This window comes from Paraburkholderia strydomiana (assembly GCF_046030495.1).
Taxonomy (GTDB): domain Bacteria; phylum Pseudomonadota; class Gammaproteobacteria; order Burkholderiales; family Burkholderiaceae; genus Paraburkholderia; species Paraburkholderia strydomiana_A.
Genome location: NZ_JAQQCJ010000011.1, coordinates 1 through 115343, shown reverse-complemented (window position 1 = coordinate 115343; position 115343 = coordinate 1). Strand labels below are relative to the sequence as shown.

The 115343-nt window shown below is 62.8% G+C and carries 95 protein-coding genes and 1 pseudogene; 51 read left to right on the top strand and 45 right to left on the bottom strand.

Annotated features, from left to right (window positions below; all coding sequences use genetic code 11):
• Nucleotides 1-69: 69 nt before the first annotated feature.
• Nucleotides 70-672, bottom strand: a complete 603-nt coding sequence (locus PQQ53_RS16590; protein ID WP_408324939.1) for a hypothetical protein — start codon at nucleotides 670-672, stop codon at nucleotides 70-72.
• 232 nt (nucleotides 673-904) lie between these two features.
• Here PQQ53_RS16590 and PQQ53_RS16585 point away from each other — a divergent pair, with 232 nt between their 5' ends.
• Both PQQ53_RS16585 and PQQ53_RS16580 read left to right on the top strand, forming a co-directional pair.
• Nucleotides 905-1345, top strand: coding sequence for a hypothetical protein (locus tag PQQ53_RS16585; RefSeq protein ID WP_408324937.1), 441 nt, complete (start codon nucleotides 905-907; stop codon nucleotides 1343-1345).
• A gap of 247 nt (nucleotides 1346-1592) precedes the next feature.
• Complete coding sequence (locus PQQ53_RS16580) at nucleotides 1593-2348, top strand: class I SAM-dependent methyltransferase (protein WP_408324935.1); 756 nt, start codon at nucleotides 1593-1595, stop codon at nucleotides 2346-2348.
• Between the two features lie 190 nt (nucleotides 2349-2538).
• Here the strand turns inward: PQQ53_RS16580 and PQQ53_RS16575 are convergent, their stop codons facing one another.
• The gene (locus tag PQQ53_RS16575) at nucleotides 2539-3264 is read right to left on the bottom strand and encodes a hypothetical protein (protein ID WP_408144335.1); all 726 of its coding nucleotides are present in this window, start codon (nucleotides 3262-3264) and stop codon (nucleotides 2539-2541) included.
• Between the two features lie 495 nt (nucleotides 3265-3759).
• On the opposite strand from PQQ53_RS16575, the gene PQQ53_RS16570 reads away from it, so the two are divergent.
• On the top strand, nucleotides 3760-6894 hold the full coding sequence (locus tag PQQ53_RS16570) for an acetoacetate--CoA ligase (RefSeq protein WP_408324934.1): 3135 nt from the start codon (nucleotides 3760-3762) through the stop codon (nucleotides 6892-6894).
• Between the two features lie 410 nt (nucleotides 6895-7304).
• Here the strand turns inward: PQQ53_RS16570 and PQQ53_RS16565 are convergent, their stop codons facing one another.
• Together PQQ53_RS16565 and PQQ53_RS16560 are read right to left on the bottom strand one after the other, a co-directional pair.
• Nucleotides 7305-7661 (bottom strand): ligand-binding protein SH3, encoded by a 357-nt coding sequence (locus PQQ53_RS16565; RefSeq protein WP_408144339.1) that lies wholly within the window; start codon nucleotides 7659-7661, stop codon nucleotides 7305-7307.
• A gap of 87 nt (nucleotides 7662-7748) precedes the next feature.
• Nucleotides 7749-9170: a UbiA family prenyltransferase gene (locus tag PQQ53_RS16560; protein ID WP_408144341.1), complete on the bottom strand. Its 1422-nt coding sequence runs from the start codon at nucleotides 9168-9170 to the stop codon at nucleotides 7749-7751.
• Between the two features lie 257 nt (nucleotides 9171-9427).
• Here PQQ53_RS16560 and PQQ53_RS16555 point away from each other — a divergent pair, with 257 nt between their 5' ends.
• The 8 genes from PQQ53_RS16555 to PQQ53_RS16520 all read left to right on the top strand — a co-directional run bounded on the left by PQQ53_RS16555 (nucleotide 9428) and on the right by PQQ53_RS16520 (nucleotide 22099).
• Nucleotides 9428-10609, top strand: a complete 1182-nt coding sequence (locus PQQ53_RS16555) for a hypothetical protein (RefSeq protein ID WP_408324932.1) — start codon at nucleotides 9428-9430, stop codon at nucleotides 10607-10609.
• 290 nt (nucleotides 10610-10899) lie between these two features.
• Nucleotides 10900-12144 carry a glycosyltransferase family 87 protein gene (locus PQQ53_RS16550; RefSeq protein WP_408324930.1) on the top strand — a complete coding sequence of 415 codons (1245 nt, stop codon included), beginning with the start codon at nucleotides 10900-10902 and terminating at the stop codon, nucleotides 12142-12144.
• Nucleotides 12145-12819: 675 nt separating this feature from the next.
• Complete coding sequence (locus PQQ53_RS16545; protein ID WP_408144347.1) at nucleotides 12820-13905, top strand: glycosyltransferase family 2 protein; 1086 nt, start codon at nucleotides 12820-12822, stop codon at nucleotides 13903-13905.
• Between the two features lie 20 nt (nucleotides 13906-13925).
• Nucleotides 13926-15425, top strand: coding sequence for a N,N-dimethylformamidase beta subunit family domain-containing protein (locus PQQ53_RS16540; RefSeq protein WP_408324928.1), 1500 nt, complete (start codon nucleotides 13926-13928; stop codon nucleotides 15423-15425).
• A complete protein-coding gene (locus PQQ53_RS16535; RefSeq protein WP_408324926.1) occupies nucleotides 15422-16675 on the top strand; it encodes an O-antigen ligase family protein in 1254 nt (417 codons plus the stop codon). Before PQQ53_RS16540 ends, PQQ53_RS16535 begins: the two co-directional genes overlap by 4 nt.
• Before the next feature lie 111 nt (nucleotides 16676-16786).
• A complete protein-coding gene (locus tag PQQ53_RS16530; RefSeq protein WP_408144353.1) occupies nucleotides 16787-18100 on the top strand; it encodes a cellulase family glycosylhydrolase in 1314 nt (437 codons plus the stop codon).
• 115 nt (nucleotides 18101-18215) lie between these two features.
• Nucleotides 18216-20477, top strand: coding sequence for a polysaccharide biosynthesis tyrosine autokinase (locus tag PQQ53_RS16525; RefSeq protein WP_408324924.1), 2262 nt, complete (start codon nucleotides 18216-18218; stop codon nucleotides 20475-20477).
• 140 nt (nucleotides 20478-20617) lie between these two features.
• Nucleotides 20618-22099 (top strand): MOP flippase family protein, encoded by a 1482-nt coding sequence (locus tag PQQ53_RS16520; RefSeq protein WP_408152950.1) that lies wholly within the window; start codon nucleotides 20618-20620, stop codon nucleotides 22097-22099.
• A 324-nt stretch (nucleotides 22100-22423) separates the two neighbouring features.
• Here PQQ53_RS16520 and PQQ53_RS16515 read toward each other — a convergent pair whose 3' ends face one another.
• The 5 genes from PQQ53_RS16515 to PQQ53_RS16495 form a co-directional block, all read right to left on the bottom strand.
• Nucleotides 22424-23569: a glycosyltransferase gene (locus tag PQQ53_RS16515; RefSeq protein ID WP_408324923.1), complete on the bottom strand. Its 1146-nt coding sequence runs from the start codon at nucleotides 23567-23569 to the stop codon at nucleotides 22424-22426.
• A 138-nt stretch (nucleotides 23570-23707) separates the two neighbouring features.
• Nucleotides 23708-24796, bottom strand: a complete 1089-nt coding sequence (locus tag PQQ53_RS16510; RefSeq protein WP_408144491.1) for a glycosyltransferase family 4 protein — start codon at nucleotides 24794-24796, stop codon at nucleotides 23708-23710.
• Nucleotides 24797-24818: 22 nt separating this feature from the next.
• Complete coding sequence (locus PQQ53_RS16505) at nucleotides 24819-25964, bottom strand: glycosyltransferase (RefSeq protein ID WP_408152948.1); 1146 nt, start codon at nucleotides 25962-25964, stop codon at nucleotides 24819-24821.
• A 1445-nt stretch (nucleotides 25965-27409) separates the two neighbouring features.
• Complete coding sequence (locus PQQ53_RS16500) at nucleotides 27410-27814, bottom strand: DUF2471 domain-containing protein (RefSeq protein WP_408144359.1); 405 nt, start codon at nucleotides 27812-27814, stop codon at nucleotides 27410-27412.
• Between the two features lie 38 nt (nucleotides 27815-27852).
• On the bottom strand, nucleotides 27853-28134 hold the full coding sequence (locus tag PQQ53_RS16495; protein WP_408144361.1) for a CppA family protein: 282 nt from the start codon (nucleotides 28132-28134) through the stop codon (nucleotides 27853-27855).
• A 658-nt stretch (nucleotides 28135-28792) separates the two neighbouring features.
• Between PQQ53_RS16495 and groES the strand changes: the two genes are divergently transcribed.
• Complete coding sequence (groES, locus tag PQQ53_RS16490) at nucleotides 28793-29083, top strand: co-chaperone GroES (RefSeq protein ID WP_007178996.1); 291 nt, start codon at nucleotides 28793-28795, stop codon at nucleotides 29081-29083.
• Between the two features lie 54 nt (nucleotides 29084-29137).
• Complete coding sequence (gene groL, locus PQQ53_RS16485; protein ID WP_408144363.1) at nucleotides 29138-30778, top strand: chaperonin GroEL; 1641 nt, start codon at nucleotides 29138-29140, stop codon at nucleotides 30776-30778.
• Nucleotides 30779-30916: 138 nt separating this feature from the next.
• Here groL and cysC read toward each other — a convergent pair whose 3' ends face one another.
• From cysC to PQQ53_RS16470, 3 genes are all read right to left on the bottom strand, one after another.
• A complete protein-coding gene (gene cysC / locus PQQ53_RS16480; RefSeq protein WP_408152945.1) occupies nucleotides 30917-31543 on the bottom strand; it encodes an adenylyl-sulfate kinase in 627 nt (208 codons plus the stop codon).
• Nucleotides 31544-31560: 17 nt separating this feature from the next.
• Nucleotides 31561-32772 (bottom strand): sulfotransferase family protein, encoded by a 1212-nt coding sequence (locus PQQ53_RS16475; RefSeq protein WP_408324921.1) that lies wholly within the window; start codon nucleotides 32770-32772, stop codon nucleotides 31561-31563.
• 200 nt (nucleotides 32773-32972) lie between these two features.
• The gene (locus tag PQQ53_RS16470) at nucleotides 32973-33833 is read right to left on the bottom strand and encodes a hydroxymethylpyrimidine/phosphomethylpyrimidine kinase (RefSeq protein ID WP_408144369.1); all 861 of its coding nucleotides are present in this window, start codon (nucleotides 33831-33833) and stop codon (nucleotides 32973-32975) included.
• Nucleotides 33834-34122: 289 nt separating this feature from the next.
• Here PQQ53_RS16470 and PQQ53_RS16465 point away from each other — a divergent pair, with 289 nt between their 5' ends.
• The 8 genes from PQQ53_RS16465 to PQQ53_RS16430 all read left to right on the top strand — a co-directional run bounded on the left by PQQ53_RS16465 (nucleotide 34123) and on the right by PQQ53_RS16430 (nucleotide 41276).
• Nucleotides 34123-34293, top strand: a complete 171-nt coding sequence (locus tag PQQ53_RS16465) for a rubredoxin (protein ID WP_006047743.1) — start codon at nucleotides 34123-34125, stop codon at nucleotides 34291-34293.
• Between the two features lie 225 nt (nucleotides 34294-34518).
• Entirely contained in the window at nucleotides 34519-35940 is a 1422-nt protein-coding gene (locus tag PQQ53_RS16460; RefSeq protein ID WP_408324919.1) for a FimL-related protein, read from the top strand.
• Nucleotides 35941-36181: 241 nt separating this feature from the next.
• The gene (locus tag PQQ53_RS16455) at nucleotides 36182-36760 is read left to right on the top strand and encodes a YqgE/AlgH family protein (protein WP_408144372.1); all 579 of its coding nucleotides are present in this window, start codon (nucleotides 36182-36184) and stop codon (nucleotides 36758-36760) included.
• Nucleotides 36757-37197, top strand: coding sequence for a Holliday junction resolvase RuvX (gene ruvX, locus PQQ53_RS16450; protein ID WP_408144374.1), 441 nt, complete (start codon nucleotides 36757-36759; stop codon nucleotides 37195-37197). The genes PQQ53_RS16455 and ruvX overlap by 4 nt, the downstream gene beginning before the upstream one ends.
• Nucleotides 37184-37702 (top strand): bifunctional pyr operon transcriptional regulator/uracil phosphoribosyltransferase PyrR, encoded by a 519-nt coding sequence (pyrR, locus tag PQQ53_RS16445; RefSeq protein ID WP_408324918.1) that lies wholly within the window; start codon nucleotides 37184-37186, stop codon nucleotides 37700-37702. Before ruvX ends, pyrR begins: the two co-directional genes overlap by 14 nt.
• A gap of 188 nt (nucleotides 37703-37890) precedes the next feature.
• Nucleotides 37891-38916 (top strand): aspartate carbamoyltransferase catalytic subunit, encoded by a 1026-nt coding sequence (locus tag PQQ53_RS16440; RefSeq protein ID WP_121316675.1) that lies wholly within the window; start codon nucleotides 37891-37893, stop codon nucleotides 38914-38916.
• A gap of 180 nt (nucleotides 38917-39096) precedes the next feature.
• Nucleotides 39097-40377 carry a dihydroorotase gene (locus PQQ53_RS16435; RefSeq protein ID WP_408152941.1) on the top strand — a complete coding sequence of 427 codons (1281 nt, stop codon included), beginning with the start codon at nucleotides 39097-39099 and terminating at the stop codon, nucleotides 40375-40377.
• Between the two features lie 65 nt (nucleotides 40378-40442).
• Nucleotides 40443-41276 (top strand): lysophospholipid acyltransferase family protein, encoded by an 834-nt coding sequence (locus tag PQQ53_RS16430; protein ID WP_408152940.1) that lies wholly within the window; start codon nucleotides 40443-40445, stop codon nucleotides 41274-41276.
• A gap of 123 nt (nucleotides 41277-41399) precedes the next feature.
• On the opposite strand, the gene PQQ53_RS16425 is transcribed toward PQQ53_RS16430, so the two are convergent.
• Nucleotides 41400-42272: a symmetrical bis(5'-nucleosyl)-tetraphosphatase gene (locus PQQ53_RS16425; protein WP_408324916.1), complete on the bottom strand. Its 873-nt coding sequence runs from the start codon at nucleotides 42270-42272 to the stop codon at nucleotides 41400-41402.
• A gap of 202 nt (nucleotides 42273-42474) precedes the next feature.
• Here PQQ53_RS16425 and PQQ53_RS16420 point away from each other — a divergent pair, with 202 nt between their 5' ends.
• The 20 genes from PQQ53_RS16420 to PQQ53_RS16325 all read left to right on the top strand — a co-directional run bounded on the left by PQQ53_RS16420 (nucleotide 42475) and on the right by PQQ53_RS16325 (nucleotide 65934).
• On the top strand, nucleotides 42475-43386 hold the full coding sequence (locus tag PQQ53_RS16420; RefSeq protein WP_408324914.1) for a GDP-mannose 4,6-dehydratase: 912 nt from the start codon (nucleotides 42475-42477) through the stop codon (nucleotides 43384-43386).
• Between the two features lie 494 nt (nucleotides 43387-43880).
• The gene (gene rfbB / locus PQQ53_RS16415; RefSeq protein WP_408324913.1) at nucleotides 43881-44942 is read left to right on the top strand and encodes a dTDP-glucose 4,6-dehydratase; all 1062 of its coding nucleotides are present in this window, start codon (nucleotides 43881-43883) and stop codon (nucleotides 44940-44942) included.
• A 10-nt stretch (nucleotides 44943-44952) separates the two neighbouring features.
• The gene (gene rfbA / locus PQQ53_RS16410; RefSeq protein WP_408324911.1) at nucleotides 44953-45846 is read left to right on the top strand and encodes a glucose-1-phosphate thymidylyltransferase RfbA; all 894 of its coding nucleotides are present in this window, start codon (nucleotides 44953-44955) and stop codon (nucleotides 45844-45846) included.
• Nucleotides 45831-46382 carry a dTDP-4-dehydrorhamnose 3,5-epimerase gene (rfbC, locus tag PQQ53_RS16405; protein ID WP_408324909.1) on the top strand — a complete coding sequence of 184 codons (552 nt, stop codon included), beginning with the start codon at nucleotides 45831-45833 and terminating at the stop codon, nucleotides 46380-46382. Before rfbA ends, rfbC begins: the two co-directional genes overlap by 16 nt.
• 12 nt (nucleotides 46383-46394) lie before the next feature.
• Nucleotides 46395-47321 (top strand): dTDP-4-dehydrorhamnose reductase, encoded by a 927-nt coding sequence (rfbD, locus tag PQQ53_RS16400; RefSeq protein WP_408324907.1) that lies wholly within the window; start codon nucleotides 46395-46397, stop codon nucleotides 47319-47321.
• Nucleotides 47322-47609: 288 nt separating this feature from the next.
• Nucleotides 47610-49025, top strand: coding sequence for a mannose-1-phosphate guanylyltransferase/mannose-6-phosphate isomerase (locus PQQ53_RS16395; protein ID WP_408324905.1), 1416 nt, complete (start codon nucleotides 47610-47612; stop codon nucleotides 49023-49025).
• 1 nt (nucleotide 49026) lies between these two features.
• Nucleotides 49027-49845 (top strand): ABC transporter permease, encoded by an 819-nt coding sequence (locus PQQ53_RS16390; RefSeq protein ID WP_408324903.1) that lies wholly within the window; start codon nucleotides 49027-49029, stop codon nucleotides 49843-49845.
• A 4-nt stretch (nucleotides 49846-49849) separates the two neighbouring features.
• On the top strand, nucleotides 49850-50626 hold the full coding sequence (locus PQQ53_RS16385) for an ABC transporter ATP-binding protein (protein ID WP_121316686.1): 777 nt from the start codon (nucleotides 49850-49852) through the stop codon (nucleotides 50624-50626).
• Between the two features lie 280 nt (nucleotides 50627-50906).
• A complete protein-coding gene (locus PQQ53_RS16380) occupies nucleotides 50907-52289 on the top strand; it encodes a phenylacetate--CoA ligase family protein (RefSeq protein WP_408324900.1) in 1383 nt (460 codons plus the stop codon).
• Complete coding sequence (locus PQQ53_RS16375) at nucleotides 52286-53863, top strand: polysaccharide deacetylase family protein (RefSeq protein ID WP_408324898.1); 1578 nt, start codon at nucleotides 52286-52288, stop codon at nucleotides 53861-53863. Before PQQ53_RS16380 ends, PQQ53_RS16375 begins: the two co-directional genes overlap by 4 nt.
• Nucleotides 53860-54981 (top strand): non-hydrolyzing UDP-N-acetylglucosamine 2-epimerase, encoded by a 1122-nt coding sequence (gene wecB / locus PQQ53_RS16370; RefSeq protein ID WP_408324896.1) that lies wholly within the window; start codon nucleotides 53860-53862, stop codon nucleotides 54979-54981. Before PQQ53_RS16375 ends, wecB begins: the two co-directional genes overlap by 4 nt.
• Nucleotides 54974-56233 (top strand): glycosyltransferase, encoded by a 1260-nt coding sequence (locus tag PQQ53_RS16365; protein ID WP_408324894.1) that lies wholly within the window; start codon nucleotides 54974-54976, stop codon nucleotides 56231-56233. Before wecB ends, PQQ53_RS16365 begins: the two co-directional genes overlap by 8 nt.
• 11 nt (nucleotides 56234-56244) lie before the next feature.
• The gene (locus PQQ53_RS16360) at nucleotides 56245-57375 is read left to right on the top strand and encodes a glycosyltransferase (RefSeq protein ID WP_408324892.1); all 1131 of its coding nucleotides are present in this window, start codon (nucleotides 56245-56247) and stop codon (nucleotides 57373-57375) included.
• A gap of 329 nt (nucleotides 57376-57704) precedes the next feature.
• Entirely contained in the window at nucleotides 57705-58730 is a 1026-nt protein-coding gene (locus PQQ53_RS16355; protein WP_408324890.1) for a glycosyltransferase, read from the top strand.
• A 20-nt stretch (nucleotides 58731-58750) separates the two neighbouring features.
• The gene (locus tag PQQ53_RS16350; protein WP_408324888.1) at nucleotides 58751-59890 is read left to right on the top strand and encodes an NAD(P)/FAD-dependent oxidoreductase; all 1140 of its coding nucleotides are present in this window, start codon (nucleotides 58751-58753) and stop codon (nucleotides 59888-59890) included.
• Complete coding sequence (locus PQQ53_RS16345; RefSeq protein ID WP_408324887.1) at nucleotides 59887-60681, top strand: NAD-dependent epimerase/dehydratase family protein; 795 nt, start codon at nucleotides 59887-59889, stop codon at nucleotides 60679-60681. The genes PQQ53_RS16350 and PQQ53_RS16345 overlap by 4 nt, the downstream gene beginning before the upstream one ends.
• Complete coding sequence (locus PQQ53_RS16340; protein ID WP_408324885.1) at nucleotides 60678-61511, top strand: sugar phosphate isomerase/epimerase family protein; 834 nt, start codon at nucleotides 60678-60680, stop codon at nucleotides 61509-61511. Before PQQ53_RS16345 ends, PQQ53_RS16340 begins: the two co-directional genes overlap by 4 nt.
• On the top strand, nucleotides 61508-61864 hold the full coding sequence (locus tag PQQ53_RS16335) for a DMT family transporter (RefSeq protein WP_408324884.1): 357 nt from the start codon (nucleotides 61508-61510) through the stop codon (nucleotides 61862-61864). The genes PQQ53_RS16340 and PQQ53_RS16335 overlap by 4 nt, the downstream gene beginning before the upstream one ends.
• A gap of 36 nt (nucleotides 61865-61900) precedes the next feature.
• Nucleotides 61901-62698, top strand: a complete 798-nt coding sequence (locus PQQ53_RS16330; protein WP_408324882.1) for a glycosyltransferase family 2 protein — start codon at nucleotides 61901-61903, stop codon at nucleotides 62696-62698.
• Nucleotides 62699-62748: 50 nt separating this feature from the next.
• Complete coding sequence (locus PQQ53_RS16325) at nucleotides 62749-65934, top strand: hypothetical protein (RefSeq protein WP_408324880.1); 3186 nt, start codon at nucleotides 62749-62751, stop codon at nucleotides 65932-65934.
• A gap of 64 nt (nucleotides 65935-65998) precedes the next feature.
• On the opposite strand, the gene PQQ53_RS16320 is transcribed toward PQQ53_RS16325, so the two are convergent.
• The 9 genes from PQQ53_RS16320 to PQQ53_RS16280 form a co-directional block, all read right to left on the bottom strand.
• The gene (locus tag PQQ53_RS16320; protein ID WP_408324878.1) at nucleotides 65999-66895 is read right to left on the bottom strand and encodes a methyltransferase domain-containing protein; all 897 of its coding nucleotides are present in this window, start codon (nucleotides 66893-66895) and stop codon (nucleotides 65999-66001) included.
• Nucleotides 66896-66961: 66 nt separating this feature from the next.
• A complete protein-coding gene (locus tag PQQ53_RS16315; RefSeq protein WP_408324876.1) occupies nucleotides 66962-67840 on the bottom strand; it encodes a hypothetical protein in 879 nt (292 codons plus the stop codon).
• Nucleotides 67841-67855: 15 nt separating this feature from the next.
• Nucleotides 67856-68899, bottom strand: a complete 1044-nt coding sequence (locus tag PQQ53_RS16310; RefSeq protein WP_408324875.1) for a glycosyltransferase family protein — start codon at nucleotides 68897-68899, stop codon at nucleotides 67856-67858.
• Between the two features lie 3 nt (nucleotides 68900-68902).
• Nucleotides 68903-69550 (bottom strand): histidine phosphatase family protein, encoded by a 648-nt coding sequence (locus tag PQQ53_RS16305; protein WP_408324874.1) that lies wholly within the window; start codon nucleotides 69548-69550, stop codon nucleotides 68903-68905.
• A complete protein-coding gene (locus PQQ53_RS16300; protein WP_408324872.1) occupies nucleotides 69547-70524 on the bottom strand; it encodes a glycosyltransferase family protein in 978 nt (325 codons plus the stop codon). Before PQQ53_RS16300 ends, PQQ53_RS16305 begins: the two co-directional genes overlap by 4 nt.
• A gap of 151 nt (nucleotides 70525-70675) precedes the next feature.
• Nucleotides 70676-71740, bottom strand: coding sequence for a glycosyltransferase (locus tag PQQ53_RS16295; RefSeq protein WP_408324870.1), 1065 nt, complete (start codon nucleotides 71738-71740; stop codon nucleotides 70676-70678).
• Nucleotides 71737-74277, bottom strand: coding sequence for a glycosyltransferase family 4 protein (locus tag PQQ53_RS16290; protein WP_408324869.1), 2541 nt, complete (start codon nucleotides 74275-74277; stop codon nucleotides 71737-71739). Before PQQ53_RS16290 ends, PQQ53_RS16295 begins: the two co-directional genes overlap by 4 nt.
• 4 nt (nucleotides 74278-74281) lie before the next feature.
• On the bottom strand, nucleotides 74282-76438 hold the full coding sequence (locus tag PQQ53_RS16285; RefSeq protein ID WP_408324868.1) for a glycosyltransferase family 2 protein: 2157 nt from the start codon (nucleotides 76436-76438) through the stop codon (nucleotides 74282-74284).
• 208 nt (nucleotides 76439-76646) lie between these two features.
• Nucleotides 76647-77615, bottom strand: coding sequence for a glycosyltransferase (locus tag PQQ53_RS16280; RefSeq protein WP_408324867.1), 969 nt, complete (start codon nucleotides 77613-77615; stop codon nucleotides 76647-76649).
• Nucleotides 77616-77900: 285 nt separating this feature from the next.
• Here PQQ53_RS16280 and PQQ53_RS16275 point away from each other — a divergent pair, with 285 nt between their 5' ends.
• The 3 genes from PQQ53_RS16275 to PQQ53_RS16265 are packed head-to-tail and all read left to right on the top strand — an operon-like array spanning nucleotide 77901 to nucleotide 81825.
• On the top strand, nucleotides 77901-78860 hold the full coding sequence (locus tag PQQ53_RS16275; protein WP_408324865.1) for a UDP-glucose 4-epimerase family protein: 960 nt from the start codon (nucleotides 77901-77903) through the stop codon (nucleotides 78858-78860).
• A 44-nt stretch (nucleotides 78861-78904) separates the two neighbouring features.
• The gene (locus PQQ53_RS16270) at nucleotides 78905-79933 is read left to right on the top strand and encodes an MraY family glycosyltransferase (RefSeq protein WP_408324864.1); all 1029 of its coding nucleotides are present in this window, start codon (nucleotides 78905-78907) and stop codon (nucleotides 79931-79933) included.
• An 11-nt stretch (nucleotides 79934-79944) separates the two neighbouring features.
• Nucleotides 79945-81825, top strand: a complete 1881-nt coding sequence (locus PQQ53_RS16265; RefSeq protein ID WP_408324862.1) for a polysaccharide biosynthesis protein — start codon at nucleotides 79945-79947, stop codon at nucleotides 81823-81825.
• A 71-nt stretch (nucleotides 81826-81896) separates the two neighbouring features.
• Here the strand turns inward: PQQ53_RS16265 and PQQ53_RS16260 are convergent, their stop codons facing one another.
• The gene (locus PQQ53_RS16260) at nucleotides 81897-82997 is read right to left on the bottom strand and encodes an MraY family glycosyltransferase (protein ID WP_408144429.1); all 1101 of its coding nucleotides are present in this window, start codon (nucleotides 82995-82997) and stop codon (nucleotides 81897-81899) included.
• A 294-nt stretch (nucleotides 82998-83291) separates the two neighbouring features.
• On the opposite strand from PQQ53_RS16260, the gene PQQ53_RS16255 reads away from it, so the two are divergent.
• A complete protein-coding gene (locus tag PQQ53_RS16255) occupies nucleotides 83292-84851 on the top strand; it encodes a methyl-accepting chemotaxis protein (protein WP_408144431.1) in 1560 nt (519 codons plus the stop codon).
• A 120-nt stretch (nucleotides 84852-84971) separates the two neighbouring features.
• Here PQQ53_RS16255 and PQQ53_RS16250 read toward each other — a convergent pair whose 3' ends face one another.
• From PQQ53_RS16250 to PQQ53_RS16215, 8 genes are all read right to left on the bottom strand, one after another.
• Nucleotides 84972-85706, bottom strand: coding sequence for an ABC transporter ATP-binding protein (locus tag PQQ53_RS16250; RefSeq protein ID WP_408144433.1), 735 nt, complete (start codon nucleotides 85704-85706; stop codon nucleotides 84972-84974).
• Between the two features lie 37 nt (nucleotides 85707-85743).
• Nucleotides 85744-87684, bottom strand: coding sequence for a branched-chain amino acid ABC transporter ATP-binding protein/permease (locus tag PQQ53_RS16245; protein WP_408324860.1), 1941 nt, complete (start codon nucleotides 87682-87684; stop codon nucleotides 85744-85746).
• Nucleotides 87685-87692: 8 nt separating this feature from the next.
• A complete protein-coding gene (locus PQQ53_RS16240) occupies nucleotides 87693-88568 on the bottom strand; it encodes a branched-chain amino acid ABC transporter permease (protein WP_408144437.1) in 876 nt (291 codons plus the stop codon).
• A gap of 151 nt (nucleotides 88569-88719) precedes the next feature.
• Nucleotides 88720-89934, bottom strand: a complete 1215-nt coding sequence (locus PQQ53_RS16235) for an ABC transporter substrate-binding protein (RefSeq protein ID WP_408144438.1) — start codon at nucleotides 89932-89934, stop codon at nucleotides 88720-88722.
• Between the two features lie 257 nt (nucleotides 89935-90191).
• On the bottom strand, nucleotides 90192-91214 hold the full coding sequence (gene galE / locus PQQ53_RS16230; RefSeq protein WP_408152926.1) for a UDP-glucose 4-epimerase GalE: 1023 nt from the start codon (nucleotides 91212-91214) through the stop codon (nucleotides 90192-90194).
• 13 nt (nucleotides 91215-91227) lie between these two features.
• Entirely contained in the window at nucleotides 91228-92376 is a 1149-nt protein-coding gene (locus tag PQQ53_RS16225) for a glycosyltransferase family 4 protein (protein ID WP_408324858.1), read from the bottom strand.
• 38 nt (nucleotides 92377-92414) lie between these two features.
• A complete protein-coding gene (locus PQQ53_RS16220; RefSeq protein ID WP_408324856.1) occupies nucleotides 92415-93245 on the bottom strand; it encodes a glycosyltransferase in 831 nt (276 codons plus the stop codon).
• Entirely contained in the window at nucleotides 93242-94504 is a 1263-nt protein-coding gene (locus PQQ53_RS16215; protein ID WP_408324854.1) for an oligosaccharide flippase family protein, read from the bottom strand. The genes PQQ53_RS16220 and PQQ53_RS16215 overlap by 4 nt, the downstream gene beginning before the upstream one ends.
• A gap of 290 nt (nucleotides 94505-94794) precedes the next feature.
• Between PQQ53_RS16215 and PQQ53_RS16210 the strand changes: the two genes are divergently transcribed.
• The 5 genes from PQQ53_RS16210 to PQQ53_RS16190 all read left to right on the top strand — a co-directional run bounded on the left by PQQ53_RS16210 (nucleotide 94795) and on the right by PQQ53_RS16190 (nucleotide 100723).
• On the top strand, nucleotides 94795-96189 hold the full coding sequence (locus PQQ53_RS16210; RefSeq protein WP_408144448.1) for a phosphomannomutase/phosphoglucomutase: 1395 nt from the start codon (nucleotides 94795-94797) through the stop codon (nucleotides 96187-96189).
• 250 nt (nucleotides 96190-96439) lie between these two features.
• Complete coding sequence (gene waaC, locus PQQ53_RS16205; RefSeq protein ID WP_408144450.1) at nucleotides 96440-97441, top strand: lipopolysaccharide heptosyltransferase I; 1002 nt, start codon at nucleotides 96440-96442, stop codon at nucleotides 97439-97441.
• 48 nt (nucleotides 97442-97489) lie between these two features.
• A complete protein-coding gene (gene kdoO / locus PQQ53_RS16200) occupies nucleotides 97490-98374 on the top strand; it encodes a Kdo hydroxylase KdoO (protein WP_408144452.1) in 885 nt (294 codons plus the stop codon).
• A gap of 109 nt (nucleotides 98375-98483) precedes the next feature.
• Nucleotides 98484-99797, top strand: coding sequence for a lipid IV(A) 3-deoxy-D-manno-octulosonic acid transferase (gene waaA, locus PQQ53_RS16195; protein ID WP_408144454.1), 1314 nt, complete (start codon nucleotides 98484-98486; stop codon nucleotides 99795-99797).
• A gap of 128 nt (nucleotides 99798-99925) precedes the next feature.
• The gene (locus tag PQQ53_RS16190; RefSeq protein ID WP_408324852.1) at nucleotides 99926-100723 is read left to right on the top strand and encodes a Fic family protein; all 798 of its coding nucleotides are present in this window, start codon (nucleotides 99926-99928) and stop codon (nucleotides 100721-100723) included.
• On the opposite strand, the gene ureG is transcribed toward PQQ53_RS16190, so the two are convergent.
• The 13 genes from ureG to urtA all read right to left on the bottom strand — a co-directional run bounded on the left by ureG (nucleotide 100678) and on the right by urtA (nucleotide 113563).
• Nucleotides 100678-101331, bottom strand: coding sequence for an urease accessory protein UreG (gene ureG, locus PQQ53_RS16185; protein WP_408324850.1), 654 nt, complete (start codon nucleotides 101329-101331; stop codon nucleotides 100678-100680). The genes PQQ53_RS16190 and ureG overlap by 46 nt on opposite strands.
• 11 nt (nucleotides 101332-101342) lie before the next feature.
• A complete protein-coding gene (locus PQQ53_RS16180) occupies nucleotides 101343-102023 on the bottom strand; it encodes an urease accessory protein UreF (RefSeq protein WP_408325016.1) in 681 nt (226 codons plus the stop codon).
• The gene (gene ureE / locus PQQ53_RS16175; RefSeq protein ID WP_408324848.1) at nucleotides 102010-102672 is read right to left on the bottom strand and encodes an urease accessory protein UreE; all 663 of its coding nucleotides are present in this window, start codon (nucleotides 102670-102672) and stop codon (nucleotides 102010-102012) included. Before ureE ends, PQQ53_RS16180 begins: the two co-directional genes overlap by 14 nt.
• 2 nt (nucleotides 102673-102674) lie before the next feature.
• Nucleotides 102675-104381, bottom strand: coding sequence for an urease subunit alpha (gene ureC, locus PQQ53_RS16170; RefSeq protein ID WP_408152919.1), 1707 nt, complete (start codon nucleotides 104379-104381; stop codon nucleotides 102675-102677).
• A 63-nt stretch (nucleotides 104382-104444) separates the two neighbouring features.
• A complete protein-coding gene (locus PQQ53_RS16165) occupies nucleotides 104445-104750 on the bottom strand; it encodes an urease subunit beta (RefSeq protein ID WP_121316726.1) in 306 nt (101 codons plus the stop codon).
• A gap of 18 nt (nucleotides 104751-104768) precedes the next feature.
• Nucleotides 104769-105071, bottom strand: a complete 303-nt coding sequence (gene ureA, locus PQQ53_RS16160) for an urease subunit gamma (protein WP_042327793.1) — start codon at nucleotides 105069-105071, stop codon at nucleotides 104769-104771.
• 238 nt (nucleotides 105072-105309) lie between these two features.
• The gene (locus PQQ53_RS16155; RefSeq protein ID WP_408144465.1) at nucleotides 105310-106122 is read right to left on the bottom strand and encodes a transporter substrate-binding domain-containing protein; all 813 of its coding nucleotides are present in this window, start codon (nucleotides 106120-106122) and stop codon (nucleotides 105310-105312) included.
• A gap of 249 nt (nucleotides 106123-106371) precedes the next feature.
• A complete protein-coding gene (locus PQQ53_RS16150; RefSeq protein ID WP_408325015.1) occupies nucleotides 106372-107277 on the bottom strand; it encodes an urease accessory protein UreD in 906 nt (301 codons plus the stop codon).
• 184 nt (nucleotides 107278-107461) lie between these two features.
• The gene (gene urtE / locus PQQ53_RS16145; RefSeq protein ID WP_408144469.1) at nucleotides 107462-108154 is read right to left on the bottom strand and encodes an urea ABC transporter ATP-binding subunit UrtE; all 693 of its coding nucleotides are present in this window, start codon (nucleotides 108152-108154) and stop codon (nucleotides 107462-107464) included.
• 62 nt (nucleotides 108155-108216) lie between these two features.
• The gene (gene urtD, locus PQQ53_RS16140) at nucleotides 108217-109080 is read right to left on the bottom strand and encodes an urea ABC transporter ATP-binding protein UrtD (RefSeq protein WP_408144471.1); all 864 of its coding nucleotides are present in this window, start codon (nucleotides 109078-109080) and stop codon (nucleotides 108217-108219) included.
• The gene (gene urtC, locus PQQ53_RS16135) at nucleotides 109077-110270 is read right to left on the bottom strand and encodes an urea ABC transporter permease subunit UrtC (RefSeq protein ID WP_408144473.1); all 1194 of its coding nucleotides are present in this window, start codon (nucleotides 110268-110270) and stop codon (nucleotides 109077-109079) included. The genes urtD and urtC overlap by 4 nt, the downstream gene beginning before the upstream one ends.
• Before the next feature lies 1 nt (nucleotide 110271).
• The gene (gene urtB / locus PQQ53_RS16130) at nucleotides 110272-111921 is read right to left on the bottom strand and encodes an urea ABC transporter permease subunit UrtB (protein ID WP_408144475.1); all 1650 of its coding nucleotides are present in this window, start codon (nucleotides 111919-111921) and stop codon (nucleotides 110272-110274) included.
• 343 nt (nucleotides 111922-112264) lie between these two features.
• On the bottom strand, nucleotides 112265-113563 hold the full coding sequence (urtA, locus tag PQQ53_RS16125; RefSeq protein ID WP_408144477.1) for an urea ABC transporter substrate-binding protein: 1299 nt from the start codon (nucleotides 113561-113563) through the stop codon (nucleotides 112265-112267).
• A 302-nt stretch (nucleotides 113564-113865) separates the two neighbouring features.
• Between urtA and PQQ53_RS16120 the strand changes: the two are divergent.
• Nucleotides 113866-114030, top strand: a pseudogene (locus PQQ53_RS16120) (omega-aminotransferase AptA); the annotation flags it as partial.
• Nucleotides 114031-114176: 146 nt separating this feature from the next.
• Here the strand turns inward: PQQ53_RS16120 and PQQ53_RS16115 are convergent.
• Nucleotides 114177-115343: DUF3443 domain-containing protein (locus PQQ53_RS16115; RefSeq protein WP_408324846.1), on the bottom strand; the 1167-nt coding region annotated here is incomplete at its 5' end.

Sequence of the window (115343 nt, the reverse complement as noted above, 5' to 3'; positions counted from 1 at the left end):
ACGGGCGTCGAATGCCGATGCCGCCATCAAAAGAACGGGGCACGGGGCAAGGAGGTTGGCAAGCGGGACTTACTGTGCGACGACGTAACCTCGCGCCTGCATGCACGCGCCATACGCGGCCCAATACTGGGTCATGGGCGGCTCGGGTGCGGGTAGTGGCGGCAGCTTGACGCTCGATGCCGCGTTCGCCTGCTCCGACGAACCGGCTTCAGCCCCGGATGCGCCCATATCCGCCGTCGTCGTCGCCGATGCCGGCGTGGCGGCCGTCGTAGCGGTAGTGGGGGTGCCCGCCACGGGCGCACTCGCCGGGTGCGGCGCCGAAGCGCCCGCGGCTGTCGCTGCCGTCGCCACCGGCTCGCTTGCGCCGGGCGCGGTCGCGGCGGCCGGCATGCTCGCGCTCATCGGCGCGGCCGAGAAAGTGCTGGGCGGCAGGGGCGGACGCGACGGTACGCCGGTCGACGTGGCTTTGCTGGCAGGTTGAGGGCGCGGCGGAATCTGTGGTTCGCGCTTGATGTCGACCTTGGTCCTGTTGGCCTGCGCAAAGCACAGCGCGGTGTCGATGCTGCGGCGGTAAGGGCTTTGACTTTGGACAGGATAGGTGAGCGGCTGCCATGCGACGGCCGCGTTGCTAACCACCATGAGCGTCAGTACGGTATATGTTTTAAATTCCATCGCAGTGGCTCCCGCAGCGATGTTTCGCCTTTTTCATTGGCTAATGCGCTTCGCGACGTGACTGTTGGCTGCTGATTCTGCCGCTGAACGGCTGCTCACTGTCGCGAAGGCTGCTTTCTGAAGCGTAACACCGCGTATTGTCGAAGCAATGATCCGGATAGCGGGCGAAAACGCCATCCTGCTGTCCAATTAAGCCACATTGGATGCGAGAAGGCGGAAAACGGCGAAAAACATGGGGAAATCCCTGGGTGCTGTGGCCGTCCGTCAGGAGGCAATGATGAAGAACATCAAGTACCACTATGGAAGACGGGTCGCGATGGCCTGCGTTCTGTTGCTCTCGACGGCTCTGCCCATATCGGCTATGGCCAGCGAAGATGCCACGACCGCGAAGGTGGAAACGGCGGGTGAGCGTGCCCACTTCGCGCAGGAGTTCTGTCAGGTGTCGCCCGAGCGTGTCGGCGCATACAAGCAGCGGCTCAGAAAGACGCTGCCTGAAACCAGCGACTTCGATCGGCACTGGCAAGTGGGCTGGCGTCGCGCGGACAAGGACAATACCCAGATGAGCGCGCTGCGCGATCGCGATCCCGCAGAATTCGAGGCGCGGATCAAAGTGAATTGCGAACGGCTAAAGTGGCTGGCCGGCAATTCGCTGCGGACGCCAGCGCGAAAGTGAGGCTGGTAGATGCCTCTCCGGTTGGGTTGTCGGTAGCGTTTCTATCGCAAACATCGCGCGGGACAGCTCGCCGTCCACCGTGCCTTTTCCGGCATCATCCGCGAAGACCCGCAAGCTGCCAGGGTGCGACGCGCACGGCAAAAACCTTGATGGAAGACGTTTCCGATGCAACTGTGCGATAGCGAATATTCAGGAAACATGCCGCAATGATCGTATGGGACCTTGCGCCTCTTGCGAGGAAACAGCGATGTCCACTGATAAGCATTGGGAAAAATGGGGGAAATCATCGCCGTACTACGGCGTTGTAAGATTGCCTGAGTTCAGGGAGACCGCATTGTCGGCCGATGCAAGACAACATTTCTTCCAGAGCGGGGAGTTGTATGTTTCCGGCATGTTCAATGTGATTCATCGGCATCTGAATCCGGCCTTTCGGGCCGATCGGGCCACGGATTTCGGATGTGGCGTGGGCCGTTTGATCATGCCGTTATCGAGGCGGGCAAGAAGTGCGGTTGGCATCGACGTTTCGCCATCCATGCTGGAAGAAGCGGCGAGAAACGTCACTCAGGAAGGCATCGGGAATATCGAATTCGTTCGATCCGATGATGGGTTGACGAATCTCCATGGAATGTTCGATTTGATCAATTCCTATATCGTCTTCCAGCATATTCCGGTCGAACGCGGAATGAAACTCGCCGAAGCCCTGCTGAGCCACCTTTCGCCAAACGGGATTGCCGTTCTGCACTTTACTTATGATTGCAATGCGACCCGGTTCGCCCCTACCATCAACTGGACTCGCGACCATTTCGCCCCCGCGCACTGGATGGCCAATCTTGCTCGTGGAAGACCGGTGTTTGAACCGACGATGCAGATGAATGCGTACAACGTGAATCGACTTCTCACGCTATTCCGGCACTGCGGCATTGAAAAATTGCACGCGGAGTTCACCGATCACGGTGCGCATGGCATTCAGTTTTTCTTGTTGAAGGCAGGGGCCGCTGAATGACACCTGGGGTGGCGACGGGCGAGGTGGCCCTCAATAAGCCGGTTTGGCCGGTCAGTTTTCCTCAATAAAAGATCCGGCAGTCACCTGAAACGGAAGTCACGGGATTTCTCTTTAAACGCTTCCGAATCGGCCGCTGCTGGAAGCGCCTCACCGACATTTCCAGAGTGCTTTCTGTCGCCGGCCGTCCTTCCTAGTGCCGTGCGCGACGCAGCATCTCACTGAGACCCAGCGAATGACCAGGGTCGTAGTAATGGATCAGCAGTGTGCGGCGCTGTCCGGCCTCGACATCGAGGTTCGCATGCTGGAGCGCAAAGCCATTGAATGCGTAGACGCTGCCGACGTGCACCGGCACGCGATCGCAATTTCCTCGGCGCAGATCGTGCCACGTCAGCCATTTCCGCCAGCTGAGCGGCAGGCCTCGCTGGATGCCGTGGCGAATCTTGCATATCACATTGCCCGGCGTGGAGACCGAAAGACGAGGGCGGCGGTACATCAACAGATCGCCGTTGGAGTCACCCTCCGGCGCCAGTCGTAGTGGGATCAGCAACGTCAGGAGATGCGAGTCGTAATGGCGGCAATGACTTTCCGCCAGCGTCGCCGCGCTCGAGCAGCGAATCACGTGAAAAGGTTGCAGCGGGAATTCCGTCTGTCCCGCCTTAGCCGCCATCGCGCGCGTATTCGCACAAATTGTCTCTTCGAGTTGCCGGAATGCTTCGCTACGGCGAATCAGCTCGGCCGCCATCACGCTTAGTTGAGCACGTTGTGCCAAGCTGCCAAAGGAGCGATCAATGACTTCGTTGATTTCCGCAATTGCATCGATAGGAATCACATTGTTAAAAGACTTCAGCGCGACGCCTTCTTCTATTCGAATCCGCTTCGCGGGTGTATGACCTCGTGCGTCTGACATGGATTGCATAGGACGGAATCTCGCTGGTATTGAATCTTTTTATATCGAATAGGTCGCCTCGTAATGAAAATATTCGTTGGCCGAATTTTGCTATGTACGTTGGCCAACACAAATTGATGAACCGTATAGAACACGGAGTTCTAGTCGAGGGTAACGAAGCAGCGAATCGACCTCCGACGCACTCAGAACGTTTGCTGGAAGAACAGGACAAAGGGCTTTCGCCGAACATCGTCGGCCGCCTGAAAGGTGCAATGGCTGAGGAGCTTTTGCTATGGAGTCGGCGCTACCTATTAGTCGATAAACGATCGCAGACATTGGTTCGTTAAAGCACATTCCAGCGCCGGGCGCGCGCGTACATTCTTTCTCATTCTTTCCAATTCTTTCTAAAGCGCCGCAGAGCATGCCGGACCGGATCGGCAAAGTGCCTCGCGAATCATTAAAGCAGGGTACATATGCGTCCGCTTTGTCGGCGGAGTATCTATTCCCTCCTGAGAGCTCTAAAACATGACGTCCTCCAATTGCTGCGACCCCATTGCCCGGGTCGCTAACAGCATCCGCACGCCCGTGTATGTACCGGCATCACAACGGATTGCCGCATCGCAAATGAGCGCGTTTGCTGCAGCGCTCCAGGTGCGCACGGGTTTGCCTCTGTCCGATTACACGCGACTGCACGAATTTTCGGTACGGGAATACCGGAGCTTCTGGCGTTGCTTTCTCAAGTGGTGTACCGACATCGAAACTGCGGGCGAAGTCGAGCCGGTTTGCGTCGGCGAAGACATCGAGCGCGCGAGATTTTTTCCGCGCCTCGAACTCAGCTATGCAGATAGCCTGCTCGGTTCGGCCATTGCCGGCGCCGATGCTCCTGCATTGTCCGAGTGTCATGTAGACGCGCCGCGCGTGCGCCTGACGCGCGGCGAACTGCGCGAGCGAGTGGCTAGTCTCGCTTGCACGCTCGAACGTCTCGGGTTGCGCAGCGGTGATCGTGTGGCCATGGTCATGCGCAACGACGCGCAGGCCGTCATCTGTACGCTGGCCGTCGCCGCGCTCGGCGCGACGGTGGCGAGCGCGTCACCGGAGATGGGGGCCGATGCGCTGCTCGATCGCTTCGTCCCGCTTGCGCCACGGCTGCTGTTCGCACACACGGCCACGCGTGCGTTCGACAGGGGCACGCCGCTCGCGGAGAACATTGCTGGTCTCGCGTCGGCGATGCCGTCGCTCGAAGGCATTGTCAGCCTCGATGACGGACCGTTGCCCGACAGCGTCACGCTGCCGGTTCACGCGCTTCGCGCCCTGATTGCACAATCCGATCCGGCAGACTTCGTCTGGCGGCGCTTTCCGTTCAATCATCCGCTGTTCATCATGTTTTCGTCGGGTACGACCGGCAAGCCGAAATGTATCGTGCATGGCGCCGGCGGCACGCTCCTCGAACACCTGAAGGAGCATCGGCTGCATACCGACTTGCGCCCCGGCGACAAGCTCTACTTTCAGACCAGCTGCGCGTGGATGATGTGGAACTGGCAGCTCTCGGCGCTTGCATCGGGAGTCGAGATCGTCACATACGACGGCCCGCTTGCGACGGTCGATACTTTGTGGCGTATTGCGGCCGATGAACGGGTGAATGTGTTTGGCACGAGCCCCGCCTATCTGAAGATGTGTGAGCAGGCGAATCTCGAGCCTGCACGGCAATTCGACCTTTCAGCGCTGCGCGCGATGCTGTCGACAGGCGCGGTCCTGTTCGACTCGCAGTATGACTGGGTAAGGGAGCACGTCGGACCGTTGCCGCTGCAGTCGATTTCGGGCGGCACCGATATCATCGGCTGCTTCGTACTTGGCAATCCAAACTTGCCGGTCTATGCGGGTGAAGCGCAATGCAAGAGTCTGGGGCTCGATGTTCAGGCGTGGAGTGACGGCCGACCGGCGGTGGGCATTGGCCATCTCGTCTGCACGAATCCATTTCCTTCACGACCGGTTGGGTTTTTTGGCGATACGGACGGTACACGTTTTCATGCGTCGTATTTTGCGGCTAACCCCGGCGCCTGGACGCACGGCGACCTCATCGAATTTTCGCCGCGAGGATCGGCGCGCATGCACGGCCGCTCTGATGGCGTGCTGAACGTCGGCGGTGTGAACGTCGGCCCCGCGGAAATCTACCGCATTTTGAACGATATTCCCGGTATTCGTGACGCGATGGTCGTCGATCGGAATGCGGCCGGTTCGTTGTCCCATGCAGGCCGCCATGGGGCGAATTCGACCTTGACCGCAGGTTCGCGCGAACGAGGCATCGTTCTGCTGCTGGTATTGCAAGCCGGTGTCGAGCTTTCCGCCGCATTGCTGTCGCGTGTGCGCGCCGATCTCGTTCGCCGTGCGTCGCCTGCGCATGTGCCGGGATTGGTCCTCGCGGTCGAAGCACTGCCGACCACCCATAGCGGCAAGCCGTCGGAGGCCGCGGCGCGCGACGCCATCAACGGAGTGCCGGCCAGAAACGCCGGGGCGTTGCGCAATCCCGAGTGTCTTGACGCCATCCGCTGGCAAGCGTCGCAGAACCTTGAAAAAGGCTCGCTGCCGTTGCCCGGCAATACGCGCGAGCAGATGGAGTCGTACCTGCGGGCATTGTGGGAACGCATGTTCGGTTTCGGACCGATAAGCAGCGACGACAACTTCTTCGACCTGGGCGGCGATTCGCTTCTCGCCGCGGAGATGGCGAGCCATATACACGAAGCGACCGGGCAGACGATCTCGCTGACGAACCTGATGACCGCACCGACCGTCGCGCAGATCGCCGATATCCTCGAGGCCGGCCCTGTGAGCGCGCCGTCGAGCGCATTGGTGCCGATGCGCGCGGGCAACGGGACGCCGCTTTTTCTCGCCCACAGTGTCACCGGCTCGGTAATGGAATGCCGGGCGTTGATTGGCGCGCTGCGAAGCGGAAGGCCGGTGTACGGACTCAACGCACATGGCCTGGAGGGCGAGAAAGCGCCGCAACAGCATGTCATCGACATGGCGCGCGACTACGTGGCGCAGATACGCCAGTTGCAGCCGCACGGGCCGTATGCGCTGGCTGGCTACTCTTTTGGCGGCCTGATCGCTCTTGAGATCGCCCAGCAACTGCATCGCGCCCGCGAGCGCGTCGAGATGCTGTGCCTCGTCGACACCTATGTCAATGAGCGGTATCTGCCGTGGGATGCCTGGATGCGTTACGAAGGCCGCTACGTCGTCGAGCAATGGCGGACGTTCCGCGACATGTTGTCGGCGCAACGTACCCGATACGTGTCCGCCAAGCTGGCGGCGGCGGTTGACCGGGCGCGGCTGCGCCTGGGGCGCACGGCGCGCAGGCTCGAACCCGATGCTGTCGGGTTGCCTCCTGTGCTGCTGCGCGTACGCCAGGCCATGCAGGTTGCGATGGCTACGTACCGGCCGAAGCGATATCGCGCCGGCCCGATCCTGTATGTTCGCGCGTCGACCCGAATAGAGGGCCGCGGGAATCCATTGCCGTTGTGGCAGCGGGTTGCGTGCCGCGGATTGAAGGTCATCGACGTGGCGGGAGGCCACAGCGATATGGTCTTCAGACCGAACGCGGATGTAGTTGCCGCGGCGCTCGATGCGGCGTTGTCGGGCAATCGGGCCGCGATCGATTCCTAGTACCGCTTATGAACCTGGATGAGGTATGCCCGGCGACTTGCTGGGCTGCCTCGCCGGTATGGATCCGCTCGGCAAACGCCAGCTTCACGCCGCGCCCGCTCAACACCCGCCCATTGCGCGAGCCAGTTGCTCGACCTGCGCGCGATCCTGCGCATTGGCCGGTGTCACCTGTCACCTCCAAGGCGGGCAACTGCTCCAAGGTATCCACGGCCAGATGCACTTCGAGCCCTCGCGACGCTTCGCGCGATTGGGCAACATGCGCCTTTGGGGCACCACTGCGGGGCCAGCCAGCGCAACACATTCAAGCCCTTCAAGCAGGTCGTGCAGGCGTCGCTCGCGGTCTTCCCGTGCAAGAGGGCGCGCCACCCGGCTTCACGCACGGCATGTGGAGAAACATGCCCAACGCCGCGTCACGAATAGATCATATAGATGCCGGCCGCAAGTAGCGCCGCGCCGGCCGCAGCCTTGACTGTCACCGCTTCGCCGGCGAACAGGCCATAGCCGAACAATTCGATGATCGTGATGCCGACCATCAGCGGGTACGCGACGCTCAGCTCTACACGACGCAATGCGACCGCGTACAGCACGAAACCTGCGCCATAGGCGCCGATCGCGCCCGCGCGCATCAGCATCGGCCCGCTGGTCAGCGTGCCCAGAGACAGCAGGCCGCCGGAAGTCTGTACTGTGTTCATGGTTGCCGCAATGCGCAGCAGGACACTGGCAACCGCACTGAGCGTGCCGGCTGCAAAAAGAAGAAAGATCGCCATTCGTTGCTATTCGTTGTTATCGAGTGGGCGCGGTGCGCCGGTGGGCGTCGAGCCGGTCATTGCGTTGCGCCAGACCGGCTCGGATCGCTATGCTGCCAGAACAATACTGGCAACGCACGCCGTCAGCACGCACAGACTCACTTTGTCCTTCAACGCGAACACGATCGGATCGTCATGCATTTTTCCGCGGAATGCGGTGATCCATACCCGGCTGACCCAGAACAGCATCAGCCCGAACAATGCCCAGAGGCCTTCCTGGTGGCGGTACATCAGTTGTACTTCGGGCGAATTCAGGTACAGCGCCAGCACCAGTGCCGCCGTGTAGCCGGCCGCGATGCCGAATGACTGCAGGATCGCCAGATCTTGTGTGATATAGCCACGTCCGGCCGCGGCGGACTTGCCTTCCTTCAGGATCACGTTCAGTTCGGCGTAGCGCTTGACCATCGCAAGGCTCAGGAAGATCGACACCGAGAACAGGATCAGCCAGTACGACAGCGGAATCTGCCCCGCCGCGCCGCCGGCGACGATTCGCGCGGTATAGAGCGTCGCGAGCGAGAACACATCGACGAGCATCAGCCGCTTCAGTATGAACGAATAGGCCAGCGTCAGCGCGAAATACAGGCCTAGCACCAGCACGAACTTCGCGGGCAGAAACGTCGTGAGTATCGCGGTGAGCATCAGCAATACGGCGGTCAGCGCGACGCCGAACGACAGCGGCAGCTTGCCGGAGGCAAACGGCCGGTTGCGCTTGCGAATATGGCGACGGTCCGCGTCGAGGTCGAGCATGTCGTTGACCAGATACACGGACGACGCGCACAGGCTGAACGCGAAGAACGCGATGGTCGCGTTGAGAACTGCGGTCGCATTGGTGAACTGGTGCGCCGCAAGCAGCGGCAGAAACACCAGCGTGTTCTTGCACCACTGGTAGACGCGCGTCGCCTGCAGCACGACGCGCAGCGGCGGCCGCACCTCATCGAACAGAATGATCTGCTGGTTGACCTTGCGGGCCGCTGCTGCAATCTTCTGGTTGCCGACCACGATCGCGGCATGCGCGCGCTTCCAGACCGGCACGTCGGTCATGTCGTTACCGCAGTAGTCGAAGCCTTGTTCGCCGAAGCGGCCCGCAAGTGCGCTGGCCTTATTGTTGCCGCGCAGGTTCAACTCGCCATTGCTGGCCATGACGCCGCTGAAAATGCCAAAGTGAGCAGCGATCTGCTCCGCGAACTGTTCGTTGGACGCGGTGCACAGGTACAGCTCGCGTCCGCTCTGCTGCTCGGTCCGAAGGTAGGCGACCAGCCGGTCGTTGTACGGAAGGATCCCGACATCGATCGTCACACGTTTCGCGATCTGGTCCTTCAGGTAACCTTTGCCGCGCAGCAGCCAAACCACGCACATGAAGATGTACAGCGGGTTCTTCTTGAGCAATACCAGGAGCGATTCGGCCAACAGATCGGTTCGCGCAAGCGTGCCATCAAGATCGACGCACAATGGAAGAGCGTGAGACGACATGGCGACACCTATTGGCAAAGAAAGCGATTGATCGGCGCAAAACATGGGCATGCGGCCGTACGCAGGCCACAGTGCCGATCCTAAGGCGCGGTAGTTGAGGCATCTGTTCGGCATCGCACATGGCGGAGCAGCGCCGCCGCAGACAGCAAATCGCCCTGGAGTGCGCTATCGCACAGACGTGAGGTGCCGCGCCATTACGATGGCGGGATCAGTGCTGGATTCGGCTGATAAATCCAGCCATGTGATCAGGAGTTCCAATGTCGAATCGAGTCGCGTTGCCCCGTCCCACCGCATGGATCCTCCTTGTCTTCATCTATTACCTCGCCGCGGCAGCATCGTTCAGTGGTTTCTTCATCAAGTGGCATTTCTCCGAGACCGAGAAGTACTCGCTTCCGCAGATGCTGGAGGGCACGTCCACACGACCGTTCGTTTATCGGCAATTGCTGCCGATGACCGCCAACGCAATCGACAGCGTCATTCCGCAACACGCCAAAACGACGTTCCTGAATAAGCTGGCCGAGGAGCCGCCGGTCTCGAACCCGATCCAGCGCTATTTTCCGGGCGCCACCGACGCGGCCAATCCGCAGTACGCACTGCGCTATTTCCTCGTCTATGCAATGTGTTTTTTGTCGATGTTCGCGGCGATGTTCGCGATTCGCGCCGCCTGCATCGAGGTCATTGGCGACAGGGTCGCCGCGACGCTCACACCGCTTGCGATTGCCGCAGTCTTTCCGTTGATCCTGACTGAAGGCGGCTACTATTACGACATGCCCGAGCTGATGTTCATGGCGCTCGGAATCTGGCTTGCAGTCAAGCGCAGGATCATTCCGCTCGCCGTCGTCACCGCGATCGCCACGCTGAACAAGGAGTCGTACCTGCTGTTCGTGCTGACGCTCGTCCCGTTCATCGCGCTGCGCCACCCGCGCAAGCAGACAATCATGCTGACGGGAGGCCTCGTTGCACTCGCGGCGGTGGTCAACCTGTTGATCAAGTCCCGGTATGCGGGCAACGCCGGTGGCGCGATGGAGTACCAGCTCATGTCGCACATTCAGTATCTGGCTAATCCGCGCAATTACTTCCGGATGGAGATGAATTACGGAATTCTGACCACGAAGGGGTTCAACGTCGTTCATCTGCTGCTGGTCGCGCTATTGCTGAGGGCCAGCTGGCGCGGCTTGCCGGCGGTCGTGCGTACGCACGCGTGGATCGCGCTGGTGATCACCGTGCCGCTATTTATCGCCTTCTGCTATCGGGACGAATTGCGCAATCTGAGCCTGCTGACGATGACGCTCGCGTTTGTGACCTGCACGACCATTTCGGCCGCGCTGCAGCAGGCGGCCGCGCGCGCTCAGCGGCAGACTGCACCGCTGCCGGCGGCACAGCCGCGCGTGGCTGCCTCCCGTGAGCCGGTCGCCGCACACGAGGTCGCCCCGCGCTGACGGAACCTGCTCCGGCTGATCGCGCGTTGCGTTCCGGCTCGGCTGACGTGTGATAGGTGAGATAACACACACTTCGATGAAATCTGCCATTTCATCCTGACGCATCTTTCGTCATGCTCGACCTGCCGTCAATTTTTCTCCAAAAAACATCTTGAATCATTCGAGAGGGTCGAGCCATGTCTTCCCACGCTGCCCTGAACGTAACCGACCCTGAGACAGCGGGCGGTTCTATAGCGAGCCGATCGCGACGGCATCTCTTTGGGCTGTGCCTGGTTGTATTCGTCACATCGATGGTCGAGGACATCGCGAATCGGCTCCTCGCGCACTTGGGGATCATCGGCAAGCACCCGTCAGGCCTGAATTATGCATTGACCTGGGTGCGCTCCTTAAGGACCCCGGGAGACGTCGACGACTCCTGGGGTCCGATGCGCGCCGCGCTCGGCTGGTTTCAGCAGCATGCCGGCGGCCGTCTCTACGAGCACATATTCTTCGTGGAGCGGGTGAAGTTCCAATACCCGCCGAGCAGCCTGTTGCCCCTTCATACGCTGTCACAATGGGGGATCGCTCCGTCCAACGCGCTCCTGAACTGGATCAACTTCTGGATGGTCCTGGCCAACGTTCTGGCCGCGGGCGCGCTGGCATTCACGCTGGCGCGGCGCTCGCCGGGACATGCGCCACGGCGCTGGCAGTTTGCAGTCGTCAGTGCAGTCGGCGCGCTGCTGTTTTGCCCGTTGCTCAAGGCGTTCGATTTGGGTCAGTTACAGGTCTGGATCAACGCGTTGTTCGCACTGTCCGCCCTGGCGTGGCTTCTGGGCCGCAAGGAACTGGCGGGCGTTCTGATTGGTTTGATATGTCTGCTCAAGCCGCAGTTCGTCATGTTCATGGTGTGGGGCTTGCTCAGGCGTGAGTGGCGCTTCCTTGCGGGCTGGGGCGCGGTCGCGGCGGTGGGGGCTGTCGCATCGCTTGCGGTCTTCGGCATACAGAACCATCTCGACTACCTGGCGGTGCTGCGTGCGCTGTCGCGCACCGGTGAAGCGTTCATTGAAAACCAGTCGGTCAATGGCCTGCTGAACAGACTGCTTGGCACCGACGCGACTCCGGCCGTATGGAAGATCCACGAATTTCCATCGTTCAATCCGGTCGTCTACACCGGCACGCTCGTCACCTCGGTCTTGATCGTCGGCGCAGCGCTGCTCGTTCCGCTGCGCGGTAAGGAGTCCTCCGGCCTGCTCGACTTCCTCGGTGCGGCGCTGTCGTTTACGATGGCCTCGCCGATCGCCTGGGATCATCACTACGGAATCTTGCCGGTCATCTACATTGCGATGATGTTCGTGTTGCTCAGCCGCAGTGCGTCACCCGCCAGAACTTTGGGACTGGTGGTGCTATTGGTGTCGTACATCTTCACCGGGCACGGACTGGGCGGCTCCTGCACGCTATGGGGCGCGCTTGCGTTGCTCGGCCTCATTTACTGGGCGAATCGGGCTCCGCGCGGTGTGGCGGGAGTTCGCAGCGGCCAGCGCGAGCTGGCTACGTAAGCGTCGCCTCAAAGCCCAGCGCACAGAACTCGCCGCAGAGCCCCCACCAACGCGGCACGGCGCATGATCCAGTCACGGTGAGCGCGACATGACTGGACGAGCGCGCTTATCTGCCGGTCAGCCAGATCGGCCAGCGCTGCCCGACCGGTTTTCGCACCACGGTCACATGCTGGTGCAAACAGCTCACGAGCAATCGGCCGCATTTCTCGTTTCGCCAGACAGATCAGCCGGCGCAGAAGACGGGACGCCATTTGGCGTGCCGCGTGCCGCCCTCATGGGGCTGGGCATGGCGCCGGAATGGGGGCAATTGTCTGGGGTTTGCCGGGACGTCAGGGCGCGCTCACGGTCGAGCATGTGTGCCTCCACTGTGGGCTTCCGAACGGACGATATCGTTCGCCGCAGCGGAATATGGGGGCGTACAACGAGGGGCGTGCCGAAAAAAATCACATGGTCGCCGTCAAACGACTCGAAATCGATTTGAAGGTCGGTGCGGCTCACAAAGCGAACAAAGCGTCACGCGAGCGATTCGCGCGGTCCGCTGGGGTCATTCCAGAGACACGGTTCGTGATGGCTGCTGGAGCTTGTGGCAGGACGCGCCGGGGTGATATCCGCCTCACTGCCTTCGTAAAGGGCGGGGCGATTTCGAATAATCGATATTGAAGGGTAACCCGTCCTATGAAACCAGTGGATGAAGGTAGTGGCGAGACAATTTTATCCGTGATAATTCCGGCGTTTAACGTCGAGCATTATATCGGCCTCGCAATCAAATCAGCACTCGCTCAACCACGCTCCGACGAGTTCGAGATCATCGTGATCGACGACGGATCGACAGACGGCACGCTGGCTCAGATCCTCAAAATCAAGGAAAGCGCGCCTGAGCACCGCATTACCGTGATTCATCAGGAAAATCAGGGCGTTTGCGCAGCTCGCAATGCCGCGATGAAGTACGCGAAATCCCGTTACATCGCCTTTCTCGATTCCGATGATGAATGGGCGGCGAACTTCTCGGACATGATCATGCCGTTGCTCGATGCCGACACGGCGGACATCATTGAATTCAACGTGGGTATGGCGGATCCGAGCGGTCGCATCGTCGACGAGCTCCTGATCGTGAACGACGCAACGGTCGGCCTGCGTACGAACAATACCGCGAGGCTGCTGGAATTCGCCCGCATTTGCCAGATGCATTGCTGCCCGCGAATTTTTCGCCGCGACCTGTGGGATGGCGTAGATTTTCCAGCCGGCCGCGTCTACGAAGAATGCTCTGCAATGCCGATTGTCTATAAGCGCGCTCGCACCTTGTACGGCATTCCTGATCGGCTTTACTACTATCGTCGACGTCCAGGGAGTATTACGCAGGTCACGACACTCAAGTCAGTCGAAAGTGTCGCTCAGTTCTCGGCCGAGGCCCTCGATAAGAGCGGAACTGGACAGGATGCCGCCTATTGGCTTCTGCTGTTTCATAAATTTTTCGCCATCCAGTGTTTTCTGACGTCCCGGGTCGACTCGTCCGTCTTTCCTGCAGCGATGAAACTCGTCGAGGCGACCGCTGAAGAGTATCGGGACTTCGCCGTACAGCATAAAGAGCCGTTGCCCGCGCTGCGTTTTCGCACACAGATATTGGTCAATCGTCGCGTGTTCAAGGTGAAGCGACTGATCAAGCGGGCGCTCGGCATGGAGCTGCGGACACCCGTAGTCGCACCACGCCGCATCGACGCGCCTGGTGCAAACGGCCATCGCTGGGCCGGCAATCATAAGTGACTTTTCGGGGCGCGCGAGGCATGCAACTCTATCCACTACAAACATCTTTCACCGCAGGCGAGTCCTTCGACCTCGCGGTGCAGCCGCGCAGCAGGTTCTCGATAGCGATCTATCAGCAACAGGACGCGGAGTCGATGATCTGCGTGGGCGGGGTGGTCGCGACAGGTACGCGGGACGTAACGGCAAAGCTGATCAACGGCAAGTACGTATTCGAATCGACGCGCGAGCGCCTGCCGGTTCGATTCGACGCGGACTGGAACTGGCCGACGATCACGGTGAAGCCGGATATCGAGAGGCTGGAAAGCGGGGCCTATGCAGCGATTGCGTACGAAGTCGGCCCGAGCGGCGAACCGCTTACGGATCTGGGTCGTCGCTGTGTTGCGCGTCAGCCCATCTTCGCAACGCCGCCAGACAGCGACAGCATGGCGCTCATTATCGTGCGGCCACGTTCACCGGCCGCGCCGATCGCGTACGTGGTGCCGATCGCCACGTACCACGCTTACAACTCGATGGGCGGCGGCTGCTTTTACGGTGATCCGGTTCACCGCACGCATCCGCAGACGAAAGTCACGCTTCTCCGGCCGGGTGGCGGGCTCGGCGCTCAACTTGGCTATCCCGACGATGCCTATGACCGGCGCTCGCCGCGCCAGCATTTCACGCATTGGGACGCGAAGTTCATCCGCTGGCTGCGCGCGCACGATTTCGCCTGTGATTTCTATACCGACGTGGACCTGCATCGCGCCACCGACCTGGATCTGACTCGATATCGCTGCATGCTGAGCGTCGGACACCATGAATACTGGAGTCAGCCAATGCGCGACCATGTCGCGCGTTTCATTGCCGGCGGCGGGAATCTGGCCGTGTTCAGCGGCAATACCTGCTACCGGCCGGTCGATTTCGGGGCGGATGCGGATGTGAACAATATCAAGGTCATGAACCGGCTTGCCGAGTCCTGGCCGGATTACAGCGAGAGCAATCTCCTTGGCTTGAGCTATGGCTATGGCGGCGCGAAATACGGTGTCTGGAGCCGCCTCAGACGCAAATGGGTCAAACCCGAACGCGAGCCAATCGGCTATACGGTGCGGCTCGCGGACCATTGGGTATTTGCCGGGACGCACGTCAAGGACGCGCAGACGTTCGGCGCGGAAGATCGTCTGGTCGGCTACGAGGCCGACGGCGTGCCGCCCACACCAAACGGATTCGTGATGCTGGCTGATTCGACGAAGCTCGTGGGCTGGGACGTAGGCGGCGCCGCCGCCATGGGCGTGTTCAAACCCGATCTGGGTGATGGGGCGAATTCGGGGCAGGTGTTCAATTGCGGCACCACCGATTGGCCGCGCGTCCTGATGGATGAGAACGCCAGCAGCCACGCCATCGTCGCGCGGATTACGCTCAATGTGATGCGAAATTTCGTGGGCCTCGCTGCGCAGGATGCTTCACTGGAAAACACAGCGCTTGGCGAACCGGTTGCCTGCGAGCGCAACGAACATGCAGCGCCGATTGGTGCGGGGAACTCATGATGGGCCCGCTCTGGATATTGACTTTCTTCCTCGGTGTGATGAGCGATGTCATGTCGGGGGCGATTCGCTACTACACGTCGCTGGCGGGCGCGCCGCAAGCCATCTATCTGCCCAAGGTGATGATGGCCGTATGCATGTTGCTCATCGTACTGAGACGTCCCAAGGTCAGTCACCTGCTCGTATCGATGTTCTTCGCGATGCAAGTATGCGTGTCGCTTTTCAACGGCGTCAGTCTCAACGCGGCGATTTTCTGGGCGTGGATGATGCTGCCGATGTTGTTCACCATGCTGGCGCCGCCGGAAGCGCTGGCGATTATCGAGAAGCCGGGCGCGCGGATTACGGTCGTCATCATCGCCATCGTGTGTATGGCCGGCGTGCTGGTGAACTATTTCGGCTATTTCAAGCCGTTGCCCTGGATCGGGGCGAACACGATGGTGGACGGCACGGCGGTGCACGTCGCGAATTCCAACTACGTCGGCGAGGCGCCGCGTTTGCCGGGTTTTGGGCGCGACAGCGCCGCAACGGGGCTCATGATCGGCCTGCTGGCCACCTGGCTGCTGCCCAGATTCCGCTCGCTCAGTCTCGTGTCGATGATGCTCGCGGTAGCGGGACTCTCAATCTGGGCAACGACCAACAAGACGTCGCTGGTTGCGCTTGTGATCGTCCTCGGAGTAGATCGTTTCTGCAAGCTGGATACGATCCGCAAAAGCGTTATCTGGGCTGGGGCGGCGGCGCTCCTCGTACCGCTCGCTGCGTTCGCGATCTCGGCGGCGATCAATGACTCGATGTTTGACGGTGGCGCGCTCAGCTCGTTCCAGGATCGATTCGAGCGTACATGGCCGTTCCTCTTGCAGGGCATGCTTCGCGAGAACCTGATCTGGTTGGGGATTGGTCCCGGCGGGTTTGGCGCGGCGACCGATTACTACCGCAACAACTTCGGTTTCAACATCGGTTATGCAGACAATATCGCGCTGTACGCGATCGCGAACTTTGGCGTAATTGGCCTAGCTATCTTCGTCACTCTGTTATCTAGAATACTGTTCTCCAGTGCGTCCAGAGATAGAGTTGCATGGACGATGATGATGTTTCTACTCATCAGCGGCATCACCACGGATATCTTTGAATCGCTTGGTTGCCTGCTGTTCTTCGGCCTCGCCGCGAAGACTCTTTGGCTGGGTGTGGGCGTACAGCGCTTCCATATGCGTCCCGGTTTTGTGCTGTCCGTCAGGCATCGAAGATCGACGTTTTGATGATCCGGACACGAAAAAAAAATGAACTGACATTGACGGGGTGCAGTTAGCCGACGATGCCGGTCAGGGGGTTAGATGAAAGTTCAGAGAGACAGGCGATCGAGCCGGATCGTGATTCTCCTTGTGGGCTTCGCGGGATTGGCGCTTGCGCTTGCGGGTTCATTGGCTATTCGAGCCTTTGCCATGCCGGCGGGGTCGGTGGTGATCCTGAGCGGAGTGGCAACTAAGGACGAAGAGCCCTACGTCCAGCTGCCGTCGTTCGCGGCGTCTCGGGCCGAGACGGGTGTGGCGATTCACGAGGTCAACGATACGCGCTTGCTGGATGCTGTAAAAGATGTGGGCTTCTCTTTTGTTCGTACGGATCTCTTCTGGGAAGACGTTCAAGCGCCCGACGGCTGGCATTTCGGCGCATACGACAAGCTGGTATCCGATGGCGCGGCAAGAGGTCTGGGTGTGCTGTTTATCCTTGGCTACAAACACTATGAGTTCAGCCCGGATCAGCCGCCGACGACAACGAGTCAGCTTGGCGCGTTCTACACGTATGTTTATCAGTCAGCGCAACGCTATCGCGGTGCCAACGTAAGGTTCGAGGTCTGGAACGAAGAGGATCACAAAATGTACTGGCTGGCTGAGCCGTCTCCCCCGAGATACCGGAACCTGCTGACGACCGCAGTGAAGGCAGCCCGCGCAGCCAATCCGGACGTGAAGATTGCGTCGGGAGGCGTGCAGCAGGTCAACCGTACATTCATTCGGGCTGTCGGTGACATTTCCAGTCCGGCGCTGCGCGGCGCCGACGCGATCAGTGTGCATCCCTACCGGCAGCAGGATCCGGAGTCGGTCTTCGCCGACTACCGTGCATTGCGTGCGGACCTGGCGACGTATAAGAATGCGCCGGCCATCTGGGCAACGGAATGGTCATACCCGAGCTACGGCTACAGGTATGTCTCCGGGATCGAGAACGGGCATTCGCCGAAGGCGCGCGCACTCCAGGCGAGATATGCGGTGCGGCGCTTTCTGGTCGACTGGATCGCCGAAGTGGGGCTCACGGCTTATTACGACATGCGCAACGACGGTACGAGCCCAACGAATCAGGAGCACAACTTTGGTCTGCTGGATGAGAACAACAACAGGCTGCCGGCCTATAACGCATCGAAGTATCTGTTCTCATTTACGGCCGATGCAACCAGTGCGAAGTACTTCATCAACGAACACGAGAAATATATCGTCCTCAAACTAGGGACCCGAGCGGGCACCGTGAAATATGTGCTCTGGTCCTATGACAACGGCGATGCATTGAAGCTGGACGCGTCGCACTTGCCGCGTCATGCAGTCGTGACTGACATGTACGGCAAGGTTTTAACGACGACGGATGGGCTTGCAATACCTGAAACGCTTGGGCCGGTTTTTGTCAGCGTGCCGTCGTAGCGCAACACGTACGGCGTGAGTGGAAGTTCCCGGACAGTTCCGCTTGAGCAGTCTGGAAAGTGGAAGCTTGTGTGTTCTAACGAGGTCTCCCTCGTCTTTTATCGCGGAAAATAAAATGAGTTCATACATCGGGCAATCGCCAATGGGCATAATTCCCGCCAAAAACGACGGACTTTCCGGCCTTTGGCGAAGCATCGCTCGACACAAGTTGCTATTTGCAACGATTGTCGGCGTGTGCTGTCTGGTGGGCGGCCTGTACATTCTGGCCGCGACGCCGCAATACCGGGCTGACGCGCTGCTGCGTGTACAGATCAAGCCAGGCGCGTCGATCAGCGCGCTATCCGACGTATCCGGAACGATGTCGTCGGACCAGTCCGCGGACGATGAAACCGATGTTCTGAGCTCGCGCACGATTGTCGGCGAAGCAATCGCGGCAACGGGGAGCGATACGGTTGTGCGCACGGAAAGTTACTTTCCGTTGATCGGCCGCTATTTCGCATCGCGCCATGCCGCCAGCAACCGGTTGAGGAAGCCGTTTCTGGGGCTGAGCGGATTTGCCTGGGGTGGCGAGCAACTGAAGCCCGGGATCTTCCAGGTGCCTGACGCCGCGCTGGGCGAGAAGTTTCGCGTGGTGACGGGTGAAGACGGCAACTGGACCTTGTATGACAAGGACGACCATCAACTTGTCCAGGGCCGTGTCGGGGAAACCGCGACATTCCAGGTCACGAACGATGATGAAGCCGGGTCTGGGAAACTGCGGATCGACGTCCTGCGCGCGCGGCCGGGTATCGAGTTTTCGCTGTCCAGACTGTCGCCGCAAGCGGCGTATGAAGACGTCAGCAGTCGGTTGAAAACTTCCGTGACTGCCCAGAATTCGTCGTTGCGCGATTCGTCGATGATGAGGTTGAGCTACCAGGCGACTTCGGCGATCGGCGCGGAACGGATGGTCAACGCGATTGTGAATGCTTTCGTGAAGCGCAACGTCGACGATCGCGCGGCCCAGGCGCACATGAAGCTCCAAACCCTGAGCGAACGGCTGCCGAAACTGAAGACCGAATTGCAGACCGCGGAAGACCGCCTGAATGATTTTCGGACGCAGAATCAGGCGATCGACATGGATCAACAAGGCGTATCGCTCATTTCGCGCATGAATGCGTTGGTTGAAAGGCAGGCCCAGTTGCGACTCGACTTCGAAGACAAGCGCCAGCTCTTCGGTCCGGAAAGCCCGACATATAGAGGGCTGGTTCAGCAATTGGAGCAGGTGGGCCGCGAGATTTCGCGCACCGGCGAGCTCACGAAGAATCTGCCGGCTACCCAGCGCGAATTCGTGAGATTGTCCAGCGATGTCTCCATCAACAAGCAGATCTACACCGGCGTGCTGGCCAACATCCAGCAGCTCGAAGTAGCGGCAGCGAGCACCGCCTCTGGCGTGAACGTCATGGACTGGGCCGTTGCGCCGGAGAAGCCGTCGTGGCCGCGCAAGGCGATCATTCTGCTCGGTTCGCTCCTCGGCGGATTGTTTGCCGCAACGGTCACGGTTCACTTCGTGTCGCTTCATCGCAGGGAATTCCGCACGCCGCAAGAAATTGACTACGTTTCCGATCTGCCGCGTCTCGCCGTGGTTGCGCGATCCAAGGCGCAGTTGCGCGGCGTCGCCGACTCGCGCAACAATCAGGATCAACCGATGAAACTGCTGGCGGTGAGCAGTCCGCGCGATCCGAGCGTCGAAGCATTGCGCGCATTGCCGAGCAGCGTGAGAGCCATGCTCGCGAAAGTCAGCAACGACCGGAACAACAAGGTGATTCTGTTCACCGGCCCGACACAAGGCGTCGGGAAAAGCTTTGTGTCGTCAAACTTCGCCTATCTGTTGTCGCAAACCGAGGAATCGGTTCTTCTGATCGACGGCGACATGCGGCAGGGGAAACTGGGCCGTTTGCAGCAGGACCCGGCGGGGCCGGGACTGGCGGAAGTACTCAAGAAAACGGCGACGCTCGACGAAGCGATCGTGAGACAGGACGGAACCAATCTGTCGGTGTTGGGAGCGGGCGATGCTTATCCGTCGAATCCTGCCGAGCTTCTCAGCAGTCCCGCTTTCCGGGAAATGCTCGGCACGCTTCGCGATACCTACGATTACGTGGTGATCGACTCGCCGCCGGTGCTTCCGGTGAGCGATGCCGTGACGATCGCGGCGCAAGGTTGCGATCTGGTTCTGCTCGTGTCGCGTGCCGACCATACCGGTTCCCGCCAGCTCGAAGAAACGCTTCAGCGTCTGGCGAACGTCGGTGCAAACGTCGGTGGGCATATTTTCAACGGCTTTCTGCCGTCACGATATGGCGAGAATGACGAGTACGGTCTGAAAGCCGGCCGGCGCTATTGAACTCGACCCGGACCTGATTCTGGTGGACCGCCAATCAGGTCCGGGCACACACTGCTACACCCGCTGATCTACAGCTGCGATTTTTTTCGAATACGCGTGCGACGGCGCTGCCCTGTGTAGTTTTAGACGATAGGAAAGTGATGTCACTACGAGAAAAAGCGATTTCCGGGGCGAAGTGGTCGGCGACGTCAATGGTCCTGACGGTCAGCGTGCAGTTCGTGCAGGTGGCCATATTGGCGCGCCTGCTCAGGCCAGCCGAGTTGGGTTTGGTGAGCATGGTGTCGCTGTTCACGACGCTGGCGGACATGTTTCTCGACATGGGATTGAGCACGGCGATCGTACAGCGTAAAAACGTGACCACGCAGGAGCTGTCTTCGCTGTACTGGCTCAATGTCATGTTCGGTGCGGTTCTGGGCGGAATCCTGCTCGCCGGAAGCGGTCTCGCGGCGTGGTTTTTCTCGGAGCCGGAGCTCAAGTCGCTGGTGGGTCTCGCTGCACTGTTGTTCTTCATCTCGCCGCATGGTTTGCAGTACCGGTCGCTGATGGAGCGGGAGCTGATGTTCAATATGCTCTCGAAGATCGAGGTTGCGTCCACGCTGATGTTGTTCGTCACGACGGTTGTCTTCGCGATGCGCGGCTATGGCGCCTACGCGCCGATTATCGGTGCACTGACCGGAACGGCATGTCGTACGGTTATGCTCAATGTCAGCGGGCGCAAGCTGCACAAGCCTGCATGGCGATTCCGACTCGCGGACACGAGGTCGTATCTAGGCTTTGGCGTCTTCCAGGCCATGGACGCGATGGTGTTCTACCTGAACTTCAATTTCGGCGGCATCGTGGCGGGCCGGTCGTTGGGCGCGGCTACGCTTGGTGGCTTTAACCTGGCACACAATTGCGCCGTCGGTTTTCCGGCGCGTCTCAACCCGTTCTTCACGCGCGTACTCTTTCCTGTCTTTTCGATCATCCAGGATGACACGGCGAAGCTTCGTACGAACTACTTCAAGCTGACGGGTTTCATGGCGATGTTCAACTTTCCGCTCGTGTTTGGGCTTCTGATCGCGGGCCCAGATTTTGTCGTGAGCATGTTCGGTGCGAAATGGCTCTGGATCACACCGATCATGCAATTGCTTTGTCTGGTTGGGGCATTCCGTTCCATAGGCCATCCGGTCACCTCGCTGATGATGGCGACGGGCAAGATCCGGCTGAGTTTCTGGTTCAACCTGGCGAAAACTGCGACGATGGTGCCCGCCATTATCATTGGCGCTTATCTGGGGGGTGCACTGGGCGTCGCATTCGGGCTACTCGCGGTCGAAGTGATCGCATTCCTGCCGATGTATCTGCTCTTGATCAAGCGCGTGCTGGGTCCGAGTCTCGGCGAGTATCTCAATGCCTGCTTCATTCCGCTGCGAATGACGGCGCCGATGGTGGCGAGCGTCTGGATCGCTTCCGGCCTGCTTCAGGGGGCCGTGCACCCCGGCGTGAAGCTAATCGTGGAAATTGCGCTGGGTGCCTTGGTTTTCGGTGCAACATTCCTGCTGGACCGATCGCTACTTTGTGCCGAGATCCGCGGCATTGTGCTCAAGATGGTGCGCAACGTGGTGTTGCGGCAGGGGCTGCAGTAATACTTCCTGCGCCTGAGCGTCGCGCGCGTCTCGCGCGTCTCGAGGTAACCGCGCCCGGAAACAATCCGCCAGTTCGGAGAATGGATCGGCGGCGGGGGGGGGGCGGAAAAAATCTTTCGGCGAACGTATCCTGATGGATCATCAACAGGAAACAGCAATGCGCCCGGCAAGTACGTGCCAGGCGCCGATACCTGCGATGCCTCGACGGGATGCCTAGCCAGAACGGCTTTGATCATCAAGACATCGCGTCGTGATGATCAAAGCCGTGGAGAGTGCTCTTGGTGCGGTAATTTTCGGTGCAACGTTACCGCTGGACCGAGCGCGCTACTTTGTGCCGAGATCCGCGGTATTGTGCTCGAGGTGGCCCGCCACGCGACGTTGCGGCACGGGCTGCAGCAATACTTCCTGCGCCTGGGCATCGAATGCTTCACGAGAGAATCTCACCCGGAAAGAATCCGTCAGCCCGGAGAGCGGATAGGCCGGTGCGGAAAAGATCTTTTCGACGAACGCGTCCTGATCGTGAACAGGAAACAGCAATTCGGCCGGCAAATACGATCCGAGTGCCGATACCTGCGATGCCACGATGGGGCGCCCCGACAGAACCGCCTCGATCATCACAAGCGGCACGCCTTCGTAGGCCGAGGGCAACACGACGACGTCACTCGCCAGGATGTACGGCAGCACGTCGGATTGCGGACCGATGATTCGGACGCAACGCGACAGAACTTCGCTCCCTTGCACAGCTTGCCGTAATTTATCCGCGTCGGGGCCGTCACCCACGATGAGCACAATGCTATTCGCGAAGGCGTCGGGGTGCTTCTCGATGGCAGCGAGCAGGAAGTTTTGCCGCTTATGCTGAAAGTGAATCCGGCCAATCTGCGCGCAAATGAACTTTCCGCTTTGTGGCAGGCCGAGTGAGCTACGCGCCGTTTCACGGGTGAGCGTGGAACGGCTGAATCGATTGTCGACGTAGTTTTCGAGAATCGCGGCGGGCGTGTCCGGCGCCTGCTTCAGCAGTTTTTCGCGCAGATGATCGTTGAGCGTGATGTACTGGTGCGGCAATTGATACAGCGCACGTTTAACCCGCGATTTGACGCGCTCCGCAATCGGCGCGTCCGCTTGCGCGGCATCGTCTATCAGTGGAATGTAGCTGACGGCAGTCGTGCGAGCCAGGCGCGCGGCGAGCAAGCCGGCGATTGCCGACACGATCGTGCCTTGAGCGATCACGAGTTTCGTCAGATTCAGCGTGCGCAGTTTGGCCGCCGTGGTCCACGATGTCGCCAATAACGCCAGAGGATTGCCGTGAATCGACTCGGTCGTGAAGGGTAACGAGGTGACGACGACCTGACGATGCTCTGCCGCAATATCCCTGGCAAAATCGGACATTGGCTTGTTCTGGGTCGGTACCAGAATATAAAGGCTGACAATTGCCGGACACTTCACAAGCGCGAGAACCAGTCGCTTGAGCATTTCTTCGTGACCGCCGTTGACACCCGAATCGCAATAAATGCCCAGCCTCACTGATGTTCTCCTTAACTCGGAATGTGCCCCGCGGGCACGTCGGCCGGACTGAACCTGAAGGTCCGGCCGGAAGACTGCGAAGCGCTGTTATGTGTTTCGCCAGGATCGATTGATGACTTGCCGGAGCATCTCGGCGCTGGTGTCCCAGCGGAACCTGGCTGCGTGCGAATAGCCACGCTCGATCATCGCCGATCTGATGTCGGGCATGCGGAGCAGCGTGCGCATCTTGTCTGCAAGATCTTCTGATGAGTAGGGGTCGCAATAGAGCGCTGCGTCGCCACAAGTTTCCGGCAATGCCGACGAGCGGCCCACGATGACCGGGCAGCCGCAGCGCATCGCCTCGAGCGGTGGAATGCCAAATCCTTCGTAAATAGATGGATAAACGAAACAGTGCGCATGCTGATACAGGGCCTTCAGCTTCTGGTCGTTGAGATACCCCACGGCTTTGATGTTGGGCGCGATGGCTCGCATGTCCTGAACGTCTCCGAACACGCTCGCGTTCTTCATGCCGACAATGACCAGATCAATCGAAGGATCGTTGAGCTGGCGGAAGGATTCGAGAATGCGGCCGAAGTTCTTGGTGGGGTTCATGTTGCTGACCGCAAGGACGAAACGCTTCGATACCAGGCCGTGTTCTTGCAGGACGCTTGCGTCGGGCGTGATCGCATCCAGGTGATCCGCCCCAAGCGGAACGACACTGATGCGCTCAGCGGGCACAGCGCAATGGTGCGCGAGCCGCTGCCGCGAGAAATCCGAATTGGTCACCACGCAACTCGACGTTCGCGCCAGAATCCAGAACATGAATCGGTACCATGCGCGAAAGCGCCGCGAGAAGTGCGCCGGCACATCGAATACCGCCGCGTCGTGCATGTAGATGACCTGATTCAGACGAAAGATCGAGGCCGAGTTGCTGAGATTGACAATCCGGTGGCGGCCCGCAAATACGGGAAGAACGAGTTGTTCCCAGAACACGCCTTTTCCAAAGCCGATTTTGACTAAATGGGTACCATCCACGGACTGCAGTTCCGGCTGCGGTGGAACCACGACGGTAACGCCACCATTGTCCGGCAGATGTCCAAGCGCAGCGATCAGTTCACGCGCCACGCGCTGTACCCCGGTCGTCTTCTGAGTAGCGAATCGACCGTTGTAGATGAATGAGGGTGCGGCAGGTTGCATGTTTTTCAACCGTGATCTCCGGTTAACTATTGACGTCATAAGGATGAGCGATGTCAACGATCAACGGCTCATTGCGGGTATTGCGCTCGTCGGCCAGGCCATAAAGCAGTTGCCATTCGCGAAAGATCAGGTCCATTGAAAAGCGCTCCATAGCCCGCTTTCTCGCTGCGGCGCCCATTTGCTGACGAAGTGTCGGGTTGTCGCGCAGCAGTGCGAGATATTTCGCCAACTCTTCGTCGTTGGACGCCACAAAGCCGGTAACGCAATGAATGACAATGTCGCGATTGCCCACAACGTTGGTCACAACCGCGGGGATACCCGCGACTTGAGCTTCGATTAGCGCCATCGGCATTCCCTCCCAGCGTGACGTCTGAACATAGACGTCAAGCTGTGACATCAGCTCCAATGCACGCGCACGGGTGACCCAGCCGCTGCATGTGACGGCGTCGCTGCGGTAAGCGTCCGGCACTTCTTCTTCGGTCCCACCGATCCACACAAAGCTCACGGCGGGATCGCGGAATTCGTTCGCCAGCTTGAGGAACACTTCGTGGTTCTTCTGGAACGAAGCGCGGCCCGTCATGCCGATCACCACCTTGTCGTCACTTCGTTTGCAACGCTGGGGGATCTCATTCGTATCGACGCCGTTCTCGATCAGGATCGACGAGCGCGCGTGAACCCGGCCTTTGATTTCATGAAGTTCACTACGTGAACATGCAACGATCGTTCCGCCAATGAAGTTGGCGAGACGTTCAAAGCTCAAATAGGTGTACTGCTTCGCACGCGATACATCACGCCGGAGAAAGGCCGGGCCGTGCGGTGAATAAAATACTTTGGCGTGAGGGGACGCTATTTTGGCTGCGGCTCGTCCGAGAACACCTGCTTTCGACGAGTGAAGGTGGATGACCTGCGGGTTGCGATCGCGTAAATTATGAACTAGCGCGAGCAGGCTCGACCAGTCTTGCTTGAAACTGATCTCTCTGCACATCGATACATGGGTCATCTTCACTTTAGGATGAAACAGACTTTCGAAGTTTGCAGGCGTTTCTCGCCGTAACGAATAAATCACGGATACATTCGCCCCCGCTTCTGCGGCGCGGTTGGAAAGCTCGGTCAGCATCGACAGAACCCCCCCTCCGAAGGCTTCCGTGATATGCACGATGTCTTTCATATGTCTGATCCCGTTATCGAGATTGTGTTAGGCGAGTTGGGACTGTCCAACTGAATGCGTGTTCACACGGTCCGTTTTCAATCGGTTCTTCAGTGATGGAAATCATCGAAGCCCAATGTCATCAAAATGCGGGACTTTTGCAGAGCTTCCTTAGATGGAAGCACTGGCGCAGGGTGATCTTCCCCTCACGGGAGTCATGGCTCTGTCTGATAGCGCACGCTGAAACCCGGATAGACGGATACCGGAATGAGCTCGTCCCGGGAAAGCGAATTTGCTATTGAGCAGATCAAATCAAGCAAGGAGACGAACGGTGAAAAGCGCGGCAAATTGCGCGTTCGGGTTCGAGCGGGAGGCGACGTGGGTGGTCAACGGCGGGACGAGGCATGCCGACACTGGATGGGGTTGAATAGACGCAGTACGACGCCGGGTGAAGGCTGACCGGGAAGTCAGGCGGAGTCGCAGGAGGTGCGCGGCGTGCGGCGTATTTCGTGCTCTTCCACGCTTTTCGAATCTATTGTCGAAGACGCGATTTCAATCAGGCTGGTGGGCGACGCCGACGCCGACACGCGACACCAGGCGCAGGTGTTATCGCGTACGCTCCTTGGGCGGATAACGAATTGATGGTTCTTGCACCCTCTGCATAGCCGGCGAATTTCGCGCTTGCATCGACTACTCATTGAGCCGGGCGGCCCGTCGTATGAAACGGTCGATAGAGGTTGATCGCCAGGCTCGGGGGCGGGTGGCGTTTAAAGATGGATATTTCGGATTGCATCCGGAGATTCATCAGCAGTGGCGAAATTTACGACGGAACGTGCACGCGAGACGATTCGTTATACGTTCGGCGCTTTCGTTTCCCCTATCTGATGGCTGGCGGCGCGATGGACATGTTGCTTGCCTTTTTATTTTTAGTTGGCGAACCAGATGCATCCGACGCCGCACGCAGTGTCATGTGCGCGGTTCGGGAAGGTCGTTGTGACTGTGAGCTGATTTGCCTGGATCGCAGAGCATAACGGCGTGGATGCTCAGACGTAAGTAAGCGCGAGGGGGCAGGACGAAAACTTACTTTCCCGGTTGCAAGACCGACTTCGTTTCGTGGGCGCGGCGGCGACTCGAAAATTTGTTCTGCAGCAGTTTTCAGAACGGGCCTCTGAAAGTGGCGGCTGCGCCGACAGAGCCGGCGATCGACTCGCCCGAGGCGGGATTGCATTTTTCGCCGCTATTTCCGCGCCAAAGGTGTTCCCTCGTCATTGGTCATCCGCAGATAGTTCGGCGTATGTCCCCGCCGCGCAGCCGTTCGCGGATCCGCAGGCCCGACTTGAAACGGGCGGGCAAATCCTGGCAGGTCGCTGTTTTTGAGGGAAATTATTCCACTGCCCTCCCTGTCTTCTGCAACGCCGGGGCAAACCTGAGCGAACAAAGCTCGGCCAACGGCCGATATTGGCGCATTAGTCCTGAGTGGCCACATCGGTAGATTCGGCCTGTACCACTGCGCGCACGAGCAGGTACACGGCAGGCAAGTTGTCGTCGTCACGTCGCCAGTCGACGGGTTCGTCCAGATCCATCCCGGACAAACGACTGTCCTCAAACCGGACAAACGTCGCGCGTACGGTCTCGTTGTGCCTCGACCGGAAGCCCCGATTTTCAAAGACCTGTTCGTCGATTGTCAGCAGCGTGCGCCAGGTCGGCAATCGCGCGTCACTCGAGTAACGGCGACGGCCGCTGTCGAGGTAACGACCTGCGACCGTGGCAACGATCTGCTGGAGGTCGAGCGACGCGCTGCGGAGGGCGCGTTCGAAGGCGACAGGATTGATGTCGTGGACATCCATATCAAGAGCAGAGCCGTTAGTCATGCCGTTATTTTCCTGAGGGCTTGCGGTAACTCGCAGCATCAAAGTTGACGCTTCAACAACATTTGGTTTCGCTGTGCCAACAACTGGCGGATCTGGGCAAGATAGTTGTCGCCGACCGTGCAGTCTTCAACGGGCCGGCTATGTTGATGAGGCGTTGGCGGACGTACGCCAAGATAGCGGCACACCGCGGACAGGTACGGTTTGCCGTTGCCTCCGAGATGTCGCGCAGCAGCAGCCACGCGCACGTCTCCGACATGCTTGCGCAACCACGCAAGCGTTTCGCGATCACCGTCGTTCAAGATGCGGATGAGTTGGTTCATGACCGATCCTGTATATAAAAACAGTACTGTGAATTTATACAGTATTTGGCCAGGATGCAAGTCAATTCACAGGATGTTGGACTCGGCGGAAAGAAAAGATGGCGATCAAGGTCGATGCGCTGTTACCTTTGCGCTGCCTTTGTCGGATGGCTCGATGAACTGATCGAGCCACTGAATCCGAAGCCGCCGGACGCAGTGAGCGATAGGATAGTGGCCGCCGCTCGCATCATGTTTCGACCTACCCAGCGTGCCTAACGGTAAGATCACTCCAGTGTTTACCCTTGAGTGAATACTGATCGCAAAGAGTTGATCCCCAAGATTTGCGAATGGATGCTGCCCAAAACGCTTGGGTGTCGTGCTGCACGTGTCACCCCGTAAAAACAGGGATTTCATACCTAAGTGGTTGTTTTTTATGGGAGGTGCGCCTCACTGCGGCGTCCGGATACGGATCGCGAGTTCAGACTCAAGTGAACAACCTTCAAAGTTAAGCGAGTCTCGACATGAATCTCGCCAATGCCGCGCCATCCCTTCTTGAATTTGTCACCACCCATCCATATAATTAGCACTCGCTGCACGAGAGTGCTAACAACATCGCCGGTTGGCTAGGCCAACCGGGTTTTCTCAGCGTTCTTCAGTCTCAATCAAGAGAGGAGTATGTATGAACCTTCGTCCTTTGCATGATCGCGTGATCGTCAAACGTCTGGATCAAGAAACCAAGACCGCGTCGGGCATCGTGATCCCCGAAGCCGCAGCGGAAAAGCCGGATCAAGGCGAAATCCTCGCAGTCGGCCCGGGCAAGCGTGACGACAAGGGTGCACAAATCGCGCTCGACGTGAAGGTTGGTGACCGTGTCCTGTTCGGCAAGTACGCAGGCCAGACCGTCAAGGTCGACGGCAACGAACTGCTCGTGATGCGCGAAGAAGACATCATGGCCGTGGTGCAGAAGTAAGCGCAAAGCCGCTACTTTTCCCGGTCATATCCAAAGAATTCAAGGAGTTAGAAGATGGCAGCTAAAGACGTCGTATTCGGTGATTCCGCCCGTGCCAAGATGGTCGAAGGCGTGAACATTCTCGCGAACGCTGTGAAGGTCACGCTGGGTCCGAAGGGCCGCAACGTTGTCCTGGAACGCAGCTTCGGCGGCCCGACGGTCACCAAGGACGGTGTGTCGGTCGCAAAAGAGATCGAACTGAAAGACAAGCTCCAGAACATGGGCGCGCAAATGGTCAAGGAAGTCGCTTCCAAGACCAGCGACAACGCAGGTGACGGCACCACGACCGCAACGGTTCTGGCTCAGTCGATCGTCCGCGAAGGCATGAAGTATGTCGCATCGGGCATGAACCCGATGGACCTGAAGCGCGGTATCGACAAGGCTGTGTTCGCAGCGATCGAAGAACTGCGCAAGATCAGCAAGCCGTGCACGACCAACAAGGAAATCGCGCAAGTCGGCTCGATTTCGGCCAACAGCGACTCGTCGATCGGCGACCGTATCGCTGAAGCGATGGACAAGGTCGGCAAGGAAGGCGTCATCACCGTTGAAGACGGCAAGTCGCTGCAAGACGAGCTGGACGTTGTCGAAGGTATGCAATTCGACCGCGGCTACCTGTCGCCGTACTTCATCAACAACCCGGACAAGCAAGTTGCTGTGCTCGAAAACCCGTTCGTGCTGCTGCACGACAAGAAGGTGTCGAACATCCGTGATCTGCTGCCGGTACTCGAGCAAGTCGCGAAGGCTGGCCGTCCGCTGCTGATCATCGCTGAAGACGTCGAAGGCGAAGCACTGGCAACGCTGGTGGTGAACAACATCCGCGGCATCCTGAAGACCGTTGCTGTGAAGGCTCCGGGCTTCGGCGATCGTCGTAAGGCGATGCTGGAAGACATCGCGATCCTGACCGGCGGTCAGGTCATCGCTGAAGAAACCGGCCTGACGCTCGAGAAGGCAACGCTGGCTGAACTGGGCCAGGCAAAGCGTATCGAAGTGGGCAAGGAAAACACGACGATCATCGACGGCGCTGGCGAAGCTGCCAACATCGAAGCACGTGTGAAGCAAGTTCGCACGCAAATCGAAGAAGCAACGTCGGACTACGACCGTGAAAAGCTGCAAGAGCGCGTTGCCAAGCTAGCAGGCGGCGTTGCAGTGATCAAGGTCGGCGCTGCGACCGAAGTCGAAATGAAGGAAAAGAAGGCACGTGTCGAAGACGCACTGCACGCAACGCGCGCAGCTGTGGAAGAAGGCATCGTGGCTGGCGGCGGCGTCGCGCTGATCCGTGCACGTACGGCAATCGCCGGCCTGAAGGGCGCTAACGCCGATCAGGACGCAGGTATCAAGATCGTGCTGCGCGCGATGGAAGAGCCGCTGCGCCAGATCGTCACGAACGGTGGCGAAGAAGCCAGCGTCGTGGTGGCAGCGGTTGCTGCTGGCCAAGGCAACTACGGCTACAACGCAGCAACCGGCGAGTACGTCGACCTGGTTGACGCAGGTGTCGTGGATCCGACGAAGGTGACGCGCACGGCGCTGCAAAATGCAGCATCGGTTGCTGGTCTCCTGCTGACGACCGACGCGGCTGTTTGCGAACTGCCGAAGGAAGATGCACCGATGCCTGGCGGTATGCCCGGCGGCATGGGCGGCATGGGCATGGACATGTAATTCCGCTTGGGCCTCCTTGCGAGGCCCGGTTGGAAGTGCATGGGGAAGTACGTCGCAAGGCGTGCTTCTCAAAAGAAAAAACCCGCAGAAATGCGGGTTTTTTTTTGAGACGAGTGAAAGCGGGTGGCGCTTGCGTCGTTACGCGCCCGCTTCCTGGCCCGCAGTCGCCAGCGAGTTCTCACGCAAGTGGGCGAATATGCGTGCGACGCTTTCTCCTGGCGTCAGAGCGGCCGTATCGATGCGAAGCTCGGGGTCGTCCGGGGCTTCATAAGGGGCCGATACGCCGGTAAACGAACTGATTTCGCCGGACAAGGCTTTCGCATAGAGACCTTTCGGATCGCGTCGTGCGCAAGTGTCGAGCGGCGCGGAGAGATAGGTCTCGATAAATTTGTCGCGCCCGATAATGTCGCGCGCCATCGCCCGGTCTTCACGCATCGGCGAGATGAGCGCGGTGATGACAATGAGGCCCGCATCGTTCATCAGTTGGGCTACATGCGCCACGCGGCGGATATTTTCGTGTCGATCTTTCCTGTCGAAGCCGAGATCGCGAGCCAGGCCGTGGCGCACGTTGTCGCCGTCGAGCACGTAGCAGGCATGGCCCAAGCCGACGAGTTGCCGTTCCAGTTCGAAGGCGATCGTGGACTTGCCCGCTCCGGATAAACCGGTGAGCCAGACCGTGACCGGTCTTTGACGAAAGATGCGCATCCGGTCCTGAGTGCCGATCGCGCCGTGGCAACGCTGCACGAAAGTGTGGGGCTGTTCCATGGTGAGTTCCTCGGCGCTCAGGCGCAGTGCCAGCCTTGTTGCCAGATTCCCGCGTTGTTCAGGCTCTCGGGCGAATTTGCGATTGCAACGTGAAAGCCGCCCTGGAGATGGGCCGGCAGCGGAATGGAGAATCCGCTGTGGGCGCTCGGGTAGCCTGCGCCAGCCACGTCGGGGCGCGACTCGCCGCTCCAGCCTCTCGCGACGACCTCGTCGCCCACCCGGACCTCGAGCGGCACTTTTTCTTCCGGCCGGCTGAGATTGACGGCCCAGCCCGTCACGGCGCCGTTGTAAACCGTGTCGACGAAACCTTCGAACATGTCTGCGAGAACGGGCTGGCGGCTTTGCGCGAACTCCAGGTAGGCATTGATCGGCGCGAGGTCGAATCGGCGGATGACGCTCTCGACTTTGGCGAGGAACGCTTCGTCGAAGCCGAAAACCATCGAACTGTAGATGTGCGGGTTTTCAAGCCGATTGATTTCCTTCTGAATAACCTGGACCAGCTCCAGCGCATTCGAAAAGACGTCGCCCCCTTCATCCACCTGGCTTTGGATCAGCCGTTTGGCGTCGTGAAAAAGTTCGTAATCGAGGCGATTGTCTTCCAGAAACTTTTGTCTGGCTGCATCGCTTAAAGGGCTGTTGCCTTTCGGCGTGCCGATCGTTCTATTGGTTTCGAAATAGAACGGTAATTTCAATCCGTTCATACCGGCGAGCCGGAGCAGAAATTCGCTCATGTTCTCGCAGAGGCCGACCGTGCCGATGTGCTGGCGAAGATGGCTTTGCGCGGCCGCAAGGCTGCTTTCGTTGAGCACGGAATGACCGCTCAGCATCTGGACAAACAGATTCTTCCCGGCAAGCGATTCACCGACCCATTCGTCGAGGGACATCGCGCCTTGCTGGACGAGGGCCTCGGGCATCGACACGCTCACCCCTCGCTTCACTTCGCCGTTCTTGCCACTCGCGGCATACCAGTAGTGCGATATCTGGCGCGCGAGCGGGTCGCGCAGAATGGTGCAGTAGCGCACCGGATGCTTGATTGTCCGGTGCATGCCATACGGGTGATGGCCGCCGCCGATCCCGCTTTCCAGCAGTTTGGCGCGGCAGCTTCCCCAACCTTCCCGATCCCACACGAAATTCGCGAACCGGTCTTTACCCACATTCAGATCGAAAAATGAAATGACGGTGGAACCGCCGCTTTTGGGAGGATGGATGAAAAAAATCGGAAAGGGCATATGGAGACATATGTCAAGTTCGTGAATCGTCAAGTCTAGCGTGGCGCCTACGACCACGTTGTAACGTTTAATTACGCGATACAGCGCACCGTAATGCCGTGCAAGCAGAATTTATGCTAAATCGATAAGGCGGGGCCGGAAATAAAAAAACCCGCATAAATGCGGGTTTGATACATGCGGTTTCCACCGCGCGTGAGCAGTCAGTGCCGCGCTTCATCCGGCGCGGCGTCTTTGCCGGCGGTCGGTGGCGCTTCGTCGTCGCTGCTGCGCGCCCAGAAGAAACGGTCCGGCATATACGCGCCCATGCCAGGCCGAAACGCGTTGCGCACCGCCTGATACAGATACTCCTGCGCCTCGCGCACCGCTTCCGCAGGTTCCTGGCCATTGGCCAGCAGTGCCGCGATCGCCGACCCGAGCGTGTCCGTGAGGCCCATGATCCGATGGCTGCCACGGTCCCACATGTCCTGGCGCAACTGGCCGTCTTCGCTGAAGAGCGTATTGACGAGCCGGTGCGTGCCGGTTTCCGTCGACAGAATGTATTCGCAGCCTTGCGACAGCAGATGCGAGATCGCGGCGTCCAGACTCGGCGCTTCGGCGTCGCCGTCCGGCTGGGCGAGCGCGAGGAGCGTGGCCGAATCGGCGACCAGCAGGGTGGTTTGCGGCGCGAGCAGATCGGCGATCGCTTCGCGCAGTTCGTCGGCGGCGAGCACGTGCTCGTCGTCGAGTGTGAAGTCGGGGGCGAGAATCAGCGGAATGTCGTCGTAATCGGCGACGACTTCGGCAATCGCGCTCACCACTTCCGCGCGCGTGCAGGCGCCGACCTTGAACGCGGCGATCGGCATGTCTTCGAGCAGCATCCGCGCCTGGGTCGCGACGACTTCGGGGTCGAGCCCGGTGACTTCGTCGCAGCTCGCCGAATCGCGCACGGTGTAGCCCGTGAGCACGGAAACGCCGTGGCAGCCCATGCTGGCAAGGGTCATCAGGTCGGCTTGCAGGCCGGAGCCGCCGGTGGGGTCGGAAAGGCCGAAGGTGAGGACGATCGGAGGCGTGTCGCTGGGCATGAAGATTGACAAAAAGGTGCAGGATTTTGGCGCGGGAGGTGCGCAATCGGCTCAATTATGCGGCCTAATCCGTTGCGGGGGCGTTTTTTTGCACGCGCGAGCCGGATGCCGTCAGCGGGCGGCTGCTCGTCTGGCGGTACGCCGCGCGTACCGTCGCAACTGGCACGCGCAATGCCAGAGGGGTGCCGCCGCACGCGGCGACTCCGCGTTTCTGATTGCTAGGCATTGGGGCGGCAACACGGTACCATCATGGCTCCCGTTTCCACGGACTCTACGACGCGACACAAGAATGGAATATCAAAGCTGGATGTGCCTGATTTGCGGCTGGATTTACGACGAAGAAGCCGGTTTGCCGGACGAAGGCATTGCGCCGGGCACGCGCTGGGAGGACGTTCCCATCAATTGGACCTGCCCGGAATGCGGCGCGCGCAAAGAAGACTTCGAAATGGTCCAGATCTGAAATCGGTCGGGTAGCCGGCATTGGCCGGCCGGGGCCCGCGGCGTGTTTGCCCGCTGCTGCACCGTCGGCGCCCTTAATCCTGCCCCACCGCGTCGGCGCGGAACATCGTCGACTGTGCCGTGTCGCAACGGTAGTCTGTCATTGTCCTGTCGCCGGCTCGCGCGTTAGCCGATCAGTCTGCGCGCAGCGTGAAGCGACGGCCCGTCAGCTTCGTGTCGCCTGCCCATGACTCTTCGATCCGCTGCACCCGTTTCCTTCGACGCTTTGCCCAATCCCCGCGGCGGTGCTGTCCGGCCCGCGGAGCTGGCGCTGGCCGAAGCGTCGTTGGCATTCGAACAGAATCACGAGAGCGCGTCGGCGCTGCTGCGTGCGTCGCAGGCGCTGCGTGGCGCCGGCTGGCTCAGCGCACAGCGTTTCGCGGATGCGCTGGTGCGGCTTTCGCCGCTCACAGCGGGCGATCCGTCCGACGCCTACAGCGCGCGGCCCGTGTTCGGTGCGGCATTGCGCGACTTTCGCGCCGCGCTCGAGCGCCACAATCTGCGCGAGCTGTGCTGCTCGCCCAAGCTGTTCGATCATTACCGCGCGCTTTGTGCGCATCTGTCCGAGCACACGCCCGGTTCCACCGTCGCTTTCGAAGATCTCGCGCTGAGCGCGCGTCCGGTGCCGCCGGCGTCGCTGCACGCGCAGTCCGCCGATCAGTTGGCCCATCTGCGCGCGCGCTACGAGCGCGCGCTGCTGCCGGTGCTCCGCTCGCAGGCCGACACGGGCAGCGCGGCGGTGCTGGCCGTCACCAACGCGGCCCTCGACGAACTGGACGCGGTTTTCACCGAGCTCGCCGGCCCGGACCCCTACGACTTCTGGCGTCTCGCCAAAGCCTGCGCGAAGGCCCTGCGGGTCGGCGGCCACGCGACCGGCGAAACCGAGGCGCGGCGCTTCTACGCGCGCTGCAATCTGGCACTGGCCGACCACGCGCGCGGCGTCGAACGTGCACCGCACTCGCTGGTGCGCGCGACCCTGGCGCTCCTGTGGCGCGACTACGCGTTGTTCGGCGCCGCGGCGGAAGATGCCGATCAGGTCGAGGTCTTGCACGACTACGGCCTGACCGTCGACTGGCACGTGGCGGGCACCCAGTCGTCCGAAATGCTCTGGGAAGCGGGCGCGCTCGAGGCGCAGTCGATCAGCGCGGCGCGCGTCTCGCTGACCCGCGATCTGGGCGTGCTGACGGTCAACGCAAACGCCTACGAAGATTTCCTGCAGACGGCCGACGCGTCGATCGCCGCATTGACCGAGCACGCCCGCGCGGCCGATCAGCCGGAGAAGGCCGATCCCAGCGAAGCGCTGCAGGCTGGCGATGCCGCCTACCGGCTCGGTTCCGCCGCGTGCGCGCTGGGTCTCGGCCACGTGGCGCTGCTGGCCGATGCGCTCGGGCTCGCGTGGCGCCGGCGTGCGCACGCGGGGGTGTCGACGCCGGCGGTTCGTGCGCATGTGATCGTCGGCGCGCCAGCGGCCGGCACGCTCGAACAGGCGGCCGAAGCGCTGCGCGCGACGCTGCACAAGGTCGCCGCGGGCGTCGTGCCACCGGGCGGCGGCCTCACGCAGACGACGCTCGCCACGCTGACGCGTGCGATCGAGCAGGGCGGTGGGTGAGTTGCTGTTGGGGCCGGTTCCTTGTCCGAACCTCACGTTCCCGCGACCCTGCCACCCCCGCCAGGTCAAAACCCCGCCCCATACCGCCCACATGCCTCACCCACACCGTGGCTCAGGCCCGCGTGCGTGATAGAGTGCAACTTGATTCGTCGTCGATGGCTCGCGGCATGTTTCATGACACGCATCGCGGTTCCACGCTCAAAGCCCGCCATCCTGCATCGTCTTTGCTAAAATCCGAACTATGTCCAAGAGTACCGATCGCATCAATCTGACCAACCAGTTCCTGATCGCCATGCCGAACATGGCCGATCCGACGTTTTCGGGAACGGTGGTCTACCTTTGCGATCACAGTGAGCGCGGCGCGCTCGGCCTCGTGATCAACCGGCCGACCGACATCGACCTCGAAGCGCTCTTCAATCGCATCGACCTCAAGCTCGAAATCGAACCCCTTCTCCATGTGCCCGTGTATTTCGGCGGCCCGGTGCAAACCGAGCGCGGCTTCGTGCTGCACGATCCGAAAGACGGCAACGCGTACACCTCGTCGATGTCGGTGCCGGGCGGTCTGGAAATGACCACCTCGAAAGACGTGCTCGAAGCCGTTGCAAGCGGCACCGGTCCGGAACGTTTCCTGCTCACGCTCGGCCACGCCGGCTGGGGCGCGGGTCAGCTCGAAGAAGAGATCTCGAAGAACGGCTGGCTGACGGTCGAAGCCGACCCGAAAATCATCTTCGACGTGCCTGCCGAAGAGCGTCTCGAAGCCGCGCTCGCGCTGCTCGGCATTTCGCTGTCGATGCTCTCGGGCGAGGCGGGCCACGCATGAACCTGCCGGCCGGACGTGAGGCGACGCTGCTTGCGTTCGACTACGGTGAAAAACGCATCGGCGTGGCGGTCGGCAATTCGCTGACGCGCAGTGCGCGTCCCCTCGTCATCGTGCAGAACCGCAGCCGCGAATACCGCTTCGAAGAAGTCGGCAAGCTGATCGCCGAGTGGCGGCCTGACGCGCTGGTAGTCGGCTTGCCGATGCACCCGGACGGCACGCCCCACGAAATGACTCAACTCGCGAAGCGCTTCGGCAATCAGCTGAACGGCCGCTTCAATCTGCCGGTGACGTGGATCGACGAGCGCTATTCGTCGGTCGAGGCGAAAGCGGAAATCCGCGCCGGCAAAGGCCGCGCCGATATGCTCGACGCCGAAGCCGCCAGCATCATCCTCCAGCAATATCTAGACGGACTTTCCGACGATCATGAGCTCCATTGACGCCGAAGCGCTTTATCGCGCGTTGCTCGACCAGATTCGCGCGGTGTACGGCGATCAGCCCGGCTTCGTGCTGGCCGGCATTTACAGCGGCGGCGCGTGGCTTGCCGAGCGGCTCGCGCGCGACCTGAACCTGCCGAGCTTCGGCGTGGTGAACGTCGCGCTGCATCGCGACGACTACGCGAAAAAAGGCCTGCATTCGCAGGCGAGCCCAACCTCGCTGCCGTTTTCGGTCGACGGCGCGCGCATCGTGCTGGTCGACGACGTGCTGTACACCGGCCGCACGATTCGCGCAGCGCTCAATGAACTGTACGACTATGGCCGTCCGGCGTCGGTCGAACTGGCGGTGCTCGCCGATCGCGGCGGGCGCGAGTTGCCGGTGGCGGCGCGCTTCGTCGGCGGCGTGGTGAACGTGCCCGCCGACGCCACGCTCGTGCTGGCCCGCGAAGAGAACGGCGAAGCGGGCGCACCGCGTTTCACTTTTCACACTGAAGCACGCGTCGATTGAACCGGTTGCGACACCGTGCGCGGCGCCGCAACCGGCCGCATGTCGCGTCACGCATCGGGCAAACCACGCCAAAAAGAATCCGAAGCCGGCCGCCGCCGCATGGCGCGCGAAAGCCGGCGCTAAATCGTCACACGCAGCCAGCATCGACATCGATCACGTTGAAGCCCCGTATTTGAAGCAGGTACACCATGAACACCGCCACCCAGGCCCCGCAGGATTCCGCCGACAGCGCCAGCGAGCGCTTCCGCTATGGCTTCCTGAAGGGCAACCCGCAGCTCACGAAAAACGGCGAGCTCAAACATCTGTTGTCGATCGAGGGTTTGCCGAAGGCGATCGTCAACCAGATTCTCGACACCGCCGACCAGTTCGTCAGCGTGACCGACCGTGAAGTGAAGAAGGTGCCGCTGTTGCGCGGCAAGTCGGTGTTCAACCTGTTTTTCGAGAACTCGACGCGCACCCGCACCACCTTCGAAATTGCCGCGACGCGTCTGTCGGCGGACGTGCTGAATCTGAACATCAACGCGTCGTCGACCAGCAAGGGCGAGTCGTTGCTCGATACGATCAACAACCTGTCGGCGATGCATGCCGACATGTTCGTCGTACGCCATGCATCGAGCGGCGCGCCTTACCTGATCGCCCAGCACTGCGCGCCGCACGTGCACGTGATCAATGCCGGCGACGGCCGTCACGCCCACCCGACCCAGGGTCTGCTCGACATGTACACGATCCGCCACTACAAGAAGGACTTCACGAAGCTGCGCGTGGCGATCGTCGGCGACATTCTGCATTCTCGGGTCGCGCGTTCGGACATCCATGCGCTGACTACGCTTGGCGTGCCGGAAGTGCGCGCGATCGGTCCGCGCACGCTGCTGCCGGGCGGCCTTGAACAGATGGGCGTGCGGGTCTTCCACAATCTCGACGAAGGCCTGAAGGACGTCGACGTGATCATCATGCTGCGCTTGCAGAACGAGCGTATGAGCGGCGCCTTGCTGCCGTCGGCGCAGGAGTACTTCAAGAGCTGGGGCCTGACGCCGGAGCGTCTCGCGCTCGCCGCGCCCGACGCGATCGTGATGCACCCCGGTCCGATGAACCGCGGCGTCGAAATCGATTCGCAGGTGGCCGACGGTCCGCAATCGGTGATTCTGAATCAGGTGACATTCGGTATCGCGGTGCGCATGGCGGTGATGGGCATCGTCGCGGGCAATCACGATTGAGTTCGCCAGATTCGGGCGCCACGCTGCAACAGGCGTGGCGGCATCGAGTCACACCGTTATCCCGGTACCCACACACTGTACGACCCACGCGGTAAGTCACGCGTGACCTGGCTGAACATCAAGCTGAACCACCAAGCTGAACCACCAAGCTGAACCACCAAGCTGAACATAAGGCAGCGCATGAAGATTCATATTCAAGGCGGCACGCTGATCGACCCGGCAGCGGGCACCGAACAGCAGCAGGACATTTTTATCGCGGCGGGCAAGATCGTCGCCATCGGGCAGGCGCCGGCCGACTTCCACGCGGCGAAGACGATCGACGCGAAGGGCCTGCACATCGCGCCGGGTCTCGTCGACTTGTCCGCGCGTTTGCGCGAGCCTGGCTACGAACACAAGGCGACGCTCGAATCCGAAATGGCCGCGGCGCTCGCGGGCGGCGTGACGAGCCTCGTCTGTCCGCCGGACACCGACCCGACGCTCGATGAACCGGGCCTTGTCGAGATGCTCAAGTTCCGCGCGCGCAACCTGAACCAGGCGCACGTATATCCGCTCGGCGCGTTGACGGTCGGCTTGAAGGGGCAGGTCATCACTGAGATGGTCGAACTGACGGAAGCGGGCTGCATCGGCTTCTCGCAGGCCGACGTGCCGGTGGTCGACACCCAGGTGCTGATGCGTGCGCTGCAATACGCGAAGACTTACGGCTACACCGTGTGGCTGCGTCCGGTCGACGCCTACCTCGGCAAGGGCGGCGTCGCCGCGAGCGGCGCGCTGGCGTCGCGGCTCGGGCTCTCGGGCGTGCCGGTATCGGCGGAAACGATCGCGCTGCACACTATCTTCGAACTGGTGCGCGTGACGGGCGCGCGCGTGCATCTGTCGCATGTGTCGTCGGCGGCGGGCATTGCGCTCATGCGCGCGGCGAAGGCCGAGGGCTTGCCGGTATCGTGCGACGTCACCGTGAATCACGTGCACCTGATCGATCTCGACATCGGTTACTTCGACGCGCAGTTCCGTCTCGACCCGCCGCTGCGTCAGCAGCGCGATCGCGAAGCGATCCGCGCGGGTCTCGTCGACGGCACGATCGACGCGATCTGCTCCGACCACACGCCAGTCGACGACGACGAAAAGCTGCTGCCGTTCGCCGAAGCCACGCCGGGCGCAACCGGGCTGGAACTGTTCCTGTCGTTAACGGTGAAATGGGCCGACGAAGCGGGCGTGCCGCTCGCCAAGGCGCTGAACCGCATCACGGCGGCGCCGGCCGACGTGCTCGATCTGAATGCGGCCGGCCGCATCGCGGTGGGCGCGGTGGCCGACCTCTGCGTGTTCGACCGTCACGCGCATTGGCGCGTCGAGCCGCGCGCATTGAAGAGCCAGGGGCACAACTCGCCGTTCCTCGGCTACGAACTGCCGGCGCGCGTGCGGGCGACCATCGTATCCGGTCACGTCGCGTTCGAGCAGCGTTGATCGCCACGGCATCGCGTCGCTCATAACACGCACGGTCCATTGTCCAGTCACGGAACGCTCCGACCATGAAGCTCGCGTTACGCAAAGCCCGTCTGATCGCGCATCTGCTGCACGGCATGTGGACCGTGGCGACGCGTTTTCCCGGCGCCGGCGCTGAACGGCGCCACGCGCTCAATCGCGCGTGGTCGCTGAAAATGCTGCGCCTGTGCGGCATGCGGCTCGTCGTGCATAACGACAATGCACGGCTCGACCGCGGCGCGCTGGTGGTCGCCAATCACATCTCGTGGATCGACATCTACGTGATCAATGCGTGGCGGCCCACGCCGTTCGTGTCGAAGGCGGAGATCCGGCAATGGCCGGTGGTCGGCTGGCTCGCGCAGCAACTGGATACGGTGTTCATCCAGCGCGAGAAGCGCAGCGACGCGAAGCGGATCATGCACGAGTTGTCGGACCGTCTGAGCGCCGGCGAGCTGATGTGCGTGTTTCCGGAAGGCACCACGTCCAACGGGCTCGCGCTGCTGCCGTTTCACGCGAATATGTTCCAGGCGGCGGTGTCGGCGGCGGCGCCCGTGCAGCCGCTGTGCATCATGTATGAAGACGCGCAGGGCCGGCAGTCCACGGCGCCCGCGTATATCGACGACCTGTCGCTTGCCGATTCGCTGAACCTGCTGTTGCGCGGCGGGCCGCTGACCGCGCACGTGTATGTGGGCGAGCCGCTCGCGGCGGGCGCGGACCGGCGGGCGCTGGCCGCGCAAGCGGAAGCGATCATCGGCGAAGCATTGCGGGAGATGCAGCGAGGCACCGCTAAAGCGGGGGCGGTAGTGGCGGAAGAGACCACGTTGTCCGCTGCGACGGGCGCGATGATCGAGCCCGCCGACCGGTCGGGCCATTCGGCTTGATGTCTGGCCGGGTGCCGGCTTGAGCGCCGGGTTTGACGCCGGGCCGCGCGACTTGCGCCGGCGTCTGCTTCAGCGTTCTCTCTGGCGCTCCGGCGCGTTCTCCACGCACCGGCTCGCACAGGTCTAGTTGCCGCCACCCGGCACGCGGCAGGACTCGCAGTCGACCTGCGTCAGCGTGCGTTGTGCGGGATCTTGCGCAAGCCTCACCGCGGACAGTTTCGCGCCCCACACGCAACCCGAATCGAGTCCGATCAGGTTCTCACGCATCAGCAAACCGAGCGCGGCCCAATGACCGAACACCACGGTCACGTCCGCTGTCTTGCGCGACGGCACGTCGAACCATGGCACGCAGCCCGACGGCGCGGAGTTCAAGGTGCCGCTGCTGCTGAAATCCATCGCGCCGTCGGCATCGCAGAAGCGGATGCGCGTCAACGCGCTGCACGTCACGCGCAAGCGGTCGATGCCCTTGAGGCCAGGCTTCCAGCGATTGGGCTCATTGCCGTACAAACCGGCGAGCGTTTCTTTCCAGTTCGGTGCGCGCAACGCGCGCTGCAACTCGTCGGCGAGTTCGAGCGTCAGGTTCACGTCCCATTGCGGCAGGACGCCCGCATGCACCATCAGCATGCCATTCTCGAAGTAGGCGAGCGGGCGGTGGCGCACCCATTCGAGCAGGTCGGCGGCGTCGGGCGCGGCGAGGATCTCGTCGATCGTGTCGCCTTTCTTCGACTTGCGAATCCCCGCCGACACCGACAGCAGATGCAGATCGTGATTGCCCAGCACCGGCACGGCGCGCTCGCCGAGCGCGATCACGTCGCGTAGCGTGGCGAGCGATTCGGAGCCCCGGTTGATCAGATCGCCTGCGAACCACAGCGGCGTGCCGGCCGGCGGCGCGGCCTTGGCGAGCAGTTGCTGGAACGGCTTGCGGCAGCCCTGCAGATCGCCGAAAGCCAGGGGGACCAAATGAGAGGAGGCGGTAGAAGTGGTTGAGGGTGTCATCAAGGAGTCGGTGCGGTTCGATACTCGCGGTGACGCACGAGGCGTGCCGCGTTGGGCAGTGCAACATGCTAGCGTGACATAATAGCCCGTTTGATGCTTCGGTTTCGCGCCGGGCCGCGTCGGCTGCCGCTAGCAGGCGGCCTCGCGTGCACTGCGCGCGATATTGCAACACAACAGGATGACCCCCGTGAACGGAGAATGCATGTCGTCTATCCATGCGAAGCCACCTATCCGCACGCTCGTCACCGGTGCGAGCGGTTTCACCGGCCGCTATCTGGTTGAAAAGCTGCTCGGCCGCGGCCACACCGTGATCGAAACGACGGCCAGCCGCGATGAACCTGAAACGCCGACGCGGCTCAGGCTCGACATCACGTCGCCGGAGGCCTGCCGGCGCGTGATCGAGACCGCACGGCCCGACTACATTGTGCACCTCGCCGCGATCAGCTTCGTGGGCCATAGCGATCCGCTCGACTTCTACCGCGTCAACGTGCTCGGCACGCTGAATCTGCTGGAGGCGTGCGACGCCGTCGGCCACACGCCGCGCAAGGTGTTGATCGCGAGCAGCGCGAATGTCTACGGCAACGTGACGGGTGACGCGATCGACGAAAGCTTTCCGCTCACGCCGGTCAATCACTATGCGGCCAGCAAGGCGGCCATGGAAGCAATGGTGCGCACGTGGTTCGAGCGCTTGCCGATCCTGATCGTGCGGCCGTTCAACTACACCGGTCGGGGCCAGGCGTCGAACTTCCTCGTGCCGAAGATCGTCGAGCATTTCGCGCGCCGCGCGCCGTCGATCGAACTCGGCAACATCGACGTCGCGCGCGACTTCTCGGACGTGCGTTACGTGGCGAGCGCGTACGAAGCGCTGCTCGATTCCGATACCGCATCCGAAACCGTCAACGTCTGCACTGGAACGCCCTACACGTTGCGCAGCATTCTTTCGGCGGCCAGCGAGCTGACCGGGCATGAGATCGAAGTTCGCATCAATTCCGCATTCGTGCGCAAAACCGACGTGAAGGTGCTGGCCGGTTCGCCGGCCAAATTGCGCACGCTGGTGCCGGCGGTCGAGTCGATTCCGTTCATCGAAACGCTGCGATGGATGCTCGCTGCATAACGCGCGGCATCCGCGATTAGCGATCGCATCGCTATTTGCGTTGCTCATCGCTAGCCGACTGCAGTCTGCTATTGCGTCGTCGTGCACGCGCCTGCATGCCGTTTCGGGCATGGGCGCGTGCACGGTGGTCGCTTTCCGCTGATTGTGCTTCGCTCGTCGGGCGCAACACGACGCGCCATCTTTCCCGCCACGCAGGCATCGCTGCATGCGCCTCGACGCGGCCTGCAACACCGGCTCCCGCAGGCGTCCCACATCAAAAATCTCATAATTCAGGTCAATGGCAACTAAACTTGTCAAGCTGTTTCAAGTTGTTAGGGTTGCTAGTTTTTGCCGGGGGCGGCTTTATAATCGGGGCATCATAAAATTGGCGTCTGAGCGTCTGCGTGCATAAGGACGGAGAAAACGGGCGCCTGCAGAGTCGGAACATCACCACATGGGGTGAGCAGGCCGGCGAACCCATTCCGACCTGCCACTAACATCTAGAAGGGAATTTCATGATCCTGGTAACGGGCGGCGCCGGTTTTATCGGCGCCAATTTCGTGCTCGACTGGCTCGATGCCTCCGACGAAGCGGTGCTCAACGTAGACAAGCTGACCTACGCTGGCAACCTTGGCACGCTCAAGTCGCAACAGGGCAATCCCAGGCACGTCTTCGTGCGCGCGGATATCTGCGATCGCGCTGCGCTCGACGCGCTGTTCGCCGAGCACAAGCCGCGTGCCGTTTTGCACTTCGCCGCCGAGAGCCACGTGGATCGTTCGATTCACGGCCCGGCCGACTTCGTGCAGACCAACGTGGTCGGCACCTTCACGTTGCTCGAAGCCACCCGCAGCTACTGGAACACGCTCAGCGAATCCGATAAGGCGGCATTCCGCTTCCTGCACGTGTCGACCGACGAAGTGTTCGGCTCGCTGTCCGCTACCGATCCGCAATTCTCCGAAACCACGCCGTACGCGCCGAACAGTCCTTATTCGGCAACCAAGGCGGGCTCCGATCACCTCGTGCGCGCCTACCATCACACGTATGGCCTGCCGGTGCTGACGACGAACTGCTCGAACAACTACGGCCCGTACCAGTTCCCCGAAAAACTGATTCCGCTGATGATCGCCAACGCGCTCGGCGGCAAGCCGCTGCCGGTGTACGGCGACGGCCAGAACGTGCGCGACTGGCTGTACGTCGGCGACCATTGCAGCGCGATCCGGGAAGTGCTCGCGCGCGGCACGCCGGGCGAGACGTACAACGTCGGCGGCTGGAACGAGAAGAAGAACCTCGAAGTCGTGCACACGCTGTGCGACCTGCTCGATCAGCTGCGTCCGAAGGCGGGCGCTTCGTATCGCGATCAGATCACGTATGTGAAGGATCGTCCGGGCCACGACCGCCGCTATGCGATCGACGCTCGCAAGCTCGAACGCGAACTCGGCTGGAAGCCGGCGGAAACGTTCGAGACCGGGCTCGCGAAGACGGTCCAGTGGTATCTGGACAACCAGGCCTGGTCCGACGAAGTCGCCTCGGGCGAATATCGCAAGTGGGTTGAGACCAACTACGCGCAGCGCGCGTAAAGGCACGGCAATGGCGCGCAAAGGCATTATTCTCGCGGGCGGATCGGGCACCCGCCTCTATCCGATCACGCACGTCGTCTCCAAGCAACTGCTGCCGGTCTACGACAAGCCGATGATCTACTACCCGCTGTCCACGCTGATGGTGGCGGGTATTCGCGACGTGCTGATCATCTCCACGCCGCAGGACACGCCGCGCTTCGAAGCGATGCTCGGCGACGGCAGTCAGTGGGGGATGAACATCCAGTATGCGGTGCAGCCTTCGCCGGACGGTCTCGCGCAGGCGTTCATCATTGGCCGCGACTTCGTGGGCCATGATCCGTCGGCGCTGATTCTCGGCGACAACATCTTCTACGGCCACGATCTCGCGAAGCAACTCGAACGCGCGAATAACCAGGACGATGGCGCCACCGTGTTCGCGTATCACGTGCACGATCCGGAGCGCTACGGCGTGGTCGAATTCGACAAGCAGTTTCGCGCGTTGTCGATCGAGGAGAAGCCGGCCAAACCGCGTTCTAACTACGCGGTCACGGGCTTGTACTTCTACGACAAGCAGGTTTGCGATATCGCGGCGGACATCAAGCCGTCGCCGCGCGGCGAGCTCGAAATCACCGACGTGAACTCGCGTTACCTCGCCAATGCCGCGCTCAATGTCGAGATCATGGGCCGCGGTTATGCGTGGCTCGACACGGGCACGCACGATTCGCTGATCGAGGCGGCCACGTTCATCGCGACGCTGCAAAAGCGCCAGGGCCTGGTGGTCGCGTGTCCGGAAGAGATCGCGTACCGGCGCAGCTGGATCGACGACGAGCAACTGCTGGCGCTCGCCAAACCGCTCGCCAAGAACGCCTACGGACAGTATCTGCAAAACATTCTTACGGACCAAGTGGCATGGCCATCCAAGTAACCGCTACCGCGCTGCCCGAAGTCAAGATCATCGAGCCGAAGGTGTTCGGCGATGCGCGAGGATTTTTCTTCGAGAGCTTCAATGCGATCGAGTTTGCCGAGAAGGTACAGGCAGGCGTCGAGTTCGTGCAGGACAACCACTCGCGCTCCGCGAAGGGCGTGCTGCGCGGCCTGCATTACCAGATCCAGAATGCGCAGGGCAAGCTGGTGCGCGTGGTCGAAGGTGAAGTATTCGACGTGGCCGTCGACATCCGCAAGAGCTCGCCGAATTTCGGCAAGTGGGTGGGCGTGCATCTGTCGGTGGAAAACCAGCGGCAATTGTGGGTGCCGCCCGGTTTTGCGCATGGCTTCGTGGTGCTGTCCGAATCCGCGCAGTTCCTCTACAAGACCACCGACTACTGGTTCCCCGAGTACGAGCGCAGCATCGTCTGGAACGATCCGGCGATCGGCATCGAATGGCCGTTCGATTTCGAACCGCTGCTGGCCGCGAAAGACGCGGCGGGCAAGCGTCTGGCCGATGCCGAAGTCTACGCATAAGGGGGTGGCCGGATGAGCGCACACAATGCCACGCGGACGATTCTCGTCACCGGTGTGAACGGCCAGGTAGGTTACGAGCTCGCGCGAACGCTGCAAGGGCTCGGCCCCGTGGTCGCGGTGGACCGGGCGAGGCTGGATCTGTCGAATCCCGATCAGATTCGCGCCGTAGTCCGCGACGTGCGGCCCGCGCTGATCGTCAATCCCGCCGCCTATACCGCGGTCGACAAGGCGGAGCAGGAGTTCGACCTCGCCATGCGCATCAACGGCGAAGCGCCGGGTGTGCTCGCCGAAGAAGCGAAGAAGCTGGGCGCGGCGCTGATCCACTATTCGACCGACTACGTGTTCAACGGCGAGAAGGACGGCGCTTACGTCGAGGATGACCCGACCAATCCGCAAAACGCCTACGGGCGCACCAAGCTCGCGGGCGAGCAGGCCATCGCGGCAACCGGGGTCAATCATCTGGTGCTGCGCACGAGCTGGGTGTACGGCACGCGCGGCAAGAATTTTCTGCTCACCATGCTGCGCCTGGGCGCCGAGCGGCCCGAGCTGAAGGTCGTCGCCGACCAGTTCGGCGCGCCGACCTGGTGCAACACGATCGCCACGCTGACCGCGCACCTGAGCGCCCAGGCCTTCGCCGCCGAAGACAGCGCGAAGTGGTGGAGCGAACGCTCGGGCGTCTATCACCTGTGCGCCGGCGACGCGACGTCGTGGCACGGCTTCGCATCGGCAATCTTCGAACTCGCCGACTTGCCGAACAAGCCGAACACGCTGCCGATCCCCGCAGCCGACTATCCTACGCCGGCCGCACGTCCCGCCAACTCAAGAATGTCGAACGAGAAGCTGGCGCGTGTGTTCGGGCTGGCCGCGCCGCATTGGCGCGACGCGCTGAAGCTGTGTCTGACGGACGGTTTTCCGAAGTCGCCCGCCGCGCGTCCCTGACGCGCGGTTTCGGCATGGGCTTTTGTGATGCGATGCGCCACGCGATGCGCCTGATCTGTTGCTCGCTGCCGCACCGCCACCCGCACGCTGTCTAACGATATCGAAAGGGGTCGGGGGTAGAATATCGTTCGACGAAGGAGACTCGCGCCGGTCCGTCGACGGGTACGGCGCGCGAACAGTCACGGCGCGCATATGGCCGTACGACCCGCGTGGTTCGAGGGTCGTGCCGACTATCCAACACCGGTGCGGCCACGAGCCGCGTAATAAATACGGTACTGAGAGGACGCTGTGAGTTTGTTACCGATCATCCTGTGTGGCGGGGCGGGGTCGAGACTATGGCCCGTCTCGCGCGAACTGCACCCGAAGCCGTTCATCCGGCTCGCGGACGGCGAAAGCCTGCTGCAAAAAGCCTTCCTGCGCGCGGTGGCGCTGCCTGGCGTGAAGGAAGTGCTGACGGTAACCAATCGCGATCTGTTCTTCAAGACTGAAGACGATTTCCGCGAAGTGAACGCGAAAGGCTACGCCACGTCGTTCATCCTCGAACCGTTCGGCCGCAATACGGCTGCAGCGGTTGCCACGGCGGCATTGCATACGGCCAGCGTGCACGGCGATCAAACCGTCATGCTGGTGCTCGCCGCCGATCATCTGATCGCCGACCAGGCTGCCTTCGCGGCGGCCGTGGCGGAAGCGCAGACGCTCGCGCAAGCGGGCAAGGTCGTGACCTTCGGCGTGCATCCTGAGACGCCGGAAACCGGTTACGGCTACATCGAAGCGAGTGGCAACGAGGTCGTGCGCTTCGTCGAAAAGCCGTCGCTCGAGAAGGCTCGCGAATATCTGGCGTCGGGCAAGTTCGTGTGGAATTCGGGCATGTTCTGCTTCACTGCGGGCACGATCCTGAAGGAAATGCGGCAGCACTGTCCGGACATTCTCGACGCGGCGAGCGCCTGCATGGAGAAGTCACCCTCCGCCGCCGGCAAGGACGGCGCGCAGGTGCGGCTGGAGCCGGGCAGCTTCGGCGCGGTGCCGGACCTCTCGTTCGACTACGCGGTGATGGAGAAGTGCGAACACGCGGCGGTGGTGCGTTGCGACATCGGCTGGACCGACGTCGGCTCGTGGACCGCGCTCTCCGACCTGTCGCCGGCGGACGGGTGCGGTAATCGCGTGGAAGGCGAAGCGTTGCTGATCGACGTGAAGAACTGCTATTTGCGCGGCGGCGAGCGGCTGATCGGCGCGGTGGGCGTCGACAATCTGATCGTGATCGACACGCCCGACGCGTTGCTGATCGCAGATAAAAACCGCGCGCAGGACGTGAAGCAGATTTTCGCCGAACTGAAGTTGCGCGGCCATGAAACCTACAAGGTGCATCGCACGGTGCATCGCCCCTGGGGCACGTACTCGGTGCTCGAAGAGGGCACGCGCTTCAAGATCAAACGCATCGAAGTCAAGCCGGGCGCGAGCCTCAGCTTGCAGATGCATCATCACCGCAACGAGCATTGGGTGGTGGTGAGCGGTATGGCCAAGGTCGTCAACGGAGACAAAGAGTTCTTCGTGTCGACCAACCAGTCGACCTATATTCCGGCGGGTCACAAACATCGCCTCGAAAATCCCGGCGTGGTCGAGCTCGTGATGATCGAAGTGCAGAGCGGCGAATACCTGGGCGAAGACGACATCGTTCGCTTTGAAGACATTTACGGACGTACTTGAGATGGATATCAGCTTTACTAACGACTCGGAAGATCTGACGCGTCACACCGAGAACGACGACCTGCTCGTCGGGATGAAATCGGTGCGCGTGTGGGGCACGCTTGGCTGGCACGACATCCGGCAACGCTATCGCCGCTCGGTGCTCGGGCCGTTCTGGTTCACGCTGAGTACGGTCATCATGGTCGTCGTGCTCGGCGCGCTGTACTCCACGTTGTTGCACCAGGAAATCTCCGACTATCTGCCGTATCTCGCGGTGGGGCTGGTCGTGTGGGCCTATCTGGCCTCGGTCGCCAATGAAGGCTGCATGGCCTTTATAGGTGCCGCGTATCTGATCAAGCAGATCCGTCTACCACTCACCGTCCATGTGTGCCGGATTGCATGGCGCAACTTCGTGATCCTGCTGCACAGCCTGCCGGTGGTCGTGGTGCTACTGCTCATCTTCGGCCACTGGCCCGGCTGGGAATTCGTGCTGGTGCCGTTCGCGCTGCTGATCCTGCTGCTGCACGGCGTGTGGCTCGGTGTGACGCTCGGCGTGCTGTGCGCGCGCTTTCGCGACATTCCGCCGATCGTCACCAATCTGATCCAGGTCGTGTTCTTCTTCACGCCGGTCATGTGGTCGCCGGAGATTCTGAAAGACCGCGCGTGGGTCGCCGAATACAACCCGCTGTATCACCTGATCGAAACGGTGCGTGCGCCGCTCACCAACCGTCCGACCCATTGGGAATCGTGGGCCTGGTCGATCGGCTTGCTGATCGTCGGCTTTGCGTTCGCGCAATTCCTGATGAAACGTTTCCGTAATCGCGTTCCTTACTGGCTTTGATATTGTGAGTTCTTCATCCATTGTCGCTCGTAACATCTCCGTCGAATTTCCGATTTACGAGAACTCTCACCGCTCGCTAAAAAAGGCGGTGCTCAATCTGACGACGGGTGGCCGGATCGGCCAGGATGCAGGCCGCCATGCGATCGTCCGGGCGATCGACGACCTCAGCTTCAGCTTCACCGAAGGTGAGCGCGTCGGTCTGATCGGTCATAACGGCTCCGGCAAGACGACGCTGTTGCGTACGCTGTCGGGCGTCTATGCGCCGGTGCGCGGCGAACTGAAGGTGCAGGGCAAGATCGCGTCGCTGCTGGACGTGTCGATGGGTCTCGACCCGGACGCCACCGGTTTCGAGAACATCTATCTGCGCGGCATTCTCGACGGCCTGAAGCCGGCGCGCATCCGCAGCAAGATCGACGAGATCGCCGATTTCAGCGAACTGGGCGACTACCTGAATCTGCCGGTGCGCACCTATTCGAGCGGGATGATGCTGCGTCTCGCGTTCGCGATCTCGACCAGCGTCGAAGCCGACATCCTGATCATGGACGAGTGGCTGAGCGTGGGCGACGCCGAGTTCAGCATCAAGGCGGCCGAGCGGCTGGAGAGCCTCGTGGGCAAGGCTGCGTTGCTGGTGGTGGCGTCGCACGATCCGAAGCTGGTGGCGCGCGTGTGCAACCGCAAGATTTCGATGGAGCACGGCCGGATGGTGGCGGACGAACCCGTGAGCCCGCCGCAGGAAAGCGACGGGCCGCTCGTCAGCCAGACCGCGCAATTGCCGCACTGACAGCACGGGCTGCCGTCCCGAGCGGCTGCGGCGGATGAGCGGGAGCGGGACATCGCGCCGTCGTCCGTTGCACGCATTGCCTGTCGTGCGCCGTGCATAGCGAATTTGCCGTTTCCCGGCGAGGCTTCGTGGCCCCTACAATCATTGCCAGGAAAGCGCCTGCGAGTGCGTCGCGGCGCGTCCGGCGCGAGCCAGACAGGCGTAACCCACAAGCGCACCCCAGAGGCGCGACCCGAGGCGCAACATAGACGCGCCACAGGCGTAACAAGGTTCGAACTTCATGCGAGCTAATCACCCATTTCTGCGCTACTCCGAATCCCTGCTCGTGCGCCAGCCGTTTCGCACGTTGAAGGGTTTCGCGGGCGGCTACATCGCGTATCCGATTGCCGAGAACCGCGAAAAACGCAACGTGCGGGCCAAAATCCGCGAACTGCGCGAGCACTACACGCTGCCGATGCCGCATCGCCGCCGCATCGCGCTCGAACGCCTCGCCGGCATGCTCGAATTCGCCGGCGCGCAGGTGCCGTATTACCGCGACCTGTTCAAGGCTTTGCAGTTCGAGCCGGCCAAGGTCAAGGAGGATGCGCGTTATCTGGAAGAACTGCCGTATCTGACCAAGGACATCATCCGCGAGCAGGGGCCGCGCCTTTTGTCAGGACCGCTCGAAGCGGGCCGGCATCACGCGTGCAAGACCGGCGGCTCGACGGGGCTCTCCACCACGATCTACTACGATCAGCAGGGCGCGGATTACTCGTCGGCGGTCACCAGCTACTGCCGTGAGCGGATCGGCAAGCTGCGGCATCGCTCGGAGCTGCACTTCGCGTGCCGCTTCCCGGATCAGGTGATGCCCGAGTGGCCGTCGCGCGAAGACTTCAAATGCTTCGCGATGAACCGCAGCAACATTTTCTTCGACCGCATCGACGATCAGGGCCTCGAAGAGATGTGGCGCACGCTCAAGCGCCGCAAGCCGTATCTCGCGCACTCGCATCCGTCGACCATGTACGCGCTCGCCTGCTACGTGCAGCGCAAGTATGGCGGCGGCAAGGCCTTCCAGGTGTTCGAATCGAGCGGCGAACTGCTCGAACCGCATGCGCGCGAGATGATCGCGTCGGCGCTGCGCTGCCGGGTGATCGACCGCTATGGTCTCGCCGAACTCGGCGTGATGGCCTACGAACTCGACGGCCATGAAGGCGGCTTCCAGATTCTCGAATCGGAAGGCTGGCCCGAAAGCCGCATAGCGCAAGACAACCCGGACGGCGCGCATGAACTCGTGTTCACCGGTTTCCGCAACAGGCTGATGCCGCTGATCCGCTACGCGACCGGCGACCTCGCGCGCGTGCAGGAAACGGCCAAAGGCTTCTTTCTGACCGACGTCGTCGGGCGGATTCACGACGTGGTGCCGATCAACGGCGTCGCGCATCCGACCCATCACATCCAGGACATGCTGGACCATCGTGTCGGCGGCATTCAGGAATTCCAGATCGATCTGCGTACGACGCCGCCGACCTTGCGCATCGTGCTCGAACCGTCGGCCAACGCGGACGAGACGACGGCGAAGCTGCGCCACTTCTGGCAGGACGCGTTCACGATCGCCTACGTCGGCCACGACGATTTCGTGCGGGTTGGCAGCCGCGCGAAGTTCCGTCACGTGGTGACCGCATGATCGGCGTTCTGTTTCCGAACGCGGCGGCCGAAGCCGGCCAGTACGTGCTGGCGGCGCTGCAACGCTCGGTCAGCGCGACCCAGGCGCAGTCGATTACGCGCAGCACGGTGCGCGAGCGCGCGCCGGACCTCGTGGTCGCGGTCGACGCGCCCGATGGCTGGAGCGCGGACCTGATCGCATGGTTGCGCGCGAGGCCGCGCAAGCTCGTGGTGTTCGGCCACATGCCGATCGCGCTCGCGGATATGCTGGGTTATCAGGCGACCGGCTTGCCGGTGAACCTCCCCGCCGCGAGCCGCAGCGCGGCGGCGCCGGCGCATGCATCGCGCGAGAGCGCGGCGGCGGTGCGCTACGGCGCCTTGGCGCAGACGCTCGGCGGCGCGCCGTGGCATCGTCCGTTCGAGCGCTTCGATTTCACCGACGAGTGGAACAACCTCGGCTACGGCGCGATTCGTTGCGATGGCTCGATCTGGTCGCTCAGGGAAGCGGTGCAGGTGCCCGCCGAAGCGGAACTCGCGGCGCTCGAGGTGGCCGGCGAGCGGCAGTTCGCCTACGCCGCGCTATGGGATGTCGACGGCTCGAGCGTGTTGTGGTTCAACCGGCCGGTCGGCCCGTGCGATTCGTTCGAATGGCGCATGGTCGAGCAATTCGTGTCGGGCTACCGCGCGGACACGCTGCCGTGTCAGCCGGTCCTGAGCGAGCTGCCATGGGGCTACGACGCGGCGATCACCTCGCGGCTCGATTGCGACGAAGACATCGAGTCGGCGCGTCCACTGTGGCAAGCGTATCAGCGCATGGGCGTGCCGTTCAGCCTGGCCGTCAACTCGCAGAACCTGAGCCGCACCGAACATCACGGCATTCTTCGCGAACTGCTCGCCGACCGGCAACAGGGCGCGGTGCTGTCGCACACGGCCACGCACGCGCCGAACTGGGGCGGCAGTTATGACTGCGCGCTCGCGGAGGGCAGCCAGTCGGCGCAACTCATCGAGGCGGTGACCGGTGTGCCGGTCCGTTACGCGGTGTCGCCGTTTCACCAGTCGCCGCCGTACGCGATGCGTGGCCTCGCCGATGCCGGCTATGACGGCTGCATCGGCGGGATCATTCGCAACGACCCCGAGTTTCTGACGGCGCGCGGTGGCGCGCTGGCCGGCATGCCGACGGGCTTCGTTGGGCACAGCCAGCAGTGCATGCTGCATGGCGAATGCATGCTCGAAGAAGGCGATCCGCTCGCCGTATTCAAGCAGGCCTTCGACTACGCATACGCCACCAACACGCTGTTCGGCTATCTCGACCATCCTTTCTCCGAGCGCTATGCGTACGGCTGGAAGGACGAGGCGTCGCGGATCGACGCGCACGAGCAGTTCATCGCGTACATGCGCAGCAAGGCGCGCCAGCCGCTGTTCCTGCACGAGGATGCCGCGCTCGACTTTCTGCGCTTCAGGTCGCTCACGCAGATCGTCGAAGAGGGCGGCGCGTTCCGCGTCGTCACGCCATCCAGTCAAACGACCCCGTTGACGCTCGGCGTCGAGTTCCGGGGCGCACACACGCAGGTCGAGTCGGGGAAAGCACTGCAATGAAAGTCATGGTGGTGATGGGCACGCGGCCCGAGGTGATCAAGCTGGCGCCGGTCGTGCGCGCGTTGCGCGGCGAATTCGACACGGTCGTTTGCGCGAGCGGGCAGCACAAGGATATGGCCGCGCAGGCGCTGCAATTCTTCGGCATCGAACCGGACATCACGCTCGATACGATGAGCCCGGGGCAGTCGCTGAACGCGTTGTCGTCGCGCCTGATCGCGGCGCTCGACCGCGCGCTCGACGAAGTGCGTCCCGACTGGGTGATCGTTCAGGGCGATACGACGACCGCCTTCTGCGCCGGTTTCGCGGCGTTTCATCGCGGCGTCCGCGTGGGCCACGTCGAAGCGGGGCTGCGCACCGGCGATCTCGCGAGCCCGTTTCCCGAGGAAGCGAACCGCAGTCTGCTGAGCCGCATCGCGACGCTGCATTTCGCGCCCACCGAACTGGCGCGCCGCAATCTGCTGAGCGAAGGCGTGGCCGAGCAGAAGATCGTCGTGACCGGCAACACAGTGGTGGATGCGATCGGCGCGGTGCGCGAAAGCTGGAGCAAGACGCCGCCGCGCAGTCCGTTGCCTGAATGGCACGGCGCGCAGAAGCAGCATGTGCTAGTCACCTGCCATCGGCGGGAAAATTTCGGCGACGTGCTGCAAGACATCTGCCGCGTGCTGCGCGATCTTTGCCAGCGTTATAGCGACTACCGCTGGGTGTTTCCGGTGCATCTGAATCCTTCCGTGCGCGCGCCGGTGCATCGCGAACTCGACGGCATCGCGAACCTCGCGCTGATCGAACCGGTCGACTATCCGACGAGCCTCTATCTGATCAGCGGCAGCGCTGTTGTTGTCAGCGACTCCGGCGGCATTCAGGAAGAAGCGCCGACCTTCGGCGTGCCGGTGGTCGTGATGCGCAATCACACCGAACGCCGCGAAGGCGTCGACGCCGGCTTCGCGACGCTGGCCGGCCAGGCCGCGGCGAGCATCGAAGGCGCGGTGTGCGGCTGGCTCGACGATCCGGCGCGCCGCGCTGCGCTGCGCAATCGCGCGAATCCGTATGGCGACGGGCTGGCTTCGGAGCGGATTGTCCAGAGTTTGCAGGGCCGCGCGGTCGAGGTGTTCGTTGGTTGAGGGCAAGTTTCAGGGCAACGAAAGCGCATTGGCCGCCCAGGACTGCGTACTGTTTTCCACCGCCGATTGGGACGAACCGTATTGGACCAACAAGCAGCACACGGCGAGCATTCTCGCCGCGCGCGGCTGGCGGATTCTGTATGTGGAAAGCGTCGGCTTCCGTTCGCCGAAGGTGGGCAGCGGCCGCGACTGGCAGCGTTTGTGGCGCCGCCTGTGGCGCGGTGTGCAGTCGCTTGTGATGGGACCGCCGCGGCGCGCGGACAACGTCTGGGTGCTGTCGCCGCTGATGGTGCCGGCCGGGCATCACCTGCCGTTCGTGCGCGCGTTGAACCAGGCGTTGCTGCGCTTTTCCGTGACGCGCTTCGCGAGATCGCGGCGCTTCAGGAAGCCGGTGGTCTGGACGTATCACCCGTACATGCTCGATGCGATCGAGACGCTGCCGCGCGGGCCGCTCGTGTATCACTGCGTCGACGATATCGCCGAGATTCCGGGCGTCGACGTCGTGGCGTTCCGTAACGCGCAGCAGGCGCTGCTCGGCCGCTGCGAGGCGGTGTTCACGACGGCGATGTCGCTGAAGGAAGTGTGCTTGCCGTTCAACCGCAATACGCATTTCTTCGGCAACGTGGTGGACGACGCGCACTTCGGCGAGGCGCGCAGCGAAGGTCCGCTGCCCGCCGAGCTTGCCGCGATTCCCGAACCGCGGCTCGTCTATCACGGCGTGCTGTCCGACTTCAAGGTCGACTTTCCGTTGCTGCTGCAAACCGCGCAGGCGCGGCCGCACTGGCAGTGGATCATCATCGGCGAGGAGCGCGAAGGGCAGCGCAGCGAGCTGCTCGCACAACTGGCGCGCCTGCCGAACGTGCATCTGCTCGGCTATCGCCCGTATCGCATCCTGCCGCAGTACTTGCGCGGCATGCAGGTCGGCGTGCTGCCGACGCTGCTCAACGACTACACCCGTTCGATGTTCCCCATGAAGTTCTACGAATACCTCGCGGCCGGCTTGCCGGTCGTGTCGACCCCGCTCGATTTCGCGAAAGAGCCGCGCGCGGGTCTCGAAGTGGGCGGTGAGCTCGACGCGTTCGTCGCGGCCATCGAAAAGCAGTTGGCGCGCGGCAAGCTGAGCGCCGACGAAGCACGCGCGGCGGTCGGTGAGAACACGTGGGAAGCGCGGCTCGACAAGATGCTCGGAATTACGTTTGGCGGCCATGCCGCCGGCAACGGCAGGCCGGCTTCGCTGGACGCGGTTGCATGAGCGGCGCCGGTATGAAAGTTCTTCACATTTATCGCACGTATTTTCCCGATCCTCCCGGCGGACTTCAGGAAGCGATCCGCCAGATCAGCCTGTCGACGCGGGCGTGTGGAGTCGATCCGCGGATTTTCACGTTGTCGCCGAATCCGGTGCCGCGCGACATCCAGTTTCCCGAAGGCGTCGTGACGCGCTCACGCTCGTGGGCCGCGCCTGCTTCGTGCGACCTCGGCGGCTTCGAGTCGCTGCGGCAGTATCGCGCGCAGGCCGAGCAGGCCGACGTGCTGCATTTCCATTTTCCGTGGCCGTTCGCTGACGTGCTGCATCTGCTCGGACGCGTGAAAAAGCCTGCGGTGATGACCTATCACTCCGACGTGGTGCGCCAGCGCGCGCTCGGCTATGTGTACGGGCCGTTGATGCGCTCGACGCTGCGTTCGATGTCGGCGGTGGTGGCCACCTCGGCCGTCTACGCGCGCAGCAGCGCCGTGCTGACCAGCGTGGTCGACAGTGAGCGTCTGAAGGCGATTCCGCTCGGCATCATCGACTACCGTGACGATCCGCAACTGGGCCGTTTCGCGCCGCAATGCCTCGACCGGCTGATGCTCGGCAGCGAGCCGTACGTGCTCGCACTCGGCGTGCTGCGCTACTACAAGGGACTGCACACGTTGATCGAGGCGGCGCCGTCGATCGGCTGCAAAATCGTCATCGCCGGGTCGGGGCCGGAAATGGAGCGGCTCACGGAGCTGGCGAAGCAGGTGGGTGCGTCGAACGTCGTGTTCGCAGGGCAGGTGTCGCACGAAGAGAAGGTCGCGTTGCTGAGCGGCTGCCGTGCACTGGTGATGCCGTCGCATTTGCGCTCGGAGGCGTTCGGGATGGTGCTCGTCGAAGCGGAAATGTTCGGCAAGCCGATGGTCTGCTGCGAGATGGGCTCGGGCACGTCGTATGTGAACGAGCATGGGGTGACGGGTTTCGTGGTGCCGCCCGAGTCGCCGGTGGAGTTTGCGGCGGCGGTCAACCAACTCGTGCGGGATGAAGCGCTTGCCCAAAGGATGGGGGCGGCGGCGCGTGAGCGGTATGAGCGGCTTTTCTCCGGGCCGGCGCTGGGCAATGCGTATCGGGCGCTTTATGAAGAGATATTGGAGCGCTAACAGCGCGTGCGGACACGCCTGCGCGCATCGTTGCGCGCTCCGCTTACAGTTTGAAACAACTTGCGATAAAGAGCCGCTGACGGCATAGTTAGACTCAATTTTTCGGGCCTGGCGAGGTTCGGAAGCAATTTCCCAACTCTGTTTGCACGAACGTGCATGACGGCCGAGGCGGCCAGAGCCGTCCCAAGCCCCGCATATATTGCGCATTGCACTCTTCTGTCACGCCGTAAAGATGTCGATCGTGCCGCTTGAATGTGCTGCACGGTGTCGGCGCCGGAGATTCATGGAAGGGTTTCGCGCAGGCCAGGTCATTGCCAAGGAGGCAGGTAGTGTTTTTCCCGGTGTTTTTGTCCGTTGTATTTGTCGTTCGCAATCAGGCGCGGGATATCGAACCCATCCTGATGGACGCAGCCTCGGTCCTGAGCACGCTTGTCAGCGACTACGAACTGATTGTCGTGGACAACGCGTCCGAGGACGAGAGTGTCGGCGCACTCAAGCAGCTCGCGGGCGACCGCGGCTTGCCGAATCTGCAGGTGTACGCGCTGACCAAGGAGGTCGATTCGGATACGGCTTCGTGGGTGGGTCTGGAAAATGCCCTCGGTGATTTCGTTGCGGTCGTCGACCCGCTGGCCGACGACATCCGGTTCCTGCCGACCATGCTCGACAAGGCCGCGAGCGGCGCGGACGTCGTATTCGCCGCGAACGAACAGCAGCCGGTGCAAAGCTGGGCCTATCGCACTTGCCTGAGCGCGTTCAATGCGCTGTACAAATGGTCCAACGGCGTGCACCTGGCTAAAGACGCGCCCCAGTACCGGCTGCTCAGCAAACGCGTGATCAATTTCATGCTGCAGCATCCGATGCCCGCGATGACTTATCGCTATCTGCCGGCCACCGGCGGTTTTGCACGCGTGAATCTGACTTACAGCGCGCTGCCCAAGGCCGCGCATGCGAAGCGTCTGTCGCACAGTATCGATCGCGGTATCCGCCTGCTCGTGTCGACCACCAAGGCGCCGATGCGGCTCGTGACCGCGCTTTCGTTGTTTGGCGCGGTGTCGAATCTGGTCTACTCGATCTACGTGATCGCGATCGGTTTGATGAAGTCGAACGTGGCGCCAGGCTGGGTGACACTGTCGCTGCAGCAATCCGGCATGTTCTTTCTGATCTCGCTCGTGCTGCTGGTGCTTGGCGAGTACATCCTGCAAATGGCGCGACTGAGCAACGAAGGTCCTCTGTACCATGTTGCCCAGGAATTCACGAGCACCGTGATGACGCGTCGCCAGAAACTGAATATCGAAGACGTCAGATTGCCTGAGCCACACCGCGCGGATGTGAACGACTCCATGCATTCCTCCTGAGTGAACGGGAGGATCTGCTCATGCAAGATGCTGTGGTCATCGGCGGTGGCTTCTACGGAACGGCGATCGCGATTTACCTCAAGAAGCAGCGCGGCCTGAAAACGGTGACATTGATCGAGCGCGAGCCGGCATTGCTGGCGCGTGCTTCGTACAACAATCAGGCGCGCGTCCACAACGGCTATCACTATCCGCGCAGCTTCACGACCGCGTTTCGCAGCCGTATCAACCTGCCTCGTTTCGTCCGCGATTTTCCCGATGTGGTGAAGCGCGACTTCACCAAGGTCTACGCGATCGCGCGGCGCAATTCCAAAGTGACGGCGCGGCAATTCGAACGGTTTTGCCGCGAGATCGGCGCGAGCCTCGAAACGGCTCCGCAGCAGATTCGCGATCTGTTCGAACCGCGTCTGATCGAGCAGGTGTTTCTGGTGGAAGAGTATGCATTCGATTCCACCAAACTTGCGGACTGGGCGAGGCGCGAACTGGCCGGGTTCGATATCGACGTCAGGCTGAACACGCGAGTCGTGCACATTCATCGGCTTGACGAAGGTTTCGCGCTGGAGTGCGACGACGCGAATCGCTCGACCCTGCATGCCAGGTATGTCTTTAACTGCACCTATAGCGGCCTGAATCAGTTCGCCGGCGACTTTCGCGGCACGCAAACGAAGCTGAAGCACGAGATCACCGAGATGGCGCTGGTCGAGACCGTGCCGGAATTGCGCGGGCTCGGCGTGACCGTGATGGACGGTCCGTTTTTCTCGATGATGCCGTTTCCGGCCCGTGGCCTTCATACGCTCTCGCACGTGCGCTACACACCGCATTCGAGCTGGATGGACGCGCCCGGCGAGGACCCGTACAGGAGATTGAGCGAGTACCCGCGCGACAGCCGCGTGGACCGCATGGTGCGGGATGTGGGGCGCTACTTTCCCGCGGTTTATGATGCGCGTTACGTCGAATCGCTCTTTGAGGTCAAAACGGTTCTCGTGAAAAACGAAGGGGACGACGGTCGTCCGATATTGTTCGAGAAATACGCCGCGTCGGATGGCCTGTATTCGATCCTGGGCGGCAAGATCGACAACATCTACGACGTGCTTGAGAAGCTGGACGCGGAGACCTTCGTTTCCACTTCACAAACGCAAACAGTATTGGGAACACGCAAATGAGCGACGCACTGATTGGATATACGGGGTTTGTGGGATCGACCCTGCTGAAGCAAAAGCATTTCGATGCGCAATTCCGTTCGACCAATATCGAGCAGATCCGCGGGTCGTCGTTTGGCCTCGTGGTCGGTGCGGGAGCGCCGGCTCAGAAGTGGATCGCGAATGCACAACCGGAAGCAGACCGCGAAAAGATCGAAGGGCTGATCGATCATCTGTCGACGGTTCAGTGCGACACGTTCGTGCTGATCAGCACGGTCGACGTGTTCGGCAATCCGCTCGGCGTCGATGAGAACACGCCGGTGGACGAGGAAGGTCTGCATGCCTATGGCCTGCACCGGCGCTTGCTGGAGAAATTCGTCGAGTCGCACTTTCCCCGTCATTTGATCGTTCGTCTGCCTGGACTGGTCGGGCCGGGGCTGCGCAAGAACGTTATTTTCGATTTCCTGAACAACAACAATCTGCATGCGATCGATAGCCGGGGCTCGTTCCAGTTCTATCCGATGGTGAACCTTTGGGATGACATTCAGACTGCTCTCACGGCCGGTCTCAAGCTCGTGCATCTGACCGCCGAGCCGGTCACCGTGGCAGAGGTCTCGGAAGCCGGCTTTGGCAAACCGTTCGATCAGGCGACGGTGACGCACCCCGCCAGCTACGACTTCCGCACCGTGCACGCCGGTCTGTTCGGGGCCACGGGCTCGTATCAGTACAGCAAGCGCGAAACCATTCAGGCGGTGCGCTCTTATGCGCAATCCGAGCCGCTGAAGGCCACAGTCGAATCGGCGGGTAAGGCATGAGAATCGCCATTTCGAACATCGCTTGGGAAGTCGCCGACGACCAACTGGTCGCGGACATTTTGCAGCAGCATCGCGTCGACGCGATCGACGTAGCGCCCGGCAAATATTTTCCGGACCCGAAGACCGCCGAGGCGGCGGACATCGCACGCGTTCGCGCGTGGTGGTCCGATCGCGGAATCGCAATCACGGGGATGCAGTCGCTGCTGTTCGGGACAACCGGGCTGAATCTGTTTGGCACGGCCGAATCGCAGCAAGCGATGCTGGAGCATTTGCGCGCCGTGTGCCGGATCGGCTCGGGCCTGGGCGCGCAGCGGCTCGTATTCGGCTCGCCCCGTAATCGTGATCGCACGGGTCTTGCCGACGATGCCGCGCACGATATCGCGGTGACGTTCTTCCGCCGCCTGGGCGACATCGCTGCCGGGCAGGGCGTGTTCGTTTGTCTCGAACCCAATCCGCCGTGCTATGGCGCCAATTTCATGACCAACAGCCGCGATACGGCGACGGTCGTGGAGGCCGTCGCGCATCCGGCAATCCGTATGCAACTGGATACGGGGGCGGTCACGATCAACGCAGAAGACGCGCGCGACGTTGTCACCCGATACGCGCACCTGATCGGCCACGTGCACGCGAGCGAACCGAATCTCGTCACGCTCGGCGAGGGCGGGACGAACCATCGCGCGGTAGCTGAGGTGCTGGCCGAGTTGCTGCCCGAGCAGGTGGTGTCGATCGAAATGCTGGCGCCGAAATCCGGCTCGGCGGTGGACGCGGTGCGTCGCGCTGTCGGCGAGGCCGTTCGATGCTACCGCGCCGACGGCGGAGCGTCCGCATGAAATGGCTCATTCTGGTGCTGGGCATCGCATCGAATGCGTCCGCAAGCGTGCTGGTGAAAATCGCGATGATGCCGCCAAGGCAATTTCCGAGTCTCAGCGATCCGGTCGGCGCGCTGAAGAACGGCCCTTTCTGGCTCGGCCTCGCACTGTACGGCGCGGCTTTTCTGCTGTACGCGGCGGCGCTCGGCAGGCTGCCCCTGAACGTTGCTCAACCGGTACTGACGGCCGGCGCGATCGCGACCGTGGCGATCCTGTCGGTGGTGATATTCCGTGAGCCTTTTCCCTGGACCGTCGGTGCGGGGATCCTGTTCATCATCGCAGGCGTTGCACTCATCACGGCCCGCGTAGGGTGAAATAAAAAAGGATCACAGACTTCAATGAAACTCGATATGTCCCAAGAAGCCCGCGCCGCCTGGCAGGTTCCCGCTTTCAGAATTCAGCTCACGTCGGAGCCGCGCAGTCCGTGGTGTGTGGTGATCCCGGTGATCAACGAGGGCGCGCGCATCCGCAATCTGCTCGAGCGGATGGCGGCGCTGGGCATTCCCGCCACGGCGGATGTGATCATCGTCGACGGCGGCAGTACCGACGGTTCGCTCGATCTCGAGTTCCTGAAGCGCCAGGGCGTGCACACGCTGGTGCTCAAGACGGGGCCCGGCAAGCTGAGTGCGCAGTTGCGCTGCGCTTACGCGTTCGCGCTGGACCAGGGCTATGAGGGTATCGTCACGATCGACGGAAACGACAAAGACGATCCCGACGCGATTCCGCGCTTCATCGACGAGTTGAAGCGCGGCGTGGATTTCGTGCAGGCGTCGCGCTACCTGTCCGGCGGCGTGGCGGAGAACACGCCGAAGTCGCGCGATCTGGCGATCCGGCTGATTCATGCGCCGATGCTCAGCCTCTTTTCCGGTTTTCACTGGACCGACACGACCCAGGGCTTCCGGGCCTACAGCCGCAAGATGCTGCTCGACCCGCGCGTCGCGCCGTTTCGCGACGTGTTCGATACCTACGAGCTGCTGGCGTACCTGTCGTATCGTGCGCCGAAGCTTGGCTACCGCTGCCTCGAAGTCGCGACCACGCGTCGCTATCCAAAGGGCGAAGTGCCCACCAAGATCAGCAGCGTGAAGGGCAACCTCTCGGTGTTGCAAGTGTTGTTCAAGGCGTGCTTCGGCGCTTATAACCCGTCGTGAAGTGCTAGCGCGGCTTGCACGCGCCGGATCTGCGATGAAAGAGATGTTCAATGCCAAACCAACTGACAAACACAGAAAAAACGAGCGTGGTGGTGGCGTCGGCCTCTCTGGCCGCCGCAGCCCTGGCGCTGGGTCTTCGCTTGACGCTGGCGCCGGCGTACGCGGATTTCATCGTCGGGAGCATCACCTGGAGCGCGAATACGAAGTTTCAGGATCTGTTCGCGCCACTGTTTTTCATGGCGGTGCTGCTCGGTGGTCTGGCCTTTCTGTCGGCGCAGATCAGGACCCTGAAGAACCACGGCACGCAGGGTTCGCATGCGCGTGATTTTGCGGAGCAGTTGCTGTGGTGGTCGGTGCCGTCAGTGGTGGTGGTCGCGGGTCTGATCACTGGCGCGTCGATCGACCGAACCATCCAGCTTGTCTCCGCCGCGGGCTTGCTGGTGCTCGGCGTGTCGGCGTGGTTGCAGGCGGAAAAGCCCGAGCGGGTGTCGCCATGGCTGACCGGGCTGAGCCTGTTCTCGGCGTTTCTGATCGCGCTCGTGCCGCTCGAAATTGCGCTCGTGGTAGGCCGCTTGCCGGTGGGCGTGAGCGGCCATGTGGACGTGACACGCTACGCCAAAGTATCGCATCTGCTGATCGGCGTGCTCTTTCTTGCAGTGCTGGCTTCGGCCTTCACGCCGCGACTGACGTTGCGCGTCTTGCCAAAAAGCATCCTGATCGGCCAGTTGGGCTTGCCGCTGTTTTTCTTCGCGATGTATCCGGCGCGGCTCGCGCTGCCTGACGGCGCGCTCACCAAATACCCGACGACCTGGGCGTTGAAGGGGCTCGTGATTGCATTGGCCGTCGCGGGTGTCATCGATGTTTTCCGGCGCTATGTTGGCTATTGCCGCGACGAGCGGCAGAGCTACAAAGTCCTCTTCTCGCCGCTCGCCTTGTTTGGCCTCCTGATCGCATTCAAGTTTGGCAACACGCTCGGCCCTTCGCTTTCGCCGAACGACTACGAGTTCGGCCAGAACCTGGTCGGCTGGTGGTCGTACCTGAAGGGTGTGGTGCCGTATGTCGGCTATATCTCTCCTCACGGCTTCATGGAGGACGATCTGCCCGGACTGCTGTCGGTTGTGTTCTACGACGGCACGGCGACGAGTATTTTCGATGCAACCCGGCTGAGTTCGACGCTGCTCGCGCTCGTCGCTTTCTTTGCGCTCTACGGGTTTTCCGGCAGCCTGGGTCTGGCGCTGGTTTCGACGTTCTTCATCGGCGGCAGAACGGCTTTTCTGTTTTTCACGCCGTTTATGTGCCTGTGGTTCAGCCGTTCGCTGCGGGCGCGGCCGGCCCGCTGGCTCGCGGTGTGGCTCGTGAGCGCGACGATCGTGGTGCTGGGCGTGCCGCCCGCGGGTCTGCTGCTCGCCGCCGCCTCCGGCATCCTCGCGCTCGAAGCGGTATGGCGCATGTGGCGGGGTGGCGAGCGCGAAGACTGGAAGACGCTCGCGGTGGTCTGCGTCGTGCTGCTCGTGCTCGCGGTGGTGACGCCGTTGGGCGTCATGTTGTTCGGCGCGATCCGCTATGTACTCGACAACGGTCCGATCAATCAGGTCGCGTATGGTATTCCGTGGGAGATCAGCTGGAATCCCGGCAGCCCGAAGTCCGGCCTGGTTTTCGAAGCGATCCGGATGCTGTGGCTCGGCGCGCCCGCTTTCTGTTTGATCATGGTCTACACCGGCATCAGGAATCGCGCGACGCGCAGTGCGGCGTTCCTGCCGGCGGTTGTCGTGATGCTGTTCGCGCTACTGCTGACACCCTATTCGATGGGACGCATCGATGCGGGCGATATGTCCCGTGCGGGGCTCGCGGCCATTTTCGGCTGGTCCGTGCTGATTCCGATTGTCGCGTGGCACTCGACGCTCCGGTTCAACCGCACGGCGTTGATCGTGCTCGTCGCGGGAATGAGCGCGACGTTGAATTACACGACTCTGGCGTTTTATACGGCGGTGTTTTCCGCGGCGCCGTCCATTCCCGTGTTGCCGATGAAAAACGGCGTGGACTGGGGTATGCCCAACGTCGGCCAGGGGATGGTGCAGGACGACCAATGGGCGCGGCTCGTCAAGCTCAACACGCTGCTCAACAGCAAGCTCGCGCCGGGCGTGGGCTACCTCGATCTGACCTCGCACAACGCACAGACTTTCTATTTCGGCCGCCCGGTGACGATGGCCGTCACGGCGCCATACAACATGGCGCCGGTTCGGCAACAGCAGCAAGCGGTCGCGAGGCTGGAGCGCGACTTGCCCAGCATCGCGCTGCTGTCGGCGGACAACATTACGTATGACGGCGGCGGACTCGCATTACGAGACCCCGTGTTGTACCGGTTCGTAATGGATCACTACACGCCGGTGTGGGCGGACGGCGTCATTCTCGGCTTGAGCGCGCCGGCGATGATCGCGCAGCAGGGGCAACGGTTGACGGCTGGCATACGCAACCTGACGGACGACAGGTGGGACAGGGGCGTCAGCCGCAGCGAAGCCGCATTGTCGCTAGACCCAAGCACGCCGATTGTCGCGTTCGCGCCGGGCACGCCGGTTCGTTTGCGCAATGGCGAGACACGCAGCGTCACGAAGATATCCACTGAACAGCATGCGATCTGGCTCGACGGTGGCCCGCTCGATCCGGCACAGGCAGGGTATCCCGGCGTCGTCGACGTGACGCTTGAGCCTGCGCTGCAAGCGGAGTACCGGTGGACGTTGCAGGACGCGTCGTTCGCGACGCCTGAGCTGGGCAAGATTCCGGTGGCCTGGGGACGTTCGGACAAATCGCTCTCGAAGAAGATGACACGGGTCGCGTCGCTCGACGCGCCGGCGCCGACCTTGCGCGATCTGACTCAGGAATCCGGCCTTTATAAGGTCACGGGCGGCAATTCGCAATTGAGCTTCGATCTGTCCGCACTCGGCGTGTCCGGTCATGCCGCGGGCATGCTTCGTTTTGAGTTTTCCTGCGTGGACCGTCGCGCGACGCCGCGATTCAAAATCGCATGGTGGGGCGACCAGCAACAGGGTCCGGCCGATGCAGCCCGTTTGACCTTCACCGCCGACGACGGCGTGCTGATCGTCCCGCTGGATGCGTATCCTCGCTGGCTCACGCTCGAACGGGTCAAGGGGCTGCAAATGACGCTTGCCGACCCGAACGCGTGCGGTGCATTCGGCATCAGGGACGTAGCGCTGTATCAGCGGAATATTTTCCGCTAGGCGTGTGTTCGCACGGGCCGCTTCTGGTGGCCGGGCTCACCTGGCCCCGGCTCACCGGCCACACTCAGCGGCGTTGGGCTGCGAATCGCAATGCACGCCGGGCTTTCCAGAACGGACGACCGGGCGCATCGTCACGAGCTTGCGTTTCCATCCGGCGCCAACTCTCGACCGTCTGCGACCTGTCGTTGGACGGTTTGAGCGAAACGAAGAACTCCATATCGTTTCGCTCGGTGTCGAAAAAGTTGCCGCACGCGAGGTCGATCAGCCCGAGTTCCGCCATTTCACGAAACAGGCGAGCGAACGAGCGCGGCGAAAATACCCAGCAGTGCACGTCGTGATAGGCGCCATTCTGCAGACAATCCTGCGCCACCGCCAATGCGGTGTCGAGATCGTGATGCCGTTCGACCGCGAACGGGTCGAGCGGCGCTCTCCAGGCTGACGCGCAATCCACTTTTGCGACGTTGATGCAGTAGTCGATCAGGACCTGCGGTTGCGGAACCCGTGCGCCGACCAGGTTGCTGTGCAGGACCGCCGGGATCCGCGTTTCTTCGCGGAAGTAATCGAACGTGAAGCGTTTGTCCGGCACGATCAGCCTGACCTCGCCGCCGGGATTCAACACCGAGCGCAACTCGTGCAGCCACGCGATGAGGTCCGGCACGTGTTCGACCACATGCGAAGCGACCACGTAGTCGACGTGCCTGCCGCCCAATGCTTGCAGAAGCGTGTTGGCGCCCCATACGGCATCGACGTCGACGATGGCGTCCACGTTCACATTAGGGTCGTTCTGGTATTTTTCACGCAGTGTTTGCGTGTTGGCGTGATCGACATAGATGACGGGCCCGTCGTCCCTGAGAAGAAACGGGCGGCATAGCGCCCCGATCTCCAGGCCAAGACTGCTTTTCTGATCCAGCCCGGCGAGGAGCTTGTGCTTGCGGGTGAGGGGGGTACGGCATGCAGACATCGGGTTCTCCTGCTTGAAGAGACTTCCAGATTCTTACCGAGCCCTCATCATAGCCGAACTAAGCTGTCAAACAGGCGGCGCTATTAATCTGCCGGTGTGTGGGTGCGGCGTTTGCGTGTAGACGTCGAAGAAATGCTGTTGCCAGATGGCACACATGAAATCCATCTGCCCGGTGAGCCGCTGATCGAAGACGCCAGACATGTCCGCGCGCTCCACCAGAGGTCGCATGTTGCGAACCAGCAGGCGTTCGAAGTCGTCGATGCAGTAGTCCGCGACCTGCTCGCAGGAAATCGCATACGACGCCACCTTGCATTGCGGCGTCAGCGACAGATAAGTACTGAACAGCCGTTCGACGATGAACGGCAGGAACGGCGCCGGATCGGTATGCGTGGTGTCCAGCATCACGGCGCGCGCGGCCGGGTGATCCGCGTTGTTCTCCAGAAAGTCGGCGATAGGTACGAGAACCTGTCCGACATAGGCATCCCAGAAGCGCGGCGAGCCGACCCAGAAATTGCAGTAGGACAGCGTGCCGTGACCCTGGCGCGGCACATCGTTCAACTGCCAGTCGATTCCCGATGCATCCAGCAGTGCCTGGGCCGCTTGCCGCAAGCCGGGATGCGCGTGCTCGCCCTGCATCCACACATTGAACGACCAATATGCAAGCTGCGGAAACGGATTGATGAACCACACGTCGCAGTCAGGCTGCGTATCCACGAACGCGGTGAATTGCTCGGCGCTAACCCTGGACTTCAGCGTGAACTTCGGTGAAAAGAGCCCGGTGGCGGCGTGCTTCAAATGGACCCCGCTGCGGTACAGATCGACCAGCATCCTGAACTCGCGCCACGCCGCCGCCCGGTTGTCGCGAATCTCGAGCGGCAGGAATGCGTCGCTCGACAATTGCTGCCCGGGCTGATAGAGCGGCTCGTACATTCCGTATTTGCGCATCTCGTCTCTCCGGCTTCAGTTCGTCAACACGGAAGTCAGGACTTCAGCGCTGAAGCGGATATGGTGCCGGTCGTGCACGTCCTGGTACGCCCGTTCGCGGATGTCGCGGCGCAACTGAGCGTCCGCCGCCATCGACTCCATCGCCGAGAGCCAGGCCTCGTAGGTGTTGTCGACCAGCAGGCCGGTTCGTCCGTGCTCGATGCAGTCTTCGTAGATCGGGCTGCGCGAATAGATGCCCGCGACTCGCGCAGTGCCGTAATTGAGGTACTTGAACGGATTCTTGCAACTGTTGAAGAACAGGCTCTCCGCATCTTCCGCGCCGCCCAGCGGCGTGATCGAGAACGCGTAATTGCCCGCGATCAGCGATTGCACGTAATCGGCGTACTGCTTGCGGCTCGTGTAGTGCAGAAACGGCAGCGAGAAGATTTCCGGGAAAGGGTCGCCGTAGAAATCCAGCGTGTATTCCGGGTGCAGATGAAAGAAGTCCTGCAGCACTCTCAGCAGCACTTCCTTGCTGTTGTGCACCTTGATGAGATCCGCATTCGTGAACACGATTCTCGGCGGATCGGACTCGGCATTTTCCCAGCCCCGTTTCTCCGGAATGTACTTCTCGACATACATGCCGTTCGGCAGCAGCACGGGGTGCTCGCAATACTCCTTGATGCCGGCATACAGATTCTTGTTCGCCACGGTCACGACGTCCGCGAGTCCGATCAGCGCCTGAATCGCGTCGAGTTGTCGCGACATTTTCTTCGCGTTGCTATACGACGGGAATGAGAAGATCCAGTCGTCGACGTCGTAGATCACGCGCAGACCGCGCTTCTTGGCCTGCGTGGCGATTTCCACGGCAGCATGCGAACTGTGCTTGCTCAGAATGAGCACGTCGGCCCAGTTCAGCGCCGCGTGCACGCGATCATGGTTCTCAGCGATCGCGGCATAGACGAGTTGACCCTGATCGGTCAGGTAGTCCAATGCCTCGGTGACACGCGCTTCCACGGACAGCGACAGCGCATCCGCCGCAACGTGGGAAACCCGCTGGAGTGCCAACACCTTCATCATCTCTCATTGCCTCGTTGGGGTCAGCATGGGGGCTGCGGTTTCGGCCGGCGTCAGCGAGAAGCCCTTCAGCGTCGCCTTGCGCGCGTTTGCGTCGGCATGTGCGCCGCCGTCCGCATACTCGATGACCGTCAGGCTCGCATGCGCGGGCAGCAGCACCGGGAACCGCTCCATGCCGATGCCGAGCGCATGCTGAATCAGGCACGCGATCGGCCCGGAATGCGCGACCACCACGATCCGCGCGTCGGCCGCCTGTTGCGCCAGCAGCTCTTCGAGCCAGTTCATCACGCGCCGGTTCAGGTCTTCATGAGACTCGCCGCCTGGGTAGGGCGTCGCGTTGTTGTGGTAGAACCCTGGCTGCCGTGCGACGAATTCCACGAGCGGCCACCCGGCCACCGAACCCGCATCGGTCTCGCCGAGACGCGCGTCGATCCGCCATTCGGCTCGCGGAAACATCAGGCGCGCGGTTTCCTGTGCGCGCTGCCACGTGCTAGTGAAGAAGTGATCCGCATCCAGTTGCACCTGATCCAGCCAGCGTTGCATTGCTTCGGCCTGGCGCCGGCCTTCGTCGACGAGCGTATCCGCCGGCGTGCCCGTGACGAGCCGCGCGGTATTCGCGTGTGATTTCCCATGACGGAACAGGTAGAGCATCATGGCATCGCTACCGCTTCGTCGAAGACATTCAGCAACGGAATGATGGCGTCCGGCAGGCAGTGTTTCTGCAAATGCCGGCGCAACTCCTGCATGTGCGGATTCGACGCGAGGCACGCCGCCACGCCGCTACGCACACTGGTCTCGGAGTCGGGATCGACGAACTGCGCAAAGCCGTCGAAGTGTTCGCGCGTCCACGCCGAGTCGCTTAACACCAGCCGGCAACCGGCGAGCCCGGCGGCAATCGCCGACAGGCCGGCCGGCTCTTTCGAAATCTCTATGTAGTAGCTCGCTTCCTGCAACGCCGCGCGCATGATTTCCGACCGGTACGGCAGGCCGTCGATGAACAGGGAATTGGCCGGCGCTTCGCGGCGGCACATCTCATAGTAGGCGCGATTGCGCGAGCGGCCGACGAACACCAGCGGCATGCCGCTGTCGCGTAGCGCCCGGATCGCCAGCAGCTGATTCTTGCTGGGCTCGATCACGCCGAACCAGATCGCGTATTCGTCGAGGTCGTACATCGTGCGGAACAGTCCGGGCGGCGCGTCTTTCGTGAACACGACGTCGACGCCGGCGGGCACCAGCCGGATCTTTTCTTCGGGCGCGGGAAAGTGCGAGCAGAAATGCTCTTTCTCGGCCACCGATTTGAAGACGATATATTTCGCGAGCCTCACGTGCTCAGCGATCATCTCGGGGGACGGGGGCTGTTCGGCGTTGATCCAGAGGTTGGGCCATAGCACGATCGGCTTGCCCGCCGCTGCGACGGAGCGTAGCAATTCGAGTCCGCCGCCGTGTACGGAGAAATGCAGAACGACGTCGTAGTTGTCGATGGACTGCGAAAACGGCCCGTAGATATCGGCGATGTAGCCTTGTTTCTTCAGACTGTCGACGAGGCTGACGATTTCGAATTCGCCCCCGCCCTTGGCGAGAAAAGCGGAGTGGTAAGTGGTAACCAGAATTTTGGGTTGAGCTTTCATTGCCGGTGCTACCGAGTCGCTTGCTGATTGGGGGCGCGCAGTCTGAATTGTGAGGCGCTTCTTCTAGTGGAGCAATTCCCGTGCTCATTGTTCGATCGGGGCACGAGGGTCGGGGCCGCTGACCCTCGGGCCGACACTCGTTACACGACTCTCACCAGCCCGTGCGGCGACAAACCCCGTCGAACACTTCCGACCAATGCCGCCAGGACGTAAGTTGCAGCAGATTGCCGGCGCGCTCGCGCGCGTGCTGTGTCAATGCGTTCCAACGCGATGCATCGTTGCGCAGCGCAATAATCCGCGCGGCGATCTGCTCCGCTGTCTCGCTGATATCGCTGACCAGGCCGGCGTCGTCGACCACTTCGGCGGCCGCGTGACCGGCTCGCACCACGGCGGGAATGCCGCGATGCATCGCTTCCAGCGCGGGGATGCAGAAGCCCTCGTGGCGGCTCATCGAGAGCAACAGCGAAGCTCGGTCATAACTCGACAGCAGATCCGCGTCGTCGACCATGCCGGTGAAATCAATCCGCGTCAGCACGCCAAGCGCGCGAGCGCGTTTGAGCAGGAATTTGCTGTAATCGTAGTTCGGCATGCTGCCGACGATCGTCATCGTCGCATCGACGCCACCTTCGACGACATGCGCGAGTACTTCGATCGCATCTTCAACCCGCTTGTGCGGCACGACACGGCCCAGCACCAGCATGTTGAAAAGGTCCGGGGTGGGGCGCGCGACCGCGCTGTCCGCAAGAGTGGGCAGCGTCTCGAACACGGGTGGAATGACCACGATGCTCGCAATGTCGACATACGGTGCGAGATCCTGCGCCACATGTTTCGAGTTGGTGACGATGAGATCGAAGCCCGCCAACTTCGGCAGCTGCAAAAAGGCCTGCTCGCACAAGTCGGCCGTCACCGGCTCGAATTCACGCAGCAAGGCGGGATCGGTGATGCCGTGGTAGTAGCAGATCTTCCTGCACGGCAAGGCCAGCAATCGATCGAGATTCGGCGCGAAGATCGAATAGCTGACGTACAGAAGATCCTCGCTCGTGGCTTCTGCGAAGAGCGTCTCGATTGGCCGCACCTTTGAGATCGCCGCGTCGAAGTCCTTCGCGTACGCGCGCGACTCCCAACCTGCGCGCTCAGCCATCGCAGCCAGCCCGAGGCAATGGTTGCCGACGGCGTCGCCTTCAAAGATGTCCGGTGCACAGATCAGGAGTCTCATCGCGCGCTCACTGTTTGTCGAATTTCATTGAGACGCTGCGCATACGCGCGCGCCACCGCCGCCATCGAATAGTCTCTTTCGATACGTTCACGACCCGCCTGGGCAATGCCCTCGCGCAGATTGGCGTCGCCGAAGACGCGGGCAATCTGGCCGGCGGCAATCCCTACGTCAGGATCGCACCAGTACTGTCCTTCGTGGAACAGATAGTCTCCAGGGCGCAGCGGCACCAGTTCGCCGTCGACGAGGAATGCAGTCTGCTCGTCGCAGAAGTCCACGTTGCCCGAGAAATTGGTGGTGACGACCGGCTGACCCAAGGCCATTGCCTCGGCAATCACACGACCGAAGCCTTCGCTGCGATGCAGCGAGATGTACGCGTTGCAGCAGGCCATGAAGTCGATCGTGTCCTGCCGGTTCAGCCGCTCGGAGACGATATGGATGCGTTCGTCCGCAGCCGCCAGTTCGAGCACCTGCTGCCATGTCGGGTCGTCGCCGCGAACGTTCATCGCCTTGATGACAAGGCCGACGCCGCTGGTTTCTTTCGCGAAAGCCTGCTTGAACGCCATGATTCCGGCGACCGGGTTCTTGCGCGTCAGCCACGAATTGCCGTCGAACATCAGATAGAACAGGAAGTCGTCCTTCGGCAGGCCATAGCGTTGACGGTCAATGGATTGCGGCGTCGGAATGACCACGGCCATGGGCATGTGCCGCACCTTGGTGCGGCCCAGTTTCGCATACACGGCTTCAACGAAACGGCTCTGCGCCCAGATCTCGTCAACGAACGCGTGGGCTTGCCCGAACGCACTCGGCCAGTGAGGCAGTTCCCACGGCCACGCGCCGATCCGGTACGTGTCCGACTCGATCATGCGGCGCCCGCCTTCGAGCGCGAGCCGCACCATCTCCGGCGGCGGCAGGCAGAACAGACTGACCTGATAGTCGGGTTCGTCGCGCAGCAGGTGGTTGACGGACGTATCGATCCGGGCCGGTCCGCTCATCGGTGCATTGATGAGCGCAACGTCGATATTGCCGAGCTGCATGGCCTGCGCGGCCATCCGCGCGTCTTCGCCGAGACCGAGCACGCCTTGCGGGAAGCCCACGATATTCACGCCGAACGGCCGCATCTGGATGCGAGGCTGCTGGTCACTGAGCTGTGTTACCGCCTGATCGCGGATCTCGGTCGGCAAGAGGCGCAGGTGCCGCAATTGCAGATATTCGAGCCGGCCGGACGTGTACCACCACGCAACGAGGCCCAATGCACCTTGCAGCGTCGTGATGTCGAAGGCCTCAGTCAGGTCGGGCCGGTTCTCACGGATGCCGAGCAGGAGTCGGGGCAACGGGATCGCAGCGGCAGGCATCGAGTCCGTGCGCAGCAGGTCGTCGAGCGTTTCCTGAATCGGCCAATGGAGACTCGAATATTCCTGTTTGCCGCCGCCCATCCACCACTGCATCACGTCGAGGCGGCCGAGGTACGTGTCGAGGTCGAAGAGCGCCTGCAGATCCGGCCGGCTTTCGATCAGAAGCGGGAGAAAATGCGGTGTCTTGAGCAGCCCGCGTTCATCGCCGTTATCGAGTTCGTTCAGACGGTCGAAAATCTTCGCCGTCGGCCAGTCCAGCCGGCGGTATTCGCGCTTGCCGTGCGTATCCCACCACAACAGCATGCTGAAGCGGCCCTTGAAGCTACTGAGGTCGATCATGCTCCTCAGGTCCGGTCGACCGCTGACGAGGGGCGCGACGAAACGCGGAATATCGATCAGCGTGCCTCGCTCGTCGGGCTCGATCTCGTTCAGCTGAAGAATGGCAGTGGAGGTTTGCCAGACCAGCCTCGGGTACTCGAACTTGCCGTGTTCGTCCCACCAGATCAATGCGCCAAGGCGTCCGGCGAACGTTGTCATGTCCATGCTGGAGCGCAGGTCGGGGCGGCTGTTGACCAGCAGTTCGAGGAAGGCCGGGACGTCGATCTGGGTGGGGTGATGCTTGCTACCCAGCTCGTTCAGGCTGTCCCAGACCGGATTCGGTGACCATGACAGGCGCGGATATTCAAACTGGCCATGCGTTTCCCACCAGCTCAAAGCGGCGAGTTGACCCGAGAACGCGCCGAGATCGAGGTTGGCGCGCAGGTCCGCGCGCGCGTCGATCAGCAAGGTCATGACGCGCGGCAGCCGGGCGCGCGTCGGCCCGATCTCCAGATCGCTGCGCAGCAGCGTCTCGAGCAATGCTTTGTCATCCAGAATATCGGGCGCATTGCCAGCCAGCCAGAAGCTGACGGCCTGCGGAAACTTGTCGACCAGCGTCTGCGTGTCCAGTTGCGCGACATACGCGACATCCGCCTCGCCGAGCACCCACTCGAAATCCGGATAGTCGCGCTCGCCGTAAGCCTTCCACCAGAAATACAACGTGATCCGGCTCTCGACCGTTTGATGCTCGAACGATGCGAGGTCGGACCGGAACTTCAACAGAAAATAGATTGCGTTGGGGAGCGCAAACAGTACGGTGGGAGACGGATGCCGGCACTCCGTGGCCCAGTCTTTGGTCAATGGCATGGTGTTATTGATGGCCCGCGAGACGCGGGCTCATGGTCATCACGAAGTCGGTCGAGTCGATCGACAGATTGGGCGAATAAAACGGGTCGTTCCACAAGGCGTCGCCCCAACGCTTCTTCACGAACTCGATTTCTTCGACAAAGCGCGCCATCTTCTCGGGCGTATCTTCATAACCGCGGGAAGCGGACTCGTGGTGGTACAACTCGGCAAACGGGGTCCACACGTTGCGATAGCCGGCGTCGCGCACGCGCAGGCAGAAATCGACGTCGTTGAAGGCGATGACCAGACCCTCGTCGAGTCCGCGCACTTCACGGTAGATGCTCGTGCGGATCACCAGGCACGCCGCAGTGACCGCGCTGACCGCATTGCGCAGCACCGCCCGGCAGAAGTAGCCCGGCGCATTGCGAGGCAGATACTTGTGGCCGTGGCCTGCCAGCCCGCCCATGCCGAGATAAACGCCGGCATGCTGGATGGTGTCGTCGGGGTAGAGCAGTTTCGCGCCCACCGCGCCCACATTGTCTTGCAGCGCGACCGAAACGAGTTCGCTCAGCCATTCCGGCGTGATCACTTCGATGTCGTTGTTCAGCAGGCAGACGAACTCGGCCTCGCTCGCGAGCGCGATGCGGTTGTTGAGGGCCGAGTAATTGAACGGCGAGTCGTCGCGCACCACGCGAATACGCGGGTCGCCTTCGTAGCTCCTGAACAGATCGAAGGTTTCGGGTTTGACCGAGCCGTTGTCGATGATGGTGATCAGGTAGTTCCGGTACGTGGTGCGCTCCTTGATGGAGTCGACACACTGCTTGACGAGATTGGCCGCGTCGCGCGTCGGAATGATGATTTCGACCAGCGGCTCCTGCTCGGGCAACGCGTAGACGATCCGTTGGTACATCACCGCGTCGTCAGCGGATCGCACCGTCCCGGCGATCTTGCTGCGCGTGAGGTGCTCCTGGACCGCGCGGGCCGCGGCGATCGTCGCGTAGGGCTTCGCTTCCGCGCCGGACGCGGTGCTTTCCGGCAGCACGCGCCAGTGATACAGCACGCGCGGGATGTGGTGGATTGCCTGCGGGCCGGCCGCTTCCATGACACGCAGCGCGAGATCGTAGTCTTGCGAGCCTTCCAGGCCTTCGCGGAAGCCGCCGACCTGCCGCAACACGGCGGTCTTGTAGACGCCGAAATGCGAAATCATGTTCTGGCTGAGGAACAGGTCGTAGTTGAAATCGCACTTGAAATACGGATCGTAGCGCTTGCCTTCGATCGTGACCTTGTCCTCGTCACTGTAGATCAACGCGGCCTGCGGCTCGCGTTCGATCAACTCCGCCACGTAGTACAGCGCCAGAGGATGCAACTCGTCGTCGTGATCGAGCAGGCCGGTGTATTCGCCGCTGACCAACGCCAGCGCACTATTGCTCGCCGCGCTGATATGACCGTTGGCCGTGCGGTAGATGATCTTGATGCGGGGGTCGCGCGCCGCGTACTCGTCGAGAATTTCCTTCACGTGGGGCTGCGTGGACTTGTCGTCCGCGATGCACAGTTCCCAGTTCGTGTAGATCTGATCGACGACCGAATCGATGGCCTTGCGCAGATACTCGGCCGGCGAGTTGTACGTCGGCATCACGAGGCTGATGAGCGGCTGGCGCTGCCACTCGCGCGCCGCTTCCACCAGACCCGGATAGCGATCCGCCGCCACCTCGTTGATCGCAATCCAGTTCTCGTAGGTAGCCGGCAGCGGGGTGCCGAGCGCGGCCACCGCGTCGGCCTGGGCAAGCGCGGCCTCGTCTGCTTCACCGAACGGCAACGAGTCTTCGTCGACCACCAGCGCGAAGTCGTTCAACGAGAACGGCCCGGGAAACGCGAGCGGATCGAAGCGCACCGCACGCAGCGTCCATGGGAACGAGATGGTCTGGTCCACATGGTCGTTGGCGTCCGCGCGGAGCCAGACCGCACCCTGTTCCGACATGCCGTCGCCCTTGTCGACATACAGCATGCATGGCGTCTTCGGCGCCTTGCCCGTTGCTAGCGTAAAAGACAGATGTACGGTGCGTCCACGCATGTGCTCCCAACCCGCAATGGCAAACTGCGGATCGTTTGTCGTTGCGTTCCATTGGTATTCGGCACCCGAGAATACTTCAACGTTATTGAGTGGTTGCAGTTCAAGTTTCATGTTGAATGAGGAGCTTTGGCTATATATCTATGATGGACGACATTGTCGGGTATGTGGCCAGCATCGAGAGGCTAATGTCGAACGGCACGGGTACGATGTTGCTTGGCGAACTCTCCTCGCAGGTCGATTCGAATAGTGGATCATCGCCGCCTGGCCGCCGTGGAAGGCCGGATAGGCACGGCGGATTTATTTGAGCGAGGCCCGAACGTCATTGCGCCGACAGCGATGCATACAGGTCTTTCAATGGAGCAAGCACCGCTCGCCAGCGCAGATCGCGATCGTGCCGGAGGGTGCCGCGTTCGCGTGTCAACGCCTCGCGGATCGACCGCGTGATGCTAGCGACGTCGTCCGGATCGAGATAGGCCACCTGATCCGCGAAATACTCGCGCGTGGAGCCGACCTGCGTGACGGCGATGCGAGCGCCGGCCGCATGCGCTTCGAGCGCGGCGAGCCCGGGCGTCTCCAGCGTGCTCGGCAGACAGAACGCGTCACATGCGGCGTAGGCCGAGCGCAGCAGCGGCGAGTCGTGCGGCAGCACGCCGAGATAGATCACCTGATCGCCGCCGGCTTCGAGGCAGGCACGCGCATACTCGGGGTCGCGCTGATGGCCGATCAGGACCACCTTGCGCTCCGGCATGGACTTCATGGCCTGCATGAGCGCAAGCTGGTTCTTGCGCGGCTCGATATTGCCGACGTTGAGCACGAAGGGTTCGCGAAGATTGAAATGGTCGCGAAACAGTTGCGCCGGCACCGGCTCGTAAAACGCTTCTTCGACACCGTTGTAGACCGTGACGAATTTCTCGCGGGGCAGCTCGAACACCTGCGCGAGCGTGTCGCACTCGATGTCCGAATTCGCCACCACGCGATCGGCCAGCGAGAACTGATGCCTGATTTCGTCGACGGGATAGAGGTGCCTCGTCGCGTCGGTGATCCACAGGCTGGAGGACACGACGAGCGGCAAGCCCAACTGCTTGACGAAGTTGCAGAAGTGCACGGAGCCGCCGACGCACGAGAAGAAGTGCACGACGTCATGCTCGAGAAAGCGCGGATTCCAAGCATCGAACAGGTCGACCTCTACGCCGTGCGCCGGAAGATGTTTGCGATACGCAAGCAACTGTATCTCTCCACCGCCAGGTGTGTGGAAAGCCATGGGGTACGTTGCAAACAGCACTTTCATAAATTTGAGCTTATGTCCTCGATCTCTCGAATTTCCCGACAACGTTTGCCAGGGAGTTAACCCGCTTACAATATGCGGCCTGAACTCATAGCGGCATGCCGCCTTCGACCCTACAGATGCCGTATTGTACCGTGCTTCGTTTGCCATTCCGTGCGTCAGACCGTGCGCGTCCGGGGACGCGTTGCCAGTTCCTCAAGCGCGAGCGCGCAGCAGCGCTTACGTTCGATCTGCCGCCTGGCGTGGCATGACCGCGCTGCGCAACCCGATCGTCCTGGTGGATAAAACATGAGTCATACGGTTCTGATCACCGGCGCCAACGGCTTCGTCGGCAAGTCGGTCTCCAAAGCCTTGCTGCAGCGCGGCGACCGGGTCGTCGGCGCGGTACGCCGCGCCCAGACCTCGGCGCAAGGCGTGCGTGAATGGCTGCTCGACGCGGACGATTTCCAGGGCATCGAGCAACGCTGGCCGGTGACGCTGCAATGCGATGCGGTTATTCATCTCGCCGCCCGCGTCCACGTGATGCACGACACCACCGCCGAGCCGCTCGCCGCCTATCGCGCGACCAACGTCGACGGCGCGTTGCGCGTCGCCGCCGCGGCCCGTCGCGCGGGCGCTCGCCGCTTCGTGTTCGTCAGCAGCATCAAGGCGATGGCGGAAAGCAGCATCGGCCGGCCCATCAAGGAAACGGATCCGCCCGCGCCGTCCGATCCCTACGGCATCTCCAAGCTCGAAGCCGAGCGGGCGTTGCTCGAATACGGCCGCGAGTCGGGTCTCGAGATCGTAATCGTGCGGCCGCCACTGGTCTACGGCCCTGGCGTGCGCGCGAACTTCCTGCAACTGATGAACGCGATCGCCCGGGGCGTGCCACTGCCGCTCGGCGCGATCGCCGCGCGCCGCAGCCTCGTGTTCGTCGACAACCTCGCGGACGCGCTCGTGCATTGCACCACCGATCCGCGCGCGGCCGGCCACACGTTCCACGTCACCGACAACCGCGATCTGAGCGTGTCGGAGCTGGCGCGAGCGCTGGCCACGCAACTGCACGCGCCGCAGCGTCTAGTGGCGATGCCGGTCGGCGTGCTAAGGCTCGCGGGCCGTCTGACGGGACGCTCGGCGCAGGTCGAGCGGCTGGTTGGCGAATTGCGCCTCGACAGTTCGCATATCTGCGAGTGCCTCGGCTGGTATCCGCCGCACACCGTCGAGCATGGCCTGCTGGAGACTGCCGCCTGGTATCGCTCCACACACTGATCACACTGAACTGAACGCACTGACCTGCATTGAACCTGCTCCCGATGTCTTCATTTTCCGCCCACCCGGTGGTCCATCTGCTGCTGTGCGGCGCGCTTGCGCTGGGCGCGTGCGCGGCGATCCTGTGGGCGCTCCTCAGAAGCGGTCTTGCGTGGCGGCTCGCCACCGACATCCCCAACGACCGCTCGCTGCACACCCGGCCGACGCCGCGCGTCGGCGGCTGGGGCATCGTGCCGGTGAGCGTGGTGCTGATCTGGCTGGTCGCGCCGTCGCTCTGGCTGCCTGCGCTGGCGGCGGCGCTGCTTGCGGCGCTGTCGCAGATCGACGACCGTCGCGGCTTGCCCGCGCGGGTGCGCTTCGGCGGCCACGCGGCGGCGGTGGCGGCGCTGGTCGCCGTCTATCCGGCCGATGTGCCCTGGTGGGCGCTGGCGGCCATGGCGGTTCTGCTCGTCTGGCTGGTCAATTTGTATAACTTCATGGATGGCTCGGACGGGCTCGCCGGCGGCATGGCGCTGTTCGGCTTCGGCGGCTACGCAATCGCCGCGTCCCTGCCGGCGGGCCCCGCGGCCCATCCCGATGTCGCGCTCGCGCTGGCCAGCATGGTGGTGGCCGGGTCGGCGGCGGGCTTTCTGCTGTTCAATTTCCACCCCGCGCGAATCTTTCTCGGCGACGCCGGTTCGATCCCGCTCGGCTTCCTCGCCGGCGCGCTCGGCTACTGGGGCTGGCGCGAAGGCGTGTGGCCGGTGTGGTTTCCCGCGCTGTGCTTTGCGCCATTCATCGGCGATGCGTCGGTGACGCTGCTCAAACGCCTGCTGCGCGGTGAAAAATTTTGGGAAGCGCACCGCGAACACTACTATCAAAGACTGGTGCAGTCCGGTTTGGGACACGCATCGACGGCATGGGTTTGGTATTTGTTCATGGCGGCGGGCATAATGCTTGCTATATGGGCACTACAATTTGCCGTCCTGTATCAATGGCTGGTTGTCGTCGTTTGGGCTGCCGTGCTGGCGGTCGCCGGGCTGTGCATTGATCGCCGCTGGCGGCGCCACGCGCCCCGTTCCGGGCAATCCTGAGGTTTTGCGCAATGAAAAGATTTAAAGCCCGATGGCTTTCGTTCAGTGCGTTTGCGTTCGACTTGTGCGCGGTGGCTCTGGCCTGGATGCTGGCCTACGTGATCCGTTTCAACGGTCCGGTGCCCGCCGCGTTCTGGTCGAGCGGTCTGCATGCGCTCGTGTGGGTGCTGCTGATCTACGCGGTGATGTTCCGCAGCTACGGGCTCTATCGCGGCATGTGGGTGTTCGCCAGCCTGCCCGACCTGGTGCGTATCGCGAAGGCGATCGGCGTCGGCGCGCTGTGCGTCGTGATCGGCTCCGCGCTGCTGCAGCCGGCACCCGTGGTGCCTCGCTCCGTGCTGATCGTCTCGCCGATGCTGCTGTTCCTCACGATGGGCGGCTCGCGCGCGCTCTATCGCGCGGCCAAGGAGTTCTATCGCTACGGCGGTCTGGTCGGGCAGGGCAAGCCGGTGCTGGTGCTCGGCGCGGGCAACGCCGGCGCGAACCTCGTGCGCGAACTGAAGCGCTCGGGCGAATGGCGCCTCGCGGGTCTGCTCGACGACGATCCGGTCAAGCAGGGCCGCGAAATCTACGGCTATCGCGTGCTCGGCGCGATCAGCGATCTGCAGAAAATTTCCGCCGAACTGAAAGTGGAGCACGTGATCATCGCGGTGCCGTCCGCTTCCGTCGAAGCGCACCGGCGCATCGCCACGCTGTGCGTGCGCGCGGGCGTGCGAGCGATGACGCTGCCCGCGCTCACGCCGCTGACGCAGGGCCAGGCGTTCCTGTCGCGGGTGCGTCAGATCGATCTCGAAGACCTGCTGGGCCGCGATCCGGTGACGATCGACACGGAGCACGTCGAAGCGCTGCTGAAGAACCGCGTCGTCATGGTGACCGGCGCGGGCGGCTCGATCGGCTCGGAGCTGTGCCGGCAGATCCTGCGCTTCGGTCCGGTGCAGGTGGTGGCGTTCGACATCTCCGAGTTCTCGATCTATCGGCTGAACGAAGAGCTGCGCGACAAGTATCCGGAAGTGTCGGTGGTGCCGATCATCGGTGACGTGAAGGACTCGCTGCTGCTCGATCAGGTGATGGCGCGCTACTGTCCGCACATCGTGTTTCATGCGGCCGCCTATAAGCACGTGCCGCTGATGGAAGAGGTGAACACGTGGCAGGCCGTACGCAACAACGTGCTCGGCACGTATCGCGTGGGGCGCGCGGCGATCCGCCACGACGTCGCCCATTTCGTGCTGATCTCCACTGACAAGGCCGTCAACCCGACCAACGTGATGGGCGCGAGCAAGCGTCTCGCGGAGATGGCCTGCTCGGCGTTGCAGGCGCAGGGGTCGCGGCGCACGCAGTTCGAAACGGTGCGGTTCGGCAACGTGCTCGGCAGCGCCGGCAGCGTGATTCCGAAGTTCCAGGAGCAGATTGCGCGCGGCGGTCCGGTCACGGTCACGCACCCGGAGATCACCCGCTTCTTCATGACGATTCCGGAGGCGTCGCAACTGGTGTTGCAGGCGTCGAGCATGGGACGCGGCGGCGAGATCTTCATTCTCGACATGGGTAAGCCGGTGCGCATCGCCGATCTCGCGCACGATCTGATCCGTCTGTATGGCTTCACGGAAGAGCAGATTCGCGTCGTATTCACCGGGCTGCGTCCCGGCGAGAAGCTGTACGAAGAACTGCTGGCCGATGATGAAACGACCACGCGCACACCGCATCCGAAGTTGCGCATCGCGCGGGCGCGTGAAGTGCCCGACAGCATGATCGACAATCTGCTGCCGTGGCTGATGCAACACCGTGTGCCGTCCGACGATGAGGTGCGCCGTGATCTGCGTCGCTGGGTGCCCGAATATCAGCCGGCCACGGCTGCCGCGCTGCGCAGCGTGACGCCGGTGACGCGGGCGTCGTAGCGACGGCGGCGGCAGTGTCGTAATCGCTCAGAGACACACATAAAGAAAAAGGCGCTCGCGCCTTTTTCCGCTTACCGCTTCCCCTTCCTCACCACCATCCACCGCGGCGACTTGAAGCGCACGATGCTCACATACAGCCACACATAAGTCGCCGCGAACACCACCACGAAGCAGAACAGATGCAGCGTATGCCGCCAGAACAGCGTGGCCGGCACGACCGCGATCAGACACAGCAGCCACAGATACGGCGAAGTCAGCGAATTGCGCCGCGTCAGCTCGCGTGCGGTGCGCGTGCCGACCACCCAGCGCATCAGCCGCTTGTACACGAGCATATGCAAATGCACGCCGTCGGGAATACCCGGCGACATGCCGCGAATGAACTTCTTCCGGTAGATCGAGAAGCAGGTCTCGAAGATCGGATACATGAACAGCAGCACCGGATACCACGCGGACACGTCGCGATTGCGCATCACCAGCATGATCGACAGCTCGGCGAGCATGAAGCCGATGAAGTACGCGCCGCCGTCGCCGAGAAAGATCAGCCCCGCCGGAAAATTCCAGATGAAGAAGCCGAGCACCGCGCCCATCATCATGAACGACGCGGACAGCACGATCGGATCGTGAACCTGGAACGCCACGTAGGCGAGCGATGCGAACATCATGAACGCGACCATCGACGCGAGGCCGTTGAAACCGTCGATGATGTTGATCGCGTTGGCGAGCGCCGCAACGGCCAGCACCGTGACCGCGAAAGAGACCACCGCGTACGAGAGCAGAAAGTCGAGCGGCGGCACGCTGATGCGCGTGACCGCGATATCGAGCAGGAAAAAGGCGAGCGCGGCGGCCACCATCGTGCAGACGAGGCGCACGAGCGGCGACACGCGCTTGGTCAGATCCTCGACGAGACCCGAGCCGAACGCCGGCATGCCGCACGCGATCAGCCCGAGAATGCCGCCCGACACGGCCGGATACGCACGATGCAACTGCACCGCCGAGGCAATCAGCCCGAGCAGAATCCCGGTCCCGCCGATGCGCGGCACCGGCCGCACGTGGAATTTCTGCACGCCGGCCAGATCGGTATCGGTGGAGAATTTTTCATGCAGATGCGCATAGCGCACGATCAACAGCGTGATCAGCAGTGAAACGAGAAAGCCGAGCGCAAAACTAAGCATGAAAGTGGGCCTGAGCGAAGACGGCGAATTATACAAACGAAACGTCGGGCGCCGGCCAGGCGGCGCGCCACCCGTCATTGTCGCGCAACGCGCGGCCGATCCCAGATAGTGAGGTGCAAAGCGGGCGCAAAGGCGCGCCAGTCATGGATTTCACCTATCCAGCGGAGCCGGCGCGGGGTCGTTAACCTGGATGCGGCGAAGTGTAAGTCACGCGCAACGAGTCACCGTCAAGCGGCGGCGCGTGCAACTGCCAACCTGTTTCGCCGCAGATCGGCAAGACGTTCTGGAGACCCAATGCTAAATAACATCACAATTCGTGGCGGCCTGACGCTGGTCATCAGCGTATTCGTCGCTTTCCTTCTGACGGTGATCGCTGTCGGTTATGGCGCGCTCAAACTCGCCAACAGCAGCCTCGACGACACGCAGCGCAGCGCGGTCGCGCTGTCGCATCTGAAGGCGAGTTCCGAAAAGCTTCTGCAGGTGCAGCTCGCGTTGGGCACGTATCAGACGCTCTTTAGCGTCGGCAAGCAGACCGACGATCTGCTGCCGGCCGCGCACAAGGTGCTCGTCGAATCGAACAAGGACTTTCGCAACTACATGGCGGGCCCGTTCGCGAGCGACGCCGAGCGCAAGCTCGCGCAAAGCGTCGAGCAGACGCGCGCCGCGCTGGTCGACAAGGCGATCGAGCCGGAATTCAAGGCGCTCACCGACTTCGACTTCAACACCTTCCGCAACATCCAGGGCGACACCGCGAACAGCTTCTACGCGACCTATTCGAAAGCGATCGACGCGCTCGAAAGCGCGCAGGTCGACAGCCAGCACCAGCAGGCCGCCACCGGCGCGCAGCGCTTCCAGCTGGCGACGCTGCTGTTCGTCGCAATCGGCGTGATCGCGCTCGTGATCGGCGTGGCGGCGCGCATGGCGCTCTCGGCGGCGCTGATCAAGCCGGTCGCCGCGACCGTCAAGCACTTCGAGCGGATCGCCGCCGGCGATCTGACGGTCGCCATCAAGGTGCGCTCACGCAACGAGATGGGGCAGTTGCTCGGCGCGCTGACGAAGATGCGCGACGGCCTCGTCGAAACCGTCGCCAAGGTGCGCGGCAGCACGAGCGCGATCACCCAGGGCGCGAACGAAATCGCGTCGGGCAACGCGGACCTGTCCGCGCGTACCGAGCAGCAGGCGGCCGCGTTGCAGCAGACGGCGGCGAGCATGGAGCAGTTGTCTGCGACGGTGAAGCAGAACGCCGACAACGCCAGGCAGGCGAACCGGCTGGCGCACGGCGCGCTCGATACGGTCACGCGCGGCGGCACGGTGGTGTCGCGCGTCACCGAAACGATGGACGGCATTAGCGAGTCCTCGCGCAAGGTGACGGAGATCATCGGCATGATCGAAGGGATCGCGTTTCAGACCAACATTCTCGCGTTGAACGCGGCGGTGGAAGCGGCGCGCGCGGGCGAACAGGGGCGCGGCTTCGCGGTGGTTGCCTCGGAAGTGCGCAGTCTCGCGCAGCGCTCGGGCGCGGCGGCCAAGGAGATCAAGGAGCTGATCGGCGAATCGGCGGCCAAGGTCGAGCAGGGCGCCTCGCTCGTGTCCGACGCGCAGAAGACGATTCACGAAGCGATGAGCGCGGTCGAGCGCGTCACCGGCGTGATGAACGAGATCGAGGCTTCCGCGCTCGAGCAGAGCGACGGCATCGAGCAGGTCAACAAGGCGGTCTCGCAGATCGACGAAGTCACGCAGCACAACGCGGCGCTCGTCGAGCAGGCCGCGGCCGCGGCGAAGTCGCTGGAAGAGCAGGCGGCCATTTTGAAGGACGCCGTCGCGGTGTTTCAGCTCGACGCGCTGACGGCGTAGGCAAATCGTACCGCTCGCGGGCTGGCGCAGGGCGCCGCGTGGCGATGCGAGCGCGATAGGCTCATCGATGGCGGCCCGCAGTCGGGGCTGCCATCGCGATGACGGCTCATGCCCGTCGAGTCAATGACTCGTGCCCAGATAAGCCGCCTTCACCGACGGATCGTTACGCAATTGCAGCGCCGGCCCATGCGCGGCGATCCGGCCGTTTTCCAGCACGTAACCGTAATCGGCCACATTGAGCGCCGCCGCGGCGAACTGCTCGACCAGCAGCATCGTCACGCCCTGGCCCTTCAGATTCTCGATGATGCGAAACACCTCTTCGACGAGAATCGGCGCGAGCCCCATCGACGGTTCGTCGAGCAGCACGAGTTCGGGGTTCAGCATGATCGCGCGCGCCATCGCCAGCATCTGCTGCTCGCCGCCGGACAGCGTGCCGGCCAGTTGATTGCGCCGCTCCTTCAGACGCGGAAACAGTTCGATCGCGCGCTCCAGATCGGCGTTCACGTCGCCGCGCGGCCGGGCCCATGTGAGGCGCGGAAACGCGCCGAGAATCAGATTGTCGGTCACGCTCATCGTCGCGAACACGCGCCGGCCTTCCGGCGAATGCGCAAGGCCGAGCCGCGCGATGCGGTGCGAGTCGAGCGCGTCGATCCGCTTCGCGCTCGCGCCCACGCCCATCGTGATTTCACCCGCGCTCGGACGGATCATCCCGGAGATCGCGCGCATCGTGGTGGTTTTGCCTGCGCCGTTCGAGCCGATCAGCGTGACGACCGACGCCTTCGGCACGTCGATCGAAATGCCGTGCAGCACTTTGACCTTGCCGTAGCCCGCATGCAGATTTCTGATCGATAGCATGTGTGTTCCTGTGAGTCTCAAGACCTGTGCGCGCCGCTCAGGCCGCTTGCCCGGCCGCCTGGCCGCCGAGATAAGCCTCGATGACTTTTTCGTTCGACTGGACCTCGGCCGGATTGCCTTCCGCGATCTTCTGCCCAAAGTCGAGCACCGACACGCGGTCGCACACGCTCATCACGACGTCCATGTGATGCTCGATCAGCACGACCGTGATGCCGTGATCGCGCACCTTGCGGATGATCGCGATCAGCTCCTTGATGTCCGGCGCGGTGAGGCCCGCGGCCGGTTCATCGAGCAGCAGCACTTGCGGATCGAGCGCGAGCGCCCGCGCGATTTCGAGCAGCCGCTGCTTGCCGTAGGGCAGGTTGCGCGCTTCCTCGCCGGCCACGTTCTCCAGCCCGACGAAACGCAGCATGCCGAACGCGCGCTCGCGGGCGGCTGCTTCCTCGCGCCGGTAGCGCCGCGACATCAGCCCGACGTCGGCGAGATTGGCGCGGAACGTGTGGTGCAGACCGACCAGCACGTTTTCGAGCGCGGTCATCTCGCCGAACAGCTGCACGTTCTGAAACGTGCGCGCGATGCCCGCCAGCGCGATCTGCGCCGAGGTCTTGCCGGCGAGCGACGTGCCGCGATAGTCGAGCGTGCCGGCGGTCGGCACGTAGATGCCGGTCAGCACGTTCATCATCGTGCTCTTGCCGGAGCCGTTCGGGCCGATCAGCCCGTGAATCGTGCCGCGCTGCACGCTCAGATCGACATTGTTGAGCGCCTTCAGGCCGCTGAACTGCATCAGGATGCCGCGCAACTGCAGGATGTCTTCGGTGCCGCCCGCCTGCACGGCCTGAATCGCATCGCCGCCGACCGTCCTGGGCGCCGTCGTATCGACGGTGACCGTGCGCACCCGGCCATGCAGCACGATCTTGCGCACGAAGCCGACCACGCCGTCCTGCAGGTAGTACACGACTAGCAGGATCATCAGGCCGAAGATCGTCAGCCGCCAGTCGGCGAGCGTGTCGATGCGGTACGAGAACGCGGCGAGCCCGACCGTGCCGAGCACCGGAATCGCCACCTTGCGCGGCGTCGATACCTTGCGCGCGAGCGCCACGCCCGCGCCGATCACGACTACCGCCGCCAGCACCGACGCGACGGTGCGGAACATGTCGATGTCGTCGAGCAGTTTGGGCAGCAGCACGATGATCGCGGAGCCGAGCAGCGCACCGGTGCGCGTCTTGCGTCCGCCCATGATGATCGCGAGCAGGAACAGGATGGTCAGCTCGAAGTTGTAGGTGTTCGGCGAGATGTACTGCTCCGAATACGAATAGAGGCAGCCGGCCAGCCCCGCAAAACCCGCGCTGATCACGAACGCATAGACCTTGTAGCGGTACACCGACACGCCCATGCAGTCCGACGCGATCGGGCTGTCGCGCAGCGCTTCGAACGCGCGGCCCAGATGCGACTTGAGCACGCGGTGCACGACGATCAGCGACACCACCAGCAGCGCCGCGACGAGCCAGTAGTATTCGACTTCGTTCATCGGCCGGCCGCCGAGCGACGGCTTCGGAATCTTCACGCCCATCGGCCCGTTGGTCAGAAAATCCATCTCGTTGATGAGAATCTGCAGGATCGTGCCGAACGCGAGCGTGACCATCGCGAGGTACGGGCCGGACACGCGCAGCGCAGGCAGCGCGAGAATCGCGCCGAAGCCGGCCGTGATCAGGATCGCGAGCGGCGCGGTGACGAAAAACGGCATGCCGAGCTTGATGAACAGTACGCCCGCCGTATAAGCGCCGACCCCGAACAGCCCCGCATGACCGAGCGAAACCTGGCCGGTATAGCCGACCACGATGTCGAGACCGAACAGCAGGATCGCGTAGATCATGATGGTCTCGAACAGATGGATGTAGTACGGGTTGCCCGACAGCACCGGGAACACCGCGAGCGCGACCAGCGCCAGAGCCGACGCAATGAGTTTCTTCAGATTCACGGCGGGCCTCACACTTTCTTGATCGAGGTCTTGCCGAACAGGCCGGCGGGTTTCAGCGCGAGCACGATCAGCAGCAGCACGAGCCCCGGCACGTCCTTGTAGCCGGTGGAGATGTAGAAGCCCGTGGTGGTCTCCGCAATCCCGAGAATCACGCCGCCCACCACGATGCCGAGCCCGCTCGACAGCCCGCCGATGATCGCCACCGCGAACGCCTTGAGCCCGAGCACCGCGCCCATCGTCGCGCCGGTCAGCGTGAGCGGGGCGATCAGCACGCCGGCGAACGCGGCCGTCAGCGACGACAGCGCATACGAAAACGTGATCACGAGGCCGGTGTTGATGCCCATCAGCGCGGCGGCGTCGCGGTCGTTCGCGGTGGCCACCACCGCCTTGCCGAAAATAGTCTTGCGGTTGAAGAACTCGACCGCCAGCATCATCACGAGCGCGCCGCCGACCACCAGCAGTTCCATCGGCAGCACGTTCGCGCCGAGCACCTTGAGCGGCGCTTCCGGCAGCGGCGACGGAAAGCGCAGATCGTCGCGGCCCCAGACGTTTTCCGCGACGTTCTTGAAGATGATGCCGAGCGCGATGGTCGACATGATCCAGCCGAATTCGGATTTGATCCTGATCGCGGGCCGCACGCCGATCCGCTCGACGAACGCGCCTTGCAGCAGGCCGAACAGGCAGACGAGCGGAATCATCAGCCAGTAATTGACACCCAATGACACCAGCGTAAGGCCGACCAGCGCGCCGAGCATCAGCGCGTCGCCCTGGCCGAAGTTCAGCGTGCCGGACGTGGCGAACGTGAGTTGATAGCCGAATGCGATCACGGCGTAGATCATGCCGAGCGCAATGCCGCTATAGATGAGCTGCAGAAGAATGGCCATCGTCGAGCGCCTTCGTATTCACCGCGTATGAGGCAGAGCCGCGCCCGCCGTCAGGCGGGTGCGGCTCCCGGAGCATGCTGCCGCGCGTTATGCGCGCGGCTTGGCCACGGGCCCGGCGCGAGGTGCGCGTCGGGCCCGCGTCGATACGCGCCTAGTTCGGCGACGCCTGCTTGGTGCGCAGCTGGCTGCCGCCCTTGCGGTCGGCCTCGTACGCATAGATCACGCGGCCGCCCTTGACCTCGCCGACCACCGGCACGTTCGGGCTGATCGCTTCGTGGTCGTCGTGCGTGAACGGCTTGTCGTAGACCATCACGACGCCTTCCACCTTGGTATTGAGGTTTTCGAGCGCGGCGCGCACTTTCGGGCCGTCGGTCGAACCGGCCTGGGTGATGGCGGCGGCCAGCAGGTAGATCGAGTCATAGCCCTGCGCGGCGGAGACCGGCGAGTCGATGCGATTGTTCTTCGGCTTGAATTCCTTCAGGTACGCGTCGATGAATGCCTTGCGTTTCGGCGTATTGGCTTCCTGAATGAAGGTCTGCGGCATGCGCGCGCCTTCGCCGTTGGTGCTCGCGTTGTCGATGTAGTTCGCCATGGAGAGCGTCCAGCTGCCGATCAGCGGCACTTTCCAGCCGAGCTTGGCCATGCCGTTGGCGATCTGGGCGAGCTCCGGCCCGATGCCGTACGTCAGCACCGCTTCAGCGCCGGCCTCCTTGGCCTTGAGCAGCTGCGCGGTCATGTCGACGTCCTTGATGTTGAATTTTTCGACGGCGACCGGCTTCACGCCTTTCGCGGCGAGCGCTTTTTCGAGGTCTTCGCGGCCGAGCTGGCCGTAATTGGTCGAGTCGGCGAGAATCGCCACTTTCTTGAAGCCGCGCTTGGTGACGGCCTCGTCGACGATCATCGGCGCCTGAATGCGGTCCGCGGCGGCATTGCGGAACACGTAGTTATCGGGCTGATCGGTGAATTGCTTCGTCACGATACTGCCGGTCGCGACGTTGTTGAAGACGGGAATCTTTGCTTCCTGGAAGAAGCGCTGCGAGGCGAGCGCGACGCCGGTGTTGATGTAGCCGACCACCGCGACGACTTTTTCCTTGTTGATCAGCTCTTGCGCGATCTGCACGCCGCGTTCGTTTTTCGCTTCGTCGTCGCGCTCGACCAGCACGATCTGGCGGCCCAGCACGCCGCCGCCCTTGTTGATTTCAGCGGCGGCAAGACGCACGCCGTCGCGCATGCTCACGCCCATCGAAGACGACCCGCCGGTGAAGGGTCCGTCGACGCCGATCTTGATCGGGTCGGCCGCGTAGCTGACGTTGGCGAAGGCACACAGCGCGAGCGCGCTCACCACGCTCTTCAAGCGAATTCCCATAGCAGTCTCCGTAGCATGTCTTTTCTTGCACGGAGCCTCGATTCGGCTCCCATGCGCGCCGACCGGACGTTCTTAGGAAGCCTGACCGTCGCGTCGGTGAGGCAGTATAGGAAATCGTAAAGGATTAGTAATATTCGGACTTACCCGCTTGGTGCAATCCCGCAATCGACGGCGGCGCAGTCCGTGCGGTACAACCTGCCGGACCCGCTCGCGCCCGCGTCGATTTTTCCGGCAACCGGTGGGTTGCCGTGGCCGCGTCAGGCAAATCCGCGCGGATTGCTCGACTGCCAGCGCCAGTGATCCGCGCACATCCGTTCGATGCCGAACTGCGCGCGCCAGCCGAGGATGTTCTCGGCGGCCGCCGGATCGGCGAAGCACGACGCGACGTCGCCCGGACGGCGCGCGACGATCTCGTACGGCACCGGCTTGCCCGACGCCTTCTCAAACGCGCGCACCACGTCCAGCACGCTATAGCCCTGGCCCGTGCCGAGGTTCACGACGAGGCTCGCGTCGCGCTTGACCAGCGCGTCGAGCGCGGCGAGGTGCCCGCGCGCCAGATCGACCACGTGGATGTAGTCGCGCACGCCGGTGCCGTCGGGCGTTTCATAGTCGCCGCCGAACACGCGCAGCTTGTCGAGCTTGCCGACCGCCACCTGCGCGACATACGGCATCAGGTTGTTCGGAATGCCGGCCGGATCTTCGCCGATCAGACCGCTCTCGTGCGCGCCGACCGGGTTGAAGTAGCGCAGCGTGGCGATGCGCCACGACGGATCGGACAGTTCCAGGTCGCGCAATACCTGCTCGGCGATCAGCTTCGACTGGCCGTACGGATTGGTGGCCGACAGCGGGAAGGATTCATCGATCGGCGAGCTTTTCGGCACGCCGTACACCGTTGCCGACGAACTGAACACGAACTGCCTGACGTTGCGGTCGCGCATCACGCCGAGCAGCGCCAGCAGGCTGCCGACATTGTTGCTGTAGTACTCGATCGGCTTCGCGACCGATTCGCCCACCGCCTTCAGCGCGGCGAAGTGAATTGCGCCCGTGATCGGGTGCGCATCGAAAATACGGTTGAGCGCGTCGACGTCGCGCGCGTCGTTGTCGTAGAAGGTCACGGCGCGGCCGGTGATTTTTTCCACGCGCCGCAGCGATTCGCGGTTGCTGTTCACGAGATTGTCGATCACCACGACGTCGTAGCCGCCGTTGAGCAGTTCGACACAAGTATGCGAGCCGATGAAGCCGGCGCCGCCCGTTACCAGAATCGTGCCCTTCGTGGTCATGCTGTTTGCTCCGTTAAAGTAAAACGCCCGTCATTTTCTGCACCAGGTCTTTATATGTTTCGACGACGACCCGTTCGTCGAATTCTTGCGCGACTTTCTGCCGGCCGCGTTCCGCCATCGCGCGTCGTTCGGCGTGGCTCATGTCGAGCATGCGCGCGAGTTGCGTGGCGAGGCTCTCTACGCTGCGCGCTTCGCACAGCAAACCGTTGACGCCGTCGGCCACCACCTCGCGGCAACCCGGCACGTCGGTCGTGACGATCGGGCGGCCCATCGCCGACGCTTCCATCAGCGTGCGCGGCACGCCTTCACGATACGACGGCAACACGATGCAATCGGCATCGGCGATGAAGGGACGCACGTCGTGCGCTTCACCAGGATACTCGATGATGCCTTCCCGCTCCCACGCCGCCACTTCGTCGCGCGTGATCGCGCTCGGATTGTCGACGCCCACCGGGCCGAGCAGTTGGAACCGCGCGTGCGGATATCGTTCACGCAACCGGCGCGCGGCCTCCACATATTCGCCGACGCCCTTGTCCCACAGGAGCCGCCCGATCAGCACGAATTTAAACTCCGGCCGCTCAGGCAACGGTGCGAACGCGAACTGTTCGAGATCGACGCCTTCGCCGTGCAGCAGCCGCGCCCGCTCAGGATGCACCAACAAATTCTGCTCGACAAACGCGTTCTGGTCGTCGCGATTCAGAAACCAGACTTCGCGCGGGAAGCGGAACGCGAAACGATACAATTTTTTCGCCACCTGCGCGGCGCGGCTCTGCTGGATGAACACGTAGCCGAGCCCGGTCGTGACCGCGACCGACTGCACGCCCGCGAGCTTCGCGGCGATCGAGCCGTAGATGTTCGGCTTGATGGTGTAGTGAAACACCACGTGCGGGCGGATCGTCCGGTATTGCCGGTAGAGCGACGCGAGCGTGCGCAGATCGTCGCGCGGATTGGTGCCCTTGGAGGCAACCGGCAGTTCGATGCAGCGGCAGCCCATCGCGGTGAGCAGCTCGAAGGTGCGGTCGCGCGGCGCGAGCACCGTCACGTCGACGCCGCGCCCCACCAACATGCGGATCAGTCCTTGCCGATAGGTATAGATTGCCCAGGCAGTATTGCAAACGAGTGTAATACGCAGCGCGGGCGTTGACTTCAGGGCAGGCTTCATGCGGGAGCGGGTTCGGCGATGAATGGGACGGTGGAGGGTCAGTGACTCGCGCGCGGCGCGAGCAGCACGCGTTTGACCCGCTGCAGCGCGCGGTACGGCATCACCAGATGCAGTAGATTTTTCGCGAGGCCGAGCCAGTCGTACGGATTGGCGGCGTTGAAGTAGCGCAATTGCAAACGCATTGTCGAGGTAATCTGGCGGCGCCGTTTGGTCGCGCTGATGCCGCCTTCGTTCAGTTCGTAATAGAGCCCGAGTTCCGGCAGATTCGCGCAGTCATAGCGTTCCATCAGACGTACGAACAGATCGAGATCTTCGGCGGAGCGGTACTCGGCGCGGTAGTTGCCGACCGCGCGCACGGCGTCGATGCGCAGCATCATCGAAGGATGCGCGAAGCATGAGCGGAAGAAGCGCACGCGGCGGATCGCGTTCGGCTCGGCGGGCGGCGTCAGCATGAAGAGCGGCTCGCCCGCGCGCGTGACGACCTGGGTCCACATGCCGAGCCCGGCCACGTTCGGATGCGCCTGCATGAACGCGCGCTGCTTCGCGAGCCGTTGCGGCACGCTGCGGTCGCCCGCGTCGATGCGCGCGGCATAGCGGAAGCCGCGTTGCGCGAGCGCGTCGATGCCGGTTTGCAACGCGCGCTCGATGCCGCCGTTCTGCGCCATGCGCAGCACGTCGATCTTCATGTTGGCGAGCGCCGGCGCGACGATCGGCGGCGTGCTGCCGTCATCGACGATCAGTACGTGCACCAGCGCACTTTCACTGAACGAGGCGAGCGTGAGATCGACGTCGGCCTGGCCGTTGTACGCGGGCATTAGCACCGCGACGTCGTCGAGAGCGGTTTGCACGGTGGCGGATGCGTTCGTCATGGGCGCAATTTGAAACGGATGTAATAAAGATTAACCGACGCGGCCGCCAGATAGCCGGCCGCGAGACCCACCAACGCGCCATAAGCGCCGAGCCGCGGGATTGCCAGCAGATTCACCACGAACGCGACGGCCAGTGCGAGCAGCCATTTGGACAGCAACACGAACCTCGCCTGATACTTCAGTACGATAAGATTGCCGATCGCTTCGATGCCGGCCGGCACGGACAGCCACACGGCCCAGCGGAAGATGTCGATCGCACCTTCGAAGTCCGGTCCGAACACGCGGCGAATGATGACACCGGCGAGCAGGTCCAGCACGAGCGCGCCGCTCACCATCAATGCGGCGGTCATCGCGGTGAGCCGCCACATATTGCGGCGCAGTCGCGCGGCCTCCTGCACGCGGTAGACGAATGCGGGCGCGATGGTCTGGGCGAGCATCAGCGCGAGCGTGATCCAGTTTTCGTTCAACTGCTGGGCGGCGGAATAGCGTCCGAGGTCAGCGAACGAAATGGCCCGTTCGAGCATCAGGCGATCCAGTTTCAGGAACAGATACATACAGATCAGGCCGAGCCAGAACACGGTGCCCGCGCTCGCGAAATGCGTGAAGAGCGAACGGTCGAAGCGCCAGTTCAGCCGGCCGCCGTGGCGGCGCACGAAGTAGATCAGCAGCACCACGCCAATCGCCGCGGATTCGAGCGCCCACAGCCAGCCGAAGCGCGCGGGCGCCGCCGCCGCGCGCACCAGCAGATATACACAGCCGGCCTTGAGCACGGCGGTGCTCATGCTGGTGAGCAACTGCGGCTTGCTGTAGGTCAGGCTTTGCAGCCACGCGTTGATCACACCGACGAACGGCTCGCGAAACAGCATGGTGACCGCGAGGCCCGCGAGCATGGCGCCGACGAGCGGCTCGAACACATGCAGCGCGATGCCGAGCCACGTGAGCAGCAACGCGCCGACCGACACGGCAAAGCGCAACACGAACGCGCTGCCGAGCACGGTGCCGAGTTGCGCGGGCGGCCGGTTGACGATGGTGGGCACGAGAATCTCCGCGCCGCACACCCAGGTGATCGGCGAGAGCACCAGCAGCAGCGTGTTCGCGTATTGCCATTTGCCGAATACATCCGGCCCGAAGTAGCGCGCCAGCATGCCGCTGATCACAATCGCGACACCGATTTGTGTGAGTCTTTCGAGCCCGAGCCAGACAATGTTCGTGAAGGCGCGCGTGACGTCGGGATTGGCGAAGCGTTTGAGCGTCAGCATCCGCTGGCCGTTTGCCGGAGCACGTATGCGGAATGCGCAGCGGCACTGCGCGCGTTCGCCCACCCGGCCGACTGTAGCGGCAACTTTACAAATGGAGGGCGTCTAAGCATTAGAATGGCGTTATTCAGGCGGGTCAGAAGAACGCAATTATAAGTTGGAACCGGATCGCTTCCGGCAAGGGCGCACCGCAGCATGTCAGTGCTACTTTTCATCGCTCGTATTACCGCTAGTTTTACCGATGGTCAGCGGTGCGCCGGTCAAAATTTTCCATTGCACGTAAGTGAGCCAACATGATCTCCAAATCCATTTTCAAGGCGTATGACATTCGCGGCGTGATCGGCAAGACGCTCGACGCCGATGCCGCACGCTCCATCGGCCGCGCATTCGGCAGCGAAGTGCGCGCACAGGGCGGCGACGCGGTCGTCGTCGCGCGCGACGGACGCCTGTCGGGTCCCGAGCTGATTCAGGCATTGTCGGACGGTCTGCGTGCGGCTGGTGTCGACGTGGTCAACGTCGGCATGGTGCCGACGCCGGTCGGCTACTTCGCGGCCAGCGTGCCGTTGCAGCTCGCGGGCGGCGAGCGCCGCGTCGACTCGTGTATCGTCGTGACGGGCAGCCACAATCCGCCTGACTACAACGGCTTCAAGATGGTCCTGCGCGGTGCGGCCATTTACGGCGAACAGATCCTCGCGCTGCACCAGCGCATCGTCGACGAAAACTTCAGCGACGGCAGCGGCACCTACACCGAGTACGACATTGCCGATGCGTATCTCGATCGCATCGCCAGCGACATCAAGCTCGCGCGCCCGATGAAGATCGTCGTCGACACCGGCAACGGCGTGGCCGGCGGCCTCGCACCGAAGCTGTTCAAAAAGCTCGGCTGCGAACTGGTCGAACTGTTCACCGAGATCGACGGCAACTTCCCGAATCATCACCCGGACCCGGCGCACCCGGAAAACCTCCAGGACGTGATTCGCGCGCTGAAGGAAACGGATGCGGAAATCGGCTTCGCGTTCGACGGCGACGGCGACCGCCTCGGCGTCGTCACCAAAGATGGCCAGATCATCTATCCGGACCGTCAGTTGATGCTGTTCGCCGAAGAAGTGCTGTCGCGCAACAAGGGCGCGCAGATCATTTACGACGTGAAGTGCACGCGCAATCTCGCGAAGTGGGTGAAGGACAAGGGCGGCGAGCCGCTGATGTGGAAAACGGGCCACTCGCTCGTGAAGGCGAAGCTGCGTGAAACCGGCGCGCCGCTCGCGGGTGAAATGAGCGGCCACGTGTTCTTCAAGGACCGCTGGTACGGTTTCGACGACGGCCTGTACACGGGCGCACGTCTGCTCGAAATCCTCACGCGCGTCGCCGATCCGAGCAAGCTGCTGAACTCGCTGCCGAACTCGAACTCCACGCCGGAGCTGCAACTGAAGCTCGAAGAGGGCGAGAATTTCGAACTGATCGCGCGCTTGCAGCAGAACGCGAAGTTCACCGGCGCGGACGACGTCGTGAAGATCGACGGCCTGCGCGTCGAATATCCGGACGGCTTCGGCCTCGCGCGTTCGTCGAACACCACGCCGGTCGTGGTGATGCGTTTCGAAGCCGATAACGACGCGGCGCTCAAACGCATCCAGGAAGACTTCCGCCGCGTGATTCTCGCGGAGAAGGCCGACGCGAAACTGCCGTTCTAACGGCTGAAGCGGCGGCGCGGTTGGGCTGGGTTCGCCTGGCCTGAAGCGGCGCCGCGGTTGAACGCGGCGCGGGTTTAACTACCGCGCCGCGTTTTTTCATGTCTTTGACATGCGACGCGCTAAAATTGCGGTCCTCGTGAGAAAGCGCCGGGCCGTCCCACACTTTCTCATTCCTTGGGGAGCCTGACGCGCAGCGGCAGGTTGGGCTCTCTCAACGCATCTTCGGGCCGGATAGCCGGTTTTCTCACTCTTGAGCGTGCAAAAGATACTCATCGTGAGGGTGTCGTCTCTCGGCGACGTCGTTCACAACATGCCGGTGATCGCCGACATCCGACGCCGCCATCCGGATGCGCAGATCGACTGGCTCGTCGAGGAAAGCTTCGTCGGGCTCGTGCAACTCGTCACCGGCGTGCGACGGGCGATTCCCGTTTCATTGCGGCGCTGGCGCAAGCGCATCCTGTCGGTCGACAACTGGCGCGAGATCGGCGCGTTCCGGCGCGCGCTCGCCGCCGAGCACTACGATCTCGTGATCGACTGCCAGGGGCTCATCAAGACCGCGTGGGTCGCGAGCATGGCGCGCGGGCCGCTCGTCGGCCTCGCGAACCGCACCGACGGCGCGGGCTTCGAATGGCCGGTGCGTTTCTTCTACGACAAGCGCGTGCCGATCGAGCCGCGCACCCATGTGGTCGAACGCACGCGGCAACTGGTTGCCGCGGCGCTGAACGACCCGCAGCCACAACCCACCGACGAAATCGACTTCGGTCTCGACACCGGGCGCGCGGCGCTGGCGTTGTCGGAGGCGAATCTGAACCTGCCGGTACCGTACGTCGTGTTCGTGCACGCGACCTCGCGCGCCGACAAGCAATGGCCCGACACCGCGTGGATCGAGTTGGGGCAGTCGCTGGTGCGGCGTGGCGCGTCGATCGTGCTGCCGTGGGGCAGCGACGCCGAGCGCGCGACCAGCGAGCGTCTCGCGAAGGAATTCGGCGCGGCGGCGATCGTGCCGCCGAAGCTGTCGCTGCCCGCGGTGGTCGGCCTGATCGAAGGCGCGGCGGCGACGGTCGGCGTTGACACAGGTCTGGTTCACATCGCGGCGGCGCTGAAGCGGCCCACGGTCGAGTTGTACAATTTCTCGACCGCGTGGCGCACTGGCGGATACTGGTCGCCGAACGTCGTCAATCTCGGCTCGGCCGGGCAGCCGCCCACGCTGCAGCAGGTCAAGTCGGCGCTGGCCGGTTTTGGCCTGCTGTAACCCGTCGGTGCGCTTCGCCTTGCGCACCCTCCGTTCTCAAGGGCGACCATGAACGAAACCCAGATCATCGAAGTAGCGAACGCCGACTGGCACGCACGCAACCTGTCCGTGCCGCGCGAGACGCTGCTTGCCGGCGTCGAACGCGGCAAGGTGCTGTACTTCCCGAACCTGCGCTTTGCGATCGAAGGCGGCGAACAGGCGCTGCTCGATCCCGCGCTCGCCGATCCGAGCCGCAAGAACATCAGCCTCGAACCCAACGGCGGCGCGTTGCACGGCGTGGCCGGCGACGCCGTCACGCAATCCGCGGTGCGCGCATTGATCGCGCGCTATCAGACCAATGCCCGCACGCTGGTCGACGGGCTCTTTCCCGAATACAACGGCCGGCTGCGCGTCGCGCCGACCAGCTTGCGGCTGCATCAGGTGGAAACGCGCGAAACCTCATGGCGCAAGGACGACAGCCGGCTGCACGTCGACGCGTTTCCGTCGCGGCCCAACTACGGCGAGCGGATTCTGCGCGTGTTCACCAACGTCAACCCGCACGGCGCGCCGCGCGTGTGGCGCGTCGGCGAGCCATTCGAGGACATGGCGAGGCGCTTCCTGCCGCGCATCAAGCCGCAGATGCCGGGCGCGGCATGGCTGCTGAATCTGCTGCACGTGACCAAGTCGCCGCGCAGCGAGTACGACCATCTGATGCTGCATCTGCACGACGGCATGAAGGCCGATCTCGACTATCAGAAGTCGAGCCCGCAGGAGACCATGCCGTTTCCGCCGGGCTGCGTGTGGGTGTGTTTCTCCGACCAGACCTCGCACGCGGTGATGTCCGGCCAGTTCATGCTGGAGCAGACTTTCTTCCTGCCGGTCAAGGCGATGGCGCAGCCCGAATGCGCGCCGCTCGGCATTCTCGAACGCCTGAAGGGCAGGGCGCTGGTTTGAGCGCCGCTTTCCTGATGGCGGGGCGAGGCGCGCGCGCCTGTGCGTTCGAGCGCGTGAAGAATGCGGAACCTGCGCGGGAGGCTGCGGCTTTCGCCTTCGCGGAGTGCCGATGCTGAGGGCGATTTATAACGCGCTCTGGTGGATCATCGCGCCGCTCGCCGTGCTGCGTCTGTTGATCCGTTCGCGCAAGGAACGCGGTTACCGCGAGCATATCGGCGAGCGCTTCGGCTATTCGCGCGGGCGTTTGCCCGAGGACAACGGGCCGCTGATCTGGGTGCATGCGGTGTCGGTCGGCGAGACGCGCGCCGCGCAGCCGCTGATCGAAGCGCTGATCAAGGCGCGTCCCGACGCGCGCATTCTGTTGACCCACATGACGCCGAGCGGTCGCGCCACCGGCACGGAGATTTTCGGCGACCGCGTGTTGCGCAGCTATCTGCCGTACGACATGCCGCATGCGGTGCGACGTTTCCTGCGTGCGTGGCGTCCCTCGGTCGGTCTGGTGATGGAAACCGAAGTGTGGCCGACGTTGATCGACGAATGCCGTCGCGCGGATGTGCCGCTCGTGCTGACCAATGCGCGGATGTCGGCGCGCTCGTATAAGCGCGCGGCCAAATTCGGCGGCGCGACCAAGGACGTGTTCGGCGGGTTCTCGCGCGTGCTCGCGCAGAGTCCCTCGGATGCCGAGCGGCTCACCGCGCTCGGCGCGCGCAACGTCGCGGTGCTCGGCAATCTGAAGTTCGATATGAGCACGCCGCCGGAGCTGGCGGCGCGCGGTCATGCGTGGCGTGCGGCGATCGGCACGCGGCCGGTGTGGGTCGCGGCAAGCACGCGCGAGGGGGAAGAGGCGCTGGTGTTGCAGGCGTTCGCGGCGCTGAATGTCGAGGACGCGCTGCTGATTCTGGTGCCGCGTCATCCGCAGCGTTTCAATGAAGTGGCGGCGTTGGTCGAGAAAGCGGGGCTGCGGCTCGAACGGCGTTCGACGTGGGCGCCGGATGCGAAGGTGGCGTCGGCGGGCATGGCGACGGGTGACGCCGTGCCGACGTTGCCAGCCGGGGTGACGGTGCTGCTTGGCGATTCGATGGGTGAATTGGGCGCTTACTATGCCGCCGCGGATCTGGCGTTTATCGGCGGGAGTCTGCTGCCGCTCGGCGGGCAGAATCTGATCGAAGCGTGCGCCGTTGGTGTGCCGGTGCTGATCGGGCCGCACGTGTTCAACTTCACGCAAGCCACCGCGGATGCGGTCGCGGCGGGCGCCGCGGTGCAGGTGCAGGACCCGGCCGATCTGGCGCGAGCGTTGCGCGAACTGTTCGGCGACAAGGCGCGGCGGCTCGCGATGGGCGGCGCGGCGTCGGCATTCGCCGCGCGGCATCGCGGGGCCACGGCGCGGACGGTGGATGTGTTGATGGCGTTGGTGCCGGAGTGAGGGGACGGGGCGCCGTGACACGCGGAGCGCGGTTCATCGCTCCGCTCGTCAATGAATACCATATTCTGCGCAGATTGGGCTCATGCAACTGCGGCCCTATGACCTGAACCGCTTTCCCACCACCTGCAATGACGCTTTTCTCCGACCTCGGCTTTCAATGGGACCGCGCCGCGATTCCTCAAGACATCCCGGTTCACTCGATCAAACGGGTGTGCTTCCGCTTTCATCGCATGCTGCCGGAATTCGTGTGGGATGCGAGCGTGCTCGAAGGAAATCCCTTTACGTTTCCCGAGGTGAAGACGCTGCTCGACGGTGTCACCGTGGGTGGTCGGAAGATATCCGATCAGGAGCAAATCCTGAACCTCGCGGAGAGTTCGAAGCACTTGCTCGCGATTGTGCAGAACGGTCGATTCGCGCTCGACAAGACCACATTCTGCGATTTGCACCGCCTTGTCGCGCGTAATGAAGCGCTTGAATGGGGCGTCTTCCGGGTAGAGGGAGAGGAGACGCGATATACGCCTGACGTCGCGTTGGGTGAGGCAGGTCGCCATACGCCTTTGCCGACTTTGCCCGGCGCGCCTGAACTCAACCGGGTTTTTACCGCAGGCGCGCGCGCTTGTAGAGCAGGTTTCGAATGCGTTCGAGCGCGGCTGCGCGTTCTTCCTGTTCGGCGCATTGCAGCAGTTCTTCTTCGACGGCAACAAGCGGACGTCGCGCTTCATGATGAACGGCGTGCTGATGGCAAACGGCATCGATGCGATCAGCGTTCCGGCACAGCGCGCGGCCGATTTCAACGAAAAGATGGTGCGCTTTTATCTGTCGAAGGATGGCTCCGAGATGATGGCATTCCTGCTGGAATGTCATCCGGGCGAGTGAGGCATCAAACCTTCAGCAACCCCTTGCGCTCGATAAACCCCACCACCTGATCCAACCCGTCGAGCGCCTTCAGATTACACATCACGAAGGGCCGCTCGCCGCGCATCTTCTTCGCATCCGACGCCATCACGTCGAGATTCGCGCCGACCATCGGTGCGAGGTCCGTCTTGTTGATCACCAGCAGATCCGACTTCGTAATGCCAGGTCCGCCCTTGCGCGGAATCTTCTCGCCGCCCGCCACGTCGATCACGTAGATCGTCAGGTCCGACAGTTCCGGGCTGAACGTCGCCGCGAGGTTGTCGCCGCCCGATTCGATGAACACGATGTCCGCATCGGGAAAACGCGTCAGCATGCGGTCGACGGCTTCGAGATTGATCGACGCGTCCTCGCGGATGGCCGTGTGCGGGCAACCGCCCGTTTCGACGCCCATGATCCGCTCGGCCGGCAGCGCGCCCGCCACGGTCAACAGACGCTGATCCTCTTTCGTATAGATGTCGTTGGTGATCGCGACGAGGTCGTACCGGTCGCGCATTGCCTTGCAGAGCATTTCGAGCAGCGTGGTCTTGCCGGAGCCGACCGGTCCGCCGACGCCCACGCGCAGCGGCGGCAGTTTCTTCGTACGGACGGACGAGTGGGCGGGATGATGAGGTGCGTTCATGATGGATCGGTTTATGAGCGGAAAAGTCGCGAATACTGCGACTCGTGACGCGCCGACAGAATGCCGAGTTGCGGCGCGAACGTGTTGATGTTCTCGGGCGAGGTGGCCAGCGCGCGCGTAACCGCGGCATCGATCGGCGCGCGCAATGCGACGATGATGCGCTGACCCGCGAGCTGTCCCAACGGCACGGCCTTCAATGCGGCGGCCGCCTGGTTCTCGACCCAGCTGAATGCATACGCGGCGAGCGCGGCATCGAGGGTGGCGTCGTGCGCGTAGGCGGCGAAGGCGAATGCGGTGGGCTGCGCGAGCGGCGTGAGCGAGGCGAGCGTCGCGCGTCTTTCAGCATCGCCCCATTCGAGCGACACGCACAATTGCCGTAGCGACCAGCCCATCTGTTCCGTTTCGCGGCGCAGTTCCGCGGACTCGCGGCTCGCGAGGAATTCGCGGTTGGCTTCAGCGAGGCCGGCGGCGTCATGCGAACCCCAGCGCTCCATTTGATGCGCGAGGAACGGCAGCTCGCCGTGCGCGAGCACGTCGGTCAGACCGCGTTCGATCCATGCGCGCGCGGAGTCGGCGTCGGTGATCAGCTGCGCTTCGATCGCCGCTTCGAGACCCTGCGAATAGCTGAACGCGCCGATCGGCAAGGCCGGCGAGGCGAGATGCAGCAGCGCGGTGAGTTCAGCGATGCGCATGGTGCGCGTGATGTGCGTGGCCGCAGGATTCGTCGTGTACGTGACCGCTGGAATCGTGGTCGTGGTCGTGCGAATGACCGTGCACATGGTCATGGTCGTGGTCATGCGAGTGACCCTGCTCATGCGAATGCCCATGATGCTCGCCAAACACCTGCTGCGCGAGCGCATAGTCCTCGGCGAACGTCTCGTCATGCCCATGCTTATGCCCGCCGCCATACGCGCCGGACTCGGGCTGAAACGGCATCGACACCTGATCGACCGTCGCGCCGATGCGCTTGAGCATGTCGGCCAGCACCGGATCGTATTCGAGCTTCAGATAGTCCGCGCCCACTTCCACCGGCGTATGACGATTGCCGAGGTGATACGCGGCGCGCGTCAGCGTCAACGCATCTTTCGCGCGCACGTACAGCACCGCTTCCGGCGCGGCGACGACCCGCACGAGGCCGCCGTCGTCGGCGACCAGCACGTCGCCGTCGCGCAGCACCGTGCCGCGCGGCAGCAGCAGCGCGACTTCTTCGCCGTTATCGAGCGTGGCCGCGAGGCGGCTCTTGCGCCGTTCGTCGAAAGCGAGCGTCAGCGTCGGCGCCCGCTTGATCAGCACCGGCGCGAGCTTCAGATGCGGCGCCAGCAGTTTGTCGAAAGTACGCATGGTCAGAACAGAAAGTAGCGTTGCGCCATCGGCAGCACGGTCGCCGGCTCGCAGGTCAGCAACTGACCGTCGGCGATCACCTGATAGGTTTCCGGATCGACGCTGATCGCCGGGCGCCACGCGTTGTGAATCATGTCGGCCTTCGAAATGTTGCGGCAGTTCTTCACGGCCACGATACGCTTGTTCAACCCATAGCGTTCGGCCACGCCCGCATCGGCGGCCATCTGCGAGACGAAGGTCAGCGAGGTGCGCCCGAGGGCGCCGCCGCGCGTCGCGAACATCTCACGATAATGCACCGGCTGCGGCGTCGGGATCGATGCGTTGGGGTCGCCCATCTGCGCCATTGCGATCATGCCGCCCTTGAGGATCAGCGACGGTTTGATGCCGAAGAACGCCGGTTCCCAGAACACCAGATCGGCCCACTTGCCCGGTTCGATCGAGCCGACTTCATGCGCGATGCCGTGCGTGATCGCGGGGTTGATCGTGTACTTGGCGACATAGCGCTTCGCGCGGAAGTTGTCGTGGCGCGCGGTGTCTTCAGGCAGCGCGCCGCGTTGCACCTTCATCTTGTGCGCGGTCTGCCACGTGCGGATGATCACTTCGCCCACGCGCCCCATCGCCTGCGAATCCGACGACAGCATCGACAGCGCGCCGAGGTCGTGCAGGATGTCTTCGGCGGCGATCGTCTCGCGGCGGATGCGCGACTCGGCGAACGCGATGTCTTCCGCGATCGACGGGTCCAGGTGGTGGCACACCATCAGCATGTCGAGATGCTCGTCGAGCGTATTGACGGTGTAGGGGCGCGTCGGATTGGTCGACGAGGGCAGCACGTTCGCCTCGCCGCACACCTTGATGATGTCCGGCGCGTGGCCGCCGCCCGCGCCTTCCGTGTGATACGTGTGGATCGTGCGGCCCTTGAACGCAGCTACCGTCGCTTCGACGAAACCCGCTTCGTTCAGCGTGTCGGTGTGGATCGCGACCTGGGTGTCGGTGTCGTCCGCCACCGAGAGGCAGTTGTCGATCGCGGCGGGCGTCGTGCCCCAGTCCTCGTGCAGCTTCAGGCCGATCGCGCCGGCGGCGATCTGTTCCAGCGCCGGCTGCGGCTGGCTCACGTTGCCCTTGCCGAGAAAGCCGAGGTTCATCGGATAACCGTCGGCCGCCTGCAGCATCCGTTCGAGATGCCACGGACCCGGCGTGCAGGTGGTCGCGTTGGTGCCGGTCGCCGGACCGGTGCCGCCGCCGAGCATCGTCGTCACGCCGCTCGCGAGCGCTTCCTCGATCTGCTGTGGGCTGATGAAGTGAATGTGCGTGTCGATGCCGCCCGCCGTCACGATCAGGCCTTCGCCCGCGATCACTTCGGTGGACGCGCCGATTGCGATCGTCACGTTCGGCTGGATGTCGGGATTGCCCGCCTTGCCGATCGCGGCGATGCGACCGTTCTTGATGCCGATGTCGGCTTTGACGATGCCCCAGTGGTCGAGAATCACCGCGTTCGTGACGACGGTGTCGACCACGTCGGCGTGCACGCGTTGCGACTGGCCCATGCCGTCGCGAATCACCTTGCCGCCGCCGAATTTGACTTCTTCGCCGTAGGTGGTGAAGTCGCGTTCGACTTCGATCAATAACTCGGTGTCGGCGAGACGCACGCGGTCGCCGGTGGTGGGGCCGAACATTTCCGCGTACGCGCGGCGGTCAATGCGTAAGGTCATGGTGTGAGTCCGGAATGGAGCAGGGCGGTTCGGGCAGGGGGTGCGTAGGACGCATGCAGGGCGTCAGAGCTTGCCCATCACCTTGCCGTTGAACCCGTAGACGACGCGCTCGCCCGCCAGCGCAACCAGCTCGACGGTACGTTCCTGGCCGGGTTCGAAGCGCACGGCGGTGCCCGCCGCGATATTCAGCCGGAAGCCGCGCGCCGTGTCGCGATCGAACGAGAGCGCCTCGTTCACCTCGTAGAAGTGGTAGTGCGAGCCGATCTGCACCGGGCGGTCGCCGGTATTCGACACGACCACCGTGACCGTGGCGCGGCCTGCGTTGAGCTCGTGTTCGCCGTCGTCGGTGATGAGTTCGCCGGGAATCATGGGGCTTGCCTTGTACGCTTAAGGGATCGGGTGATGAACGGTGACGAGCTTGGTGCCGTCGGGGAAGGTGGCTTCGACCTGGATGTCGGGGATCATCTCGGGCACGCCTTCCATGACGTCGTCGCGGGTGAGCAGCGTAGTGCCGTAGTACATGACCTCGGCGACGGTCTTGCCGTCGCGGGCCGCTTCCATGAGCGCCGCGGTGATGAACGCGATCGCTTCCGGATAGTTGAGTTTGAGGCCGCGTGCGCGGCGCCGTTCGGCAAGCAGCGCGGCGGTGAAGATCAGCAGCTTGTCCTTCTCGCGAGGTGTGAGCTTCATCGAATGTGTGGGTTCGGTTATGACGGTCCGGAGGGTGGTCCGAGTTGTGGTCCGGATAGGTCGTTAGGGCGGTCCCCGCAGGGACCGTCGGCCGCGACCATGATAGGCGTTGTGCGTCGCGGCCGCGAGCACGCGATGCGCATGCGGCGAGTGAGCGACGCAGATCACGCCGGATAAACCGGCCAGGCCGGTCACCGTATCAAGTCCGGCTAACGGCTCGCTTACAAGCGGGCCTCGCTTACATGTCGGCCGGCAACGGCGCGCCGAACCACTTCTTCGACATCGTGTCGAGCGTGCCGTCGTGTTTGGCCTGGGCGATCGCCGCGTCCACTTTCTGCTGCAGGCGCGGCTCGTTCTTGTTCATGCCGACGAAGCACGGCGAATTCTTGATGACGAACTTCGGCTCCGGCCGGCGCGGCGGATTCTTCGCGATGATCGCGGCGGCGACGATATTGCCCGCGGCGATCAACTGCACCTGGCCCGACAGGAACGCGGCGATGGTCGCGTTGTTGTCCTCGAAGCGTTTGATGGTCGCGTTCGGCGCCATCTGCGACAGTCCGATTTCCTCGAGCGCGCCGCGCGTCGCGCCGACCGTCTTGCCGGTGAGATCGGCGGGACCGCTCACCTTGATGTCGGCGGGACCGAACACGCCCTGGTAGTAGGGCGCATAGGCGCTCGAAAAGTCGATCACCTTCGTGCGCTCCGGCGTTTTGCCGAGCGACGAGATCACCAGATCGACCTTGCCCGTTTGCAGATACGGAATCCGGTTCGCGCTATTGACCGGCACGAGTTCGAGCTTCACGTTCATCGACTTCGCGAGCAGCGCCGCGGTGTCGATGTCATAGCCTTGCGGCTTCATGTCGGGGCCGACCGCGCCGAACGGCGGATAGTCTTCCGGGACGGCCACTTTCAGCACGCCCGCCTTGGCGATGTTGTCGAGCGTGTCCGCGTGAGCGGCGACCGCATGAAAGGCGAGGTGCGCGACGATGGGCACGGACAGCAGCGCGGCGAGCAACGCGCGGCGCGCGGGGCGGGTAAGCAAAAGTTTCATGGTCGTCAGCGGTGGCGCGGTGTGGTGATGGTGTCGTGACGGCGGTGAGCCGGCCGGCTGCCGTCGAGTTGCGGCAGCATCGTGGCGCTGGACGATGCAAGGTGTGTGCCATCGCGGTGCAGCTTGAGCGAGCGGGCGAAAAGGCGGACGACGCACCCGATTGGGGCGCGCGACTGCGCCGCCGTGGTGCGCGAGTGGCCTTGCGAAGGTGAAAGGCTGTGCGAACAGGCGAGCCCCTCGCCGGATCGTTCAGGTCGACCAGATTCGCAGTGGCTTCGCCGCGACGCCGTGCACGACCGGCCGCAGTTGCAGCCAGCAGCGCGTCAATGCGTGCTGAAGCGTTTCCATCGAGCGCGACACCGCGCGCACGAGCAGCACGCCGTTCGTCACGCACGAAGTGGCGGCGCGCAGCGAATCGTCGAACGGCAGTTGCGCGGTGAGCGACTCGGCGAGCGCGTCGTCGCACGCGGCGCCGACGGCCCATAGCGTCCCATAGGCGGGGAAGCCGGCGAGCCCCTGGGGGCCGTTACGCAGCGGATCGGCGGCGTCGAGGGCCGCGCGTTCGAGCCACAGCAGCTCGCCTTGCGGACCCACGATTCGCGAGACGGCGCGCAAGCGGCCATGCGACCAGCGTTCACCGGCGGCTTGCCGCCCGAGCTGGGTCGCATCCCATCCCAACGCGGTGGCGCCGTCGGCCAGCGTCAGCGAGAAGTCCAGATGCGCGTTCGCGTGGTCGAACACGATGTTGTTTTGCGGCAGCCAGTCGAGCTTCGCCTGCTCGCCGACACGCACGGCGATCTGCTGGCGCGCGGCGCGGCCGTTGGACTTGTACCACTTGGTTGCGCCGGGCGTGGTGATGACCGCATGCGAACCGGCGCCGAGCGCGACGTCGATATCGAGCTGATCGCCGCCCGCAATGCCACCGGGAGGATGCACGATCACCGCATGGCAGATCGCCTGGCCTTCGGGATGCAGCGTGCGCTGCACGCGCAACGGTCCGTCATGCAGCCGGTGCACGAGCGTCGTGCGCGCGTCCTGTTTGACGAAGCCGAGTTCGAGACGCGCGCGCCATGTCGAAGGCGCGGCGCTTTGCGCGGCGGGTTGTGCCGGAGGTTGCGCACTAGCGAGCGTGGCGTGATTTTCGTGAAGCGACATGCGAATGGACGTGCGGTCGACGTGTTGGAGCGGCATATGAAGGCGCCGTATTAGGGCGAAGCGAGCCTGCGTGCGCCACGCGGACGCGAGCCGCGCCGCCTGACGATGCGGCGAGAATAGCACGCGCGGCACGCGCGTTTGCGCGCGTTCGTCGTGCGCTGCTCACGCGGTGATCACATCCGCATCACACCGCGATCAACGCGCGCACACCATCCGTGTCCATATTTGCGCCTTCGCCGCCCGCGACGATTTCGCCGCGGCTCATCACCCAGTAGCGATCGGCGATGTCCTTCGCGAAGTCGTAGTACTGCTCGACGAGCAGCACCGTCATGCCCATTTCCTCGACCAGCTGACGCAGCGTGCGGCCGATGTCCTGAATGATCGACGGCTGAATGCCTTCGGTCGGTTCGTCGAGAATCAGCAATTGCGGATCGCTCATCAGCGCGCGGCCAATGGCGAGCTGTTGTTGCTGACCGCCGGACAGATCGCCGCCGCGCCGGCTGCGCATGTCCTTGAGCACCGGGAACAGTTCGTAGATACGGTCGGGGATCTTCTTCGGCGCCTTCTTGCTGGCCGCGCCGACCAGCAGATTCTCCTCGACGGTCAGCCGCGGAAAGATATCGCGCCCTTGCGGCACATAGGCGAGCCCGTGTTCGACGCGCGAATAGGTCGGCAGTTTGGTGATCGGCGTGCCGCGCCAGGCGATCGAGCCGCTCTTCGTCTGCACCACGCCCATCAGGCAGCGCAGCAGCGTGGTCTTGCCGACGCCGTTGCGGCCCAGCAGCACAGTGAGCTTGCCGTCGGGCACGGTGAGCTTCACATCGCGCAGGATGTGGCTGCCGCCGTAGTACTGGTTCAGTTTGTCTACTTCCAGCATGGTCGTTTTATCCGTTCGAAGCTTTGATTCATCGGCTCACTCATTGGCCGCTCATTGGTCGCTCATCGACCAAGGTACGACTCGATCACCGTCTCGTCCTGCTTGACCTCGTCGAGCGTGCCGTGCGCGAGCACGCGGCCTTCGGCCATCACCGTCACCTTGCCGGTGTCGCCCGACAACGCCGCCACGAACTCCATGTCGTGTTCGACGACCATCATCGAACAGGTGCCGCGCAGATGGTTGAGCAATTCGGCCAATTGCATGGTTTCGTCGTCGGTCATGCCGGCGGCCGGTTCGTCGAGCAGCAGCAGCGCCGGTTGCTGCATCAGCAGCATGCCGATTTCGAGGCGCTGCTTCTGTCCGTGCGACAGCTCTCCGGCTGAGCGCCGCGCTTCGCTTTCCAGACCGATCAGCGCCAACGTTTCTTCGATGCGCGCTTGCGCTTGACGATCCAGCCGCGCGCGCAACGACGCAAACCAGCCCTTGTCGGTTTTCATCGCCAGTTCGAGGTTTTCCCACACGGGGTGCTGCTCGAACACGGTCGGCTTCTGGAACTTGCGGCCGATCCCCGCCCGCGCGATGGACGGCTCGTTCATCCGCGTCAGGTCGATCGACTGGCCGAGAAAGACCTTGCCGGAGTCCGGCTCGGTCTTGCCGGTGATGACGTCCATCATCGTCGTCTTGCCGGCGCCGTTCGGGCCGATGATGCAGCGCAGTTCGCCGGCGTCGATCGCGAGCGACAGCGCGTTCAACGCGCGAAAGCCGTCGAAGCTCACCGTCACGTCTTCGAGATACAGGATCGTGCCGTGCGACACGTCGATCTCGCCGGGCACCACCACGTGCCCCATGTTCGCGACGCCGCTCAGCGAATGCTCGGCGGGTGCCTCCGGTAAAGCCAGATCAGGAACCATCGGGTTTTCGTTCATGAGCGGTTCCTTTTGCGCGTCACGAGTTCGATCAGCCCCATGATGCCGTTGGGCAGCAGCAGCGGGACCAGCACGAAGATCAGACCGAGAAAGAACAGCCAGTATTCAGGGAAATTCGCCGTGAAGAAGCTCTTCGCGCCGTTCACCGCGAACGCGCCGATGATCGGCCCGATCAGCGTGCCGCGTCCGCCCACCGCGACCCAGATCGCCATCTCGATCGAGTTGCCCGGCGACATCTCGCCCGGATTGATGATGCCGACCTGCGGCACGTATAACGCACCCGCGATCCCGCACAGTACGGCCGACACGGTCCACACGAACAGCTTGTAGGCGAGCGGGCTGTAGCCGAGAAACATCAGGCGCGTTTCGCCGTCGCGCACGGCGGTGACCACGCGGCCGAGCTTCGACGTGACGATCGCGCGCGCGCCGAGGAACGCGAGGATCAGCACCGCGAACGTGATCAGCAGGAGCGCGGTGCGGGTGCCCGCATGCGTGATCGGAAAACCGCCGATGCGCTTGAAGTCGGTGAAGCCGTTATTGCCGCCGAAGCCCGTTTCATTGCGATAGAACAGCAGCATCGCGGCGAACGTCATCGCCTGCGTGATGATCGACAGGTACACGCCCTTCACGCGCGAGCGGAACGTGAAGAAGCCGAACACCCACGCGACCACCGCCGGCACCAGCACCACCAGCAGGAGCGCGTAGCCGAGATGCTGTGTGCCCTGCCAGTACCACGGCAGTTGATGCCAGTCGAGAAACACCATGAAATCGGGCAGATCGCTGCCGTACTTGCCGTCGTGACCGATCGCGCGCATCAGGTACATGCCGATCGCGTAGCCGCCCAGCGCGAAGAACAGCGCATGGCCGAGGCTGAGAATGCCGCAGTAGCCCCACACGAGATCGAGCGCGAGCGCTGCGATCGCGTAGCACATGAACTTGCCGGTGATCGTCGTCGCGTACGCGGACAGATGCAGCGGGCTCGTCTCCGGCAGCACCAGCGTGGCGAACGGCACGCCGAGTCCGAACACGATGATCAGCGCAATCAGCGCGAGCCACGCGCGCCGCGACAGCAGCGCGGGACGCGGCGGCAGGCCGAGCGCGAAGCCGGACTGCGCGTCGCGCGCGGCGGCTGCGCCGCCGTTCGCCGCGCCGCCGTGAGCCGACGAGGTCGTCGAAGTAGCAGAAGTCATCTCATGCCTCCGCGCTACGGCCCTTGAGGGCGAACATGCCCTGCGGACGCTTCTGGATGAACAGGACGATCAGCACCAGCACCGCGATCTTCGCGAGCACCGCGCCCCAGAACGGCTCGATCGCCTTGCTGACGAGCCCGAGCCCGAAGCCGCCGATGACGGTGCCCGCCAGCTGCCCGACACCGCCGAGCACGACCGCCATGAACGAATCGATGATGTAGCTCTGGCCGAGGTCCGGTCCGACATTGCCGATCTGCGACAGCGCGCAGCCGCCGAGACCCGCGATGCCCGCGCCGAACGCGAACGCATACGAATCGACGCGCGCGGTCTTCACGCCGACGCACGCAGCCATGCGGCGATTCTGCGTGACCGCGCGTACGAACAGGCCGAGGCGCGTCTTCGTCAACACCGCCCACGCGATGCCGACGACGATCAGCGAAAACGCCAGAATGGCGAGGCGGTTGTACGGCAGGATCAGATTCGGCAGCACGGTCACCCCGCCGCTCATCCAGGCCGGGTTGATCACCTGCACGTTCTGCGCGCCGAACAGCATGCGGGTCGCCTGGATCAGGATCAGGCTCACGCCGAAGGTGGTCAGCAGCGTTTCGAGCGGACGGCCATACAGATGCTTGAGCACCAGCCGTTCGAGCACGATGCCGACCAGCGCCGCCGCCACGAATGACGCCGGCACCGCGAGCAGCGGGTACCAGTCGAACGCGCCGGGCGCGAAGCGCTGAAACAGGTTCTGCACGACGTAGGTGGCGTAGGCGCCGATCATCAGGAATTCGCCGTGCGCCATGTTGATCACGCCGATCAGCCCGTACGTGATCGCAAGGCCGAGCGCGGCGAGCAGCAGCACGCTGCCGAGCGACAACCCGGCGAACAGCGTGCCGGCGATCTGGCCGCGGCGCTGGATCGCATCGAGTTCGTCGATGCCTGTTTGCGCGGCGGCGCGCACGCGCTCGTCGGCTTCGACGAAGCTGCCGTCCGCTTTCTTCGCGACCAGCGGGCGCAGCAGTTCGTTCATGTCGAGGTCGTGCCGCGCGGCCACCAGTTGCACGGCCTCCAGCCGTTTGGCCGGATCGGCGTCGTGCAGCGCGGTCATCGCCCACAGCGTGTCGAGGCGCTTCTTCAAGGCCGGATCGGTTTCCTTTGCGCGGGCCGCGTCGACCAGCGGCTTGATCGCCGGATCGGGGTTTTGCAGCAGCGCGCCGATCGCGGCTTCGCGCGTGGCGCGGTCCGGCGAATCGAGTTGCAGACCCGCAAGTGCGCCCGACACTTTCGAGCGCAGCAGGTTGTTCAGGGTGACCGGCTGCGCGTCGCCGGCGGCCACCGTCTTGCCGGTGACGGCATCGCGTGCGGTGTCGCCGTCCTGCAGCAGCACGGCGCCCGCGTCGGTGGCGAGCGCGCTGTCGTCGGACAGCGCCTTGAGCACCGCGAGCGATTCCTTGTCGTGGTTGGCGATCAGCTTGTCGATCGCCGCGGATTTGGCGTCGAAGTCGTCGCCGGCGAGCGGCGCGACATCGGCGGGAGTCAGCGCGAACGCGGCGAGCGGAGCGCCGGCGACGAGCACCAGCGCCGCGCCGACGATACTGCGCTGTGCGAGCCGTCGTGCGAATCGCCGTGCGTCTGTGAGAAATGAAAACGCCATGGTGGCCTTTGGAGAAAAACCGGCAGCGCGGCGTGGATGCAATACAAGCTGTCGTGCCGCGCTGTCGGGTTACTGCGTCGCGGGTGCGCGCCGTGGATCCGCTTCGGCCGCCGCGACTGCGAAGAAGCAGGCGGCGGGTTCGTGCAAGGGCGTGACTTGCGCGACTTCAACCGCGCCAATCCAGGCCGGCGATGCGAACGCACAGCCGTGACCCAACCCGTTTCACGCCGGCTGAATGCGCGGTGCGGCGAGCGCGCCCTCGGTGGAATCACCTACATCGGCTCGCGACGCGGCTAAGCGGCCAACAACCGCACCGCCGCGTCGAGCCGTCCTGTCAGTCCGCTCAGGCGACGCGCGAGCGCTTCAGGAACGCCGGAATCGAGCTGACCACATCCGGCTTGCTCGAATTGCCGGCGATGAACGGGCTCCACGGCTGTGCGCGAATCGCGGTCTTGGTCCGCCACACCACGTTGAACTGGCCGTCGGCGCGTACTTCGCCGATCATCACCGGCTTGTGCAGATGGTGGTTACCGTCCATCTCCAGCGTGAAGCCCGACGGCGCCGCGAAGGTCTGGCCGATCATCGCCACGCGCACCTTGTCGACGTCGGTGCTCTTCGCTTTCTCGACTGCCTGCTTCCACATATGGATGCCGACGAAGGTCGCTTCCATCGGGTCGTTGGTCACGCGCTTCGAGCCGCCCGGCAGGTTGTTGTCCTTGACCCAGGTCGCCCATTCTTTCTTGAACTTTTCGTTGGCCGGGTTGCGCAACGACATGAAGTAGTTCCATGCGGCGAGGTTGCCGACCAGCGGTTTCGTGTCGATGCCGCGCAGTTCCTCTTCGCCGACCGAGAAGGCGACCACCGGCACGTCCGACGCCTTCAGCCCCTGGTTGCCGAGTTCCTTGTAGAACGGCACGTTCGAGTCGCCGTTCACGGTCGAGATCACCGCGGTCTTGCCGCCTTGCGAGAAGGTCTTGATGTTCGCGACGATGGTCTGATAGTCGCTATGGCCGAACGGCGTGTAGACCTCTTGAATATCGGCTTCCTGCACGCCCTTGGACTTGAGGAACGCGCGCAGGATCTTGTTGGTCGTCCGCGGATACACATAGTCGGTGCCTAGCAGGAAGAAGCGCTTGGCGCCGCCGCCTTCCGCGCTCATCAGATATTCGGTCGCGGGAATCGCCTGCTGATTCGGCGCTGCGCCCGTGTAGAAAACGTTGCGCGACATTTCCTCGCCTTCGTACTGCACCGGATAGAACAGCAGGCCGTTCAGTTCCTCGAACACCGGCAGCACCGATTTGCGCGACACGGACGTCCAGCAGCCGAACACCACAGCGCACTTTTCCTGCGTGATGAGCTGACGTGCTTTCTCGGCGAACAGCGGCCAGTTCGACGCCGGGTCGACCACCACCGGCTGAAGCTGACGGCCCATCACGCCGCCATTCTTGTTGATGTCCGCGATGGTCATCAACGCGGTGTCCTTCAGCGACGTTTCGGAGATGGCCATCGTGCCCGACAGCGAATGGAGAATGCCCACCTTGATCGGACCACTGCCGGACTGCGCGTTCGCGAACGGCACCTGACCAGCAAGCGCCAATGCGCCGGACATGGAACCGAACTTCAACAGACTGCGACGTTTCATGTGTTTCCCCTTGCCATTGATGGTGACTGTTTATGGGCATCGATTTCAGCCAGCAGGGCTTATCCCGCATGACTTGCCGCTCCTGTACTGCAAGCCACATGCCATGCGGCAATTTCGACTCGAATCGCATAGGCAGCGCGCCACGGCGCGGCTGCGCGCGGGGCGGCGGGGCGCGCAGCCGCGCGAAAGTGGTGCAGGATCGCGGTAGGCGCCTCGTTCGGGTGCGTGCCGCGCCGCAACGAAGCGCGCGTATCCGCCAGCGGGCGTCCGCGGTGCATGGCCGCCGCGCCTTTGTGCATGCGCCGCTCGCGCGTGCTTATGACATGCTCGTGCGCTGCTTCGAGAAGGGTCTGTCGACGCGTTATACCGGGGATATTCTGGCGTTCTCTCTGCCGTTGATCGTCGAGGAGGCGCAGCTCGAGGGGATTTTCGGAACGGTGGCGCAGGTGTTGAGGGAGACGGAGTAGGCGCTGGTCGTTGCGATTCGAGTAGGGATGGCTCTTGCGTGATCCGCGCGTGCCTGTCGTGGACGATGCGATCGTGCTGCTGGCGAGAAGGCCGGCGCCGTGAGGTGCCGGCCTTTCTGTTTCGATCCGTTGCTTGTGTCGCCCGATCAGAACGCGACGAACGGCCCTGTATGGGCGCCGATCGTTGCGTTGTTGAGTGCGGTGTAGACGCTGCGGCCGTAAAAGAACGGCAGCCCCCAGACGAACATGCTGTACATGGGTGAGCCGAGGCTGTCATAGGCCGCGTACGGATTAGCCAGAAGCGTAAATCCATTCGCCAGTGAGAATGGCACGCTCACCGGCGTGGATCCGCTGGCGGTGCCCACCAGGATCGCGGACAGGCTGAGCGTGGTGGCAGGCACAAACCAGTCGCCCGAATAAGGCGTCGTGTAGTCCGTGAAGAGGTTCGCATTGGAGCCGCTGTCGATTGCGCTGAGATACGAATAGCCCTGGTACGTGGTCGTGAAATAGCCGTTCGGATTCAGCGTGAGAATGCTCGCATTCGACGGCAGCGCGTTGTTCGCCTGCGTGCCGATGCCGAACACCAGTTCACCGGTCGCGCTGGCCTGGCCACCCGCCGGCAACGCGGGTAGACGGATGATCGTGCCGTTGTTATCCGATGTGAAATTGGCGACCGGATTCATGACCTGGATGTCGAGCGGCACACGCGTGCTCGTGCACGACGCCGCGGACGAGCAGTAGTAATAGGTTGCCGGCAGCGCGGTGTTCGCGGCCGCCGCGTAATCGCGCCGTGCCGTCGAAATGCCGACTACGCCGTTCGCGCCCATCAGGGCCTTCGTGTTCAGGTTGGTGCCGCCGCGCGACAGACATTCCGACGGTGTCGAATACTTGCCGTCGGCGATGACCTGGATGGGCATGTTGCCCGCCATCTTGCTGCCGATCTTTACGTCGGCGCGCTTGACTGCTCCCCATGTGAAACCGGAGCTGAACTGTGCGCATTCGGCGATCGCTGCGCTACCCGTCGGATCGTCGGTGGCGCCCGATTGCGCTGGCAGGCTGGCGGTGAGCGCCGAACTTAATGCGCTGGCGAGCACGCGCACGCCGACCGAGCCGGTGTCGACCTGCATGTGATCGATCGTCTCGCATTGGTTCGCGCCCTGGCCCCCTGGGATGCAGATCGTGACGCTGACGTAGGGCATGTTGACGTAGCTCGTCCATCGTTCCACGGTCAGGGGGACGGTGTTGGTGGGGGGAGTTGGTGTCGGGGTTGGAGTTGGTGTCGGGGTTGGAGTTGGTGTTGGGGTTGGAGTTGG

Bases quoted from the DNA above. Each gene is read 5' to 3' on its own strand.
- PQQ53_RS16590 (WP_408324939.1), bottom strand. From the start codon at position 672: ATGGAATTTAAAACATATACCGTACTGACGCTCATGGTGGTTAGCAAC.
- PQQ53_RS16585 (WP_408324937.1), top strand. From the start codon at position 905: ATGGGGAAATCCCTGGGTGCTGTGGCCGTCCGTCAGGAGGCAATGATG.
- PQQ53_RS16580 (WP_408324935.1), top strand. From the start codon at position 1,593: ATGTCCACTGATAAGCATTGGGAAAAATGGGGGAAATCATCGCCGTAC.
- PQQ53_RS16575 (WP_408144335.1), bottom strand. From the start codon at position 3,264: ATGCAATCCATGTCAGACGCACGAGGTCATACACCCGCGAAGCGGATT.
- PQQ53_RS16570 (WP_408324934.1), top strand. From the start codon at position 3,760: ATGACGTCCTCCAATTGCTGCGACCCCATTGCCCGGGTCGCTAACAGC.
- PQQ53_RS16565 (WP_408144339.1), bottom strand. From the start codon at position 7,661: ATGGCGATCTTTCTTCTTTTTGCAGCCGGCACGCTCAGTGCGGTTGCC.
- PQQ53_RS16560 (WP_408144341.1), bottom strand. From the start codon at position 9,170: ATGTCGTCTCACGCTCTTCCATTGTGCGTCGATCTTGATGGCACGCTT.
- PQQ53_RS16555 (WP_408324932.1), top strand. From the start codon at position 9,428: ATGTCGAATCGAGTCGCGTTGCCCCGTCCCACCGCATGGATCCTCCTT.
- PQQ53_RS16550 (WP_408324930.1), top strand. From the start codon at position 10,900: ATGGTCGAGGACATCGCGAATCGGCTCCTCGCGCACTTGGGGATCATC.
- PQQ53_RS16545 (WP_408144347.1), top strand. From the start codon at position 12,820: ATGAAACCAGTGGATGAAGGTAGTGGCGAGACAATTTTATCCGTGATA.
- PQQ53_RS16540 (WP_408324928.1), top strand. From the start codon at position 13,926: ATGCAACTCTATCCACTACAAACATCTTTCACCGCAGGCGAGTCCTTC.
- PQQ53_RS16535 (WP_408324926.1), top strand. From the start codon at position 15,422: ATGATGGGCCCGCTCTGGATATTGACTTTCTTCCTCGGTGTGATGAGC.
- PQQ53_RS16525 (WP_408324924.1), top strand. From the start codon at position 18,216: ATGAGTTCATACATCGGGCAATCGCCAATGGGCATAATTCCCGCCAAA.
- PQQ53_RS16520 (WP_408152950.1), top strand. From the start codon at position 20,618: ATGTCACTACGAGAAAAAGCGATTTCCGGGGCGAAGTGGTCGGCGACG.
- PQQ53_RS16515 (WP_408324923.1), bottom strand. From the start codon at position 23,569: ATGCTCAAGCGACTGGTTCTCGCGCTTGTGAAGTGTCCGGCAATTGTC.
- PQQ53_RS16510 (WP_408144491.1), bottom strand. From the start codon at position 24,796: ATGCAACCTGCCGCACCCTCATTCATCTACAACGGTCGATTCGCTACT.
- PQQ53_RS16505 (WP_408152948.1), bottom strand. From the start codon at position 25,964: ATGAAAGACATCGTGCATATCACGGAAGCCTTCGGAGGGGGGGTTCTG.
- PQQ53_RS16500 (WP_408144359.1), bottom strand. From the start codon at position 27,814: ATGACTAACGGCTCTGCTCTTGATATGGATGTCCACGACATCAATCCT.
- PQQ53_RS16495 (WP_408144361.1), bottom strand. From the start codon at position 28,134: ATGAACCAACTCATCCGCATCTTGAACGACGGTGATCGCGAAACGCTT.
- groES (WP_007178996.1), top strand. From the start codon at position 28,793: ATGAACCTTCGTCCTTTGCATGATCGCGTGATCGTCAAACGTCTGGAT.
- groL (WP_408144363.1), top strand. From the start codon at position 29,138: ATGGCAGCTAAAGACGTCGTATTCGGTGATTCCGCCCGTGCCAAGATG.
- cysC (WP_408152945.1), bottom strand. From the start codon at position 31,543: ATGGAACAGCCCCACACTTTCGTGCAGCGTTGCCACGGCGCGATCGGC.
- PQQ53_RS16475 (WP_408324921.1), bottom strand. From the start codon at position 32,772: ATGCCCTTTCCGATTTTTTTCATCCATCCTCCCAAAAGCGGCGGTTCC.
- PQQ53_RS16470 (WP_408144369.1), bottom strand. From the start codon at position 33,833: ATGCCCAGCGACACGCCTCCGATCGTCCTCACCTTCGGCCTTTCCGAC.
- PQQ53_RS16465 (WP_006047743.1), top strand. From the start codon at position 34,123: ATGGAATATCAAAGCTGGATGTGCCTGATTTGCGGCTGGATTTACGAC.
- PQQ53_RS16460 (WP_408324919.1), top strand. From the start codon at position 34,519: ATGACTCTTCGATCCGCTGCACCCGTTTCCTTCGACGCTTTGCCCAAT.
- PQQ53_RS16455 (WP_408144372.1), top strand. From the start codon at position 36,182: ATGTCCAAGAGTACCGATCGCATCAATCTGACCAACCAGTTCCTGATC.
- ruvX (WP_408144374.1), top strand. From the start codon at position 36,757: ATGAACCTGCCGGCCGGACGTGAGGCGACGCTGCTTGCGTTCGACTAC.
- pyrR (WP_408324918.1), top strand. From the start codon at position 37,184: ATGAGCTCCATTGACGCCGAAGCGCTTTATCGCGCGTTGCTCGACCAG.
- PQQ53_RS16440 (WP_121316675.1), top strand. From the start codon at position 37,891: ATGAACACCGCCACCCAGGCCCCGCAGGATTCCGCCGACAGCGCCAGC.
- PQQ53_RS16435 (WP_408152941.1), top strand. From the start codon at position 39,097: ATGAAGATTCATATTCAAGGCGGCACGCTGATCGACCCGGCAGCGGGC.
- PQQ53_RS16430 (WP_408152940.1), top strand. From the start codon at position 40,443: ATGAAGCTCGCGTTACGCAAAGCCCGTCTGATCGCGCATCTGCTGCAC.
- PQQ53_RS16425 (WP_408324916.1), bottom strand. From the start codon at position 42,272: ATGACACCCTCAACCACTTCTACCGCCTCCTCTCATTTGGTCCCCCTG.
- PQQ53_RS16420 (WP_408324914.1), top strand. From the start codon at position 42,475: ATGTCGTCTATCCATGCGAAGCCACCTATCCGCACGCTCGTCACCGGT.
- rfbB (WP_408324913.1), top strand. From the start codon at position 43,881: ATGATCCTGGTAACGGGCGGCGCCGGTTTTATCGGCGCCAATTTCGTG.
- rfbA (WP_408324911.1), top strand. From the start codon at position 44,953: ATGGCGCGCAAAGGCATTATTCTCGCGGGCGGATCGGGCACCCGCCTC.
- rfbC (WP_408324909.1), top strand. From the start codon at position 45,831: ATGGCCATCCAAGTAACCGCTACCGCGCTGCCCGAAGTCAAGATCATC.
- rfbD (WP_408324907.1), top strand. From the start codon at position 46,395: ATGAGCGCACACAATGCCACGCGGACGATTCTCGTCACCGGTGTGAAC.
- PQQ53_RS16390 (WP_408324903.1), top strand. From the start codon at position 49,027: ATGGATATCAGCTTTACTAACGACTCGGAAGATCTGACGCGTCACACC.
- PQQ53_RS16380 (WP_408324900.1), top strand. From the start codon at position 50,907: ATGCGAGCTAATCACCCATTTCTGCGCTACTCCGAATCCCTGCTCGTG.
- PQQ53_RS16375 (WP_408324898.1), top strand. From the start codon at position 52,286: ATGATCGGCGTTCTGTTTCCGAACGCGGCGGCCGAAGCCGGCCAGTAC.
- wecB (WP_408324896.1), top strand. From the start codon at position 53,860: ATGAAAGTCATGGTGGTGATGGGCACGCGGCCCGAGGTGATCAAGCTG.
- PQQ53_RS16360 (WP_408324892.1), top strand. From the start codon at position 56,245: ATGAAAGTTCTTCACATTTATCGCACGTATTTTCCCGATCCTCCCGGC.
- PQQ53_RS16350 (WP_408324888.1), top strand. From the start codon at position 58,751: ATGCAAGATGCTGTGGTCATCGGCGGTGGCTTCTACGGAACGGCGATC.
- PQQ53_RS16345 (WP_408324887.1), top strand. From the start codon at position 59,887: ATGAGCGACGCACTGATTGGATATACGGGGTTTGTGGGATCGACCCTG.
- PQQ53_RS16340 (WP_408324885.1), top strand. From the start codon at position 60,678: ATGAGAATCGCCATTTCGAACATCGCTTGGGAAGTCGCCGACGACCAA.
- PQQ53_RS16335 (WP_408324884.1), top strand. From the start codon at position 61,508: ATGAAATGGCTCATTCTGGTGCTGGGCATCGCATCGAATGCGTCCGCA.
- PQQ53_RS16330 (WP_408324882.1), top strand. From the start codon at position 61,901: ATGTCCCAAGAAGCCCGCGCCGCCTGGCAGGTTCCCGCTTTCAGAATT.
- PQQ53_RS16325 (WP_408324880.1), top strand. From the start codon at position 62,749: ATGCCAAACCAACTGACAAACACAGAAAAAACGAGCGTGGTGGTGGCG.
- PQQ53_RS16320 (WP_408324878.1), bottom strand. From the start codon at position 66,895: ATGTCTGCATGCCGTACCCCCCTCACCCGCAAGCACAAGCTCCTCGCC.
- PQQ53_RS16315 (WP_408324876.1), bottom strand. From the start codon at position 67,840: ATGCGCAAATACGGAATGTACGAGCCGCTCTATCAGCCCGGGCAGCAA.
- PQQ53_RS16310 (WP_408324875.1), bottom strand. From the start codon at position 68,899: ATGATGAAGGTGTTGGCACTCCAGCGGGTTTCCCACGTTGCGGCGGAT.
- PQQ53_RS16305 (WP_408324874.1), bottom strand. From the start codon at position 69,550: ATGATGCTCTACCTGTTCCGTCATGGGAAATCACACGCGAATACCGCG.
- PQQ53_RS16300 (WP_408324872.1), bottom strand. From the start codon at position 70,524: ATGAAAGCTCAACCCAAAATTCTGGTTACCACTTACCACTCCGCTTTT.
- PQQ53_RS16295 (WP_408324870.1), bottom strand. From the start codon at position 71,740: ATGAGACTCCTGATCTGTGCACCGGACATCTTTGAAGGCGACGCCGTC.
- PQQ53_RS16290 (WP_408324869.1), bottom strand. From the start codon at position 74,277: ATGCCATTGACCAAAGACTGGGCCACGGAGTGCCGGCATCCGTCTCCC.
- PQQ53_RS16285 (WP_408324868.1), bottom strand. From the start codon at position 76,438: ATGAAACTTGAACTGCAACCACTCAATAACGTTGAAGTATTCTCGGGT.
- PQQ53_RS16280 (WP_408324867.1), bottom strand. From the start codon at position 77,615: ATGAAAGTGCTGTTTGCAACGTACCCCATGGCTTTCCACACACCTGGC.
- PQQ53_RS16275 (WP_408324865.1), top strand. From the start codon at position 77,901: ATGAGTCATACGGTTCTGATCACCGGCGCCAACGGCTTCGTCGGCAAG.
- PQQ53_RS16270 (WP_408324864.1), top strand. From the start codon at position 78,905: ATGTCTTCATTTTCCGCCCACCCGGTGGTCCATCTGCTGCTGTGCGGC.
- PQQ53_RS16265 (WP_408324862.1), top strand. From the start codon at position 79,945: ATGAAAAGATTTAAAGCCCGATGGCTTTCGTTCAGTGCGTTTGCGTTC.
- PQQ53_RS16260 (WP_408144429.1), bottom strand. From the start codon at position 82,997: ATGCTTAGTTTTGCGCTCGGCTTTCTCGTTTCACTGCTGATCACGCTG.
- PQQ53_RS16255 (WP_408144431.1), top strand. From the start codon at position 83,292: ATGCTAAATAACATCACAATTCGTGGCGGCCTGACGCTGGTCATCAGC.
- PQQ53_RS16250 (WP_408144433.1), bottom strand. From the start codon at position 85,706: ATGCTATCGATCAGAAATCTGCATGCGGGCTACGGCAAGGTCAAAGTG.
- PQQ53_RS16240 (WP_408144437.1), bottom strand. From the start codon at position 88,568: ATGGCCATTCTTCTGCAGCTCATCTATAGCGGCATTGCGCTCGGCATG.
- PQQ53_RS16235 (WP_408144438.1), bottom strand. From the start codon at position 89,934: ATGGGAATTCGCTTGAAGAGCGTGGTGAGCGCGCTCGCGCTGTGTGCC.
- galE (WP_408152926.1), bottom strand. From the start codon at position 91,214: ATGACCACGAAGGGCACGATTCTGGTAACGGGCGGCGCCGGCTTCATC.
- PQQ53_RS16225 (WP_408324858.1), bottom strand. From the start codon at position 92,376: ATGAAGCCTGCCCTGAAGTCAACGCCCGCGCTGCGTATTACACTCGTT.
- PQQ53_RS16220 (WP_408324856.1), bottom strand. From the start codon at position 93,245: ATGACGAACGCATCCGCCACCGTGCAAACCGCTCTCGACGACGTCGCG.
- PQQ53_RS16215 (WP_408324854.1), bottom strand. From the start codon at position 94,504: ATGCTGACGCTCAAACGCTTCGCCAATCCCGACGTCACGCGCGCCTTC.
- PQQ53_RS16210 (WP_408144448.1), top strand. From the start codon at position 94,795: ATGATCTCCAAATCCATTTTCAAGGCGTATGACATTCGCGGCGTGATC.
- kdoO (WP_408144452.1), top strand. From the start codon at position 97,490: ATGAACGAAACCCAGATCATCGAAGTAGCGAACGCCGACTGGCACGCA.
- waaA (WP_408144454.1), top strand. From the start codon at position 98,484: ATGCTGAGGGCGATTTATAACGCGCTCTGGTGGATCATCGCGCCGCTC.
- PQQ53_RS16190 (WP_408324852.1), top strand. From the start codon at position 99,926: ATGACGCTTTTCTCCGACCTCGGCTTTCAATGGGACCGCGCCGCGATT.
- ureG (WP_408324850.1), bottom strand. From the start codon at position 101,331: ATGAACGCACCTCATCATCCCGCCCACTCGTCCGTCCGTACGAAGAAA.
- PQQ53_RS16180 (WP_408325016.1), bottom strand. From the start codon at position 102,023: ATGCGCATCGCTGAACTCACCGCGCTGCTGCATCTCGCCTCGCCGGCC.
- ureE (WP_408324848.1), bottom strand. From the start codon at position 102,672: ATGCGTACTTTCGACAAACTGCTGGCGCCGCATCTGAAGCTCGCGCCG.
- ureC (WP_408152919.1), bottom strand. From the start codon at position 104,381: ATGACCTTACGCATTGACCGCCGCGCGTACGCGGAAATGTTCGGCCCC.
- PQQ53_RS16165 (WP_121316726.1), bottom strand. From the start codon at position 104,750: ATGATTCCCGGCGAACTCATCACCGACGACGGCGAACACGAGCTCAAC.
- ureA (WP_042327793.1), bottom strand. From the start codon at position 105,071: ATGAAGCTCACACCTCGCGAGAAGGACAAGCTGCTGATCTTCACCGCC.
- PQQ53_RS16155 (WP_408144465.1), bottom strand. From the start codon at position 106,122: ATGAAACTTTTGCTTACCCGCCCCGCGCGCCGCGCGTTGCTCGCCGCG.
- PQQ53_RS16150 (WP_408325015.1), bottom strand. From the start codon at position 107,277: ATGTCGCTTCACGAAAATCACGCCACGCTCGCTAGTGCGCAACCTCCG.
- urtE (WP_408144469.1), bottom strand. From the start codon at position 108,154: ATGCTGGAAGTAGACAAACTGAACCAGTACTACGGCGGCAGCCACATC.
- urtD (WP_408144471.1), bottom strand. From the start codon at position 109,080: ATGAACGAAAACCCGATGGTTCCTGATCTGGCTTTACCGGAGGCACCC.
- urtC (WP_408144473.1), bottom strand. From the start codon at position 110,270: ATGACTTCTGCTACTTCGACGACCTCGTCGGCTCACGGCGGCGCGGCG.
- urtB (WP_408144475.1), bottom strand. From the start codon at position 111,921: ATGGCGTTTTCATTTCTCACAGACGCACGGCGATTCGCACGACGGCTC.
- urtA (WP_408144477.1), bottom strand. From the start codon at position 113,563: ATGAAACGTCGCAGTCTGTTGAAGTTCGGTTCCATGTCCGGCGCATTG.